Source organism: Stenotrophomonas sp. Steno-C15 (assembly GCF_056393265.1).
Genome location: NZ_JBWJPF010000011.1, coordinates 1 through 111,213, shown reverse-complemented (window position 1 = coordinate 111,213; position 111,213 = coordinate 1). Strand labels below are relative to the sequence as shown.

The following is a 111,213-nucleotide window of genomic DNA, read 5'->3' as shown; positions in this document are numbered from 1 at the left end:
GGAGCGAGCTAGGGCTGCCCCTTTTGCGGACGGTGTGGGTCGATCAGGCCGGCTGCTCGCTCATGGTGACGTATTCGCCCTTAACTGGAGACGCATTCTGCCGCATGTGAAGGGTGGTTGTGTCTACACGATTCCAGAATTCTCCTTGTGGCTCATCCACTTGCGGGATTGCAGGTAGATCGCCGCCGTTTCGCGCCTGGAAGTCCTGTCATCGGCTTCGGTAGCTTCGCGCAGCTGGCTGGAAAGGTCGGTGCCTGCTTCGTGTGGAACTGATATGGGTCGATTGATTGTGGTCGTCGGGGATGCAACCAGTGGCGGAGGGCGCGTTATCACGGGCTCTGCGTTTACTGATATCAACGGGCACGCCGTAGCACGTATGTCCGACCGCGCGACATGCCCCAAGCATCAGGGCATCTTTCCGATCGTGACCGGGGACGATTCCTGGATTGTGGATGGGCAGCCGGTTGCGCGCGACGGCGATCGGCTGGCCTGCGGATGCAGCCTGCTGGCGGGCGCCCAGCAGACGGCCCACATCGCGGCTGCTGGTGCGTTGGCACCTGCCACGTCGGAAGGGGATGCCACGGCTCCCGCGCCACCGCCCGACGAGTTCACGGTGCACTCGACCCCAAAGGAGCCGGTCTGCCGGGAATGCCTTCTGGCGGCGGCAAGGAGCGGTGCCGCTTACCTGCGGAGATGAATATGGAATACGCCATTGTTGACGCCGCTGCGTCCCCGCAGATTGCCAATGTTCTGGGGGGTTATGCCACATCGGGCATTGCGTGGCCGCTCTTTGAACATCAGCCTGAAGCCAGCAGCGCCGATGTTGGGCCTTGGCTGATCCAGTTGAATGGCGATGGATGGGTGCGCCGATGGCTGCTGAATCTTGAGGCGCGTCCGGGACGGGTGTGCTGGGTGACCAGTGACGAGCCGGTTGGCGCCGTCATCGAGCATCTTCAAGCCCGCCTGGACGTACGGCTGTCAGATGGAGGCTTGGCGCTGTTCCGGTTCTGGGATGGACGCGCCTTGTATCGTGTGTGGACCGTCATGACGCGTGAACAGAAGAGAGCGTTCATGGCGCCATTCCTCCGGTGGTCAGTCTGGCTGCAGGGGCAGCAGTGGCAGCTGGATCGCGACGTTGTGGAGAAAAGCTGATGCTGACGTTCAGTGCCAGGCAGGAGGCGTTGCTGCGCTTGCCTGATCTGTTCGATTTCCTCCCCAAGCTTGCTGGCGAGATTCGTCGTGACATGCCCGAACGGGTCCTTGGCATGGATGACGCCGCACTTCTTGCGGAAACCGATCGCTGTTATGCCTACGCGGCCTACGAGTTGGGCATCACCCACCTTCCGGTGCTCGTTGCCTGGACGAAAACGGATGTCGGCAGTGGTGGTGAGCTTCATCGCAATGCTGAAGTGGATATCGCGATTCGCCACGCGGAGCATCCGAGCACCAAGGCGGCTGATGTGCTCGGAGCCTTGGCCGCCTTGCATCGGTGGCCGAAGGGAGAGGAGTGATGGTTGCGGTTCCTGTTCGTTGGGGCATAGGCAAGCTGGCCGAGAGAGCCGCTGCGGCGGCGGCAGCGGCAGCCGCGGCCACCGCGGCGAACGACGCCGTCAAGGACAAGCCAGACGTCCGAAGTCGAGAAGCAGACTGCTCTGATGTGCCAGACCACAGCGAGTGCAATCAGTGCTTGCTGGGGAATGGGCGAGTGGGGCAGCCGCCGACGCCGAGATACATAACCTTGAGCACACGCATCAACTATGACTACCAGCTACAGATCGCCAACATGTTTGCCGGTCCGGAGCGGTTTGGCTATGTACGCCGAGGCGATAGTGCTGACGAGATCGTGAGCATTGGCGTAGAAGTCGTAAAGGGGTTCTTTGGCAAGGGCGGAGAGTACACCACCCTTGAATGGCTATACGGAGGTACCTCGTTTGATGGCTTCTGGCGAGATCGGTGTACCGTGGTTGAAGCGAAGGCCAACTTTGAAAAATTCTTCGACGAATATGGCCGTGATGCAACGCCATTTACGTTTGCCGTAACTGAGTCCTGGCTCAAAAGTTACAGAGTGCAATCCGCGCTCGTCGCCCCTGCAATGCCTAGAGGGAAGCTTGAGTGGCACTTCATGGACGTCGTCGCTTTCATTGCTGGAATTGAAGCCGGGATTCCAACTGAGAGTGCGCGCCATACCCCTTACGTGCTGGGTGCCATTTGAGATGATCGTTACCTTGACCGTGAAGTTCGTCCCACAGAGGCTGTCTCTCTCAGAGGCATACGCCTATTCGGCTGCATTGATCGAGAATCTTGGAGAGCTCACGCCTGATTTCCGGCAATGGTGGGGCATGCCGAAAGGGCCGAAGGACCATTTCGTGTCATTCGTAGAGCGATCGAGGATCATCGCCCGAATGGAAGCGGACGATGCCGAGTTTCCAGAGCTTCGGCATGCCGGCGCTCCCGGCCTGCTGTTGACGAACGCGGGAGATGAGGCGAGCTGGAGGGCGCGCGGACGGGTTGGGCTGGCGATCTCTCCAAGCTTTGGCTCGATTCGGATCAGCATCAGCGATGTGGAGGTGGTCTTCGAGCGGCCATCGCGCGTGCTGTGGACGATTCTGGATGCGATGTCCAAGCGGCCCGATGTGTGTTTGATACAGACGAACGTGAAACAGCGTGTGGGTGCTGATCTACTGCTTTACAGCCTGCATCGAGCACCGTTTCCCCATCGTGAGTTCCTGGGCTGGATGGGATACGTGGATGAGGCGCTCACCCGTGATCAGGTTCCTGCTGCGGCAAAGCTTGAGCGACGGGGCAATGGCACGCTCATCCTCGCCACCGACGTACTCGACCTGTCCGACCCGCATGCCGTGCAACAGGCCAACCAGGTCGAGATGAGCCTGGTCGATCTTGGGTTGCTTCCGGTCATCGACCCTGCGTTGAAGTAGCACTCGTTGCTGAGGAGATGCCGTGAATATCACCCTGGTCTGCCGCTATCCCCATCGGGCTCGCACTGCCGAGCAGGTGTGGGACGACCTGTCGATGCTTATTCTCAACCTGTCCAGTGCCGACCCGCTCTTCAGACAATGGTGGGCAAATCCACGATCTGCCAGAGACCCCTATGTTCCCCTCAGCGACAGCCGTGCATTCGTGGCGCGTGTCGAGGAAGACGATCATCGGTGGGCCAGGGAGTTCCCGGGCCAGCCGTCGGACGGCAGCAAAGGAATCATGATCACCAACTCCGGAAACGATAGCGACTGGACGAAGCGTGGCGGCGCAGGAGTGAGCTACCAGCCCAATCTTGGCGTCCTTCGGTTCCACGTTGACCGTATCGAGAAGGCCTACCGGTCTCCCGGAAATGTAGTGGGCACCATGTTGTCTGCGGTACTCAGGACTTTGCCGATAAGCTTCGCCCAGACCAATGTCCAGCAGCGGGTGGATGGCCAGTTGCTGCTCTACAGCCGCGATCGCGCCCTTCCCGCACCGCGAGTTTCTGGGCTGGATGGGGTACGTGGACGCCCCTCTCGCTGCAGACCAGATTCCCGCGGCTGCCCGGCTGGAACGCTGTGGCAACGGAACACTCATCCTCGCCACCGACGTACTCGATCTTGCCGACCCGCATGCCGTGCAACAGGCCAACCAGGTCGAGATGAGCCTGGTGGATCTCGGGCTGCTTCCGGTCATCGACCCGGCGTTGAAGTGACTGCGGCCAGACACCTCACCGGTCAGCTCGGTTTGGCAAACACGTCCAGTCCCTTGCCGGTCTCCAGCAACGATTTCAGGCTGGACAGCACGATCGGCCAGCCCTGGCGGATGCCGGTATCCATGCCGCTGCCGGGTTCCAGATCGTCGTGGGTGACGGTCAGCCGCACCATGTCCTGGTAGGGCACGATCTCGAAGGTGACCCGGCTGTAGCTGTCCGGGTTGTCGGCCTGCGAGGCCGCGGCCCAGGTGATGACCAGTCGCGAGGGTGGGGTGCTTTCCACCACTTCGCCGACCAGCTCGACCGAGCGCGTGTCGTTGGCGCGCACGTGCTGCCAGCGCGAGCCGGGTTTCCAGTCCGAGACGTTCTCGTGGCCCCAGTAGCGGCGGGCGATCTCGGGCCGGGTGATGGCCTCGAACACCTTCTGTGGCGTGGAGGCGATGTAGATCACGTGGATGAAGCGGGTGGACGCTGCGGACATCGTCATTCTCCTTCCAGTTCTCGTTTCAGGTCATGCAGCAGGCTCAGGCGCTGCTGCTCGAACTTGCGTACCCAGCGCTCGTAGACGTCATGCAGCGGCACCGGGTTGATGAAGTGCAGCTTCTCGCGGCCACGGCGCACCGTGCTGATGAGGTTGGCGTCTTCCAGCAGGCCCAGGTGCTGGGTGACCGATTGCCGGGCCATGTCCAGGTGTTCGCACAGCTGGCCCAACGTCTGGCCGTTGTCTGCGCAGAGCAGGTCCAGCAGCGTCCTGCGCGTGGGGTCGGCCAGGACCTTGAACACCTTGTCTGCATCCATGGCGGACAGAATAGGCAGGTAAATACCTGCATGTCAACCGCCGTCGGTGGATCGGCTCACGACCTCCCACTGGTCGATGCGGCTGGACATGGCCTGCAGCTTGTCGCGCACACGTTGCACGGCATCGCTGCCCAGCAACAGGTGGCTGGGCGGTGCGTCGCTGTTGATGATCTTCAGCATGACCTGCGCCGCCTTTTCCGGATCGCCCAGCTGATGACCGCTCTTGGCCTCGCGCGTACTGCGGATGGGGTCGAACAAGGCGTCGTAATCTCCAATGCTGCGCGGTGCGCGCACCATCGAACGGCCGGCCCAGTCGGTGCGGAACGATCCCGGCGCGACGGCCGTGACGTGGATGCCGAACGCGGCCACTTCCTGGCCCAGCACCTCGCTGATGCCCTCCAGTGCGAACTTGCTGCCGCAGTACCAGGCGATGCCGGGCAGGGTGATGAAGCCGCCCATCGAGGTGATGTTGAGGATGTGGCCGCGGCGGCGCGCGCGCATGTGCGGCAGTACGGCCTTGATGAGCGCGGCGGGGCCGAACACGTTGACCTCGAACTGGTGGCGCAGTTCGTCCAGCGTGGATTCCTCGAGGATGCCTTCGTGGCCATAGCCGGCGTTGTTGACCAGCACGTCGATGGCGCCGATGCCGCTTTCGATGGCATCGACCAGCGCGTCGATGGAGGCGTGGTCGGTGACGTCCAGCAGGCGGCCGAACGCGCGGCCGGGAGCGAGGGATTCAAACGCCTGGCGGGCCGGTTCGTTGCGCACGGTACCGACCACGCGGTGGCCGGCCTGCAGGGCCTGTTCGGCGAGGGCGCGGCCGAAGCCGCTGCTGACGCCGGTGATGAGCAGCAGACGGGAGGGGGACATGGTGATGGCCTCATGGAAAGCGGGCTTGCACAGTAGTGCTTGTGGGGGATGCCCTACAGGCCTAAGCTTCGGCCGATCTTGCCTATTCCTCTGAGGTGTGCGGTGCGGTCTGGCGATGATCCGGTGCAGCAGGATGCGCAGGCGCGCATGGTGGGGCTGCTGCAGGCGTTGGCGCCGGAGGAGGGCTACACGCTCACCGCCGTGCCGGGCGTACGCCTGCTGCGCTCGAACCGGCCGCTGGCGCGCACGCCGGTGCTGTACGACCCGGGCATCGTGATCGTCTGCCAGGGCGTCAAGCGCGGCTACCTGGGCGGGCAGGTCTACCAGTACGACGCGCAGCACTACCTGGCGGTGTCGGTGCCGGTACCGTTCACCATGGAAACCGACGCATCGGCGGATGCGCCGTTGCTGGCGATCTACCTGCACCTGGACCTGCAGCTGGCGGCGGACCTGCTGCTTGCGCTGGACGCGCATGAGGCGCCGGGGCAGACACACGCGCGCAGCATGATGGCCAGCCCGATGGACCCGCCGATGCAGGCCACGGTGATACGGCTGCTGCATGCGCTGGGCGACACACGGGAAGCGGCAGTGTTGGGCCCGGCGCTGGTGCGCGAGGTGTACTTCCGCGTGCTGACCGGCGCGCAGGGCGCTGCGATGCGCGAGGCGCTGGCCATGCGCGGCCGTTTCGGCAGCATCGGCCGGGCGTTGCGGCAGATCCATGCGGCCTATGCCACGGCGCTGGACGTGGCACACCTGGCGGCGGAGGCGGGGATGAGCGTGGCGAGCTTCCACGATCACTTCCGTGACGTCACCGGCACTTCGCCCATGCAGTACGTGAAGTCCACGCGCCTGCACCAGGCGCGGTTGCTGATGCTGCGCCAGGGGATGACCGCCGAAGCGGCGTCGCTGGCGGTGGGGTATGCCAGCCCGTCGCAGTTCAACCGGGAGTTCAAGCGTCTGTTCGGCCTGCCGCCGGCGGCGGAAGTGGCGCGGATGCGGCGCAGCTTCGCGGTGCCGCCCGCGCCGGCCGGTGCGCTGTATGTGTCTTCCCACTGAACGGCGCGGGTCGGCCCGTTGACAGACCTATCTACCTACTAGTAGGTTTGCGCCCATGAAAGAGTCGCTGTCCCCGAAGGCGCTGGAGATCCTGGCGCAGGCCCGTTCCCTGCTGGAAGCCGGTGGTTACAACGGTTTCAGCTACGCGGACGTGTCCGCGCGGGTGAACATCAGCAAGGCCAGCATCCATCACCACTTCCCCAGCAAGGCCGATCTGGTGCGCACGGTGGTGGTGCTGTACCGGGCCGAGGCACGCGAGGGACTGGCGCTGCTGGACCGGCAGCTGGGTGATCCGCTGCTGGAGCTCAACGCCTATGTCGATTACTGGTCCAGCTGCATTGCCGGCGGAACGGCGTCGTTCTGCATCTGCGCGATGCTGGCCGCGGAAGCACCCATGATCCCGGTGGAGATTGCCGAGGAGGTGCGCGGCCACTTCGAGGACCTGACCGAGTGGTTGACCCGTACCCTGCTGAAGGGCGCTGCGCAGGGGCAACTGCGCCTGCAGGGCCCGGCGGACGACGAAGCCAAGGCGTTCATGGCGTCCGTGCACGGTGCGATGTTGGCGGCGCGGGGGTTTGGCGATGCGGCGACCTTCGCGGCCCTGGCGCGGCTGGCGATCGCGCGGGTGAGCGCCGCCTGAGAACTGTATGCGGAAGGCCTGCAGCAACGCGGGTCTTCTTTCTGTCCACCAGGCCTACCTACTAGTAGGTTTATTGAAGCCCAATGGAGTACTCCCATGCCACACCCGCTGTCCGCCCTCGGCGCCATCCACACTGCCGTCAGCCTGCTTCCCATCGTGGCCGGTCTCTATGGCTTCGTCCGCCACCGCGCCATCGATCCGGCCACGCGTGCCGGCAAGCTCTACCTACTGGGCCTGGTGCTGTCGGTGGCAACCTCGTTCACCGTGTCCAGCACCGGCGGACTCAATCCCGGCCACGCCTTTGGCGTGATCGTGCTGCTGGTTGCTTTCGGCGGGGTGCTAGCCGCGCGCCTGCGCTTCCTGGGGCGGGCGGCGCGGTATCTGTCCACCTTCGCGTTGTCGTTCAGCTTCCTGCTGTCGCTGGTGCCGGGCGTGAATGAAACGCTGACCCGCATCCCGGTGGCACATCCGATTGCGGCCGCGCCGATGGCTCCGGTCGTGCTGCAGACCCTGCTGGGGTGTTTCGTGGTGTTCGTGCTCGGTTTCATCGCACAGTGCTGGCGGATGCGTGGCCGCCGCTGAGAACAGGCGCCGCGGCGACGCTGCTCAGTCTGCCAGCGGCGGCGGCGCGTCTTCGCCATAGGTGGCGTAGGCGCTGCCGCAGGTGGCCACGGCAGCGGCCGCCGCAGGCAGGCCAGTAGCGCGGATGCCGCGCCGCGTATCGCGGTCGAATATTTCCGCGTAGCGTTCGGCGGCCAGCGCGTCATCAGGCAGCACATACAGCAGCACGCGCTGCAGGGTTGACTGGCCCTCCAGGGGCTGCGGCGTGCGGAACGCCGGTACCTGCACGCGGGCGCTGTGCCAGCGCATCGGCTCGCTGCTGGTCTGCCAGCGGACCTGCAAGGGCTGATCGAGCGGAAGCAGCGCGGCGCCGTCCGGGTAGCCGTAGGCGGTGCAGTCCGCGGGTGGCGTCGGGATGCTGGCGATGGCGCCGTCACCGATGTCCAGCGTGAGGCCATTGACCTCCATCCGCACGATGGGCGCGCCGCCGTAGTTGTGGACCTTGAACAGCACCAGGCCTTCGAAGCGGCTGCGCTCCAGATCATCTGCGGTAGTGCCGCTGAGGCGTGCGAGCGCGGGCGCGACCTCCACATGATCGCGGTAGTGGTAATAGAGGTGCACCAATTCCGGCGTGCCCGGGCGCCTCCATGACGCGTTGAAGGGCGCAAGGTCCGGATAGGGGTGGCGCAGCAAGGGCACGTCAGTGACGGCACGATCTCCGGAGGGCGTGGCGTAGCGGTAGTGGTCCACCGAGCGCTTCAGGCGTCCGCCTTCATACGGGAATGCCCTGTCTGCATCGGACTGCGCGTTGGGGTAGCGGTGGAAGGCGATGAAACGTTCGGGCGTGTCGCTCTGCATGGGCAGGTCCGGCCCAGCGCCAGAGCCGGTGGATGCATACGGCGAGGTGTCCAGCCACAGCGGCTGCCCGCTGAGATTGACGTGCAGTTCCGCGATGGCGGCACGCGAGCCGCCGGCGAGGCTGTCCCAGGTGTTCTGCAGGGACTGCCACAGCGGAACGATGAGCATGGCTGCGGCGGTGGGCACGAACATCACGGCGTGCACGCGGCCGGGCACCTGGCCACGGTCCCGTACCATGTAGCGCAGCCACGCCAGCACAAGCACCAGCAGCAACGGTACGCCCACCCAGATCGCCAGGGTGGCCAGCGCCACAACGCCCCAACCCAGATTGGGGGTGGCCACAGCGATGAGCGAAAGGGTGGCGATGAACGCCGCCAGCACCAGCGACACGCCTATCCCGAAGCGGTAGTTCCTGTAAGGGCGGTCAGTCATCACCGTTCCATCGGCCTGCGGGACATGGCGATATCTTGCCGGTCCGATGGCGGAGTGGAAAGGCGGACGTTGCCGCAGGCCTACCCTCAGCAGCCGACCAGTCGATCGGCTGCGATGCCCTGCCGATGCAGGCTGCGGTACTCGGTGGGGCTGGCATCGACCAGCCCGCGGAAATGGCGGCGGAACGATTCCTGCGAGCCGAACCCGGCCTGGTCGGCGACCCAGTGCAGGGGGCGGTCGGTGGTTTCCAGCAACTCGCGGGCGAAAGCCACGCGCTCGCGGATCAGCCAGTCGATGGGTGACAGCCCAGTGGCGTCGAGGAACTGCCGTTGCAGGGTGCGCTGGCTCAACGCGGCCTGTTCGGCCAGGCTGCCCAGCGAGTGCGGTTCGCGCAGGTTGCGCCGCATCCATTCCATCAGCTTGGCCAGGCGTGTCGGCTCGCCGCTGGGAATGGCACGGCTGACGCGCTGGCTGCGTCCGGCATCACGCCAGGGCGCCAGCACCAGGCGCTCGGCAACGAGGTTGGCCACGCGTGCGCCGTAATCCTTGCGCACCATGTGCAGCATCATGTCCATGCCGGTGGCCGAACCGGCCGAGGTGATGATGCTGCCGGCGTCGACGTAGAGCACGTCGTCGCGCACGCCGATGCGGGGGAACTGCTGCGCAAGCGTTTCGGTGAGCCGCCAGTGGGTGGTGGCCTGACGGCCATCGAGCAGGCCGGCCCAGGCCAGCACGAAGGCGCCCGAGCAGATCGAGGCGATGCGGGCGCCGCGCGCGTGGGCGCGGACGAGCGCATCAAGCAACGCCTGCGGCGGGCGTTCACTGGGTTCGCGCCAACCGGGAATGACGATGATGTCCGCATCGTCCACCGCGTTGAGATCATGCGGCAACTGCACCTGCGTATTGCCGAGCATGCGCAGTGCACCGGGTTCGCCCGCGCACAGCTGCGTGCGGTACCACGCCACGCCCAGTTCCGGACGCACCGGTGCGAACAGGCCCACCGCACAACCGAACTCGAACAAGCCCTGGCCGTGGCAGGCCACGATGGCGACGGTCGGCGCGGTGGGATCGGCAGCGTGGATGGGCATGGCCTGATGCTACCGGTGATGGTGCATGCCGCCGCGTGGCATGCGGTCATGAGGTGATGCCTGCGGGATATATGGCGGCAGGGGTCGGATCCGTTTCCTTCGAAAGGGATCCGACCCCATGCAAGCGCGCTGCCTAACGTCATTACCAGCGGTCATGTGGGTGGCCGGATGTTACGGCTGGGTGACGCGATCACGCCTGTCGTGGCGGGTGAACAGGCCTTTGAATGGAAGCGTGTTTCCGGCCCACCCCACGAGCCCCCATGCCTGCCGCCTACGCCCCCGTTCTGAGTCCTCTTGCTGTGTTGATCGCCGCCGCCCTGGTAGCGGCCCCCGTGCATGCGGCAGACGCCGGTGCGCAGCCGGCAACCACAGCGGCTGCCGCCAACGTCGCTGCATCCACCCTGGACGCAGTGGTGGTGACCGGCTCGCGCACCAGCACGCGCACGGTCAAGAACAGCTCCACGCCCATCGACGTGATCTCCGCCGAGGATCTTGCTGCGACCGGGCAGGCCAACCTGCTCGAAGCGCTGCAGCGCAGCCTGCCGTCGCTGAGCCAGATCGGTGGCTACCAGAGCGACCAGGAGAGCCTGATCCGCGGCTATCAGCTGCGCAATCTTTCACCGGGCTACACGCTGGTGCTGGTCAACGGCAAGCGCCGCAACGCCAGTGCGTATGTGAGCGGTGCCAACGGCGGCGGCTTTCCTGGCCACGCCTGGGCGGATCTGGCGCTGATTCCGGTGTCGGCCATCGACCACGTGGAAGTGCTGCGCGACGGTGCCTCCGCCATCTACGGCTCGGACGCGATCACCGGTGTGGTCAACGTCATCCTGAAATCGCAGGCACAGGGCGGTGAGGTGTCGGTGGAGAGCGGGCAGAGCATCGATGGCGACGGTACGCGTACCAGCGTGCGCGCCAACGTCGGCCTGCCCTGGGGCGAGGACGGCTTCGTCAATCTCTCGGGCGAGACCACGCGCCAGCACCACGCGATCCGGACGCGACGCTACATCGATGGCTATCTGAGCTATCCGGCGATCGATGCCAATGGCAACCGGGTCGCGTTGCGGCCGAACAACCGCCTGCCGGCCGGTGCGACGCCGGACCCTGCCGAGGCCACGCGCGATGCCGAAGCCAACACCATCCTCAGCTCACCGTCGTATGCGCTGAAGGCGTTTGCGGTGAACGTGGGCCATGGCCTGGGTGAGAGCGCGCAGTTCTACGCCAACGCCACTGCCAGTGACCGCACCGCGCAGGCGATCCAGAACTTCCGCCTGCCGGCCACGATCTTCACCACGTACCGGACACCGGGGGTGCTGAGCGTGTTTCCCGACGGCTTCCTGCCGGTGCTGGAGACCAAGGAAAAGCAGTACACCGGCACCGCCGGCGTGAAGGGGCAGCTGGCCGGCTGGGACTACGACGCCAGCCTGACCGGCAACCGCAGCACGGTGCGCACCTATACCCGCAACTCGGTGAACTACTCGCTGCCGTACCCGGGCTCGCCCACCGACTTCTATGACGGCAAGCTGGATTACCAGCAGGGCATTGCCAACCTGGACCTGCGCCGGGGCTTTGAGGTGGCGGCCTTTGCCTCACCCCTGGAAGTGAGTGCCGGTGCCGAGTACCAGCACGAGCGCTACGAGCGCGGGGCAGGGCAGTGGGAGTCGTACACCGGATTCGGTGCCGCTGCGTTTGTCGGCTACTCCACCGCCGACGCGGTGAAGGCCACGCGCAACAGCAAGGCGGTGTACGTGGGGGCGGCGACCAACGTCACCTCGCGCTGGTACCTGGATGCGGCCGCGCGCTGGGAAGACCATTCGGACTTCGGCAGCGTCTCGACCGGACGCTTGACCAGCCGCTTCGACATCACCGACGCACTGGGCGTGCGTGCGACGGTCAGCAACGGCTTCCACGCGCCAAGCCTGGGCGCGCAGTTCTACCAGGCCACGGGCAGCTGCCCGTGCGGTACGACGCTGGTGGCGCAGGTGTCCTCGCCCGCTGCGGTGGCACTGGGTGCCACCCCGCTGAAACCGGAGAAGGCCACCAACTACAGCATCGGCGTGACCTGGGACCCGAGCCCGGCCTTCCACCTGGCCGTGGATGCCTACCAGATCGACATCCGCGGCCAGCTCGGCCAGTCCAGCCAGATCGGCTACAACGCGCAGGATCCGGCGCGCATCACCGACAACAGCGGCACCGTATTGACCTCCGCGCAGAAGAACACGATCGATGCGCTGCTGGGTTCGGCCGGCATCAGCATCCTGCCGGGCGACGCGTTCTATGCCAGCTACTTCACCAACGTGGGCGATACCCGCACGCGCGGCGTGGAGTTGACGCTGGAGGCGAACCAGGACACATCGTGGGGCAAGCTGCGCTGGAGCTACGCCGCCAACGTCGGACGCACCACGATCCGCAGCGTCAGCGCCATTCCTGCGGCGCTGCAGGGGCTGCCCAACATCAACCTGCTGACGAGGTCCGGTGAGTACGCATTGCGCTTCCGTACGCCCAGCTACACCCAGGTGGCCGGACTGGGCTGGCAGAACGGACGCTGGCGCTCGAATGTGGACGTTACCTACTACGGGTCGATCAAGCGCCTCAACAACGGCGTGGAATACAGGCAGCCACCGGTGCTGGTGACCAACCTGTCCGGCGGTGTGGAGCTGGGCGCGGGCTGGAGTGCGGCGCTGGGCATCAACAACGTGTTCGACAAGCGCACCCGCAAGGTGCCGGAGTACGCGCGCAGCGCCACCGACGTGGCCAGCATCGAGACCACCTGGGACAGCGGTGACGTGCTCAGCAGGATCGGCGCGTTCTGGTACGGGCGGGTCAATTACCGGTTCTGAGGTTCAGGCATGGCGTCGCCGGCCAGCGTCCGGCGTTACCGAGGAGAGTGGCATGTCATCTGGGTTGAAGATTGTTGCGTTGATCGGTTCGCCAACGGCATCGGTGAATTCGCGCACGCTGTTGCTGGTACGGCACCTGCTGGAGGCGCTGCAGCAGCGCCTGCATGCCAGCGTGACACTGGTGGAGCTGGCGCCGATTGCGCGCGCGCTGGGGCAGACGCTGTCGCGCAGCGAGGCCGAGCCCGCGGTGGAGCAGGCGCTGGCCACCCTCGAGGACGCCGAGCTGCTGGTGGTGGCCGCACCGGTCCATCGTGGCTCGTACCCGGGGTTGTTCAAGCACCTGGTGGACTTCATCGACCTCGAGGCGCTGGTGGATACCCCTGTGCTGCTGGCGGCCACCGGGGGCAGCGAGCGGCATGCGCTGGTGATCGACCATCAGCTGCGACCGTTGTTCAGCTTCCTGCAGGCGCATACGTTGCCCATCGGCGTGTACGCCACACCAGCCGATTTCGATGGCGAGCAGATCAACAGCGCGGCGTTGCAGGCGCGCATCCAGTTGGCTGCCGAGCGCGCTGCCGGGCATCTGCTGCCGCATGCCGCCAGCGGGCCGGCGCCCCTGCTCCGCATCGCCTGAGCTGCCCATAACGGCCAGCAGTCTGCTTATTGCCAACCTGCATCTGCGTGGCCGGATCCGACCGGCGATTGTCGCCAGCAGGTACGGGCGCGGCGCACAGCTTCTCTAGCATCGATAGCGAAACGGCACTTCATTGCCGGCCCAGACGAGGACGAACCCGTGGCTGCAGCTGCCTCCCCCAAACCCATCCTGTTCCTGCTTGATCGCGAGTTCGTCGACGGCCAGTTGCCGGGCCAGCGCTTCTTCTGCCGGCACAGCCTGCTGCTGGAAGGCGCGCTGTCCAGCATCGACGGCCTGGATGCACAGCTGGACGTGCGCCGCATCGGCTTCGCGCGGCCACGCCGCGAGGTGATCGCGGCGGTGGGCGAGCAGGACCAGTCGCTGCCGAAGCTGGTGCTGCCGCAGGGCGTGCGCAGCGAACACGCCAACGGTGCCTACCAGGACCGGCAGTACGTGACCGGTGCCGAGCCGATCCTGGCCGCACTCAATGGCCTGCTTGGCATTCCTGTGGCCCACCCCTGAGCGAGGACGCGGACATGAGCTACCTCATCAGCGTGCTGGACAAGAGCCCGGTGGCCGAAGGCGCAGGCGCCGAGCAGGCGCTGCGCAACAGCCTGCAGCTGGCCCAGCGTGCCGAACAGCTGGGCTACCACCGCTACTGGTTTGCCGAGCATCACGCCGCACCGACCCTGGCCAGTCCGGCGCCGGAGGTGCTGGCGGCATGGGTGCTGGCACAGACCCGGCGCATCCGCATCGGCAGCGGTGGCGTGATGCTGCGCCACTATGCGCCGTACAAGGTGGCCGAGAACTTCAACCTGCTGGCGGCGCTGGCGCCCGGACGCGTCGACCTGGGGGTGGGCAAGGCACCCGGTGGCCTGCCGGCGTCCACCGCAGCGCTGGCCGCCGGGCGGCCGGCCTTCGCCGACTTCGACCAGCAGCTGCGCGATCTGGAAGGATTCCTGTCCGGCTCGCTGGCCGAAGATCATGCGCATGCCAATGCGCAGGCGCGGCCGGTGCCGCAGGTAGCGGCCGAGCGTTTCCTGCTGGGCGCCAGCCCGCAGAGCGCACGGCAGGCGGCGGAGCTGGGCTGGCGCTTCGTCTATGCCGCCCATTTCGACGGCGACCCGAAGCACATCGAAGCGGCGTTCGAGGCCTATCGCGCCGTATCCACGCAGCCGCCGTTGCTGGCCACCGTCGCTTTCGCGGCGCCCACCAGCGAAGCGGCGGCGCGCCATGTCGGCGCATTGCGTGTCTACAAGCTGCACCTCGGCCCGGGGCAGACGGTGAACCTGCCCAGCCCGGACGCCGCGGCCGAGTATGCCCGCCAGGTGGGCGTGACCGACTTCCGTATCGAAGAGACGCGGCCCAGCGTGCTGTCGGGCGACGCGCAGCAGGTGCGCGGGGAACTGGACGCACTGCACCGCCGCTTCGGCGTGGGCGAATTCATCCTCGATGCGCCGGTGGCCGACCTCGACGCACGCCTGGCATCCCTTGAACTGCTGTCGCCCGCGCCACGCGCGGCGGTGGCCTGACCTGCAGGAGCGATACCCATGAGCAAGACACCGCGCCCCATCCCGTTCGGCATCATGCTGCAGGGACCGGGCAGCCACATGCATGCGTGGAAGCATCCGTCCAACCCGGCAGATGCCAGCGTGAACCTGGACTTCTACATCGACATCGCGCGCACGGCCGAAGACAACGGCATCGCGTTCGGCTTCGTTGCCGATGGGCTGTACATCAACGAGAAATCGATCCCGCACTTCCTCAACCGCTTCGAGCCGATCTCGCTGTTGTCCGCGCTGGCCACGGCGACGAAGAAGATCGGCCTGGCCGGCACGCTGTCCACCTCCTACAGCGATCCGTTCACCGTGGCCCGGCAGTTCGCCTCGCTGGACCTGATCAGCGGTGGGCGCGCCGGCTGGAACGTGGTGACCTCGCCGCTGGAAGGATCGGGCCGCAACTACGGCCGCCCGCATCCGGAACATGCGCTGCGCTACCAGATCGCCGACGAATACCTGGAGGTGGTGCAGGGCCTGTGGGATTCATGGGACGACGATGCCTTCATCCGCGACCGCGAACAGGGCACCTTCTTCGCCACCGACAAGTTCCGCCGCCTCGACCACAAGGGCCGCTTCTTCCAGGTCGAAGGCCCACTGAACATCCAGCGCTCCGCGCAGGGGCAGCCGGTGATCTTCCAGGCGGGCTCGTCCGACGACGGCATCGCGCTGGCCGGCAAGTATGCCGATGCGGTATTCACCCACTCGCCCTCGCTGGAAGAAACCCGTGCCTTCACCCAGAAGGTGAAGAACTCGGCCATCGCCCACGGGCGCAGCGGCAATGACGTTAAGATCTTTCCGGGCATCGGGCCGATTGTCGGCCACACCGCCGAGGAGGCCGAAGCCAAGTACCAGGCGATTGCCGCACTCGCGGGCCTGGACGATGCGCTGGCCTACCTCGGGCGCTTCTTCGACCATCACGATTTCACCCAGTACGATCCCGACGCGCCGTTCCCCGAGCTGGGCGAGATCGGCAGCAATTCGTTCCGCTCCACCACCGACCGCATCAAGCAGGATGCCCGCGAGCAGGGCTTGAGCCTGCGCCAGGTCGCGTTGCAGGCGGTGAGCCCGCGGCCCAACTTCATCGGTACACCCGAGCACGTGGCCGACGAGTTGATCCGCTGGTTCGAGGCGGGCGCCAGCGATGGCTTCATTCTGGGGTTTGCGGCGCAGCGCGAGGGGCTGGACGATTTCGTGACGCTGGTACTGCCGATCCTGCAGGCGCGCGGGTATCACCAGCGCGAACTGGAGGGGAAGACGCTGCGCGACCACCTGGGCCTGCCGTACAAGGCCAGCCGTCATTCGACGGCCGCCGAACCGGCGCGGAAGGTGGGGTGAGGCGATGAACGTACTGCGCCGGGCATCGTTGACTGTGGCGCCCACCGGGCCGACGGGCGTGCTGCCTGAAATTGTCGCACGCGCCGATGAGGCCATCGCCATCCGCCACGACCTGCATCGACACCCGGAGCTCGCCTTCGAGGAGCATCGCACCAGCGCACGCGTAGCCGAACTGCTGCAGCAGTGGGGCTATACGGTGACCACGGGCGTCGGTGGAACCGGTGTGGTCGGAACGCTGCAGCGGGGGCAGGGTAGCCGCCGGCTCGGGCTGCGCGCCGACATCGATGCGCTGCCGATCCAGGAAGCGTCCGGGCTGCCTTACGCCAGCCAGAACGAAGGACGGATGCACGCCTGCGGTCATGATGGCCACACTGCGATCCTGCTGTCGGCGGCGCATTACCTGGCCCGGCACGGGCGCATCGATGGCACCCTGCAACTGGTGTTCCAGCCGGCGGAAGAAACCGGCTCCGGTGCGTCAAGGATGCTCGCCGACGGCCTGTTCGAGCGTTTTCCGGTGGATGCGATCTATGGACTGCACAACTGGCCGGGTGTGCCGGCGGGGCACTTCGGCTTTGTCGACGGACCGGCGATGGCATCGGTGGACTGGGCACGGTTGAGGGTGATCGGCAAGGGCGGGCATGGTGCGGAACCACAGGGAAGCGTGGATCCGATCCTCGCCGCCGCGCACATCGTCACCGCACTGCAGAGTGTGGTGTCGCGCAATGTGGACCCGCGGCAGATGGGCGTGGTGACGGTTGGTTCGATCCACGGTGGGCAGGCGGCCAACGTGATTCCCGACGTGGTGGAGCTGACCCTGACCGTACGCGCCTATCTGCCCGACGTTCGCGACACGCTGCGCCGTCGCGTGACCGAGCTTGCCGAGCAGACCGCCGCCGCGTTCGGGGCGCGCGCCGAGATCGAGTTCCCGCGTGGCTTCCCGAGCGTGATCAACCATCCGCAGCAGACCGCCTATATCCGTGAGGTGGCGCTGCAGGGATTCGGCGCAGGGCAGGTGCTGGATGCCTTCGCGCCGCGCACCGCCAGCGAGGACTTCGCCTTCCTGCTGCAGGCCCGGCCCGGAAGCTTCGTGTTCGTCGGCAACGGTGACAGTGCGCCGCTGCACAGCCCGCGCTACGTGTTCAACGATGCGGCCATCGCCCCTGCCGCCAGCCTCTGGGCGCGGCTGGCCGAACACTATCTGGTGGAGGACGCAGCATGAGTACGGCACCGTTCGAGGAGCGCTTCCTCTACACCTCGGTGGACGATCCACTGGCGCGGCCACTGTTCGATGGGCTCGAACAGGAGTACGACAGTCGTTACGCCGATGTGCGGCGACGCATCGGTGGCAGTGCGCGCGAGGAGCTGCAACGCTATCCAGCGCAGGCATTCGCTGCGCCGGTGGGAGCGTTCGTACTGCTGCTGCGTGAGGGCGTGGCCGTTTCCGGCGGCGCGTTCATGCCTCACCGCGACCCGGATACGGCCGAGTTCAAGCGCATCTGGACACTGCCTGGCCTGCGCCGCCAGGGCATCGCCCGGCGCGTGCTGCAGGAGCTTGAAGACCAGGCCGCACGCCAGGGCTATCGCCGCGTATACCTGACCACCGGCTTCCGCCAGCCTGAGGCGGTCGGCCTGTACCTGAGCCATGGCTACACCGCACTGTTCGATCTGTCTGCCGACCCGGAATCGATCGCCCATCTGCCGTTCGAGAAGCAGCTGCGGGCACCGGCGCGTCCGCCGGCATCAAGCACTGCCGCCGTGCAGGGAGTCCACGCATGAGTACGCCGTCCACCGCGATCGAGGGTCTGGCCGCGCGTCCGGCACCGGCATTGAAGATCGTGCCGGCGCGGCATCCGCTGCAGGTGTTCGGCACGGTCCTGGCGCTGGCATTGATCCTGATCGGGCTGCAGTCGGTACTCGGCAATCCACGTTGGGGCTGGGGCACCTTCGCCGAGTGGTTCTTCGCCCGCCCGGTGCTGGAAGGGCTGGGTCGCACGCTGTTGCTGACCGCGCTCGGCACCGGCCTGGGCTTCGCGCTGGGCACGCTGCTGGCGCTGGCACGGGTATCCGGCTCGCCATTGCTGTCGGCGGTATCGTGGGGCTACGTCTGGTTGTTCCGTTCGATTCCACTGCTGGTGCTGTTGCTGCTGCTGAACAATCTGGGCTATCTGTACAGCACGATCGAACTGGGCATTCCGTTCACCGGCATCAGCCTGTTCTCGTATCCCACCACCCAGCTGATCGGTGTGTTCACGGCTGCGGTGCTGGGCCTGACACTGAACCAGGCGGCGTTCTCGGCCGAGGTGATCCGCGGTGGCATCCTCTCGGTCGATCACGGCCAGTATGAAGCAGCGGCCGCGCTGGGCCTGCCGCGTGGCCGCCAGGTGCGGCGCATCATCCTGCCGCAGGCGATGCGTTCGATCCTGCCGGCCGCCTTCAACGATGTGATCGGCCTGGCCAAGAGCACGTCGGTGGTCTACGTGCTGGCGTTGCCGGAGCTGTTCTACACCGTGCAGGTGATCTACCGCCGCAACCTGGAGGTGGTGCCACTGCTGATGGTGGCCACGGTCTGGTACCTGGTGATCCTGACCGTGCTGTCGCTGCTGCAGCGGCGCGTGGAGCAGCGCTTCGCGCGTGGCCAGCTGCAGCGTGAGCGCAGCGTGTCGCGGGTATCCTCGCCCGCGCCGCGTGCGGCATCGCCGGTTGCGGTGCGGCCGCGCATCGCGAGCGCGGCCGAGGCCGGACAGGGAGCGCCGATATCGCTGCACGGTGTCGGCAAGGCGTTCGACGGGCAGCCGGTACTGGAGGACATCACCCTGGAACTGCGCGGCGGCAGCGTAACGGTGCTGATCGGCCCGTCCGGTGCCGGCAAGTCGACGCTGCTGCGGCTGATCAACCACCTGGAGCGCGCCGACACCGGCTTCGTCAGCGTCGGTGGCCAGCTGATCGGCTATCGCCGTGACGGCGACACCCTGTACGAGCTGCCGGAGCGCGAGATCCGCCGCCGTCGTGCCGAGGTGGGCATGGTGTTCCAGGGCTTCAACCTGTTCCCGCACCTGACCGCGCTGGAGAACATCATCGAGGCGCCGATGGCGGTGCGCGGTGTGCCGCGTACGCAGGCCGAACAGCAGGCGCGCGTGCTGCTGGAGCGCGTCGGTCTGGCGGACAGGGCCGATGCGTTCCCGCGCCAGCTGTCAGGTGGCCAGCAGCAGCGCATCGCCATCGCCCGTGCACTGGCCCTGCAGCCGAAGGTGCTGCTGTTCGATGAGCCGACGTCGGCGCTGGACCCGGAACTGGTGGCCGAAGTGCTCAGCGTGATCGAAGAGCTCGCCCGTTCCGGCACCACGCTGGTGATCGTCACCCACGAACTCGGCTTCGCCCGCCGCGTTGCCGACCACGTGGTGATGATGGACCAGGGCCGGGTGATCGAGCAGGGCACGCCCGAGGCCATATTTGAACACCCGCGCCAGCAGCGCACCGCCGATTTTCTCGCCAAGACCCTCTGATCCGGATGTGACCCCCATGAGTCCTGCAACGTCCCGTCGTCCCTCGCGCAGCACCCTGCTGGTCATCGCTGTGCTGGTCATCGGCATTGCCGGCATCGTCTATTCCCGTGCACGGCAGGGATCGGAGGCCGTGCCCGCAGCGACCAGCAGCCTGGCCGGTGCCGGCGCGCCAGCGCTGCGGGGGACGGTGGATCCGAAAGCGCAGGCGCTGGTTCCGGCGGACTTCCGCTTCGTGACGCCGGGCACGTTGACCGTTGCGACGCATCCCGGTCAGTTGCCGCTGGCCGACTATGGCGCCGACAGCAAGGAAGTGATCGGCATCGAGCCGGACATCGCACGGCTGGTGGCCGATGCGCTGGGCCTGAAGCTGGTGGTGGTGCCGGTCGCCTGGGCCGACTGGCCGCTGGGACTGGAGTCGGGCAAGTACGACGCAGTGCTGTCCAACGTAACCGTGACCGAAGAGCGCAAGAAGAAGTTCGACTTCTCCAGCTACCGTTATGACCTGCTCGGCATCTATACGCGCACCGACGGGCCCATCCAGAAGATCGAGAAGCCGGCCGATGTCGCTGGCCTGAAGGTGGTGGTCGGTGCCAGCACCAACCAGGACCAGATCCTGCGGCAGTGGGATGCACAGAACATCGCGGCCGGGCTGGAGCCGGTGCAATACCAGTACTTCGATGATTCGGTGGTCGGCCGCCTGGCCGTGATCACCGGCCGGGCCGATGTGTCGTTCGAACCCAACGCCACCGGCGCGTACTCCGCGCGCGATGGCAAGGTGCGGCGCGTTGGCCTGTTTCCGGGCGGTTGGCCGAACGCTGCTGCGATCTCGGTCACCACGCGCAAGGGCAGCGGCCTGGCCGATGCGGTGACCCAGGCGCTCAATACCCAGATCGGCAGCGGCACCTACGCACAGGCACTGGCGCGCTGGAACGTGACCGAGGAAGCCGTGCCGCAGTCGCAGACCAACCCGCCGGGCTTGCCGGATCTCTGACGCCGGGCATGCCCCGGCACCAAGGCTGCTTCTGTAGAGCCGAGCCATGCTCGGCTGCTCTACCAACGCGCCTCCAGCGTCCTGAACGGCTTCGCCAACCGCACACCCTCGGCATCGAAGTCGGAAACGCTATGGCCGTCCACGCGCACCTGCTTCGGTGCCGTGTGCGCGGGCCACCAGACCTTGACGGCCGTGGCGCTGCGCAGCCCTTCGCCGAGCGTCACGGTCAGCGTACCGTCGCGTTGCTGTGCCTGCATCCGCAGCGTGCCGTACGCCGTCGGCAGGCGCTCCACCGCAAGGCCATCGCCGGCCAGCCAGGAGGGCGGCGTGCCCGGCAGCAGTGACAGGGCATCGTCGTCCTCGCGCATCAGCATCCCGAACAGGGTGCGGCCGTATTCGGCACCGATCCAGGTGTGCGGCATGTCGCCCAGGTAGCGCGGAAAACGCAGCCGTGAGTGCACGACTTCGGCCAGCACCTGCCATTGCAGCGGGCGACGGTCGCGCAGCAGGCCCTGCAGCAGTTCGTCGGCCGCTGCGGGCTGGCCCAGATGCACATAGCTCAGGACGTTGCGGATTTCATAAGGGGTGTACGCATACAGCGCACCGGGCTGGTTGCGCTTGCGGACGTCGTCAAGATAGCGGGCAAAGGTGGTGCGCAGCGCATCAGCCGGCAGCACGCTCTGCGCACCGGTGGGATCCAGCGCGATGGAGACGCCGGTCGGGTCGCCATCGCCAAGATCGGCGGAGGAGGGAATGAAATCGATGCCCTTCCACGCCATCGTCGCGCGGATCGAAGCGTGCAGTGCGTCATACAGCGCCTTGTACTGCCCGCGTGCCCAGGTGGCGGTGGCGTGGTCGCCGAGTGATTCAGCCAGCCATGCGCCGTCATGCCAGCCCTTCAGGCCCCAGTAGTCGTCCCAGTAGCTGTGGGTGGGAGAGGGATAGCCCTCGTGGCTGATCGACGGTGCCAGGATGCCGGCAAAGCGTTCCGGCGCCGGTTGATCGGCCTTGTAACCGGGTACCAGCGTGCGCTCACGCAGTTCCTGCAGGAAGCGCAGCGCGGCCTTCACTTTCGGCAGGTACGCACGCACGGACTCGGGGCCACCGTCGAGGCGCGCGACATCGGCCACCAACGCGACGTACTGGCCCTGGCTGTCGTACTCGATGTCCGATCCGAAGCCGGTGTTGACGCTGCCATCGTCATTGAGGATCGGCGACACCAGGCCGTTGGCATGTACCCCGTGTTCGCTGTACCACGCCAGGTAGTCGCGTGCGACCTTGGCTTCGCCCATCCGCAGCAGCACCGCCGAGGTGGCCATGCCGTCTCGGATGAAGGAGCGGTTGTAGTTGCGCGGGCCGGGTTGCATGGCCGGGCCGGTCTGGTTGATCAGCATGTACGCGGCCTGGGCACGCAGCATGTCGACCAGCGACGGATCGGGCAGGCGCAGGCCGACCTGGCCCAATCGTGCCTGCCAGTCCGCGGAGGCTTCGGCGGCCAGCGTCTCGAAGCCGGCATCGGCATCGCCTGGCAGGCGCGCGAGGTCCAGTGCCGGTGGCTCCGGCAGTGCGCCCTTGGCGTCGGCCGCCGCCGTACCCAGCGGGAAGGCGACGACCACGGATTGGCTGGCGCCGGGCGCCAGTGTGATCCGGTAGTCCAGCGCCGCCGCCGCCAGCCCACGCGCATCGGTGGCCTGGCGTGCGCCGGGCAACCGGCCCGAAGCGATGGCGGAGGTGATCTCGGTTTCGCCGTTCGGGCCGAACGGTGCCGCGCCGGAGGCGCTGACCGCCGACAGCGAGTGCAGCAGGGTACGACCATTGACGCGCACGCTCTGGCCGTCGATGGCCACGTCGCGGATCGGCGACAGGCCACCGTTCTGCCACGGCGGGTTCATCTGCATCGGCCGCACCACCAGGCTCAGCGTGCCCTCGACCGGCGTGGTACCGGTATTGCGCAGTCGATGCCGGAGGAAGGTGACGGGCTGGCCGTCGCGCTCGATCGCGAACGCTTCGCTGCGCAGTTCCAGACCGGGTTGCGGCGACCAGGCGGCCGAGGGCATCGGCTTCCAGCCGTCGCGCAGGGCATGCTGCACGGTCTGTTCCGCGGCACCGGCGGCACGCCCATCGGCATTGCGCCAGATCGGCTGCACCAGCGGTGCGCCCTTGAATGCCTCGATGTTGCCGTATTCGTCGAAGATCGACTTCTGCCGTCCGGCATGCACGCCCACGGCCGTCCAGTACGTCTGCTGCATCTGCAACGACGCCGGGAACAAGCCACGCTGCGCGCCGCTGGCGGCGATCTGGTACTGCTTCATCGGCGTCATCACGGCCTTTGGGCCGAGCAGGCGCAGGCGCGTGACCTGTGGCGAGGGCCCGTCGACGATGAGCCGCAGGGCACGCACATCGTGCACCGTATCGCTGGCCAACCAACTCTGGGCATGGCTGGCGGCCTGCGTGTCCTGCGCCAGCGGCTGCCAGCGCCCCTGCGCATCCTGGGCCTGCAGGCGTGCGGCGCCACGCTGGCCCGCCCACTCCACCGCCAGGCCGGTGCCCGGCTGAGCGCGCGGCAGGGTGATTTCAAGCACATGGCTGCCCTTGCCATCGGTAGGGAGGGCGACGCCGCTACCGCCTTGCCACAACGCGGCTGCCTGTGCGCTGTCGAGTCCGTGCACGCGTGCACTGAGCGTGGCGTCCAAGGGTTCCATCTCGAAGATGGAGACCCCCCAGTCCGACGTGCGCTGGGGACTGGCCAGCCTCAGATAGCGCGCCTGGCGCGGTTCGAAGTACAGCGTCTCCACATCGCCCAGCGAGTCGGCCATGGTGTAGGCGGTCTGCCACTGCCGGCCGTCCATCGAGGTCTGCAGCGTGTAGCCCTCGGGATTGGAGACATCCCAGGTCAGGCGCGCGCCCCCGAGCAGGGCAGGCGCGCCCAGATCGATCTGGAACCAGTGTCCGGGGCTGAAGGCGCCGCCGGTGACCGTCTTCGGGTCGTTGTCGATCAGATGGCCGATGGCCATCGCCGGGACCTGCTGTGACGAGCTGCTGGCCTGCCACTGGCTGCGCGGTGGCAGTGTCTGCGCCTGCGCGGCGGAGGCCATCACGGCCAGTGGCAGCAGAGCGCGCGCGGCGTAGCGCAGGCAGGCGGAGGAGGGGCGGGAGCGATCAGCACGCAGCGTCATTTCGACAGCCTTGGAGGTTCGGCCAGGATCGGGCAGGCGCTACGCTAGCAGGGGGTGTAATCGTTTACATGACGCGCTGCAATAGGGGAGAGTGCGGACGCGTGGCGCGACGCCCTGCAAGGCGTCGCGACAGCCATCGTCCTTAAGGTCACTGCCTGCACGAACCGGCGCCCCGTGACAGCAGCGCCCAGGCAAGCTCAGCGCAGCGCCACCTGTTCCCACCAGCGCGTGCCTGCCTGCGGCGCCTGCATGTCCAGCGCCTCGCCCATCATCGGCGTGGCGACCGGCACATCGTGCGCGGCCGCCAGCGCGGTGATGCGCTCGAAGGGCTGTTGCCAGTCGTGCAGGGCCAGGTCGAAGGTGCCGTTGTGGATCGGCAGCAGCCACTTGCCGCGCAGGTCCAGATGGGCCTGCAGCGTCTGCTCCGGCTGCATGTGCACGAACGCCCAGCGCGGATCATATGCGCCGGTCTCGATCATGGTCAGATCGAACGGGCCGTACTTCTCGCCGATGGCCTTGAAGCCATCAAAGTAGCCGGTGTCACCACTGAAGAAGATGCGGAAGTCGCCGTCCTGGATGACCCACGAGGCCCACAGGCTGCGGTCGCTGTCGCCCAGGCCGCGGCCGGAGAAGTGCTGGCCGGGTGTGGCGGTCAGGCGCAGGCCATCGGCTTCGGTCGATTGCCACCAGTCCAGCTGTTCGACCTTGTCCGCGTCCACGCCCCAGGCGATCAACTGATCACCCACACCCAGCGGCGCGATGAAGCGCGTGGTCTTGCCCGCCAGCTGCATCACCGCAGCGTGATCCAGGTGGTCGTAATGGTTGTGCGAGAGGATCACGCCGGCGATCGGCGGCAGCTGTTCGATGCTGATCGGCGGGGCGTGGAAGCGGGCAGGGCCCATCCACTGCACCGGTGACGCCCGTTCGGAGAAGACCGGGTCGGTCAGCCAATACTGGCCGCGCAGCTTCAGCAGGATCGTCGAATGCCCCAGCCGGAACAGGCTGCGATCCGGCGCGGCTTCCAGCGCGGCACGATCCAGCGCCTGCACCGGAATGGCGCCCGCGGGTACGGTCCCCTTCGGCTTGTTGAACAGGAAGGTCCACCAGATCTCCAGCCCGTTGCGCAGGCCCATCGCCGGCCGCGGCAGTACGTTGTGGAACTTGCCCTCGCGGTATTGCGGGGAGTCGGGGAAGTCAGGGAGGGACCAGGACTTGCAGAAGGTGTAGGCGGTCACGGCGAGGATTCCAAGCAGGAGGACAAGGAGCAGGCGCTTCATGGGTGACGTCCGCAGGGTACACTGCACAGTGTAGTTTCCTGCTGCGGAAAAGTATACTCATCGGTGTAAAATGGGGGTATCCGTTCAGTTATCTGGTGTCGCCATGTCCCGTCCGCCGCAGCGCCTGACCGACCGCAAACGCGAGGCCATCGTGCGCGCGGCGGTGGACGAATTCCGCACGGCCGGCTATGAGGCCACCAGCATGGACCGGATCGCGGCAGCGGCCGGTGTATCCAAACGCACGGTCTACAACCACTTCCCCAGCAAGGAAGAACTGTTCTCGCTGATTCTTGAGGAACTGTGGGAACGCAGCATGGCCGGCGTCGAGCTGCCCTACCGTGCGGAGCAGCCGCTGGAGCCGCAGCTGCTCGCGTTGCTGGAGCAGAAGCTGGAACTGCTGGGTGATGCCAATTTCATCGACCTGGCCCGCGTTGCCATGGCGGAGATCATCCATTCACCCGAACGTGCGCAGGCAATCGTCTGTCGCATGGGCGAGAAGGAGAGTGGGGAAAGCGCCTGGATCCGTGCAGCGATCGCCGATGGCCGGCTGCGTGCGGTCGATCCCGAATTCGCCGCCCATCAGCTGCATGGACTGGTGAAGAGTTTCGCCTTCTGGCCGCAGGTAACGATGGGGCAGGCGCCGCTGGGGGCCGACGAGCGCGCGCGGGTGGCGGCATCGGCGGTCGCCATGTTCCTGGGCCACTACGCGCGCTGACGCCGTGGCAACCGCGTCGGCATGGCTCGCCCGGCCCGCAAGCACAGTGCTGTGACGGACATGTCTGTGCCGTCGATGCGCCATCTGCGATAGTGACGTCGGGTATCAATGCACGATTGCTTCCATGTCATCCGCTTCGGCGCGCCATATCGGCGAAGTCCTGCAACAGTCCTATGGCATCACCACCGCCGCCGTGGTGCCTCGCCCGGTTGGCGCAGACGCCAATGCCAGCGTTTACCGCATCGACGCGCGACGCGGTCAGTGGTGGTTGAAATGCCGCACCTACCAGGTGCAACCGGCGGTCTGGGACACGCTGCATTGGCTGCGGGGCACCCTGGGCATCGAGGAGATCGTGGCGCCCTGGCCGGCATTGACCGGCGGCGCGTCGGTCCAGCGCTGGGGCCTGCAGTTCACGCTGTTTCCCTACATCGAGGGCCAGTCCGGTTTCGAGGCGCCGCTCAGCCATGCGCAGTGGCTGCGCCTGGGCAACGTGCTGCGCCGGCTGCATGACGCTGAGGTGCCCGAATCGCTGCAACGCGCGCTGCCGACCCTGCGCCTTGAAGCGGATGCGTTGACCACCGTTGGGCGCTGGCTGCAGCCGGGCGATGCCTTGCCGGTCGCGCAGGATCGGTTGGGCAGCGCGTTCCTGGCCGTCTGGGAGCTGCGCCGCGAACGCATTGCCGAGGTCCACCGCCGCGCGTCGGAACTGCACGATGAACTGCGCGACGAACGGCCGCCGCTGCGGTTGTGCCATACCGACCTGCATGCGGGAAACCTGCTGATGGGTAACGAGGGCAACCTTCACCTGATTGATTGGGATGGCCTGTCCCTGGCGCCGCGCGAGCGTGATCTGATGTTTCCCGGCGCGGCGGTGGGTGGACGCTGGGGGCGCGAACGTCCGCTCGGTTTCGTGGAAGGGTATGGCCCGGACCTGGGGGACCCACGCTGGATCGCCTGGTACCGGCACTGGCGGATCCTGCAGGACCTGATCGAGTTCGAACAGGTGCTGCTGGGGGGCGACGCACTGGAGCGCTCGCCGCAGCTGCGCCGTCAGTCGCTGCATTACCTGGGCGAACAGTTCGCGCCGGGCAATGTGTTCGACGCAGCCGAACGCGCGTATCGCGCGCTGGACGCGTCGCCGCTGCAGCGTTGACGGTGGATCATTCGGCGGGCTTGGCCGCCGCTGACGCCGCCGCCGTCGCCGCCCGCCGCGACAGCACGGCCTCGCGGTGGGCGATGTAAGCGTTGGCGGCCAGAATGATGCCCGCACCGACGATGGTCCAGCGGTCCACGGTCTCGTTGAACAGCAGCCACCCGCACAGGGTCACCAGCGGCAGCTGCAGGAAGCTGATCGGCGTCAGCGCCGACACTTCTCCCAGGCGCAGCGCACGCGTCCACAGCAGCTGGCCGACCGTGCCCATCACGCCGGTGACCAGCAGCCACAGCCAGGCCACGCCACTGGGCCAGACCCAGACAAACACTGCCGGAACCAGCGAAAGCGGCACCCAGAAGACGTAGGTATAGAGCACCACGGTATCGGCGCTGTCCACGCGGGTGAGCTGCTTGATCTGGATGGCCACCAGTGAACTCAGCACCGCAGCGGCGACGGCGACCAGGCTGCCAGCGGTGAAGCCGGTGGTGCCCGGCCGCACGATCACCAGCACACCGATGAAACCGACCACCACTGCGGCCCAGCGGCGCACACGCACGGTTTCGCCCAGCCACAGCACGGCGGCGATGGTGACGAACAATGGTGTGGAGTACGAGAGCGATACCGCCTGCGCCAGTGGCAGATGGCCCAACGCCCAGAACGCACACAGCATCGAACCCAGGCCGATCGCGCTGCGCACGAAGTAGCGTGGCAGCTGCTGGGTCTTCAGCGGCGCATGGCCCGGCCGCAGCAGCATCGGCAGCAGTGCCAGCAGGCCGAACGCGTTGCGGAAGAAGGCGACCTCCTGGGTCGGTACGTAACGGGTGGCGTAACGGATCGCCACCGCCATCATGCCGAACGCCAGGGTGCTGCCGAGCATCAGCAGCGCCGCCCGCATCGGGGTGGCGCCGGTGGAAAGGGCGGGGGTGTTCACCACTGTGCGCCGAGCAGGCGCGGCTCCGGTTCGATCGGTACGCCGAATTTCTCCAGCACTGACGCGGAAATGCGCCGCGCCAGCGCAAGCAGCTCGGCCCCGGTGGCGTTGCCATGGTTGACCAGGACCAGCGCATGGCTGGCAGCAACGCCTGCATCGCCCTCACGGAAGCCCTTCCAGCCGCAGGCCTCGATCATCCACGCTGCGGAGACCTTGCGCCGGTCCTCACGATCGGCCGGGAACACCGGCAGGTCCGGGAAATGCTGCAGCAGCACGTCGACCTGCTCCAGGGGCAGGACCGGATTCTTGAAGAAACTGCCGGCATTGCCCAGCACCTCCGGATCGGGCAGCTTGCGGCGGCGGATCGCGATGACTGCGTTGGCCACGTCCACGGCACTGGGCAGCTCCACGCCCTGCGCCTGCAGTTCTTCGCGGATGCCGGCATAGTCCATGCGCAGGTCGTGCAGCAAGGGCAGCTTCAGCTCGATGGCGGTGATCAGGTAGCGGTCTGCCTGCTGCTTGAACACGCTGTCGCGGTAGGCGAAGCCACACTGTTCGTTGTCCAGCCGCACCCAGGCCTGCTCGCGGCAGTCCCAGGCTTCCACTGCCTGGATGAACTCGCCGACCTGTGCGCCATAGGCGCCGATGTTCTGGATCGGCGCTGCACCGGCCGTGCCTGGAATCAGGGCCAGGTTCTCCAGCCCGGACAGGCCTTCCTGCAGCGACCACATCACCAGGCCGTGCCAGGGCACGCCGGCACCGGCGCGGATCACCGCATGATCGGCGCGATGCTCCAGGAAACTGATGTCGCGGTTGCCGAACACCAGCACGGTGCCAGGCAGATCGTCGGCGATCAGCACATTGCTGCCGCTGCCCAGTACCAGCAGCGGTCCGCCGGAAACCTCCGGTAGCGCCAGCACTTCCGGCAGCAGCGATGCGTCATGCAGCTCCAGCAGCTGCGCGGCATTGGCACGCACGTGGAAGGTGTTCAGCGCCTGCAGCGGCGCGTTCCGGGTCAATGTCCAGCGCAGCGGCGCGGCGGTGTCGAGTCCATCCATGGGGGCGCTCACAGCGGCGCCACCGCGCCACGGCTGGGCGCTTCGCGGCGGCGGCGGATCGCCTCCACGCATTCCGATACCAGCGCCGGCCCGCGGAAGATCAGGCCGCTGTAGCACTGCACCAGCGAGGCGCCCGCCGCCATCTTGGCCACTGCGTCGGCGCCGGACAGGATGCCGCCGACACCGACCAGCGGCACCGACTCGGGCAGGCGCGAGCGCAGCCGCCGCAGGACCAGGGTGGACTGTTCCAGGACCGGGGCACCGGACAGACCGCCGGCTTCGTTCGCCAGCGGATCGCCGGCCACCTTGCTGTGGTCGATCGTGGTGTTGGTCGCGATCACGCCGTCCACCTGCAGCTCGCCGAGCACGCGCGCAGCAGCGTCGATGTCGCGCTCGCTGAGGTCAGGCGCCACCTTCACCAGCATCGGTACGCGCCGGCCGTGCCGCGCGGCCAGGTCTTCCTGGCGATCACGCAGCTGGCTGACCAGCTGGCGCAGTGCGGTCTCCTCCTGCAGCTCGCGCAGGCCGGCGGTGTTGGGCGAGGAGATGTTGACGGTGATGTAGTCAGCCAGCGGGTACACCTTGTCGAGGCAGGCCACATAGTCGTCGACGGCCTGCTCGTTGGGGGTGTCCTTGTTCTTGCCGATGTTGATGCCGAGCAGGCCGCGACGGTTGCGCGCGCGCTCGACATTGCGCACCAGTGCATCCACGCCGGCGTTGTTGAAGCCCATTCGGTTGATGATGGCGTTGTGCGCCGGCAGCCGGAACAGTCGCGGCGTCGGGTTGCCCGCCTGTGGCCGCGGCGTGATCGTGCCGATCTCGACGAAGCCGAAACCCAGCGCGAACAGCGCATCGATGTGCTCGCCATTCTTGTCCAGGCCGGCCGCCAGGCCGACCGGATTGGGGAATGTCAGCCCGAACACGGTGCTCGGCAGCGGCGCGATGCGTGCGGCCAGCAGCGGCGTGGTGCCGGTGCGGTAGGCCACGTCCAATGCGGACAGGCCGATGCCGTGGGCGCGCTCGGCGTCGAGCGAGAACAGGAAGGGGCGGGCAAACGAATACATGCGTCGGTTCAGTCCAGCGTGCCGAGGAAGGCTCGGGTTCGATATTCAAAGGCGACCTGGCCGTTGACCGCGTGGGCCGCGAACAGATCCTGCAGTGCCGCCAGCATCGGCGCATGGCGCGGATGCCCGGGCTGTGGCGCATAGGAGGACGACAGCAGGCGGCCGCGCAGGGCGTCCAGATCCAGATGCTGCACGTTCGGCAGTTCCACCTGGCCGCGCAACCCGGCACCAAACCATGCCTGCATCGTGGCGTCATCCTGGTAGCGTTCGGCCACGGCGGAATAGTCCGTGCCGTAATCGAGCAGCAGCTGCTCATAGCCGACCAGGAACGGGCTGGCATCGAGCAGGCGTGAGTTCCAGTAGATCAGCGCCAGTCCGCCGGGGCGCAGGATGCGCTGCCATTCGACACGGACGGCGTCGGTGTCGAACCAGTGGAAGGCCTGCGCGGCACTGACCAGATCGACGCTGTGCTCTGCCAGGCCGGTGGCCTCGGCACGCCCATCGACGGCCTGGAACAACGGATATGCAGCCAGCCAGCCTTCGGCGGCGGCGCGCATGGCGGCGTTGGGTTCGACCGCGACCACAGGATGGCCGGTGTCGAGGAACAGACGGCTGGAAATGCCGGTACCGGCGCCGATGTCGGCCACCCGTGCATCGTGGTCGACGCCCATCGGTCCATGCAGCCATTCCATCAACGCCGGCGGGTAGTCAGGCCGGTAACGGACATAATCGGCGACGCGGCTGCTGAAGCGTTCGGTGCTGTCGGAGGAGGTCATGGCGTTCAGTTCGACAGTGCGGCGAGCCAGGCCAGGCCACCGAAGAAGAGGATGAAGGCCAGGACTGCCGCCAGGGCGGCTGCCACCATCACCCAGCCCAGCACCAGCCCGGTGACCGCCAGGCCATCGCCTTCGAGTTCATGCGGGCGGCGGCGGATCTCGGCGCGGGCCATGTGGCCGGTGACGATGGCGACGATGCTGGCCACGAAGGGCAGGACAGTCCAGGCGGCAATGCCCATGACCAGGCTGACCACGGCCAGGGCGCTTGTCTGTCGGGGTGCCACGCTCATCGGGTCCTCCTTGCAGTACGCACATGATAGTGCCTCCGTCCGGGCAATCCCATGGGCAGTGCCCGGCCCGAGCGGTTCAGCCCATCAGTACCTGGCCACCATCGACGTTCAGCACGTGACCGGTGATCCAGCGCGCCAGCGGCGAGCACAGGAACAGCGCGGCATCGGCAATCTCGCGTGGCTGGCCGAAGCGGCCGAACGGAATTCTTGCCAGGGTGCCGTGATACAGCGCCGGGTCGCTGGTTTTGCGCCGGTCCCACAGACCGTCGGCAAACTCGATGGAGCCCGGGGCGATCGCGTTGACCCGGATCCGGTCCGGCGCCAGTGCCAGCGCCTGCGACGTGGTGTAGTGCGAAAGAGCGGCCTTGGCAGCCGCATAGGGAGCGCCCCCCGGCCGGGGTTGCTGCGCGGCGATCGAGGAGAGGTTGAGGATGCAGGCGTCGCTCGATTCGCGCAGCCAGGGCAGGGCGAGCCGCGAGGCCCGCACCGCCGCCATCAGGTCGACCTGCAGGCTGGCGGCCCAGCCGTCTTCATCGTCTGCCATGCCGTAACCGGTGGCATTGTTGACCAGCACGTCGATGCCGCCCAGGAACGCTGCGGCCGCATGCAGCCAGGCGTCGATCTGGCCGGGGTCGGCCAGGTCGGCGGCAAAGGCGTGCAGTGATGCCCCCTGGGCCGCTGCGTCGGCCAGCAGGGCGTCGAGCCCCGCCTGACCTCGTGCGCAGACCGAGACATGGGCGCCGGCCGCAGCGAAGGCCAGGGCCATCTCACGGCCGATGCCTTTGCTGCCGCCGGCAACCAGCACCCGGCGGCCGCTGAAGTCGAGGATTGGAGCCCCCGCCGGGGCCCCACTCTCGGCGACGTCCGGGCCGGGATGCATCACAGGTCGAACTTGATGCCCTGGGCCAGCGGCAGCGAATCGGAGTAGTTGATGGTGTTGGTCTGCCGACGCATGTAGACCTTCCATGCGTCCGAGCCCGACTCGCGGCCACCACCGGTGTCCTTCTCGCCACCGAACGCGCCACCGATCTCCGCACCGGAGGTGCCGATGTTGATGTTGGCGATGCCGCAATCCGAGCCCGCAGCCGACAGGAAGCGTTCGGCGGTCTTCAGATTCTGGGTGAAGATCGACGAGGACAGGCCCTGCGGTACCCCGTTCTGCATGTCGATGGCTTCGTCGATGCTGTCGTAGGGCATCACGTACAGGATCGGCGCGAAGGTCTCGTGCTGGACCACGGCATCGCTGTTCTTCAGGCCGCTGACAATGGCCGGCAGCACGAAGTTGCCGGCGCGGTCGATGCGGGTGCCGCCGGTCTCGATGGTGCCGCCGGCGGCCTTGGCCTGGGCAATGGCGTCGAGGAACTGCTGCACGGCACCTTCGCTGTTCAGCGGACCCATCAGGTTGGCGGCATCGGTCGGGTCGCCGATCTTGCCTTCCACCTGCTTGTACGCCTTGACCAGCGTGGCCAGCACGTCGGCGTAGATCGAGCGGTGCACGATCAGGCGGCGGGTGGTGGTGCAGCGCTGGCCGGCCGTACCGACGGCGCCGAACACGATCCCCGGCACAGCCAGCTTCAGGTCGGCGGTCTCGTCGAGGATGATGGCATTGTTGCCACCCAGTTCCAGCAGGCAGCGGCCCAGGCGGCGCGCCACCTTTTCATTGACGGTGCGGCCGACCTGGGTGGAGCCGGTGAAGCTGATCAGCGGCACGCGACGATCATCAACCAGCTTTTCCGACAGTGCGGTGCCGGCATCGTTGACCAGGAAGAAGATGTCCGGGAAGCCGGCTTCACGCAGCGCGTCGTTGCAGATCTTCATCGAGGCGATGGCGGTCAGCGGCGTCTTGTTGGACGGCTTCCAGATGCACACGTCGCCGCAGATCGCCGCCAGGAATGCATTCCAGCTCCACACCGCGACCGGGAAGTTGAAGGCCGAAATGATGCCGACCAGGCCCAGCGGGTGGTACTGCTCGTACATGCGGTGGCCGGGGCGCTCCGAGTGCATCGTGTAGCCATACAGCATGCGGCTCTGGCCGACGGCGAAGTCGGCGATGTCGATCATCTCCTGCACCTCGCCATCGCCTTCCGGCTTGCTCTTGCCCATCTCCAGGGCAACCAGCGAGCCCAGCGCGTCCTTGTGCCTGCGCAGCGCCTCGCCGCACAGGCGCACGGCTTCGCCACGGCGCGGGGCAGGGGTGGTGCGCCACTGCTTGAACGCTTCCTGGGCGCGGGCGATCACCGTTTCGTATTCAGTCTCGGTGGTCGCACGCACCTGTGCGATCGGCTCGCCCGTGGTCGGGTTGACCGGGGTGATCAGCTCACCGCTGGCAGCGCTCGACCACTCCCCGTTGCCCAGGTACGTGCCAGCGTTGATCGCGTCCAGGCCAAGGGACTTGAGCAGCTCGGAAGACATGCAGACTCCTGTGTTTCGTTACGTTGTTTGGCGTCATCGCGGGCGGGTGGGGGGCGATGAACAGAACCGCCGATGGTAGCAGAGGGCGATGAGCGGCCTTGGTGCAGTGCAGGGTGCCAGGCCTGGCGGACGTGCTGGGACGGGACGTCCCGGGGGCGCCAATCGGGTTGATCCTTCGGGGCGTGATGGGATGATTCCGTGCATCAAACGTCAATTTCTGGACGCTGTCGGACGTAGTGCGAATCATTTTGACGCATTTTGAAATATTAAAAAATAGGAATAGTTCTAATGACTTAGGGTGGGTCGGGCGGGTGAATGGGCGCGCGACGGGCTGCCGCTTCCTACCAATTGCCTTTCACATCATCCACAATCACGTTCGACTTATTGACGCAATTCCGTCTGTTCGCACCGGCTTGGGGAGGCCTGGTATGCGACAGCCATCACAATTGTAGTGCTGGATCGGAAAACAGCTTGGAGAAGTGCAGTGCTACATGGATCGGTAGATGACCTCCCCGCAGAGCGTGCCGATGCCGGCCGACGCCGGGTCGAAGCCCGGGCGGCCCTGGAACTGGGGCTTCGCCTCGGAGACCTGTTGCTCCTGCCCGGCATGGCTGCATTGGCCCACGTCGTGTGCTATGGCACGCCGGCGCCCAACCAGTCCCAGCGCATCGTCTTCGGTGCGGTGATTCTCAGCGCCATCGTCTGCTTCTCCATCGCGCCGGTCTACCGCAACTGGCGCCTGCGTGGCCTGCTGGCCGACCTCTGGCTGCTGCTGCTGGCCTGGTCCGTCAGCTTCGCCCTGTTCTCGCTGTATGCCGTGCTGGTGGGGCTGGCCGATGCCGTTCCGTCGCGCTGGCTGGTGGGGTGGTACATCGGCGGCCTGGCCTCGATGGCGGGGCTGCGCGTACTCCTGCGTGTCCAGCTGCACCGTTTGCGTTCGCGTGGACTGGATCACGAGCGGATCCTGCTGGTCGGGCTCCGGGCCCCGGCGCTCAGGCTGCATCGCCTGCTGCGCGGCAAGCCGGAGATGGGCAAGGAAGTGATCGGCTACTTCACCAGCAAGGGCGACATTGCCACCCGGCGTGGCGGCGATGCCCCGCAGCGCCTGGGCGCACTGGAGGATGTGCCGCGCTACCTGGATGCGCACCGGGGGGAGTTCGACCAGGTCTGGGTGTCCCTGCCGCTGGGGGATACCGCGCCCATCCGTGACATGCTCAAGCAGATCGAGCGGTTCCCGGTGCCGATCCGCCTGATTCCCGATACCACGGGCCTGGGAGCACTGAACCCGGGCGTGCACCAGGTGGGCGATGTGCCGATGATCGGCGTGCGCCAGGGCCTGGTGGACCACAATTTCCGCCTGTTCAAGCGCATCGAGGACATCCTCGTGGCCGGCGTGGCGGTCATCCTGCTGGCGCCGCTGTTCGTGGTGCTGGCGATCGGCGTGAAGCTCAGTTCACCTGGGCCGGTCCTGTTCCGCCAGCGCCGCCACGGCCTGGGCGGGAAGGAGTTCTGGATGCTGAAGTTCCGCTCCATGCGCGTGCATGAGGAAGGGACGGGGCAGATCACGCAGGCGACCCGGGGCGACCCGCGGGTGACCCGGTTCGGTGCCTTCCTGCGGCGCAGCAGCCTGGATGAGCTGCCCCAGTTCTTCAACGTGCTGGGCGGCAGCATGTCGGTGGTGGGCCCGCGTCCGCATGCGATCCAGCACAACAATCACTATGAACGGGTGATCGAACGCTACATGCACCGCCATTACGTCAAGCCGGGCATCACCGGCTGGGCGCAGGTGCACGGGCTGCGGGGCGAGACGCCGGAACTGCGGTCGATGAAGAAGCGCGTGCAGTACGACATCGACTACATCCGTCGCTGGAGCCCGACCCTGGATGTGCGGATCATTGCGTTGACGGCGCTGAAGGTTCTCGGGCAGAAGTCGGCTTATTGAGCCTGCAGAACTGCGAACTGCGACGTAATTCCATGAGTTGCATGGCTATTTTCTCGCCAGCAGCGGCGCTGTAAGGTAATCTGTGCAGCTGTCAGCGCTCCGCCCGTTTCGCGGCGGGGCCTGCATGGAATGCCACAGGATCCAGGTCAGTGTTCAATAACGTACTTTTTGTTTGCGTCGGCAATATCTGCCGCAGTCCCTCGGCTGAAGTGATGCTTCGACGGGCGGTCCAGGGCAGAGGCATCCAGGTGTCTTCCGCAGGTCTGGGAGCACTCGTCGGGCATGGTATCGACGCCACTGCCCAGGCGCTGCTGGTGGAGCAGGGCATGGATGGGCTGGCTCACCGCGCACGCCAGATCGATGATGCGATCCTTGGGGCGGCCGATCTGGTGCTGGCCATGGAGCGTAAGCACATTCACCGCATCACCGAGATCGCGCCGCAGGCGTCGGGCAAGACCTTCCTGCTGGGCAAGTGGCAGCAGGACCGGGAAATCCCCGATCCTTATCGCCAGCAGCGTCCTGCTTTCGAGCATGTCTACAGATTGATGGCCGAAGGCATCGAAAGCTGGGTGCGGTACCTGTAGGTCTTCACCGGGCGAACGTGCAGCAGGGCGGCCTTTGGCCGCCCTGCTGCGTTCCGGCAGGTCAATCGTCGATCGAGCGGATGTTGTCGTAGAAGAATCGCTCGTCGCGATCGCCGGTGATGTTGTACAGCGAATATTTGCGGCTGAGCATGGCGCCACCGTCGCGGATCAGGGGATTCCAGTTGAACGCGGCTCGTCCGCGTGTCGACCGTGGCAGGAATCCGTCCAGCGGGACGCTTATGTAGATTCCCTTGTCGAAGCTGCCTTCGCCGAAATCGCGTGCGGAAACGTTGGTCTTCGTTGCATAGGCACCCATCGTGACGCCATTGTCGAAGACGCGGGCGACGTCCAGGGTTGCGCCCCTGTCCCCCGCCAGATACTGGCCGACGGACAGCGAGCCGACGATGCGCTCGCGGGCGTCGAAACTGTAGTAGAAGGTGGCGTGCCCGGTCGTGACCTTGTAGTCGCGCAGATCCCAGCGCTGATCGAAGTCGCGTTGCTGCACGCGATTCAGGTTCGCGCTGACGGCCCATCGCTCACCGCCGGGACGATACAGCAGTTCACCGCCTACGCCGGCATACATCCACTCCAGATAACCCGCGTACGCGATGCCATAGAGATCGCGGCCCAGGCGCCCAGCCACATTGAACTGCAGATTTGGCAACACCACGTCCGAGTCCACCATGTACCTGCGCAGATCGGTGCGCACGCGCGGGAGTCGACTTGGGGCGTTGTACTTGAACTTGTCGTAATTGTTGATCAGGTTGGCGCTGACGGTTCCTGTAAGCCACATGTTGGGGCGTACGAACAGGCTTCCGGAATAATTGGCGGCAATCTGGTAAAGGATGAAACCATCCGGGCCACCGAGATTCTGTCGGTAGCCGATGTTGAAGCCGCCGCCATAGGGGCGTGTCCTGGGTTCATACAACGTCTGGCGAGTGACGTCGTCGGGAGACTGCACCTCGGTGCTGCGACGTAGCACGTCCTCGCTGACCCGACCATCCAGATAGCCCACGAGGGCACCGCGGGCGACGGACGTGTCCACGATGGGCATCCCCAGTCGTGTTGTCCGCAGCGTGAACCACTCGTACTCATCGCCCGTCGCATTGGCCAGGATGCGGCCGGCGCGTCCCAGGCCCTTGGCGTTGTGGAGGTATCGGTTCTGGTAGCCGTCCACGTAGAGCTCATCGCCGCGACGGGAGATGCGCTCGACCCGGAAGCCTGCATTCCGGGTGAGGTCGGCGCTGATGGCAGCCCAGTCCGGGCCGCCTTCTGCTGTCGTGGCGCCGGCGTCGGGCGCTGCGGTCGCCGCAACCGCGGATGCCTGCGGGTCGCGAGGCACGATCCGTTGTGGCGGGGGATCGAAAGGCTTGGGCGCAGACACGGCATGGCCGGGATTGCCGCGCCAGGTCAGCGAGAACATCGCCGCGTCACCGCGTTCCCACGCGGCGGTGAGTTCCACGTTGCGGTTGGGGACGTAGACCAGCCCCACGTTGATGGGGGTGCGCTGTTCCAGATTGTTCCCGCGCGGCTCACGGCGGTAGTCGTTACCGTCGTACTCGACCTTGACCAGCAGCGAATCCAGCGGCGTCTGATAGGTGATGCCGCCAAAGACGCCGACCGGCCCCTTGAACATGTTGTCCAGACCAAAGCGACCGGCGTCGTTGATGTTGCTGCCCGCGATGGGGCGTCGATTCTTGAATCGATCGTCGATCGCTCCCAGCGGATTGGCGAAATCGCCGCGGTTGCCGATGTAGCCGGTCGCAAGGCCGATGGAGGCGTCGATGGGCCCCAGATTCTTGCTGGCAACCAGATATTCGCTGGAGAAGAAGCCGGTACCACCGAGGTCGCGTACACCGAAGGCAAGCTCCGGCAGCCATCGTGACTCCTGCCAGAGCCGCAGCTTGAAGTCGATCGATTTGTCCTTGTAGTTCTGGTCTCCCGCGATGTTCGGACCATAGCGGATGTTGGACACGTTGATGTAGCGGAACGTGCTCTCAAGCCAGGGGAACGGTTGCAGCGTGAGGTTGTAGCGGCTGTACGGGGAATTGTGCGAGGCCGTGAAGCTGAGGTCGCCGTCGGGCGCCATGCGTGCCGTCGGTGTCTGCAGGAGGCCGATGCCGCCCCATTCGTTGGCGGTCGGCGGAGGGGCTTCCTGGGCCTGCAACGCGGCACTCAGTGACAGGGCGAGCGCGGTCAGCGCAAAGCGGGCTGGGCGCGACACGCGTGCACGCTGGGGAATGTCGGTCATTACGGGCTGACAGGCTGGGTGGCGATGAAGGTGGCAAGGTCGCTGTTGAATGCCGGGTCGATGGATTTCAGCACCGATTCGCGCAGCGGCACATAGATCGAACCGCCAGGGGCGACCGCCTGGGGATCCGCGCGGTTCCAGAGTGCAATGCCCTGCTGCTGAACCCGGCCATCGGGTTGCACGATATAGAGCGAGTCGGGATCGGCGGCCGCGCTGGGTGGGCAGTCACGCAGATAGTCCCGCGCATCGCGCTGCGGGGAGTGGCGGACAGTACAGCTGGTTCGCACCGCGCCGAGGACCGTGATGTGATCAGGTCGCACGGGAATGCGGAGGAGATCGCCGGCCATGAGCACCGGATTGCTCTGCGGCTGCACCTGCATCAGGCGTGGCGAGATCACCGTCGGTACACGTCCGGTTGCAGCGTGCGCCTGCACCCATTGCTGGAGGGCCGCCGCGGTTTCGACGACGGCCGGATCCGCGTTGAGCTGAAGCTGCGTCAGGCCATGCAGGATTCCGGCACGCAGTCGGACCTGTTCAACGAGCGCCTGGCGGCGAAGATAGCTGCTGCCGAGCAGATAGGCGTCGGCGGCAGGCTGGGCCTGGACGACCACATCGGCCAGTCGCCGCTCCGGCTGGATGGCCTGGTCACCGGGATGGGCGACCGCACCCTCGACGCGCACGGTAGACGGCGCCTGCGCCAAGCACAGTGACGGTAGTGCCGACAGCATCAGGCAGAGAATTCGAGTGTTCATGCCTGTCATCCCTTCGGGGCACGGTAGGGCTTGAGCTGGGTGAGTTCCACGACGTACCCGGGGGCAAGATGCTGCCGGCTCTTCCAGATGAATCCGGTCGCCGGGTCCGCCCAGTAGATGTTCTGCGTGTCCATTCCGCCGCCCTGGAGATGCTCGACGAATCGCTGCAGGGTGCGGGTGCGGCCGAGAATCCTGACCTCCTCGGTGGCGCCGGGTGTCAGCGTGCCGGTGACGACAACGCCGAGCTGATACGACGACATCCAGTCGTATTGGCGTTGCACCTGTGCCGGTCCGCTTAACGACGTCAGGCGGTCGAAGGGGGACGCGCCGATGATCCGCGTCTGCAACTGACGTCCCAGCCCGCTTGAGCCCAGCAGCACGCCGTTGCCGTCCAGCTCGATCACGGCATGCGTGCCGGCGTACCACTGCTGCCGGCCACCATCAACGTAGCCAAGAACGGCCACCGCGGTCAGGTCACGTGTCTCGACCAGCACCTGCGGGAAGCGATTTGCCGCCACGGTAGCGGGGCTGACCTCAACGGGCTTGTGCAGCAACAGCCGGAAGCTGTCCGCCGTTGCCCGGCTGCCGGTGGTGCAACCGGCAAGCACGAGCGCCACGGCGATCAACGCCATGCGCAATAGACGGCCTGAAGTGCGTCGGAATGAACGCACCGAGGCTGCTCCCGTGCGCGCCATGTCAGTTGTCCCTGACTTCGGTTCCGGTGCGCGCGGCCGTGTAGAGGATATTGGTGAAGGGCAGCAGCTGGTTGACGAAGCGGTTCCAGCGGCTCACACCTGCGGCGCCGACAAACACCACGTCCCCGGGCTGCAGCTTGAACTGGCTGCCAACGGCAAATGCTGTTGGTGAGCGTGCTTCCAGCTGATAGATCACCGAAGGCTCCTGCTGCAGATCGGTGCTGCCGCGGATGACGTACACCGCATTGCCATTGGCCGTCTGCTGCAGCAGCCCGCGTGCACGACCGAGCGCCTGGTTCAATGTGACGTCGCCAGTCCGGAAGCTGTACGCGCCTGGCAGGTTGACCTCGCCAACGACGAAGACCTCCTTGCGATCCAGATAGGGGATATAAATTGAATCGCCATCCTTCAGGAACAGCTGGCGCCCACCATGTTCCTTGGCCAGACTTTCAAGGTTGATGGTGTAGCTCACTCCGTCGCGGCTGAACTGGATGCCCGAGAGATCCGCCTGGGCTGCGTTCAGTCCGGCCTGGCTGATGGCATCGGTCAGGGTAAGCGGCGAGGTACCGAGTGGGACGGGCGAGGACCGCTCGGCCGCGCCGGTGACCCACACCCGCTGGCTGCCGTAGTTGAGGACCGACACATCCACCTGCGGCGATTCCACGTACTGCGCGAGGCGCCGGCTGATTTCCTCACGGATCTCAGACGGGGTCTTGCCCGCCGCCTTGACCTTCCCGATGTAGGGGTAGAACAGCGTGCCATCGCTCTGCACCAGACGACCGGCGAGCGCGCCCTGTTGTTGGGAGCCGGCGGGTACGGTGAGTTCAGGGTGATCCCAGACCGTCACGTAGAGGATGTCACCGATGCCGACCTGGTAAGGGGAAGGCTGGTAATCGAAAAGCTCGGCAGGAAGCGTCTGTTCGTTGCGAGCTGCATGCTCCTGGGCGATCAGCTTGGAGGTGATGGTGACGATTTCCAGTCGGCCATCGTCGCTGCTCTGCGAAGTGACATCACTTCGGCGCAGGTGCTGACCTGGCGCGAATGCGCAGCCGGAAACGGCCAGCACAGTGAGTGCAGTGGCGAGAATACGGAGAGGCTTCATGTTCATGTGGTGGGTTTCCGACAGGCATAAAAAACCCCCGCCGTGCATTGCCCGGCGAGGGCTTGCTCGAACAGCAGGGCGAATCAGCCGCCGGTGCCGCCGGTCCCGCCAGTGCCACCCGTACCGCCGGTGCCTGGGCCGCCCGGACCCGGACCACCGGGTTCGCCGCCACCATTGTCGTCGCTGCCGCTGCTGCTGTCGCCACCGATGCTGTAAGCCACAGCTGCGGCTGCAATGCCAACTACAGTGGTGCCGAAAATGGCAGCGTTCGAATAGCCAGCGGCTTCAGCGCCGGCGGTCACTTCGGCAGCCGGGGTCTCGGCGTCAGTGGTTGCCTGCGCGTCCTGCGCGAAGGCCATCATCGGGGAGGCGGAGAATGCCGCCAGGGCCAGAACGGCGATCGTCTTCTTGAACATGGGAGAGGCACCTACTCCGTTAGGGAAAATTTCACCCCAATCTTGCGGCGGAAGGCCCGCAGTGTCAAGCGCCGGGTTCAGTTCCCGAGGTCATGCCGCTCATGCGTGCTGCTTCGCCCCGACAGCAGCTTGGCGGCGTCCCTGATGAGATCGTGTGTCCGAAGATCCGAAATGGCCGCCGGAACCACCAGCCCCGTCACGAAGGCCAGCAACAGCACCCGGACTTTCGGCCGCGAGTGGGCGACCGATGTCCCCAGCACCGCGCAGCTTGCAGCAAGGCCCAGAGCCAGGCCGGAGATGACCTCCGATGTCGAATGCGCCTGAATAGGCAGTCGCGAATACCCGATTGCACCGGCCAGCAGAGAGCCTGCAGCGAACCAGCGGAGGTCCCTGCGTTCGCCAGTGCTCACCGTCAGCCATAGAGCCACCGGGTACACCACGCTGGACATGGCGGCGTGCCCGGAAATGCCGGTGAAGTCCAGACGCTGAATGCCCAGCCCCCAGCCCATGAACGCCAGCTTGGAGGCCAAGGTCAGCCCAGCGGTCACGGCGATGGCGACGGCCCAGCGTCGCCTCAAGGACGATTCGCTTCGCGGCAATGCCAGCAGCAGCACCATGGCCATGGGCAGCAGCCAGCGGCTGTCGCCCAAATTGGAGAGGAAAAGCCAGAACTCGGACATCCGGTGGGACTGATGTGGGGGCGGCCAGCATACCTGCCGCCGATGGCGCGGCGATCGTCGGTGGCTTGGTCCATTCAGCTGGACGCGGTATGCTTTACCGCTTGCGCAAGGCCCCGTAGCTCAGCTGGATAGAGCGTCCCCCTCCTAAGGGGAAGGTCGCCCGTTCGAATCGGGCCGGGGTCACCAAAATCAAAGGGTTAGCGCGGCTGTCGCCGTGGATGCTTGGCATCCGATGGCACTGTCGAGTGTGAATTTGGCACAGTTGGCACATGGCAGTGCCGCAGTAGCGACGCGCTGCTAGGGCCTACTCGTACTGTTAGTCCTGACAGGGGGGTCTTGTGGTGAAGAGGCAAATTCTTTCGCTTAGCGCTGGGCAGTTGGAGATCATTCGGAAACGGTGGTCTAAGGACTCTTCTTTCATTGGCTTCCCTAATGCTGAGCGAGATTCGGCTCAGGATGGCTGGTACACAGACCTGTTGATCGAGCCGGAGTGGTTTTCGAAGGCGGTTTCTCCGAGCACGACCGTTGCGGTGGCTAGGAAGGGGGCAGGTAAGTCTGCAGTTCGAATCGCGAGCAGCGAGAAGCGTAGAAGCGAGACCCAAACCCTGGTCATCGACGCTTCCGCAGACGAGCTCGCATCCTTTCACTCTGAGCGCCTGGCAAAGGCCACGCAGCGTGGCTACGGCGCCGTAGCAGATTGGGTTCAGATCTATGCGGAGCTCATTGTCAGACATCTCGCGCGGTCAATGACGGGCACTTTGCTGACGAACGATGACGAGATAGCCGTTCGCGCTTGGGCGAAAACCGAGGGTATCACCGAACGCGATTTCGGCGAAAGAATCGTTGATGCAATTAAGGTTCTAGTTCCCTGGGCCAAGAAGCTGACCTCAGAAAATGCGGGCCAAGAAAGGGCTAGCGCTGAACGAATCACTAGGGTGGCGAATGCTACAAGCTTCGTACTTTACGTTGACGATTTTGACAACCTTCAAGAAGAGGGCGGAGCTGCGAGCATTCGATTGATTCGTGATGCCATTGAAGCTGCAGACCGCATCACCCATGGAAACAGGAATGGAGAAGTTCACCTTTTCATTCGGCAGGATCTGTGGCTCAACTTGAATCCTGGCTGGCACTATTCCGACAAAGTTGGTGGTGTAGTGCATCTGAACTGGGATGTGGGTGATCTAAAAAAATGGACTCGTCAGCGCTTGCGCTACGCGATAGGTTTGGCGCTGGATGTTGACCCTCATAGCATTGCTGTGCCGTTTGATGAGATGTGGCACGTTTTCTTTCCGGTAAACGTGACGTTGAAGAATGGTGCTGAAAGCGATTCGTTTAGCTATTTTGTTCGTCGCTCGATGTATACGCCCCGCAGCTTGCGCAATCTAATTAAGTTCGCCCTTGACGGGGCTGATAGGTTTCCTATCACGGGCGTTGTTATCAATGAGGCCGAATCTAACTACTCCACTGATCAGCTCGAGTTTCTCAAGACGGAGTTTGGTTCTCTGTGCGTTGGTTTGGATATCTGCCTGCAGTCATTCACTGGGAAGCGGTTGGAGTGGCTGGCTTCTGATTTGTATAAACACCTGCGGGGCTTGATCGGTAATGGTCAAGTGAAATTGCACAAAGGCGTTTCTTATGGTGAGCCTGACATTGCATTGGCGAGATTTTTGTACCGAATTGGTTTTCTTGAGGTGAGGTATCCTCAAGGTGACCGTTATGAGGTGCGCGACGTTATGAGATACCCAGACCATTGGAAGAGTATTCGCACAGACGATGCTGTTCGTTGGGCGGTACGCAGTGCATTCTTCAATGGCTTGAAATCTTACGCGAGATAGGGCTGTATAACTAAAGCGGGCGATTTATTGCGCCAAGTATGCCCTTGGCATTTTTCGGCGCCTGCTAAGTCTGAAGCCTATGCAAACGGGCGCGCTCAGATGCGTCCACCTTTGTACTCAGCATGTTTCTTCAGGGGGTTGCGATGCGAGGCCTGTGCGTTGGATTCTTTCTGTCCCTGCTCCTTCTTGCGGTCACTGCTGTGCAAGCTCGGCCTCTGACGCCGGACGCTCGCTTCGAGTTTGAAGTCGAGTCACTAACGTCGCTTTCCGGTGGGAGCAGTGCAAGGATTGCAAACACCGCAAGTCAGGCCGCCAAGCAAGAGTTGGCCTTGCTCCGAGCTCAACTTCAGTATTCTAAGGATTTTCAGGATTCCCTACTGAGCACGGTTTACTGGGCTCTCGGTGGAACATTTGTGTTGGTGGGTCTTCTGCTTGGATTTGGATGGTTTGCAAATTTTAAGGTGTACGAGCGCGATAAAATCGCTATGAAGGCTGAGCTTGAGGCTCTGATCATTGCAAAAGTAGCTGATCTAAACATTTCCGGTGTTGTGTCGGAAGAGGTCAAGCTTGCAAGTGCTCGTAGTGAAGCCGCTACGATGGCCTCGATGACGAAGATATCTGATGCTCTGGAGACTATCTCAGGCAAGGTGTTCAGTATTGAGTTGGCTCGTTTGAAGGAAAGGATGGAGTCGAACCCTAGTGACAGTATGGCGTTGACCGATGCCTTGGGAGTTATGGAGCTCTGCGTGCGTAGGGGTACGGACGAGCTGCCTAACGTGATGCACTTTATGCTCAAGAAGATCGAGAAAGGTGGGAAACTTACCGCCGGAGAGATAACTCGCGTCAGTAAAGTCCTTGATAGATTGCCGGCGCATTATGGGGCCCTGGCTGAGAAGCTAAGGGCGAAGCTGATTGCTTCGGACATTTTCTGACCGGCGGCGGACTTTCTCAGTACTTCAGAGTGCTTACTGCTCGCTCGTCACCCTCTGGGCCTAGATGAGCGTAGTATTTTTCCGTAGTTGCATAGTCCGCGTGGCCTGCCAACAACTGGACGCGTCGCAGAGGAACTCCAGCCATGACCATGTGAGCGCAGAAGGTATGCCGAAGTCTGTGTAGATGTCCGCCCACACCGGCCACCTCCGCATCCTTCTTAAACCAATCCGACAATGTGTCCTTATGCACCGTAACTAACGGATCTGGGAGGTGGCGTAACGCCCACTTGGCATAGCGGTTGAGCGGAACCTCGCGCCACTTCCCTGACTTTGTCCGGCCGTCGCCCTTCTCGTCTGGCTCACTTTCCACAAGCAGACGGTGGGCTACGACGGAGCTCTTCTCCAAGCCGATGATCTCGCCCCGGCGCAGCCCCGTGTGGGCCATGAAGAGCCACAGAGACGCGCGTGCCGGGTTTGCCCGATATAGCCGGCGCATTGCCGCCCGGTCATAGAACTTGACGGCCACGCTCCGCACGCCGCGAGGCGCCTTCACGGACGCTAGCGGGTTCACGTCAAGCTCTTTCCATTCGACGCCGCGGTTGAATGCCGCCTTCAACCTCCGAATCTCCTTGCCGACAGTTTCCTTTGCCGCCTTGTCGTCCAGCAGCCTGGAGCGCTTGTATTGCTCCACCTCAACTGCGCGGATGCTGTCGATCGGCCGGTGGCCGACGGCCTGGCCGCGTGCATCGCCAGTGCAGAGCCGTGGCCACCGACGCTGCCGCAGTTCCGGATGATGTGCCTTGGCATCCCGCCGTTCGACGCCGTGCGTGCCGACACGGGCAAGCAGGACGGATTCACCCGGCTGGTGTGGCAGTACCTGGATGGCCATCGCTACCGGATGGCCAGCGCCGACAAGGCCGACAAGCTGCTGCTGGCGGCCTACAACCGGGCCAAGGAGGCCGTGATGCTCGGCGCGGAACTGCCGCCGGCGCCCGAAGCCCACATTGCGCATGAGCTGACTCGGTCCGCACCGGCAACGCGCGAGCAGGTGGCACGGCACATGGATGACATCGCCCGTGAGCTCGGTATCGGCATGGCGGCCGATCCGCAGCCTGCCGCCCAAGAAGAGACGACTCACGAGCAGGAGGGCGTGCGCCATGCCGCGTGAACTGCCGCGCCTAGTCCTGCAGCTGCGCGATGCGGCCGAGCCGGTGGCCGAAGCGGGCTGGTACGTCTGCTACGGCTACGGCGAGAAACCACTGGTCATCTACGCCACGCGCGGACAGACGCAATGGCGACTGGGCATGCGGCTGGTGCCTATCACGCACTACGCCGGGCCGCTGACGAATAGGGAAGCAGCGTGACCTCCATCCGACCTGAAGACTGGAAGCAGCGCGGCGAAGGGATGATGACTTCCAAGCAGCAGCGCATGCTCAACGCCATCTGCGGCGATCTGGCCGAGGGCCTGTCCTGGCACGGCCAGCGCCTGACTAAGGACGACTGGCGGCACATGGTCGCCGGCACGATGCTGGGTTGGCGCCTGATGCCGGCGATCGACCGGGGGCAGGGCGCCCCGGGGATGATCATGCTCGGCGGCTCAAGCCTGAAGCTCACCAGTTCGATGGCATGCGACGCAATCACTGTGCTGGTTCAGATCGGCGACCACCCGGAAGAGCAGGGGCTGTGCGCCAAGCCGGTTCGTTGGTCCGACACCGTGTTGCTGGGCCTTGGATTCAATCCTCATGATTTCTCGGAGGCCGCGTGAGATCGATAGCGCCGCGCGCTACGCCAGTAGCTGAATCTCTGATGCAGCTTTGTGCGCAATGTCACGAAGCTCGCAGTGACGGGTATGGCTTTTTCGCGCGCAACCTGGGTTTGCCGCACGATCTCGTTGAGCTTTCGAGTGACGTCCGGGGAGCTTGGCTCAGCTGTGATTGCTGGTGCGTCGATGAGGGAAATCGCATGCTCGCAGCAGCGAAGGGCCGTATTGACAAGCGGCTGCAAGCGGTTATCAGGAAGATCATGAAGAACCACGCTCTTGAGCGCGTCCCGCGTTTGCTTAAGTTCATCCAATGCTGCTTGAAGGGGATGGCCGAAAGGAAGAACGGCGTCCTTCAATTGGCCTTTGGTTCGGTATCCAACAAACGCAGAAAAGCACTGGTCGTCTGCTTCCTCAATCAGATAAGCGATGGCATAGGCTCTCCTAGAGAGAAGTCTTCGCTCCTGCGTGGATGCCAAGCGCGCGGCGAAAACAATAGCGGCGACAGACATGCCCGCCTGGGTCCATGCAGCCCACTCACTCTGGGTTATGCAGAAAGAACTATAGAACCAGCTGCAGTAGTTAATTGGATCCGCCACGTCACATCCCCTGTGTCTGATCGCGCGATTGTATGCGGGAGAAATGCCTGATGCACGGCAATTACCGCGACCGCGACCTGCTGGACCTGGCGTACCGCATCCAATGCACGCTTCTCATCCCTGGCGTCTGCGTGGGCGGGTACGGTGAGCCCTGCCACAGCAACCAGAACCGCCACGGAAAGGGTGGGGCACTGAAGGCCCACGACTGCTTCTTCGCCAGTGGCTGCCGGGCGTGCCATCAGGAGTTGGACCAGGGACGGCGCTACACGGAGGAGGAGAGAGCCCTCATCTGGCAGGCCGGCCATGAGCGAACCGTTCTCGCCATGTGGCAGGACGGACTGATCATGGTGGCTGTATGAGTGTCATATACATGAGCATGGTGGAACCATGAGTCTCGCCGCCGCTGTCCGGTTCTGGATGGGTGAACACCCCGGCTGGCACCTCGCTTCCGAGATCGCCGACGGCGTTCACGCGTGCGGAATCAACAGAAGGAAGGCCATCAAGGCGCTTTGCAACATGGCCGACGCCGGGCTTGTCCAGGTCGCCGGAAGCCGCCGACAAATGCGCTACGCCATTGACCGGCCAAGCCGGGAGCATATGCAACAGGAGAGAGAAGATGGCTGACCGACGCGAACTGCTGGCACGGCTCAATCCCCAGACCTGCCGGTTTGATATCGGGCAGGGCGGCGGTGCGCCCTCGTTGCAGACATCCGACATCGCCGCCGCGCTGGGAATGGTTCCGCCCGGGCTTGGCCGTGAGGTGATGGAGGCCGTCTACCTACCAGACGGGGCAATGCGGCATCGGGCCAAGTTGGCCGAGGCGGTCCTTGCAATCGTGCGTCCAGAGTTCACCCGGCGTGCGCGTGCGCTGGCCGAGGCCGAAGAGGACCTAAGCTTCTCCAAGGAAATGGTCAGCCTGAGCCGGCGCAGTCTGTCCGACGCTCAACGAAGGATCCTGCGTGAGCGAGAGGCTGCAGTGGCGATCGCGCGCGCCAACGCCTGGCCGAGGAACACATACCAGCACCTCTCGCGTATGGTCGACGCAGTGCTGGCGGAGCTGGCCAGCGGGAACCGCTGCCCCAACTGTAAGGGCACTGGACTGGTGAACGATAAGGGCTGCCCTGCGTGCAGGTGCACCGGCATCGAGCCCGTGCCGGATCGCCGGCGAGCGATGGCCATCGACTGCCATCCGACGGACTATCCGAAGCGCTGGAAGCCGGTGTTCGAATGGTTGCTTGCGGAGTTGAATCACGCCGGTGAGGCCGCAGCGCGACAGCTGTCCCGCGCATTGAGCAATCGCGACCAACCAGCTCGGCCGCGCGCTGCATAGGTTTCAAAAATGTAGAGTTGCCGACTCTACGAAATCCCCTGTAGATTCCCTAGCATCGCGAGGCTTGGCCATCGGCCAACACCGACTTTGCGGTAAAATCAGCTTCGCGGAATGAGCCGCGCCAGTTCGAGTTGGATCTCTATGCGAGTCACTTTGTCTGTACGAAAGCTCGGTGGACAATGGATGTTTAACAAGGGCAGTCATCTTGGCGTTGCAGCGATGCCGGGACGGTGGCCGAATCTCGAAATGGCTCTGGAGGCGGCTGAGGACGAAGCGATGAGCCATCACAGCCGGACTGGCGACACTGTAGAGATAGTTGTCCACGAAGAAGGCCGTCAGTACCGGCACAATTACCAAGCCGGGATCAAGCCTTAACAGGCTTTACATTATTGGTTGAAGGGCCCCGCCATCCCGCGGGGCTTTTTTGTTGTGCGGGTCTGGCCGAGTGGTCAGGCTGCAGCCTTCCAAGCTGCCCACATGGGTTCGATTCCCATGGCCCGCTCCATCTACGCCCGTAACCCCCGACCGGATCAACCCTCGCGCCCAGCCGGCAGCGGGGCGGGCACCTACCTGCAGCGTAGAGAAGCGGCATCTCGCCGGGCTCATTACCCGGAGGTCGCCCGTTCGAGTCCGTTGCCCTCCCGCGCGCTTCTGCGTCGCGTGTCGGCACGGTTCCGAGCGGCCGCATCTGGCGAGGTGCACGTGCTTTCGCCAGTGGGTGACGGGATCCGCACCAGGACGGTGGCCATCTACCCGATGTCGATCCCTGCTGCAGGTGTGGCATCGATCGGCATTGACCTGGTCGCGGAGGAGGGGTCCTTCATCGCTTACAAGGCGCTGACCGGTGTGAACCTGGCATTCGATACCCCCGGCGGCACCCAGATCGGAACCGCACGATGGAACCCCGAGGCTTCGACCGCGGTGGGGGATGTTCAATCCCCGCCGGTGTTGAGCTACACCGGCAGGCTTGCGCTGCAGGTCGATCTCCAGTCGATCGACGGACAGCCTCTCGACACCCGCGTGGCGTCTGTGGAGGTTCAAGCGAGCGCTGCTGAGGCAGGTTCCCGGAAAGCGTCCGAGTTCCTGGATCTTCCTGCTGTAGGTACGAAGCTGGTGTCGGTTGGGTCCGTTTCCGAGGCTTACACGGGCAATGCGTCGGCAACATACGGCTATGGCCCTGCCGACGCGTCACCGGGCGGAAGCGTTGAGAGGATCCAGGCCATCTACTCCGGCGCGGGCGTGGCTATCATCGAGGCACAGGATGCAAGCCGAGTCGTGACCTTCCGTCATGCGATCCCGTTCGTGGATGGCCTCAATACCTGGGTCGCTGGCCAGGACTTCCCCGATGTGGATGTTCCGGCTGGTGGCCACGTCTACCTGCGCTCGGGCAGTGGCAACCATGTCAGGTTCCTGAGTGGTGGCGGACCTTCGCTTTCGACTTCCGGATTCCCGCAGGCGACGGAGGTGGGGCAGGTTCAGGACTGGGGGACTTCGGCCGTTCGCGTCGCTGTTCTTGTCGAATACCGAACGCTGGAGCGGACGCTGCTGGACCTGATCGGGCCGGAGTTCAGCCCGGCGCTGATTGACGAGAGTTTCGCCGCGCCTCCCGTGGGATGGTCGTTCGCCGGCGCGGCGGTCTCTGGCGGCAACCTCGTCAGCGCGGATTCCGCCTCTTGGGGCAACCGGTGCATCCCGACCTACTACGGGAAGTCGCTGCTGATGCGCCGTACTCTCACCGCATACGCCGATATCACGGCAGCGGCACAGGTGTGGGGCATCGGCTTTGTGCGCGACAGCGGCGGGACGGTGCTGGACAGCCCTGTTGCGATCGTGGATGGAGCTACCGGACAGCTGCGGGTCTACAAGTGGAATGGAACCACCGCGCCGGGGGCCGCTGCCGCTGAGGTTGCAGTGCCCTGGACCCTGGCCGGTTCGCAGGTCCGGCTGGACATGCAGCGCAGCTGGTTCTCCACGAAGTTCACCCTCACCAACAGGAAGAGCGGCGAGAAGGTCGAGCTGGTGCTGGACTATGGCGCGGGCACGGGAGCCGATAGCGGGCGGGCCTGGGGTGCTCCCTGCCTGGTGTTCCCGTCGACCACTGCCGGCGGCGTAGCCGTCGACAGGTTCCGCATGGTCGCGGACTATCCGTTCCCTGCGGCGCGGCCGGCTGCCGTCCTCCTGCTCGGCGACAGCATCACAGAAGGCTCGCAGATCGGTGGGCTGCCCTACCCGGAGTACGACAAGACCTGGTCGCGCATGGTCGAGTCCGAGCGCGCGGGGAAGGGATCGCTGGACACGGTGGTCATGGCTCGGGGCGGCCAGCTGTCCAGTCACGCCGTGAGCGCAATGGGAGAGGCTGTCTCGCTGTGCGGCAGGGATACGGTGGTGGTCGTGACGCTGGGCACCAACGATGCCCTGACTGCCGGCACACAGGCGGCATGGCGCAGCAACATGACAGCGATCCTCAACGCGCTGCGGAAAAGGACGAGCCGAATCGCCATCGGTTGCCTGCCGCCCCTGAACGGCACGCCGGCCGGCCTGCGCGCGCAGATGAACATCGACATTGTCGGGGGGTACTTCGGAGCGGATCTGCTACCTCCCGTTCGCTTCGACCTGGCCTTGTCCGCTAACAACGACGGGGCCACCTGGGATCCGGTGATGAACTCGGGGGACAACGTGCACCCGGGCGTGGCCGGCAACGAAGCGATGCTCGCAAGGTTGCGGCTCGATCTGCCCGAGGCGTTCGAGTAGGCGAGGGCAGCGGACGGACGGCGGCCTCACTCGACCTGCTGCAGCAGGTCCTCGCGATTGTTCCTGGGCGTGTTGACCGCCCGGCTGACTTAGTAGGCCTCCAAGGAAGGAGGCTCGACGGCCAGCAGCATCGCCAACGTCAAGGGCTGGTGCTGTCCTATGGGGCTGAATCCCTTGCGCGGTACGAGTACCGCGCAAGGGGCTGCTGCAGGCTGCGTCACCTAATCCGAGCATTGCGGCTGTTGCGGTCGGTTAGCCGCCAACAGTAACGGTGCCGCTACACGGCCCGGAGCAAATGGGAGGCTCGGTTCCCCAGTTGTTTCTGGGAGGATCAATTCCCACGTTGCCGCCCGCGGCGCCGCCGCCGCCGCTGCCATCATCGCCTCCGCTGCCCTCGGCAGCCTCTTGCGTTCCGATGATCGGCGTCATACAGACCGTCATGTTGGTGCAGGAAACCAGAGCTTTCTCTTTGGTCCCGTCGCCGTACTTGACCTGCATGATGGTGCCCTTAGGGGCTGAAGCAAGGCCATGACGAGAGGTATACGCTCCCCAAAGGCCAAAGAGAGCGGCGGTTCTAAGCTCGAACTCTGAAAAGACGCCGATATCCTTTGCAGAAGGAACTTCCGAATAGGGAAGCTTGCTCGCGTCAATCGAGATGGTTCCAGCGAGAGCGATAACGGCGATACTGCTTGCTAGTACTGCAACGATCCGCGCGCGCAGCTTTCGATCCTTTTTCATGAACTCTCCTATTGGGCTTTGAGCAGTCTCGATACTTCTCCGATCTTTCGATCCAGCACACCAACGTCACTAGCTGGTACGAGGCTGGACCGAACGAACTCTTCGTATGTTTCTCCGGCGCACCGGTTCATCACCAGGCACATGGTGTCCATCTGTGGGGAGGATGCTCCGCAGTCATATCCCATGCGGCAGCCGACTATCTGCCATGCGTAGGCTGAAATTGGATCCGAAGAAATGTCAGCAAACTTGCCCGTCGCGTTCACATCCCCGGGATTTCCGACGAGTTCGCCGAGCTGGAATACTGCAGCCGGATCCCGCGATGCCACAATCTTGTCCATCAACTGCGTATAGGTCGCTGCGTCTGGCTTCTTGCCGCTGATCGTGTACACGATGCTTTGCGCTGCAAGATCGCCCTTGGCCGCTGCAGACTCCAGCCAGGATTTGATGGCTTCCGTGGGAACGATTGCACCGCCATCGACCATCGAGCACATGTCGGCTCTTGCTCGCGCGGTCCGGAGCATTGACGCAGCTTGTTGTGGATCTGCTAGATACTTTGCCCGCAATTCGTACTCTGGAAGATAGTTTTCAGGCGCGATATTGGGCATGAAGCATCGGTCGTACGTCTCAGCCAATTGGCGTTGTGCAACCGGATCTCCACCTTGGGCCCTTGCTTTTAGTTCGGAGAACGCGAATGCAGCGGAGACCGATGCAGCACTGATCGATCTATCGTTCGATGATGGCGATGCTTCCGCAGGTGCCTGCTTCTTCGTCGTCAGCGCGGGTCCATCTGCCGTGCCGGTGGTTGTGGGGTGACGTGTGCCAGCGACCCACAAGGCATACCCACCAATCGCCACGGCGGCTATCGCCGTAACGAGGATCTTTCCATTCTTTCCCATGTCCCCGAGCCCCTACACATCCATGGACACCAGCGTATTCAGATGTCCGCGCGATATAGTCATATCGCGGATCTAATACATGGTCAACTTCAAGCCCAACCACATCGACGGCTGGTCTAGTCCGGACAAGGCCGGCCTAGCGCTGCGCTGGATCCTTGACGACGAGCGTCCCTCGCTCAAAGGCCCTCGGCTGGCGGCGTGACAGGTCATGCGGCCTTGGGGGATGGACCCCCAGCACCCAAGATGTGGTCACATTCCACTAGCCGGGCATTGCTGACGGCTTGGCGCTCGCCGCATCCCGCGCATGCGAGCAAGGTGCCGCCGGGAATTGTCTCCAGCTCCGGCACCTTCGAATGGGTGATGTGCTTGCAGTGGTTGCAGCGGACGCTGATGGCATTTACGCGGTCAAGGTTGCCATCGCGATTTCGTGTTGCATCAAGGGCGAGAATGTAGAAAAGTCCTGTATCGGGCATTGCGGTGTACCGAGCATTTTTGCCGATGCTGCCCTGATTGTTGCCTTCATTATGTGATGAGCATCGCCGTTCAGTATCACGCGTTACTGAATCGTTGCGCAGATCGCGTTTATCTCACGTAGACGTTCCCTTGCGCCTGATAGGGTTGTTCCTCACTAAGGAGGTGCGCATGCCCATTCGGGCGGTCGTATATGTAAGTGAAGCGAGCGACGTGCTCGCTAGTGACAAGCTCGGCTTGTCCAACGGAAAGCTGGACGAAGTGGTGGACGACGCAGCCCGGTTTAACCGTGACGCAGGAGTCACGGGGGTTCTCCTCTTCGACGGCGAACGCTTCATGCAGTATCTAGAAGGACCGGAGGACGGTCTATCGGTCGCTTACTCCAGGGTTCTAGGCGCAACCAGCCACCACGGTATTGTGGAGTTACAGCGAGGTCGAGTTGGTCAGCGACGGCTTCCGTTCTGGCCGATGCGCTGGCTACCTGTTGAGCCGGCAGAGCTGCGCGGTATGGTCCGTGCCGATTGGACCGGTTTTAGCCAGCGCGGTGCAGAGGACAGCGCACCCGCAATGGATATGCTCGTCCGCCTTGTCGAGCCCTACGCGGTCGCTGCATAGCTATCAAGGCGGAGTCTATCCGCCTGCAATCTGTTCTGTTAGCACTATCAGAGACTGCTGAAACGCGGCGGAGAACAGGGGGCCGCCGTGGTGCTGATGTGCGGCCGTGATACCGGGCAACAGCGTTGTCCAGGCAGCCGCGAGACGTTCTGGTTCCGGGTGTGTGAGCACAGACACCCTGATAGCGTATTCCATTGCCTTGAGGTAACCACGATGTGCCTCCAGGCCAGCTTCGCAGGCGCCAAGGCGTTCTAGGATCTCTTCGGTCGGTGTCGTCATGATGGTCCCTATGGACTGCGGCAGCCGGGGCGGGCATAGTTCGCGGCGACCTATGGAGTCGCCCTATGAGCATCCTCAATGTTTTGCTCAGTCGTGACCAGCTTGTTATTGCAGTCGATACGCTCGCCGAGGATGCGCTGACCGGCGCCCACTCGGCGGGCGCCAAGTTGCTTTTGATCCCCCAGCACAACCTCCTGCTGGCGGCGAGGGGATCTACCCAGTTCTTTCTCCGGATCTACGAGCTGGCTCTGCAGGCGAGCTTCCGGGCGGAGTTCACGCTGGAAAAGCTGAGCACTGAGCTCGGCTCGGTCATCGACCAGCTGTGGCCCAAGTACGAAGAAGCCGTGGCAGAGGCCGGTCTCCCTATTGAGCGGCTGGGGACGGAGATCGTCTTGGGTGGGTGGTCGCCACAGCAAAGCCGGATGGTGGCGGCGGCGTACCTGAAGAATGCCGACGGTCGACCGGCGACAGTGCAGCCGATCGCTGGTCAACTGGCGTCACCGGGTGAGCCACTCAGGGGCCTGACCCCGAGCATGGCTCAAGCAGAGATCTTGGCCGCCGGCCGTCTACAGGCGAGCTACCTCAACGCAGTTGAAGGGCGGCGGGTGGCCGGTGGTCGGCTCTTACTCGGATTCCTGCAGAAGGGCCAGGCGGTAGTGAAGGACCTCGGGCCGATCGGAGGCTCAGACGCAGCGGGCTAGACGATTTGGCCGCACATGGCCGGAGGGTGGCCCGACCGGCTGTACCAGGGGCGTGTAGCGACAGCCTGACCCGTCAGGCCTACATTGCCGGAGTTTGGTACGTAGTCTGGTGGGGATGATGCGGCACAGGTGGATTCAGTGGCCCGGAGTTGGCTCATTCGCCGTGATTGTGAAATCGGGAAAGGATTGAGGCTTGGCACGCCGGGCTTCGATTTTTTCGATCTTTTGCTGGAAGTACTCTTTCGGGTCCCAACGAGGGGCCTTCGATCTAGCTGTCAACTTTGCATGCGCGCGTAGACGATCGGCAATATCAATGCAGTGAAGCCCTATGCGGGCGAACTGGTATTGTCGCTCCTCAAAGAACTCCTCATAGTCTGGGGGCGTTGCCTCGTACTCACTTGCGACATTGATAGCCCCTTCGGCGAAAAGAAGCTGGTAGGGCAAATCTTGAATGTCAAACAAGAGATCTGGCGGAATGGTCCGCCATTCGACGTCTAGTTTTAGAGGGTCGAACTGGGGGAGCGTGGTTCTTGGATGACTGTATCCTTCAATGTCTACTTGGCCACTATCACCCACCACGTCGCTGCACCCGGAAATAAGGGTGTCCAATGCCCCTCCAACAATTGCTGCCAGATATGCGCCGTCGCTTTTGCTTCTGCGCCTACCCGTGAAGTACTCTCGCAGTACAGTGATGCCTGCGCCGACGCAAACGCCCGCAAAGCCGATTAGCGCTGGCGTTATGGCCTGAATGAACTTCCACGTTTGGGCCGATTGTTCCATGAGGCTTTTGTTCGATTTGGTCTTTGCCGCCCTTATAACCGCGGCAATTCTAGCGGGCAAGCATCTCTAGAAGGCCTTAGGCACTAGCCACCGTGGGCTTGAGGTCGGAGACACCCTGGCGTACCCAGACGGGGCTGCCCGATGGCGTCAGCGGGGCAGGGCGGCCATCCTGACCTTGCCGGATCCGGGGCCACAGGCCGCTCAGCCCGGGTGGCGCCTGAGCAGCGCCGCGCCGGCACAAAGTCGAGCAGGCTCGAGTCGACTCGACTGTCCGCAGTTCAATGGTTCAGGCAGGTGCCTGCCGCGTTCGCAGGATCTGCGACGGCCGGTCGTATTCATCCGGCCATGCTTCCCTCGCTCGGCTATCAAGGCTTCCGCACAGCCCCCATCCCTTCGGGTTGGGTGCAGATGGGTGAGCGCTGGGCGCTGTGGTGGAACGGGCGCGAGGTGGCCAGCGTCACCCCGACCCGGGATGGTGGCTACCGCCTGCACATGAACGCCCTGAAGATGTGGCAGACCAAGAACGCACCGGTTGCCAGCATCCGGCAGGGCAAGCGCTTCGCCGAGCGCTGGTGCGCCGCCAGGCTGTTTCCGGGCTTGCCGCTGCGAGAGGCGGTCGTTCGCCTGACCGACAACACACCCATCAAACCGGCGCGTCCGCTGCCTGGCCTGCCGCCGACCCGCGAACAGCAGCAGCAGGCCCAGCGGCTGGACGAGGCGACTGCTGCCGCGTCCGCCCGGGTGATGGCGGCGCTGGCGCAGACAGGAATAACGCCTATGAACCAGCCCGGATCCAGGCCAGGAATAGGCTGCGCGCAAGCTATCGGCCGTGGCAGATCAGTTCACTCGTGCGCCAGCGAAGTTGATTCCTCGCTTACCGAGAGTGAAGTCTGTTGTGGGCGCTGACATCCACGTAAGGGTACGCGGCTCGTGAGGCCAGAACGTGCCGCAGCAGGTTCCGAGACGAGCCTTCGACGTTTACAATCTTGACGGTCCGCCTAAAGTTGCCCTCTCCAAGTTCGACGAGAAGAACCCCTAAGAACTCATCTGCGAAGGACGGTGTAAGGGCGACACCTTGCAGATCCACGGTCACAACTGGGCTAGATCTCAGCGCGTCTCGGAGACGTTGCCGCGCCGCCAGTCCATTCGGTCTGGTTGCAGTGCTCGAGAACAGCTCACCTACCGCAAACATTTCAGAAGAATCCTTCGGTATCGTCGTCATCGTCGTTACCCGGCCAGCTAGCGTACACTTTTGCCAAATCTAGGGGGCGCTTGAGGTCCCACTCAAAAACGATAAGTGTCCCGTCAAGCGCATGCTCCAAGCTATCAATCTCGGCCTCCTTCTGGTTCTCAACATAGTAGACCTCGTTGAGAGACTGAACATACAGGAGTGAATTGGGCGTCTGCATGGCAATGTCACGAGCGATAGCCAGCCCGTAGCCAGCGTGACCGCGGCCGAGTTTGCTTGAAACTCCTAGCTCACAAGCATACTCGCAAGCGTTCCTTTTTCTAAGCTGAGGACGAAGATCTGGGCTCTCATTCAGGCTTTGCCTAATCCCAATCCCCGTGTCCGCAATGGCGAACTGAGCACGAGTGTCGTTGTACCAAGTCTGAGCGCAAGCTAGGCCGTGAAACCCGTCGTGCGCACGGGCATGGTGATAGCAGTTGCCCAGGAGCTCAGAGATCATGATCGAGATGTCCTCGCGCTGCGCTTTCGTACCATGCTTTCCGTCCCCCGTCAACATGTCGGCAAGGGCGGTTGCAGAGGTCTGAACTGCCTGCTCATCTGTTAGCGGAGTGATTTCGTGGTAGCGGCTGCTCGTCTCTGGCTGAGACGTAACTGGCGGGCTGACCAACCCGATCGCTTCCCAAAGCTTCAGGCGGGCAGCGTACTCCTCCATATGAGGCGAAATTGTGACCGCTCCCGCGCCTTCCTCCTTGAGGAGCAAGGCCATCGTTACGAAATGGAAAGGGAGCAAAAACTTGGGGGCACGACACCTCTGGGCGTCGCGGAGGTCGTGCAGCTTTCCATTCCAGTTCACCAGGTCGGCAACTCGTGTTTCGCGCGCCATGATGCAATTCCGTTTGCTAAAGCACCAATCTTAGGGTGCGAATAGGTGGGGCAGCAATCTGTCCAACGCCGTGCGAGTTGCATCGCCCTTTCTTAACGCGTTCATTGTAATGATTTTTCCATTTTTGGCACAGCAATGGCACACCATCAGCTGAGACGCGGGCGTGGCATAGTCGTGTCGCCCCCCTCCTAAGGGGAAGGTCGCCCGTTCGAATCGGGCCGGGGTCACCATCGGTCAATTGCCCGCAGATGATCAGGCGGGTGCCGCTTCTGCTTGCGGCGTGCTGTCGTCGCTGCGGCGTGCTTGCCACCCGCCACAGTGCGTTGGAAAAGGGCGTGCGGCGGCCTTGCCTGCCTTCCGCCAGGCCCACCTAGGGGCGATCCAGGTCCTCTGGCAACAGGCCAGCGAGTGCGAGTATTCGATCGTGCCTGATCTGCTGCACCCAGTGGCCCCAGGCATCCGCCGCCGTCAAGACATCGATCGAGCCGCAGGCGGGACACCTCAGTTGCACACCCCCGTGCACATCGGTGAGCCCGCACCCATGCGACATCCGTGATTCGTCCCCACATGACTTGCACTTGGCCTGCACGGAATCCAGCCGTTCGATGGTGGCATCCAAGCGCAGCAAAGGGCGGATCCGCAGGATCCGGAATGCAACAGGAGTGGTCATGTGTCTTGCCGGTCAGGGGCTGGACACGGAGGCGAGGAATTTCGCGCCGAAGAGAAGCCGAATGCAGTGACCATACAGCATGAACTGTTAGGACTCTCGTTCTTGACAGCCCTTACTTCGTTCTGGTGAGGGCCGAGGGTTCGCGAGAGGGGCGGGGAGCCTGAACATCCAGTCAGGTAAGCAAGCCGTTTTCACACAAGGCTAACTGCTCAGCGCCCAGTTTCACTGCAGCGTGACGGGTCGGCAGGGGGACTCGTAGCAGGCCTTGAACCTGCCGTGCGCAGCGCTTCCCCCATGACCAGCAGGATCCGAATGAATCGCAATGCCGTGACGTCCGTTGGCGTCGGACCGGGCGCCGTCCCCCTGTGCTGCCGGGTGGGCGATGCCGTCTTCCCTGGACGCGCACGCCGCCCCGCCTTCCCGATCATCCCCCCGGCGGCCGGGTGATGGGGCGTTTCCAGTACGCCTTCCGCAAGGCGCGGGGCTGGCAGGCCTCCCTGGTCGCCGCCGCGTGGGCAGCGCTGCGCTATACCGTGAGCGGGGATACCGGCTACTTCCGTTCCCACGGCGGCTGGCGAAGATCACGGATCAGCCGGAAACCGGGCGAGGCCGACTCTCTGGATGACTGAGTCCGCGGGTGATTCTTGCCGGAAACGCATAGCAGTCTGCGGGCTGCATGGGTTTGCCGGGCCTACAGTGGCCCCCAATGCCGGGAGGGGTACCCGGCCACCTGCACGCCTTCGGTCCAGACGGGAGTCGCCATGCACCTGCTGATCGCCCTTGGCAAAGTGGCCGCGGTGTTCGCCTGCGTGCTCGGAATTCTTGAAATCTGCAGCCGGCTTCACCGTCGGCGCAGGGGCCGCAGCAGGCGTGCGGACAGGGAAAAACTCCCCTGACGCACTTGGCGAGGCTCAGTCCTGCCTGAGCAGCTCCACCAGTTGCCGCAGCCGATAGGGTTTGGGCAGGAACTCGACCTGTTCGGGCAGGGGAGGCAGCTGCGAACGCGCATAGCCGGAGGAGAGGATCATGCGGGCGTGCGGCTGGTCGCGCGCGACGTGTTCGCTCAGTTCAATGCCGGACATGCCATTGGGCATGCTGACGTCGCTGAACACCACGTCGAAGCGGGTATCGCCGCGCAGCAGGGCCACTGCTTCATGACCGTCGGCCGTGGTCGCCACGTCGATGCCGAAATCGCGCAGGGCCAGCCCTATCATTTCGCGCAGGTCGGTCTGGTCCTCCACCATCAGCACGCGGATCGGATCATCGGTCATGGGGCGGGTTCCTCTAGTGCGGGTAACAGCAGGCTGACTGTGGTGCCGACGCCTGGCGTGGTGGAGACATCGACGAAGCCGCCGCTCTGGGTGGTGAATCCGAACACCTGGCTCAGGCCCAGTCCGCTGCCTTTGCCGATGTCCTTGGTGGTGAAGAAAGGCTCTGTCGCGCGTTCCGCCACATCGACGGGCATGCCACGCCCCTGGTCACGCACGCTCACCGTCACGTATCGGCGCTGCTGGCCAGCCTCTCCATCCGGATCAAGGCGATGCTCCAGTGCGGTGGCGATCAGCACGTGGCCGCCATCGGCCGTGGCTTCGACAGCGTTCGCGACCAGGTTTGCCAGGGCGGTCTGCAGCTGCAGCGCGTCGGTGCAGACCGGCGGCAGATCGTGAGCCAGTTCCGTGCCCAGCAGTGTACCCGAGGCATGCGCGCGCCGCAGGCCCGGCAAGGACTCGACGATCAGTTCGTTGACGTCCACCGGTTCACGGATCAGGGTCTGCCCGGTGCTGAAGGCAAGCAACTGGCGGGTCAACAATGCGCCGCGGTCGGTCGCCGTCTGTGCAGTGGATAGCAGTTCGTGGGCCCGCGGATCACTGCCCACGCGCAGCGCCAGCAGATCCAGTGCGTTGCCGATGGTGGTCAACAGATTATTGAATTCATGCGAGAGCCCACGACTCAGCCGGCCGACCGTCTCGAACTGCTGGGTCTGCCGGAGTGCACGCTGTGCGTCACGCAGCAGGCGCTGCGCCTGCCATTGTTCGGTGATGTCGCGGGTAATCTTGACGTAGCCGAGCAGTTCGCCGTTCTCCAGCACCGGCTCGATCACGATGCTGGCGCGGAACGAGGCGCCGTCGCGACGGACGCGCCAGCCTTCGGCGGAGCAATGACCCTGCTGCGCGGCCAGCCGGAGCAGTCGCTGCGGCTCGCCGGCGTCGCGGTCTGCTGGCAGGTAGAAGCGTCCGAAGTGGGTCCCGATGACTTCGTCGGCTGCATACCCCTTGATGCGTTCGGCCCCGGGGTTCCAGCTGCAGACGATGCCCTCGGGATCGAGCAGATACAGCGCATGGTCCCGCACGCTGTCTATCAGCAGGCGCAGCTGTTGGGAAGTGTCCGTCAGAGCGGACCTCGTAGAAGCGGGTGCGTCCACGTGGAAATGAGCATTACCCCTGTGAGGGCCGGAAAGCTAGGCACTGCAGTGTGAAGGATGTGTGCAGGGATTGCCCGTGCCATTGGTCGTATGCGGCTGAATACGACACGGGGTACCATCACGCACTTCTTTACCTTCTGGAATCGCCCCGTATGCGTCCCGGTGCAACCTCGCGCGACCGCTGGATATGGATGACTGCTGCCGCATTGCTGGCCGCAACCATCGCACTGGAACTTGTCGTGCCTCTGGGTTATGCGGTGTGGCTGGCCTACTTCCTGGCCGTTGGCGTGACGGTGTTCCAGCGGAGTGCACGCGCACCGTTCGTGGTCGCGGTGCTGGCCTGCGCGCTGCTGATGGTGGGCTATCACATCGCCCCGGCAAGCACGAATTCGGCGTTCTCGCTGGTCAACCGCACCATCGGCGGTGCGGCCTTCCTGATGATCGCGCTGATCGTGTCCCGCGCCATCCAGGCGCGCCGGCAGGCCATGCGCGCCCTGTGGCTGCAGGAGGCGGAGAACGCGGTGGCCATGAGCCTGCGGGGAGACCTGGGGCCGGAGCAGATCGCCGAGGCGGCGGCGACCAGCCTGGCCTCGCAGCTGCAGGCCGATGTCGGCGCCGTGTACCGGCTTGAGGGCGGCCGCCTGCAATTGACGGGCGGACTGGCGTTGCCGGCCGGCATGCCGGCGTCGCTGGCGCTGCAGGAGGGGCTGGCCGGACAGGTCGCGCGCGACCTGCGCACCCGCCACCTGCAGGGCGATGAGGCCTCGGTACTTGAACTCCAGAGCAGCCTGGGGCGGGTTCCGGTGCGTGAGCGGATCCTTGCACCGATCACCAGTGACGGTGCCGTGGTCGGCATCGTCGAGCTGGGTCGATCCAGCGTCGGCGAACAGCGTGATCTGGACCGCGAACTGCTGGAGCGCTGTGGCGACACCATCGGCATGGCCCTGCGGGCGTCGCTGCTGCGCGCGCAGCTGGTCGTGCTGCTGGAGGAGTCGCAGCGCCAGGGAGAGGAGCTGCAGGCCCAGCAGGAAGAACTGCGCGTGGCCAACGAGGAGCTGGAAGAGCAGAGCCGCAGCCTGCTGCAGTCGCAGACCCATCTGGAACAGCAGCAGGCCGAACTGGAGCAGAGCAACGTACAGCTTGAGGAGCGCACGCACGAGCTGGAGGCGCAGAAGCAGGCCCTGCTGGTTGCGCAGAGCCAGCTGGTGCGCAACAGCAACGAGCTGGCGGCGACGTCGCGCTACAAGTCCGAGTTCCTGGCCAACATGTCGCACGAGCTGCGTACGCCGCTGAACAGCTCGTTGATCCTGGCCAAGCTGCTGGCCGACAACAAGGATGGTACGCTCACCGAAGAGCAGGTGAAGTACGCACGGGCAATCCTGTCGTCGAACAACGATCTGCTGGCGCTGATCAATGACATTCTCGACCTGTCGCGCATCGAAGCCGGGCATGTCGAACTGAGCGATGAAGTGGTCGCGGTCGACAGCGCGCTGCAGCGGCTGCGCGAGACCTTCGATCCGATCGCGCGGCAGAAGGGGCTTGCCCTGGAGATCAGCGCCGATGCGCTGGCGCCGGGTCAGCTGGTGGTGGACAGCCAGCGCCTGCAGCAGATTCTGAAGAACCTTCTGGCCAATGCACTGAAGTTCACCGAGCACGGCAAGGTCAGCCTGCACGTGCGTCCCGGCGGCAGTGGCCGCATCCGCTTCGAGGTCTGTGATACGGGCATCGGCATCGCGCGCGAGCAGTTGCAGGTGATCTTCGAGGCTTTCCGCCAGGCTGATGGCAGCACCCGCCGGCGCTATGGCGGCACCGGGTTGGGCCTATCGATCTCGCGCGACCTGGCTGCCCGCATGGGCGGCGAAATCCAGGTGGACAGCGAACCGGGGCGTGGCAGCTGTTTCGTGCTGGAGCTTCCACTGCAGGGCGCCCCCGTGTCCGCGCCGGAGCCGGGAGCGGAGCCCGCGCGCGTGGCGACTCCAGCAGCGCGTCCAGTGGTTGCTCAGATGGCGCCGGCTGCACCTGCGCCCCCGCCCGCAGCTGCCACACACGTTCCAGATGATCGTGGCCGGCGGCAGCGCATGGGACGCCTGATCCTGGCGGTGGAGGACGACGTGGCATTCGCCGAAGCGCTGGTGGTGCTGGCGCATGAACTGGACTTCGACTGCGTGGTTGCCGGCACGGCAGAGGAAGCGCTGGCGCTGGCTGCCGAACTACGGCCGAACGGCATCCTGCTCGACATCGGCCTGCCCGACGTGTCAGGTCTGAGCGTGCTGGAGCGTCTGAAGCGCAACCCGGACACGCGGCACATCCCCGTGCACGTGGTCTCGGCGATGGACCGCAGCCAGGTGGCCCGTGAGCTTGGCGCGATCGGCTATGCGATCAAGCCGACCACGCGCGAGCGGCTGGCGGCGGCCATCGAGCAGCTCGAGCAGACCAGCCAACGCGATGTCAGGCGCCTGCTGATCGTCGAGGATGACAGCGAGCTGAGGCGCAACCTGGAGCTGCTGCTGGGGCGTGATCAACTGCAGATCGTCGCCGTCGGCACACTGGCCGCAGCGCTGGAGCAGCTCAGCAGTGTCACGTTCGATTGCATGGTGATGGATCTTTCCCTGCCGGACGGCAGCGGTTACGACCTGCTTGAACACATGGCCGGCAATGATGACGTCGGCTTCCCGCCGGTGATCGTCTACACCGGACGTGCGCTCAGCCGCGAGGAAGAGCAGCGGCTGCGCCGTTATTCCAAGAGCATCATCATCAAGGGTGCCCGCTCTCCCGAGCGCCTGCTGGACGAGGTCACCCTGTTCCTGCACAGCGTGGAAGCGAGCCTGCCCACCGATCAGCAGCGCCTGCTGCGCGAGGCGCGCAGGCGCGACACCATCCTTGATGGGCGCACCGTACTGCTGGCCGAGGATGATGTGCGCAACATCTTCGCGCTGTCGAGCGTGCTCGAGCCGCTGGGTGTCAACCTGGAGATCGCGCGCAACGGCCAGGAGGCGGTCGATCGGCTGGCGCAGCGCGAAGTGGACCTGGTGCTGATGGACATCATGATGCCGGAGAAGGATGGTCTGACGGCGATGCGCGAGATCCGTGCGCAGCGTCACCTGCAGGATCTCCCGATCATCGCGTTGACCGCGAAGGCCATGCCCGATGACCGTGAGCGTTGCCTGCAGGCCGGTGCCAACGACTACATCGCCAAGCCGATCGATGTCGACAAGCTGGTTTCGCTGTGCCGGGTGTGGTGCTCGCGTCAATGAACGAGCAGGCCTTGTTCGACCTGGAGCTGAAGGTGCTGCTGGAGGCGATCTACCAGCGCTACCACTACGATTTCCGCAGTTACGCGGTGTCGTCGCTGCGACGGCGCATGCGCCAGGCCATGCAGCGCTACGAGTGCGAGAAGCTGTCGGACCTGCAGCATCGCCTGCTCCACGAGCCGGAGCTTTTCACTCAGGCGATGCAGTTCTTCACCGTGCAGGTCTCGGAAATGTTCCGGGACCCGGCATATTTCCGCACCCTGCGCGAGCAGGTGGTGCCGGTACTGCGCACCTATCCTTCGGTGAAGCTGTGGGTTGCGGGCTGCAGCACGGGCGAGGAGGTGTGGTCGTTGGCGGTGCTGCTGCACGAAGAAGGGCTGCTGGAGCGGAGCATCGTCTATGCCACCGATATCAATCCCGGCGCCCTGGTCACCGCCGAGGCCGGCGCATACCCGATCGACCGCCTGGCGCAGTTCAGCCGCAATTATCTGGCGGCGGGGGGCAGGGCGTCGTTGTCGGACTACTATTCGACGGCATATGACGGGGCTGTGTTCGACCGTCACCTGCGACGCAACATCATGTTCGCCGACCACAGCCTGGCGACGGATACGGTGTTCTCCGAAGTGCACCTGGTGTCGTGCCGGAATGTACTGATCTATTTCAACCGGGATCTGCAGGACCGGGCCGTGGGCCTGTTCCGGGAGGCGCTCGTGCACCGTGGCTTCCTCGGCCTGGGCAGCAAGGAGTCGCTGCAGTTCGGTTGCCATCACGACGCGTTCGATGTGTGTTCGCGCGAACATCGGCTGTACCGGAAGGTCGCCTGATGAATGACTCCGGTCTGCCGGAAGTGATGGTGGTCGGTGCATCCGCTGGCGGGGTCGCTGCCCTGCAGGCCATCGTGCAGGCGCTGCCGGCGGGCCTGTCGGTGCCGGTGCTGGTGGTTCTGCATGTGCCCCGTGACCGCAACAGCCGCATCGTCGAGGTGCTGGCGCCGCATTGCGCGGTGCCGGTGCGCGAGGCGGAGGACAAGCAGCCGATAGAGCGCGGTACGGTGACGTTTGCGCCGCCGGACTATCACCTGCTGGTGGAAGACCGGTCCTCGGTTGCCCTGTCGATCGATCCCCCTGTGCTGTATTCGCGTCCGGCCATCGACCCCCTGTTTGAATCGGCCGCGGCGGTGTTTGGTCCGCGCGTGCTGGCACTGCTGCTGACCGGCGCCAGCAGTGACGGCTCCGAAGGCGTGGCGGCAGTGCGCGAGGCGGGAGGTCGCGCCTGGCTGCAATGCCCCGAAGAGGCCGAAGCTTCGATGATGCCGGCCTCGGCCCTGCAGCATGCCGGCGCCGATGCGGTGCTGCCCCTTGAACTGATGTGTCGCCGCTTGAAGGAGTTGTTTTCATGAACCTGTTGCCACCGGACCCTGCGCAGTCCCAGGCCCCGGTCAACCTGTTGATCGTCGATGACGTTGCACAGAACCTGGTGGCGATGCAGGCACTGCTGCAGCGCGAGGGCGTCAACCTGCTGCTGGCCAGCTCCGGCGCCCAGGCGCTCGAACTGCTGCTCGAGCACGAGGTGGCGCTGGCGCTGCTGGATGTGCACATGCCCGAGATCGATGGCTTCACGCTGGCGGAACTGATGCGGGGCTCGCTGCGCAGCCGCGACGTGCCGATCATCTTCCTCACCGCGTCGCCGGATGATCCGGTGCGCGCGTTCAAGGGATACGAAACCGGCGCGGTGGACTTCCTGCACAAGCCGGTGGCGCCGCAGGTGATCCTCGGAAAGGTCAATGTGTTCATCGAGCTGTACCAGCAGCGGCAGCTGCTGAAGGTGCGCAACGAAGCCCTGGAGCGCGCGCTGAAGTTGAACGAGACCATGGCCGCGGTGCTTACCCACGACCTGCGGACGCCGCTGTCAGCCATCCTGCTCTGCGCGGACAAGCTCAGCCTGGAACTGCCTGCGGGCAATTCCGCTGCACAGCAGACATTGCAGCACCTGGAAGCAAGCACGCTGCGCATGGCACGGATGGTCGAGCAGCTGCTGGACTTCTCGCGCATCCGCAGCGGCGGCCTGCGATTGCAGACCACGATCTGCGACCTCGACGCCCTGGCCCGCGCGGTCATTGCGGAGGCGGGCAGTGCCCACGGACTCGAACGGATCCGCTTCCAGGCGCAGGGCGATACCGTCCTGCAGGGTGACATGGACCGGTTGGGGCAGGTCGCATCGAACCTGATCGGCAACGCACTGACGCATGCCGGCGAAGCGCATGTCGAACTGGACGGGCGTGACCCGCAGCGGGTGGTGTTCCGGGTCAGCAATGCCGGCCACATCGACGCGGCGCTGCTGCCGCGGTTGTTCGAACCCTTCAAGGCCAGCTTCCACCAGAGCAAGGGCCTCGGCCTGGGGCTGTACATCGTCGATCAGTTCGTGCGCGCTCACGGCGGTCGATTGACCGCGCGCAACGACGCAGGGCAGGTCGTGCTGGAGGCAGCACTGCCACGGCGGTGCGGTGGGCCAGAGATGGCCTGAACCTGAATTCTTCAGCAAGCGGGGCGCGCGCTTATGACGGGCTCATCCGCAACTGCTACCGTGGCTGCACATCTTGCCAGGGAAGCGCTATGCCATTGCGAGCCATCGCCTACGTCAGCCAGGCGCTTCCGGATCTTTCCGCAGATCGCCTGAAGGCGCTGGTGGACGACGCCGCCCGTTTCAACAAGCTGGCTGGCGTGACCGGGGTGCTGCTGCATGATGGCGGGCGCTTCCTGCAGTACATCGAAGGGCCGCCGGATGGCATTGATTCGGTGTATGAGCGCATCCTGCAGGCCGGCAGCCATGTCGACATCGTCGAGCTGGCGCGCAGCAGGCTTGGCCAGCGCCAGTTTCCCTATTGGGCGATGCGTGTCCTGCAGGTGGAGGCGTCCATGCTGCATGGACTCACGGTGGGCGACTGGGCCGGATTCAGCCGTGCGCTGCAGGGCGACCGCGCGGCGCCGACGGCGGTGGACCTGCTCGCCGACATCGTGCAGCCGGCGCTCCACGCCGGCTGAGTCGCGGCAGGGGCGCCGGGCTTCACCGCTGTCTCACCCTGCATGCGCTGAGATTGGATCTCCAGGGCATGGAAGGGGGCAACATGGTACGGATGAAGCACACAGGGGCCGCGCTGCTGGTCGCGGCCCTGGCAGGCGCTGCAATGCCTGCCTTGGCCTGCACACGTGCGGTCTATCTGGGTGACAACGGCGATGTGATCACGGCGCGGTCGATGGACTGGAAGGTCGATGTGGCGACCAACCTGTACGTGTTGCCGCGCGGAATTGCACGGACCGGCGAGGCCGGGCCGAAGTCGTTGGCATGGACTGCACGGTACGGCAGCGTGGTGGCCACCGGCTACGACGTGTCGACCACCGATGGCATGAACGAGAAGGGGCTGGTCGCCAATCTGCTATGGCTGGTGGAATCGGAGTATCCGCAGCAGCGCGGCAGCAAGCCCGGCCTGGCCATTTCATTGTGGGCGCAGTACGTGCTGGATAATTTCGCGACGGTTGCAGAGGCCGTGGCGGCGCTGCAGCGCGAGCCGTACTCCATCGTCACCGACAAGGTGCCCGGCGAGGACCGGCAGGCGACCCTGCATCTCTCTCTGTCCGATGCCAGCGGCGACAGCGCGATCGTGGAATACATCGGTGGCCGTCAGGTCATCCATCATGATCGCCGCTACCAGGTGATGACGAATTCGCCCATCTTCGAGCATCAGCTTGCGCTCAACAGCTACTGGCAGCAGATCGGCGGCACGGTGATGCTGCCGGGTACCAACCGATCGGCCGACCGTTTTGCACGCGCGTCGTTCTACATCAATGCGATTCCCAAGGCGGAAGACCCCGTGGTGGCACTGGCCAGTGTGTTCAGTGTGATCCGCAATGTCTCGGTGCCGTACGGAATCACCACGCCGGGCGAGCCCAATATCTCGTCCACGCGCTGGCGCACCGTGGCCGACCACAAGCGACGCCTGTACTTCTTCGAGTCCGCGATGACGCCGAATACGTTCTGGGTGGACCTCAACAGGATCGACTTCGGTGGCAAGGTGCTCAAGCTGGACCTGGGCAAGGACCAGCGCAACACCTTCTCCGGCGATGCGCTGGAGCATTTCGTTCCCAGCGCACCGTTCACCTTCCTCGGTGTCGGGAGCTAGTTCGACGCCTGGGTCGCGGCCGGGTAGACCGCCTGGATCTGGCAGCTGCCGCGGGTGTACAGCGGCAGCGGCCCCAGGCCGCGCTCGTCGCCGGGCTCGAACTCGGCACTGAGGATGCGATCGCCGGGATTGCCGCAGATCAGGCCGTTCTGCAGCCCGGACTGGAAGCTGACCTGTGGCGCGCGGTCCAGCTGGCGGCAACTGCCGCCCAGTTCGACGCGGTAGTAGCGGTGGCCGCCATTGCGGCGTGGATTGGTCTCCACCAGCAGCCCCTGCTGATCGGAGGACCAGGCACGGACGTTGCGGGTTGCGAAACAGTAGGCGGGCGATCCGCCGAAGCTGCGGCGCTGCTCGCGCCGCTCGCTGATGGTCACCGCAGGCAGGGTCGCGGTGCTCAGGCGGTCACTGTCACGGGCGACAGTGGCGTAGTCGCGGTTCTGCACTGGACTGACCGCGCTGACCGCGCAGCTGTGCCCGTCCACGACAACGCGTTCGCTGGGGCGGCCGCAGGCCCAGCCTGCCGGCGCTTCCAGCTTCAGGGAGGTGGCCGCACGCACGTTCGGGCAGTCTTCGCTGAAGTCGATCCGGTAGGCCTGGCCGGAAGCGGCACGGACGGCGATCGAGCGCGGCGAGGCCTGCTCCACCTCCTGCACGCCCACGGCATCGAGGCAGTGCGGTGCCGGCGCCCGGCGTTCCTGCCCGCTGGCGGTGACGGAAAGGGACAGGCCGATGCTCGCGGCCAGAGCCAGGGAAACCTGTCGATATGCCATGACCTGCACTCCTTGCTGGATAGACGGCCCGACTATAGCAGTCAATTGCACCGCCGGTGTCAGGCGCGCAGACTTGCCGAATGGGCGCCATTTTCCACCTCCGGCACTATGGCCAGGCCACCGGCCTGGATCGCCACGACTACGCGCAATGGGTGCTGCCACTGCAGGGCGAGCTGCAGTTCGAGCTGGAAGGGCGGGGCGGCCGGCTGGACCTTCTGCAGGGCGCATTCGTGGCCGCCGGCGAGGCGCATGACCAGATGGCGGAGGGTCCGAACGGTTTCGTGATCGTTGATTGCGGTCCGGATGTTCTGGACGACGACACGCAGGAGCACCTGTGCAGGCAGCGGTGGCTGCATCTGCCGCTGGCCCTTCGCCAGGGGCTGGCCGAGGTGCGGCAGGGGCAGCCGCTGCCGTTGCTGCTGCCTGCCTTGCTGAGGGTGTTTGCACCGGCAGGCAGTGGCGCGCGCATGCAGGGGCTGTGCACGGCGGTACAGGCCGACCCGGGGCAGCCCTGGCCGGTCGCGCGCATGGCGGCATTCGTCGGCGTCAGCGAAAGCCGGCTGCATGCGTTGTTCCAGCGCGAATTCGGCTTGAGTCCGCAGGCCTGGGTCAGTGCCTGCCGCCTGCGCTGGGCCAAGCACCAGCTGCGGACCAGTGCGCTGCCGATCAGCGAGATTGCGCTGGCCGCGGGGTATTCCGAACAGAGCGCATTGACCCGCGCGCTGCGCCGGGAAAGCGGCGTTACCCCTGCGGCCTGGCGGCGGGGCGGCCTCTGATCCATGGCGCTGCGGGAACGCAGCCGAGTGCGTCCGGCCCTGCCGGGACAGCAATAGCCTGGGTCAAGAGAGGTCGTCCGGTGGGCGGCTACACTGCGCGGCCTCTTCTCCCCCGAAGAATCCGCAATGCGCAACAATCCGATGGTCCTGGGCATCGCCAATGGCGTAGCCGCGGGCGCGCTGTGGGGCGTGGTGTTCCTGGCGCCTGCCGTGCTGCACACGTTCAACGCCCTGCAGCTGTCTGCCGGCCGTTATCTGGTCTATGGCCTCATCGCCGTGATCCTGCTGCTGCCGCGCTGGAGGCGGCTGGCACCGAGGCTGGGGCGCGCGGAATGGTACGGCCTGCTGTGGCTGAGCCTGGCGGGCAACCTGGTGTACTTCCTGCTGCTGGCCACGGCCGTGCAGTGGGCCGGTGGCGCTGCGGCCTCGCTGATCGTCGGCCTGATTCCGGTCGTGGTGACCCTGGTGGGCGTGCGCGAGCAGGGGGCGGTGCCCCTGAAGCAGCTGTTGCCGGCTCTGGCGCTGTGCGTGCTTGGCGTGACCCTGGTGGGGTGGGAGGCGCTGATGTCCGAACACCTGGCGACGCCCTGGCGGCAGCGCCTGATCGGCCTGCTGTGTGCCTTCGGCGCACTGTTCTCGTGGGCGTTGTACTCGATCGGCAACAGCCGCTGGCTGGCGCGGCGCCCGGATCTGTCCAGCCATGACTGGTCGTTGCTGACGGGGGTCACCACCGGCGGACTGTCCCTGCTGCTGGTACCGCTGGCCTTCGCCGGGTCTGCCGGCAGCCACGCGACCGCACAATGGGGTGCATTCTGGGCCATCAGCGCAGGTGTCGCGGTCGTGGCGTCGATCGTGGGCAACGCATTCTGGAACCGTGCCAGCCGTCTTCTGCCGCTGACTTTGACCGGGCAGATGATCGTGTTCGAAACCCTGTTCGCGCTGCTGTACGCATTTGCCTGGCAGCAGCGCTGGCCAACCGTGCTGGAGGCATTGGCGATCGTGTTCCTGGTGGCGGGAGTGATGCTGTGCGCGCACGCTCACCGCGCGCCACGCGCGATCGCCGAACATGCCGGCTGAATGGCCATCTCAGAGTCGACGATCGCTGCTTTGTCTCAGTTGCAACCAAATGACGGCACGTTGGCAGATGATCGGCGCAGGGAGTTTTTGCGCTGCAGCACTTGACAGCAGCGGGCTGAACAGTGTTTTCTGTCCGTCATGGTCCTTGATGCCGCCACCGCCAGTCTGATTGCACCCGCTATCGCGGGGCGTCCGACTGCACCGGCCGCCATCACCACCATTACCACCACCACCACCGACACCACTGCCCTGGTGCGGCCCGTCGTCTTCGTGTAACTCCCGAAAACCACGGCCCCGCACCATCCAGGTGGCGGGGAAACTCGACACCTGCATGCGACGGGGCCTCCTGCCGAGGTCTGCATGTCTTCCCACGTTCTCCCCCCTTCTGTTGCCCCGGCCGAGCTGGCCGCGCCGTCCACGGTCGTGCACAAGTTCGGCGGCACTTCGGTGGCCGACGCCGAGCGCTACCGCCATGTCGGCGGCCTGCTGCGGGCCCGCCCCGAATCGCAGCAGGTCACCGTTGTCTCGGCCATGAAGGGCGTCACCGATGCGTTGATTGAACTGGCCCAGCTGGCGGCGCAGGGAGACGAGGGGTGGCGCGAGGCCTGGCATGCGTTGCGTGCCCGCCATCGTGGGGCCGCGGTGGCCCTGCTCGGCGAACAGGTGGGCGACACCGTGGAGTGGATCGACGCGCGTTTCGAGCAGCTGTCCGAAGTGCTGGCCGCGCTGACCGTGATCGGTGAGCTGCCGCGTGAAGTGCTCGACCGCGTGCAGGGCCTGGGCGAGGTGTTCTCCGCGCAGCTGCTCGGTACGTACCTGCGCGCATGTGGCGAGGACTGCGCCGTCCTTGATGCACGCGACGTGCTCGTGGTCGGCCACGGCGAGCTGGGCGTGGATGTGGACTGGGAAGCCAGTGCCGACCGTCTGGCCAAGTGGCGCCTGCAGCATCCGCAGACGCGCGTGGTCGCCACCGGGTTCGTCGCCCGGGACCGCAACGACCGCATCACCACCCTCGGCCGCAACGGCAGTGACTACTCCGGCGCGATCTTCGCCGCGCTGTTCAATGCCGACGAGCTGCACATCTGGACCGATGTCGATGGTGTGTTGTCGGCCGACCCGCGCCTGGTGCCGGAGGCGGTGCAGCTGGAGTCGCTGAGCTACGACGAAGCCTGTGAGCTGGCGTACTTCGGCGCGAAAGTGGTGCACCCGCAGACGATGTCGCCGGCGATCCGGCTCGGGCTGCCGATCTTCATCCGCAACACCTTCCAGCCGGCCCATCCGGGTACGCGCATCAGCGCCGAGCGCTCGCCGCGCGGACCGGTGAAGGGGCTCACGCTGAGTTCCGACCTGGCCCTGCTGAATCTCGAGGGGACTGGCCTGATCGGCGTGCCTGGCACCGCCGAGCGCGTATTCGCAGCGTTGCGCCAGGCGCAGGTGTCGGTGGTGATGATCTCGCAGGGTTCTTCGGAGCACTCGATCTGCTGCGTGGTGCGGGCTGCCGAAGCGGGCCGTGGCCGCGGGGCGTTGCTGCAGGCCTTTGCCCATGAACTGTCGGTCGGCCAGGTGCAGCGCGTGCAGGTCCACGAAGGGGTCAGCGTGCTGGCGGCGGTGGGCGATGGCATGGCGGGCCAGCCCGGTGTGGCTGCGCGCCTGTTCGAGGCGCTCGGCCGGGCGCAGGTCAACATCCTGGCGATCGCCCAGGGTTCCTCCGAGCGCAACATCTCGGTGGCGGTGGACAGCGCCGACGCGACGCGCGCGCTGCGCGCCGCCCACGCCGGATTCTGGTTGTCGCCGCAGACGTTCGCGGTGGGCGTGATCGGGCCGGGCAACGTCGGTGCCGCGCTGCTGGATCAGTTGCTGGCGGCGCGCCCGCAGCTGCTGGCCAAGGCCAATGTCGATCTGCGCCTGCGTGCACTGGCATCGCGTTCGCGGATGCGGCTGGAGGCCGATGGTCTGCATGCCGACTGGCGGCAGGCGCTGCAGGCGGGCGGTGAGGCCAGCGATCTCGACCGCTTCACCGAGCACCTGCTGGCCGCGCACCTGCCGCATGCGGTGGTGATCGACTGCAGTGGCAGCAGCGAGGTCGCCGAGCGCTATGCCGATTGGCTGGCCGCGGGCATCCATGTGGTCACCCCGAACAAACAGGCAGGCGCCGGCCCGCTGTCGCGCTACCAGCGGATCCGTGCGGCGGCGGCTGCCAGCGGCGCGCGCTTCCGCTATGAGGCGACGGTGGGCGCCGGCCTGCCGGTGATCACCACGCTGCGCGACCTGGTCGATACCGGCGACGAGGTGCTGGCCATCGAAGGCATTTTCTCGGGCACGCTGGCCTGGCTGTTCAACCGCTTCGACGGCAGCCAGCCGTTCTCCTCGCTGGTGGCGCAGGCGCGTTCGATGGGCTACACCGAGCCGGATCCCCGCGATGACCTGTCGGGCGTGGATGTCGCGCGCAAGCTGGTGATCCTGGCGCGCGAGGCCGGCCACGCACTCAGTCTTGAACAGGTGCAGGTGGAAAGCCTGGTGCCGGCGCTGCTTCGCGAAGGCAGCGTCGAGGACTTCATGGCCCGCCTGGGCGAGTCTGATGCATCACTGCAGCAACGCCTGCAGGACGCGCGCGAGCGCGGCGCAGTGCTGCGCTATGTGGCCAGGCTTGACGCGGACGGCGCGTCGGTGGGTCTGCACGAGCTGCCGGCGGCACACGCGTTCGCCAACCTGCGCCTGACCGACAACGTGGTGCAGTTCCGCACCCGCCGCTACTGTGAGAATCCGCTGGTGGTGCAGGGGCCCGGCGCGGGACCGGAGGTCACGGCTGCAGGCGTGTTTGCCGACCTGCTGCGGGTGGCGGCCGGTGAAGGGGCGCGCCTGTGATCGCACGTGCATTCGCACCGGCATCAGTGGCCAATGTGGCAGTGGGGTTCGACATTCTGGGCCATGCCATCGCCGGTATCGGCGACACGGTCAGCGTGCGCCGCATCGATGAGCCTGTGGTGCGTATCGCGGCGATCCGTGGCAGTGCGGTCAAGCTTCCACTGGAGGCAGCGGGCAACACGGCTGGCGCGGCACTGCTGTCACTGCGCGAGGGCCTGGGCCTGGGCTACGGGTTCGAGCTGGAGATCGACAAGGGCATTCCGTTCGGCTCCGGCATGGGTGGCTCAGCAGCATCCTGCGTCGCGGCACTGGTTGCAGCCAACGCGCTGCTGGATGCGCCGCTGCCACGCGCCGCCCTGTATCCGCACGCGCTCGACGGCGAAGCGGTGGCCAGCGGCGGTCGCCATGGCGACAACGTCGGACCCTTGCTGGCGGGCGGGCTGGCGCTGTGCACCGCCGACAGGGTGGTGCCGGTGCCGGTGCCTGCGTGCTGGCACAGCCTGCTGGTGCATCCGCATGCCGTGCTGGAAACGCGCAGGGCACGGCAGGCGCTGCAGGGCAGTTATGAGCTGCGCGAGTTTGTCGCCCAGAGCGCGAATCTGGCCCTGGTCCTCAGCGGCTGCCATCGCGGCGATGCCACGCTGGTGCGCGCCGGCTTGCGCGATGTGCTGATCGAGCCACGACGTGCCGGCCTGATCGCGGGATTCGAGGCAGCGCGTGACGCCGCGCTGTCGGCGGGCGCGATGGGCGCGGGTATATCCGGTGCCGGTCCCAGTGTGTTTGCCTGGTTCGAGGACGCGATGCAGGCGCAGGCTGCCGCAGGGCAGGTTCGGGCGGCATTTGCGGCTGCCGGCTTCGACAGTGACGCCTGGGTCTCGCCGTTGGACGCGGCGGGAGCACGACTGTGCTGACTTCTTTCCTCTCATTGGATACCGATCCCATGCAATTCGTTTCCACCCGCGGCCAGTCGCCGGCCGTCGGCCTGAGTGCCGCCATCGCCGCCGGCCTCGCCCCCGATGGGGGGCTGTATGTGCCCAGCGCCTTGCCTGCGCCGCATCATGTGCAGCAGGGCGAGACCCTCGCCGAAACCGCCGCCGATCTGCTGGCACCCTTCTTCGACGGCGACGCGCTGCAGGAGGCGCTGCCTTCGATCTGCCGTGAGGCGTTCGATTTTCCGGTGCCGTTGCGTCCGCTTGGCGGTGGCGACTACGTCCTCGAGCTGTTCCATGGTCCCACTGCGGCCTTCAAGGACATCGGCGCACGTTTCCTGGCAGGCGCGCTGTCGAGGCTGCAGGCGGGCAAGGGACGCGACCTGACGATCGTCGTTGCCACGTCCGGTGATACCGGTGCCGCCGTGGCGGCGGCCTTCCATCGCCAACCGGGCGTGCGCGTGGTGGTGCTGTATCCGGATGGCCGGGTATCGCCGCGCCAGGCGCACCAGCTCGGCTGCTTCGGCGACAACATCCAGGCGCTGCGCGTGGCGGGTTCGTTCGACGACTGCCAGGCCATGGTCAAGCAGGCGCTGGCCGATCGGGCGTTGCAGGCGGACGTGCCGCTGAGTTCGGCCAACAGCATCAGCCTGGGGCGTCTTCTGCCACAGATGAGCTACTACGCGCATGCGGCACTGGCCCATCATGGGCAGCATCGGCGCCGGCTAAACCTGGTGGTGCCGACCGGCAACCTGGGCAACGCGATGGCTGCGGTGCTGGCACGCACTCTGGGGGTTCCCATCGGCCAGATCGTGCTGGCCACCAATGCCAATGATGTACTGCCGAAGTACTTCGAGGGTGGCGCGTATCAGCCGCAGCCCAGTGTCGCCACGGTCGCCAATGCGATGGATGTGGGCGCGCCGAGCAACTTCGAGCGCCTGCGCTGGCTGTACGACGGCGACGATGCTGAACTGCGCGCAGCGTTCCGTGCTTTCGCGGTGGATGATGTGACCATCCGCGCCACCATCGCCAGTGCGCACGCCAGCAGGGGCGAGCTGTTCTGCCCGCATACCGCTACGGCAGTGAAGGTGCTGCAGGACCTCCGCGCGGGCGGGGCGAAGGGCGACTGGGCGGTGGTGGCAACCGCGCACCCGGCCAAGTTCGAAGCGGTGGTGGAGCCATTGATCGGCGAAGCGGTGCCGGTGCCGCCGGCGCTGGCGGCGCTGCTGCAGCGTCCCGCCCATGCGGAACCGCTGGCTGCCGACTATGCGGCGCTGCGCGAGGTGCTGCGACGTTGACCCACAGGTGCCGCGCAAGGCGCGGTGTCGTCTGAAGCAAGGGGCAGGGTGGGGCGCCCGGTACCACCGGGCGCAGGTCGCGGCGCGACGCTCAAGCCTGGACGTCGCCCGCCAGCTGGCGCAGCCCGTCCTCGTCGAGGATCTCCACGACGTTCAGATGCGGCAGCGCGATCAGCGCCTGCTGACGCAGCTTGGTGAAGGTGCGGCTGACTGTCTCCATGGTCAGGCCGAGGTGGTCGGCGATGTCGCCGCGCCCCATCGGCAGCGAGACGCGCAGGCCGTCGCCGCCCAGTCGCGCCTCGCGCGCGGCCAGGCGCAGCAGGAAGTCAGCCAGCTTTTCCGCAGGCTGCAGCCGCGCCAGGGCGAGGGCCGCATCCTGCGCAGCGTCCAGCTCCTGGCAGGCGCGTTGCAGCAGCTTGCGCTCCAGGTGCGGATAACGCCCGCGCAGCGCCTTCATCTGCGGCAGCGCGACGCGGCAGACCCGGCTGTCAGCGATCGCCTCGATGTCGTAGCGGTGATGGTCGCTGCCGCTCAGGCCCAGGTAGTCGCCCGGCAGCACGAAGCCATTGATCTGGCGGCGGCCGTCGGCCAGCGTCCGCACCAGGCGCAGTGCGCCGGCGGTCAATGTATAGACATGCTGGCGCTCTTCGCCGGTGCGGGCGAGGGTGCTGCCCATCGTCACCGCCTGCGAGACGGTCACCTGTTCAAGTGCCTGCACTTCGTCAGGAGACAGCGCCGAACACACCGCCAGGTGGCGGACCGAGCAGTGCAGGCAGTCCAGCGTGGAGCAGGACTGCCCGGCGGTGTCGTTGTTGGCGGACGGGGCGCCGGAAGGCCGGGACATGGTGCGTGGGCGTATCGCGGGCGGGGAGGGCCTTATGATACTTCAAGCGGCTGTTCGACCCTGCGTCAGGCGGCCGCGCGCTCCAGGGCGCTAGAATGTCGCCCCCTCCCACGTCCCGTTCCAGCAGGAGTTGCTCCCGTGATCAAGCCCCGTACCCCGCCCGGCACCCTTGAGCTGCTGCCGCGCGAGCAGATTGCGTTCCAGCGCATGCTGGACGTCATCCGCCGCAACTACGAGCGCTTCGGGTTCCTGCCGGTGGAGACGCCGGTGTTCGAGCTGTCCGATGTGCTGCTGACCAAGTCCGGTGGCGAGACCGAGCGCCAGGTGTACTTCGTGCAGTCCACCGGTGCGCTGGCCAATGCCGCCGAGTCGGGTGACCGCTCGCTTCCGGAAATGGCCCTGCGCTTCGACCTGACCGTGCCGCTGGCGCGCTATGTGGCTGAGCATGAGCACGAACTGACATTCCCGTTCCGGCGCTACCAGATGCAGCGGGTGTACCGTGGTGAGCGTGCCCAGCGCGGCCGTTTCCGCGAGTTCTACCAGTGCGACATCGACGTGATCGGCAAGGACAGCCTGAGCGTGCGGTACGACGCCGAAGTGCTGGCGGTGATCCACGCGGTGTTCTCGGAGCTGCGCATCGGAGACTTCAGCATCCAGTTGAACAACCGCAAGCTGATGCGTGGCTTCTTCGAAAGCCTGGGCGTGGCCGAGGGCGAGCGCCAGCTGGCGGTGCTGCGTGAAGTGGACAAGCTGGACAAGCGGGGCGCCGACTACGTGCGCGAGACGCTGGTGGGCGACGGGTTCGGCATTCCGGCCGGACAGGTCGAGAAGATCCTGGCATTCGTGGCCGTGCGTTCGCAGGGGCATGCCGATGCGCTGGCCCAGCTTTCGGCGCTGGAGGACGCTGCGGGGTCCTCGGAAACGCTGCGTGCCGGCGTGGCAGAGCTGCGCGAAGTGCTGCAGCTGGTGCAGGCGCTGGGTGTGCCGGAGAGTGCCTACTGCCTCAACTTCTCCATCGCCCGTGGCCTGGATTACTACACCGGCACCGTCTATGAGACCACGCTGACCGACCACCCGCAGATCGGTTCGATCTGCTCCGGCGGCCGCTATGAAGACCTGGCCAGCCACTACAGCAAGTCGAAGCTGCCCGGCGTCGGCATTTCGATCGGCCTGTCGCGCCTGTTCTGGCAGCTGCGTGAGGCGGGCCTGATCGACGGAATCGAGGCCAGCAGCGTGCAGGCGCTGGTGGCGCTGATGGACGAGCAGGGCATGGCGCAGTCACTGGATATCGCCCGCCGCCTGCGGGCCGGTGGCATCAACACCGAAGTGCAGATGGAGCCGAAGAAGATCGGCAAGCAGTTCCAGTACGCGGCCAAGGCGGGCATCCGCTTCGTGGCGCTCGCCGGCGAGGACGAACTGGCGCGCGGGGTGGTGGCGGTGAAGGATCTGCTCCGCGAGCAGCAGTTCGAGGTATCCCGCGAGGAGCTGGCCAGCACCCTGCAGGTGGAACTGGAACAGTCGAAGGTGATGGTGTGAACTGACATTGCCGTGCCGCCGCTCTCCCGGTGGGGCGGCGCTGACCTGGATGACGCCCGCCTCTGGCGGGCGTTTTTCGTTTCCGGAACCTGAATGCTCGGGTGGAGGCGGTGGGGTGGTTTGACGCACTGCGCAAGAATGCGCTAATGTGCTAGCGCGCTATTACATTGATGCAAGAGATCCGCCCCGTGAAAGCCCGCCCCGACATCGCCGCCAAAGACCCCCAGGCCGATCTGGAAGCCCTGGCCCAGGCGTTCGCGGCCCTGCATGAGCCGGAGCAGGTCATGGCTTTCCTGCGTGACCTGTGTACTCCGGCCGAGCTGGAGGCCATGGCCGACCGCTGGAAAGTGGTGCCGCTGCTGCAGCAGGGGGTGCCATACCGCGAGATCCACGAGCGCACCGGGGTCAGCGTGACCACCACCGGACGGGTGGCGCGCTCGCTCGAGCATGGCCATCGAGGCTATGCCGCTGCCATCGACCGTCTGGCCTCGCGCTGATCCGCGCCCCGTACCGAACTTCGAGACCTTCCCATGAGTGCAACCCAGGCAGCCCCGGCACGAGACCGGCTGCGTATCGCCATCCAGAAGAGCGGGCGGCTTGCCGAGCCCGCCCGCAACCTGCTCAGTGCCTGCGGCCTGAGCTGGCGCGAAAGCCGTGACAAGCTGTTCTGCTACGGAGAATCGTTGCCGGTGGACCTGCTGCTGGTGCGCGACGACGACATTCCTGGCCTGATTGCCGACGGTGTCTGCGACCTGGGCATCGTCGGTCGCAACGAACTGGACGAGCAGGCCGCCGCGCGTCGCCAGATCGGCCTGCCGGATGCCTATCAGGCCCTGCGGGGGCTGGGTTTCGGCCAGTGCCGGCTGATGCTGGCGGTGCCGGAGGACTGGCAATGGCAGGGGCCGGCGCAGCTGGCCGGCATGCGGATCGCCACCAGCTATCCCGCCATCCTCAAGGCATGGCTGGTTGAGCAGGGCGTGGACGCGCAGGTGGTGGAGCTGTCCGGTTCGGTTGAGATCGCCCCACGGCTGGGCACGGCCGACCTGATCTGCGATCTGGTGTCGAGTGGTGCCACCCTGCGTGCCAACCAGCTTGTGCCGGTGCACAACCTGCTGGACAGCGAGGCGGTGCTGGCCGGTGCGGTGCGCGTGCCCGATGACGCTCGAGCGGGCCTGCGCGCCATGCTGCTGCGCCGTCTCGATGGCGTGGTACAGAAGCAGGACCGCAAGCTGCTGATGTTCCGCGCCAGCGAAGACCGTGTTGATGCCCTGGCCCAGCTGCTGGCCGATGCCGGGCCGCTGGAGCGCCTGCCGGCTGACGGCGGCACGCTGCGGCTGCAGACCATGTGCCCCGGACCACTGAGCTGGCAGCGCATGGAAGAGCTTGAGCGTGCGGGCGCGCAGGGCCTGATGGTGTTGAGCGTGGAGCGGTCGCTGGCATGAATCGTCTGATCTGGTCGCAACTTGATGAGGCTGCGCGCAGCGCGGCACTGACCCGCCCGGTGCAGGCCGTGGCCCAGCAGACGCGCGATGCGGTCGCGACCCTGATCGCGCAGGTGCGCGCGCAGGGCGACGAGGCGCTGCGTGTGATCACCGCACGCTTTGACGGTGTGCAACTGCCGTCTTTCGAAGTGTCTGACGCCGAATTCGCGACTGCCGAAGCGGCGGTGCCAGGCGATCTGCGCCAGGCCATGGTGGAAGCGGCCGGGCGCATCGCGCGCTTCCACAGCGCAGGCATGGGCCAGGGCTATGCGGTGGAGACCGCGCCGGGCGTGGTCTGTGAACGCATGCTGCGGCCGATCGGCCGGGTCGGCTTGTATGTGCCGGCCGGCAGCGCACCGTTGCCATCCACGGCGTTGATGCTGGGCGTGCCGGCGCAGCTGGCCGGGTGCCCGCAGGTAGTGCTGTGCACACCCCCGCGCGCCGATGGCAGCGCCGATCCGGCGGTGCTGGTGGCTGCCCGGCTGACCGGCGTGCAACGCGTTTTCAAGCTGGGCGGCGCGCAGGCGATCGCTGCGATGGCCTATGGCACCGCCAGCGTTCCGGCCTGCGACAAACTGTTCGGGCCCGGCAACAGCTTCGTCACCGAAGCCAAGCAGCAGGTCGCGCAGAACGGTGCAGCGGCGATCGACATGCCTGCAGGGCCGTCGGAAGTTCTGGTGATTGCCGATGCCGGTGCCAATCCGGCGTTTGTGGCTGCCGATCTGCTGTCGCAGGCCGAACACGGCCCCGATTCGCAGGTGCTGCTGCTGACCGATGATGCCGCGATGCTGGCCGCGGTCGAGGCCGAAGTGGAACGCCAGGTCGCGCTGCTGCCGCGGCAGGATATCGCCCGCCAGGCGCTTTCGGCGTCGCGCCTGATCCTGGTCGACACGCTGGCCGATGCCTTCGCGATCAGCAACCGCTACGCCCCTGAGCACCTGATCCTGGCCCTGCGCGAACCACGCGGCTGGCTTGATCGGGTGCAGGCTGCAGGCTCGGTGTTCCTGGGTGATTACACCCCCGAGGCATTGGGCGACTACTGCAGTGGTACCAACCATGTGCTGCCCACCGCAGGCGCCGCACGTGCGTACAGTGGTGTCAGCGTGGCCAGCTTCCAGAACTTCATCAGCGTGCAGAGTGCCAGCGCCGCCGGGTTGGCGGCGATCGGCGGCTGCGCGCGCACCCTTGCCAGCGCCGAAGGGCTGGACGCGCACGAGCGCGCCGTTGCCCTGCGCATGGAGGTGGCTGCATGAATGCCGGGATCGACGAGGTACTGGCGCTGGTGCGCACCGACCTGCAGGCCTTTGCAGGTTACAGCTCGGCGCGCAGTGCGGCAGTGCAGGGCGATGTCTGGCTGAACGCCAACGAATCGGCCTGGGCCAACCCCGCGGACGCCGAGGGCCGCAGCCGGCGCTATCCAGAGCCCCAGCCACAGGCGTTGCGCGATGGACTGGCTTCGCTGTACGGCGTGCAGCCGCAACAGGTGCTGGTCGGGCGTGGCAGCGATGAAGCCATCGACCTGCTGGTGCGTGCGCTGTGCGTGCCGGGGCGCGATGGTGTGCTGGTCACGCCGCCGGTGTTCGGTATGTATGCAGTCTGTGCACGGCTGCAGGGCGCGCCCCTGATCGAAGTGCCCCTGGTCGATGCCGCCGACGGCCTGCACGCCGACCTGGATGCGGTGATCGAATCGGCCAGAGCACGCAATGCGAAGCTGGTGTTTCTGTGCGCGCCCTCCAATCCGGCCGGCAGCGATATCGCCCTGGCCGACATCGAGCGTGTGGCCGAAGCCTTGCGCGGTCGGGCGCTGGTCGTGGTCGATGAAGCCTATGTCGAGTACGCGCAGCGTCCTTCGGCGACCTCCCTGCTTGCCACGCACGCCAATGTGGCAGTGCTGCGTACGCTTTCAAAGGCCCATGCGCTGGCGGCCGCACGGATCGGAACGTTGATCGCCGCAGCGGAACTGATCGCGGTGCTGCGTCGCTGCCAGGCACCGTATCCGGTGCCGACGCCGTGCGCGGAACTGGCGGTGCAGGCGCTGCAGCCGGCGGCGCTGGCACGCACACGCGAGCGCGTGGCCACCGTGATCGCCGAACGCGAGCGCCTGCGCACTGCGCTGCAGGGCCTGCCTGGCGTACGCCAGGTCCATGCGTCCGCAGGCAACTACCTGCTGGTGCGCTTTGCCGATGCCCAGGGCGCGTTCGATGCGTTGCTGGCGGCCGGCGTGGTGGTGCGCGACCAGCGTGCAGCCCCGCAGCTGGAGGATGCGCTGCGGATCAGCATCGGCAGCCCCGAAGAGAATGACCGCGTGCTTGCGTCCCTGTCGGCCCGGAGGGCCGTTGCATGACCCCGATCCTGTTCATCGACCGCGACGGTACCCTCATCGAGGAACCTTCCGACTTCCAGATCGACGCCTACGAGAAGCTGCGCTTCGTGCCGCAGGTGATTCCGGCACTGCTGAAGCTGCGTGATGCAGGCTACCAGTTCGTCATCGTCACCAACCAGGATGGCCTCGGCAGCGAGGGCTATCCGCGCGCCAGCTTCGATGGACCGAACGATCTGATGCTGCAGATCTTCGAAAGCCAGGGCATCGTGTTTCGTGATGTGCTGATCGACTGCAGCTGGCCACAGGACAATGCCCCGACCCGCAAGCCCGGCATCGGCCTGATGACGGCCTACCTGCAGGACCGCAGCATCGATTGGGCACGCTCGGCGATGGTCGGCGACCGCATCACCGACCTGCAGTTCGCCGACAACCTCAACATCCGTGGCTTCCAGTTGCGCACGGAGCAGTTCGGCGGTGACTGGGACTGGCCGGGCATCGCCCACGCACTGGCCGATGCGCCGCGCACGGCGGTGGTCCAGCGCAACACGAAGGAAACGAAGATACGCGTCGAGCTGGATCTGGATCGCGCCGGTGACGCCAACATCCGCACCGGGTTGCCGTTCTTCGACCACATGCTGGAACAGATCGGCAAGCACGGTGGTTTTGCGCTGGACATCCGCGCCGAGGGCGACCTCCACATCGACGAGCATCACACCATCGAGGACACAGGGCTGGCGCTGGGCCAGGCGCTGCGCGAAGCCTTGGGTGACAAGCGCGGCATCGGCCGCTACGGGTTCACCCTGCCGATGGACGAGACCCTGGCCAGCGCAGCGCTGGACTTCAGTGGCCGGCCCTATTTCGTCTTCGAGGGCGAGTTCAAGCGCGAGCGCGTGGGCGACATGCCGACCGAACTGGTGCCGCATTTCTTCCGCTCGCTGTGCGATGCAGGTGGACTGAATCTCAATCTGCAGGTGCGTGGCGACAATGACCACCACAAGGTGGAGGCCTGTTTCAAGGCGCTGGCCCGCGCGCTGCGCCCGGCGCTGGCGCGCCAGGGTACGGCGCTGCCCTCGACCAAGGGGGCCCTGTGAGCGAAGTCGCGCTGATCGATGCCGGCGGTGCCAATCTGGGTTCCGTACGCTATGCGTTGGAACGGCTGGGCGCCAGTGTGCGCCTGGTACGCGACGCAGAGGGGCTGGCGGGCGCACGGCGGGTGATCCTGCCCGGCGTCGGTGCGGCAGGGCCGGGCATGCAGCGTCTGCATGCGCAGGGACTGGTGGAGCCATTGCGACGGATCGAGGTGCCGTTGATGGGCATCTGCCTGGGCATGCAGCTGCTGTTCGAGCGCTCGGAAGAAGCCGGCGTGGAAGCGCTCGGCCTGATTCCCGGGGTGGTGCGCAAGCTGGTGCCGGCGTGCGGCATCCGCGTGCCGCACATGGGCTGGAACCGCCTGCTGCCACTGCGGTCCTCGCTGCTGCTGCGCGATGTGCCTGATCGCGCAAGCGCTTACTTCGTGCACAGCTACGCAGCGCCGTTGAACAGCCATACGGTGGCCGCCTGCGATCACGGCGGCCTGTTCACTGCCGTGGTGGAGCAGGGGCGCTACTTCGGTGCGCAGTTCCATCCCGAACGCTCCGGCGATACCGGATCGCTGATGTTGCGCAACTTCCTCGAGGGCACCGCTGCATGAGTTTCACCGTCTACCCCGCACTGGATATCCGCGAAGGCCGTGTGGTGCGGCTGCGGCAGGGCGATTACGCGCAGGAAACGCACTACGGCGACGATCCCCTGCCGCGCGCGCAGGCATTCGCCGCGCAGGGCGCGCGTTGGATGCACCTGGTCGATCTGGACGCAGCGCGTGCCGGTGGCTACACGCTGGCCCCGCTGCTGGCGGCGGTTCGCACGCAGACGACGTTGCAGGTGCAGACCGGCGGCGGTGTGCGTGGGCGTGATGATGTGGCGCGCATTCTCGATGCGGGCGCGAGCCGGGTGGTGGTAGGGTCGCTGGCAGTGCGCAGGCCCGATGAAGTGGTCGGCTGGCTGCAGGCGTTCGGTGCCGATCACATCACCATCGCGCTGGATGCACGCCAGGACCCTCAGGGCCAGTGGCAGCTGCCGGTGCATGGCTGGACCGAGAACGCGGGCGTGACCCTGGATGACCTTGCGCTGCGGTATGCACGGGCGGGCATGCGCCACCTGTTGTGTACCGATATCGCCCGCGACGGCATGCTGGCCGGGCCGAACATCGGCCTGTACCAGCACCTGGTGTCGCTGCTGCCGGGCGTGCAGGTGCAGGCCTCCGGTGGCATCCGCGATGTGGCCGACGTGGCCGATGCGCGTGCTGCCGGCTGTGGCGGCGCCATCCTTGGCAAGGCGCTGCTGGAACAGCGCATGGACCTGGCGGAGGCGCTGGCATGCTGAGTCGCCGCATCATTCCCTGCCTGGACGTGCGCGAAGGACGGGTGGTCAAGGGGGTGCGCTTCCGTGACCACGTGGACATGGGGGATATCGCCGAGCTGGCGCAGCGTTACCGCGACCAGGGGGCCGATGAGCTGGTGTTCTACGACATCGGCGCCAGCCCCGAGGCGCGTTCGGTCGATGTGGCCTGGGTCGAGCGCATCGCACGGCTGATCGATATCCCGTTCTGCGTAGCCGGTGGCATCGACAGCGTGGAAACCGCACGGCGGGTGCTGTTTGCCGGTGCCGACAAGATCTCGATCAATTCGCCGGCACTGGGCCGTCCCGCACTGATCGACGAGCTGGCTGCCGAGTTCGGCGTGCAGTGCGTGGTGGTCGGCGTCGACTCGGTGCGCGAGGCCGATGGCGAATGGCGGGTGCGCCGCTTCAGCGGCGACCCGGACAAGACCCGAGCGGTACCCATACGGACGCTGGATTGGATCGTCGAGGCACAGCGCCGCGGCGCAGGCGAGATCGTGCTGAACTGCATGGACAGCGATGGGGTGCGCCGCGGCTACGATGTGGCCCAGCTGCAGCAGGCGCGTGCGTTGTGCCAGGTGCCGCTGATCGCGTCGGGCGGTGCGGGCACGATGGAGCATTTCGCCGAGGCCTTCGACCGCGCCGACGTGGATGGTGCGCTGGCCGCCAGCGTGTTCCACAGCGGCGCCATCGCCATTGCAGACCTGAAGCGCTACCTGCGCGAACAGCAGATCGAGGTACGGGATGTCTATTGAGGTGCGACCGTCGCTGGAGGCCCTGCAGGGGCTGGACTGGAGCAAGGGGGACGGCCTGCTGCCCGCGGTGGTGCAGGACGCCGATACCCTGCAGGTGCTGATGCTGGGTTACGTCAGCGCGGAGTCGCTGGCCGCGACGCTTGCCGTCGGGCACATGACCTTCTACAGCCGCAGCAGGCAGCGCCTGTGGACCAAGGGCGAGCAGTCCGGCAACGTGCTGGCGGTGCAGTCCATCAGCGTGGACTGCGATGCCGATACGCTGCTGGTGCTGGCCCGCCCGGCAGGACCGACCTGCCACACCGGTGCGGAGAGCTGCTTCGACCAGGCGCCGAAGGATTTCCTGGGCGGGCTGGGGCAACTGGTGGCCACGCGTGAAGCACAGCGTCCACCCGGCAGTTACACCACCCGCCTGTTCGAGGACGGCATCCGCCGTATCGCGCAGAAGGTGGGCGAGGAGGGCGTGGAAACCGCTCTGGCCGCAGTCGCACAGGATGACGCGGCGCTGCTGGGCGAGGCTTCGGACCTGCTGTACCACCTGCTGGTGCTGCTGCGCGCACGCGGCCTGTCGCTTGACGACGCGCGGCGGGTGCTGGAAACGCGCCATCGTTGATGGCTGCATGTGGCCTGCGGTCCGCACGCGCTTTCGGCGCCGGCGCCGGCCCGGCTGCATCCGCGCGGCAGACAGCCATGGCTCCGCTCTACAATAGGCAGTCCTCTTCTTTGCCGGATTGCCCATGAAATCGCCCGCTGCGTGGCTGTGCTGCCTGTTGCTGACCTCGCCGGCCTGGGCTGCGGATGCGGTTGTCAGCGGCAAGGTCTACCTGGAACGCGACGGCAGGCCCGGCCGTGGTGCGACCGACCCGGGCCTGGCCGGGGTGCAGGTGTCCAACGGCGAGCGCATCGTGAAGACCGCAGCCGATGGCAGCTACAGCCTGCCCGTGCGCGAGGGCCAGACGGTGTTCGTGATCAAGCCGGATGCGTACGCGTTCCCGAAGGCGAGCGACGGGCTGCCGTCGTTCTGGCGTCATTTCCAGCCCAACGGCTCGCCTGCACTGAAGTACGGTGGCATCGCCGCAACCGGCGATGCCACCCGCAACTGGGACTTCGCGCTGCAGACGGATCGTCATGACAACCGGCGTGGTTTCCAGATGCTGGTGTTCACTGATTCACAGACCGCAAGCCTCAAGGACATCGGCTACTACCAGCAGTCCATCGTGGCGCCGCTGGTCGGCCAGACCCGGGCGCGGCTCGGCACGACGCTCGGCGATATCGTCAATGATGACCTGACGCTGTATCCGGCCATCAACAAGGTCACCACGCAGCTGGGCGTGCCGTGGTTCCATGTGCCGGGCAACCACGATCTCGATTTCGATGCCGCCGTCGACGAGCATTCGCTGGACAGCTGGCGCAACGTCTACGGCCCGGACACGTACGCCGTGGAGGAGGGCGGTGCCAGCTTCGTGTTCCTCGACGATGTGGTGTATGACCCGAAGGCGAGGCCGAGCTATGTCGGTGGCCTGCGCGAGGATCAGTTCGCGTTCCTTGCCGCCTACCTCAAGGGTCTTCATCGCGACCGCCTGCTGGTGCTGGGCATGCACATTCCGCTGTTCGATGCGGCGCCGGGTCGCGAGAGCTTCCGGCACGCCGACCGGCAGCGCCTGTTCGACCTGCTGAAGGACTTCCGCAACGTGCTGGTCCTGAGCGGCCACAGCCACACCCAGCAGCATGTCTACCATGGCAAGGCCGAGGGCTGGCACGGCGAAAAGCCCCTGCACGAGTACAACGTCGGTGCCAACTGCGGTGCGTTCTGGTCCGGTGTGAAGGATGCTGCCGGCGTGCCGGACAGCACCATGAGCGACGGCACGCCAAAGGGCTACGCGTTGCTGGATGTGGCTGGCAACGGCAGCTATCGCCTGCAGTATCGCGTGGCCGGCGCGCCAGCCAGCGAACAGATCGGCCTGCATGCGCCGAAGGTGCTGCGCCAGGGCGCGTATCCGGCGTGGGGCGTTTACGCCAACGTGTACATGGGTGAGGACGCGAGCGTGGTCGAGTACCGCGTGGACGGTGGGGCATGGCAGCCGATGAAGCAGGTCCGCCAGCCCGACCCGCGGCTGCTGGTGGAGAATGCGGCGGACGACCTGTCCAGCGTGCTGCGCGGTTACGATCGCTCGCCGGAAGCCACCGCTTCGCCGCATCTGTGGCGCGGCGCGCTGCCCACCCACCTGGCCGTGGGCGACCACAGGATCGACGTGCGTTCGACCCAGCCGGATGGTGCGGTATTCACCGCCACCACCCGTTATAGTCTGCAGACCGCAGAGCCCTGATCCGCAGGTGCCGCTGCGCGCTGCGTCCCGGCTGCCGGCGCTGCGCCGCGCTAGGCAAAGCGACCCTGATGCCTGAGAATCGGTGCGATTCAATCGATTCAAGCAGGCCAGAGTGACCATCGCAGCAGTGCCCCCGGTTTCCACCGACTCCTCCCGCGGCGGTCTTCCGCGAAGCCTGGTCGTCGCCGATGTCGGCGGTACCTTTGCCCGCCTGGCGCTGGCTGAAACGCTGCCGGGACAGGCGCCACGGCTGGGCAGTCATCGCACCTACGCGTGTGCCGATCATTCCAGCCTGGCGGCGATTCTGGCCGACTTCACCCGGAGCCTCGCACTGCCGGTGCGGTCGGCGGTGGTCGCCATCGCCGGCCTGCTCGATGGCGATGTGCTGATCAACGCCAATCTGCCGTGGACGGTGTCGTTGTCCGCCACCCGCGCACAGTCCGGTCTGGACGATCTGCAGCTGATCAATGATTTCGAGGCGGTGGCACTGGCCATTCCCTACCTGCAGGCCGACACCCTGGTTCCATTGAACGGCGATGCCGACCCGGCGAAGGCGTTTCCGGCGCTGGTGCTGGGGGCCGGTACCGGTCTGGGCGCGGCGCTGCGCTTCGCCGATGGCGGGCGTCCGGTGCTGCCCAGCGAGATCGGCCACGCTGCCCTGGGGGCCGGCAACGCGCTGGAGCTGGAGGTGCTGGGCAGGCTGCTGCAGCGGTGGCCACATGTGGACAACGAGCGTGTGCTGTCCGGCAGCGGTCTGATGAATCTGTATCCGTGCCTGTGCGAGCTGCGTGGCGTCACTCCGGTGTGGTCCAGCACCGAAGCGCTGATCGGCGCCGCACGCAGCGGCGAAGACGCACTTGCAGTGGAGACGCTGCAGGTGTTCTGCGCCTGGCTGGGCAGCCTGGCCGGCGATGCCGCCATCGCCGTGGGCGCCCGCTCGGTGTACCTGGCGGGCGGCATTTCCACCCACGTGCAGGATTTCCTCGCCGATGGCCGCTTCCGCGAGCGCTTCCTCAACAAGGGCGTGCTGGCAGAAGTGCTGCGGCAGGTGCCGGTATGGCGGGTCGAACACGGCCAACTGGGCGTGCTGGGCGCCGCCGTCTGGCATGCGGCGCGGTACCCCGTACACGATTGATCGGTGCTGCCGGCATCGGGCCGGCGACACGTTGCAGACTGGGAGGCAACATGGTGGATCGCAGGCAGTTCCTGCAGGCCGGAGCGCTGGCGGCAGGCATGGCCGCTCTGCCGGGCGTACAGGCACGTGTGCAGGGCGGAGCGAAGGTGGTGTCGACCTGGGACTTCGGTGTGCCGGCCAACCAGGCGGCATGGAAGGTCCTGGCGCAGGGCGGCAGTGCCCTGGACGCAGTGGAGGCCGGCGCACGCTGGGCCGAGAGCGAGCTGTGCAATCCCACCGTGGGCCATTGCGGCAATCCGGATCGGGACGGCGTGCTGAGCCTGGACGCGAGCATCATGGACGGCGATGGCCGCTGCGGTGCGGTGGCCGCGCTGGTCGACATCCCGCACCCGGTGTCGGTGGCCCGCAAAGTGATGGAAAACAGCCCGCACGTGTTGCTGGTGGGTGAAGGGGCGCAGCAGTTCGCCGTGCAGCAGGGCTTCGAGCGCAGGCGTCTGCTGACGCCGCAGGCCGAAGCGGCCTGGCGCGAGTGGTTGAAGACCGAGAAGTACCAGCCCCAGATCAACGCCGAGCGACGTGGCCTTCCCGGCAACAGCGACAACCACGACACCATCGGCATGCTGGCGCTGGATGCCCGGGGCCATCTCGCCGGTGCCTGCACCACCAGCGGCATGGCCTGGAAACTGCACGGCCGGGTCGGCGACAGTCCGATCATCGGCGCCGGCCTGTACGTCGACAACGAGGTCGGTGCCGCCACCGCATCGGGCGTGGGCGAAGAGATGATCCGCAATGCGGCCTCGTTCCTGGTGGTCGAGCTGATGCGCCAGGGTCGAACGCCCGCCCAGGCCTGCCGTGAGGCGATCGACCGCGTGGTACGCAAGCGTCCGGAGGCGAGCAGAACCCTGCAGGTGTGCTTCCTGGCCATGAACACGCAGGGCGAGGTGGGCGCCTATGCGCTGCATCGCGGCTTCGTCTATGCCGTCTGCGATGCGCAGCGCCAGGATGACCTGCGCGATTCGCCGTCGATCTACACGAGCACGCAGGCGTGAGCACGCGGCTCACCCTGGAGATCGCCAGCAACTCGCTGGCTTCGGCGTTGGCCGCGCAGGCCGGTGGCGCCGACCGCATCGAACTGTTCGACAACCTTGCCGAGGGCGGCACCACACCGTCGTTCGCCAGCATCGCCATGGCCCGCGAACGCCTGTCGATTCCGCTGTTCGTGCTGGTGCGGCCGCGGCCGGGTGATTTCCACTACGACGCCCTGGAGGCCGAGCTGATGCTGCGCGATATCGCACAGTGCCGTGCGCTGGGCTGCGATGGCGTGGTGATCGGTGCGTTGGACCGGCAGGGCGATATCGATCTGCCCCTGTGCCGCGCGCTCATCCAGGCGGCGGGTCCGCTGCAGGTGACGTTCCACCGTGCCTTCGACGCCGCGCGTGACCTTCCGGCGGCGTTGGAGCAGGTGATCGCTCTGGGGTGCAGCCGTGTATTGACGTCCGGGGGACAGGCCAGCGCGGCTGCCGGTGTCGACGTGCTGGAAGGCCTGGTCGCCCGGGCGGCGGGGCGCATCAGCGTGATGGCAGGTGCCGGCCTGAACCCGGCCAACATCGCTGCGGTGGCGCGGCACAGCGGCTGCGTTGAGCTGCACGCGTCGGCCAAGAGCCGCCGGCACTCGGCCATGCAGTTCCACAACCCGGCACTGCGCGGGCTGGACCCGCACTGGGATCAGACCGATGCCGCAATCGTGGCGGGGCTGCGGCGGGCGCTGGACGGCGATCTGTCCTGATACCGGGCGAAGTCGGTTCCGCGCGGGTCTGCCGCTCGCGTGTCATCAGTTCATCTCCGGCCTGCGGCGGCCAACCTGCGCAAGCCACTGATTCATCGACTTTTCAAGCGGGGATGGCAGCGGATCCGCAGCGGCGTGTTGCGCCGCGGAATGCTCTCTCCGGTTCAGCCGTGCTTTAGTTTGGATCGATCCACAGGGGGGTGCCGGAACCGGCTTGAACCGACCCGGCACCTGGATCTTCCGTAGTGCCGCGCCACCACCCATCCGTGCGACCACACCCTCCGAGAGCGACCACATGGCTCAGTTCGTCCGCAATCGTCGTCACCTGCTGTCCCAGGCCCTGGTCCTGGCCCTGCTTCCGCTGGCTGCCAATGCACAGGAAGTCTCAGGTTCGTCCACCAAGGATCTCGACGCGGTCACCGTCACTGGCTCGCGCATCAAGCGCGCCAGCGTCGAAGGCCCAGCTCCCGTCAACGTGATCACCGCGCAGCAGATCCAGAAGGAAGGCTTTGTCAGCGTGTACGATGCGCTGAAGACATTGACCGAAGCCACCGGCACCGTGGAGGCGGCTTCGCAGTGGGGCTCGCACACGCCCAACGCCAGCGGCCTGAATCTGCGCGGGATGGGCCCCAACCGCTCACTGCTGCTGGTCAATGGCCGTCGCGTGGCCGACTACCCGTTGCCCTATGGCGGGGAGACCAATTTCTCCAACTACGGCAACATTCCCGCCGCTGCGGTGGAGCGCATCGAGGTCCTGACCGGCGGCGCCTCTGCGATCTACGGCTCGGATGCCATTGCAGGCGTGGTCAACGTCATCCTGAAGACCCACTACGACGGCGACGAAGTGCGCGTGCGCGGCGGCACCTCCACTGAAGGTGGTCGCGATACCTGGGATCTGTCGTGGGCGGGTGGCAGGACCGGAGACAACTGGAGCGTGACCTACGCGCTGCAGTACACCAAGCGCGATCCGCTGTTCGGCCGTGACCGGCCGCAGATGGATGATGCCGATGATGCGCCGCGCCCCTCCTGGAACATGGAACAGCGCAAGGTCGGTTTCCGTCCTACCGCCGGCCTGGCCCTGATCGACCCGGGTACCGGCCAGCGACTGGCGCCGCCGACCGGCACCTGCGAGAAGTTCGACGGCGAGTACTACACCGCCGATCGACTGGTCTACAACTACAACACCGATACGATCACCAATACCGGGCAGTTGTGTGGCATGACGGCCGACTATGCCAACTGGCTGCTGACCGGTGGTGCCGAGAATGTGTCCGGCAATCTGTATGCCACGTTCGATTTCGACAGCGACCTGCAGGGCTGGACCAACCTGGCGGTGTACCGGTCGGAGGCGATCTGGGGGACCAATCCGCCCAGCGTGACGCTCATCGATGATGACAACGGCTACTACTGGGATGCCAACCGCAACCGCGCGATCCTGGGCGTGCGCCAGTTCACGCCCAACGAAGTGGGCGGCCTGGACACCCTTCGCAACACCAACCGGGAGCTGTCCTGGGACTGGAGTGCAGGCCTGCGCGGGCGCCTGGCGGACCGCTTCGACTGGAGTGCCACCATCGGCCGTTCCTACTACCGCGTGGAAGAGCGGCAGAATGTAGTGGACGAGCAGAAGTCCTATGACTTCTTCCTCGGCCCGCGCCTGGGTACGACGGCGGATGGTGAAGCGATCTACGCACTGGACGAAGCACGCTGGTGGAACCCGCTCACGCCGGACCAGTACTGGCAGATGGGTACGGTGGCGAAGAACCGTGCGTCTTCCTGGGTCAACCAGGCGTCGGCGGACATCACCGGTGAGTTGTTCCAGGGCTGGGCGGGGCCTGTTTCGTTCGCGGCGGTGGCCGAGGTGGCGCAACAGGGATATCACCTCGCTCCCGACCCTCGCGCCGGCATCGATTTCGACCTGCAGAACGTTGATCGCGGTGGCGGCGAGCGCACGCGCTACTCGGCGGGCGTGGAGTTCAAGATTCCACTGCTGGACAGCGTGATCGCCACCGCGGCGGCACGCTATGACCGTTACGGCAGTTACAAGGCCGACGCCAATTTAGAGGCGCTGGACATCGGCAGCCAGAAGGAGACCACCTGGAATGTCGGTCTGGAATGGCGGCCGGTGGAGTCGCTGCTGGTACGCGGTTCCTACGCCACCAGCTTCCACGCGCCTGACATGCACTACCTGCTGGGGCAGCCCAGCAGTTCCGAGGTGCAGACCTATGACCGCCTGCGTTGCATCGAAAGCGGTGCCTATCTGGTCAACAACTGTGGAGTGGGCAATACCGATGTCTGGTACACGTTCGACGTGAATCGTCGCGGTACTCCGCTGCTGCGCTCGGAAACGGGGGATTCATGGACGGTCGGATTCGTCTGGGATGTGATGTCCAATCTTTCGATCAGTGCCGACTACTGGGCGATCAAGCTGGAGGACATGATCGTCGATGTCGGCGCCGACGAGGTGCTGGCCAGCGAAGCGGGCTGCCGCACGGGACTGAACATCGACGGCACGCCGTGGGCCAATCCGGCCGGTGCCGACTACTGCGCCGGCATCCTGGCGCGCGTGAACCGCGACAGCAATGGCCGCCTGGTGTCGATCGAGCGGGGGCCGTTCAACCTGGCCAGCCGGGAGGTCCGCGGTATCGACCTGACCGCGCGTTACCGGTGGGACAGCGCAGCATGGGGAAGCTTCCAGTTCGGCGTGAACTACACCAACCAGCTGTCGACCAAGGAGCAGCGCTATGCCGCGGATCCGAATCCGCAGCGCCGTGACCGCGATCTGCGCAGCAAGCTGCGAGCGAGCCTGGCCTGGCAGCGTGGTCACTGGAACGCGAATGTGTACGCCGACCGCATCGGCTCGGTGCCGGGCGTGCGTTACCACTGGGGCACCGACCGCCTGGACAATCCCGGCGGCTGCCTGCCGTTCGCCGATGGCTACGTACCCAGCGACAGTCCTTCGCTGGACTGCCTGGAACCTGCCACGCGTCCCGATGGTTCGCCGAATCCGAATCCGAACGCCGGCCAGCGCACGGCGCGCTACTACGGCCGGGTTGGACCGTTCATCACCTGGAACGTCAATGTGGGCTATCAGGTGACTGAACGCGCCAAGGTCAATGTGTACGTCAACAACGTCTTCAACTCGGCCAGCTGGAACCACAAGGATCCCTACAAGCTGGACTACGATTTCGCGCCGACCCGGCTGCTCGGTGCGGTTGGCCGCGAGTTCGCGCTGGAATACGTGTTCACGTTCTGAGCCCGCGCCATGGATCCACCCTCGACCGGTGGATCCATGCCCCGCGGATGAAGTGACCGCTGGGCCGCCGGACAGGACAGGCTGGATTTGACCTTCCCACGATGGCAAGGTTTAGCCTGTTCCGGTCCAGAAGGAACCCGGGAATCCAGTCATGAGCCTGTCGCACGCCACCACCGCCGCTTCCGTGCCTGATCAGATCAGCCTGCCCATCGAAGGCATGACCTGCGCGAGCTGCGTAGGCCGGGTCGAGGCCGCGCTGGCCAAGGTGGAGGGGGTCGGCAGCGTCTCGGTGAACCTGGCCACGGAACGTGCCGATATCCGTCCGTCGGGGCCGGTGGACCGCGCCGCCTTGATCCAGGCGGTGCACAAGGTCGGCTATGAGGTTGCGGCCACGACCGTGGAGCTGGCCGTGGAGGGCATGACCTGCGCGTCCTGCGTGGGCCGGGTCGAACGCGCACTGCTGGCCGTGCCGGGCGTGAGCGCGGCGAGCGTCAACCTGGCCACCGAGCGTGCCACCGTTCGCGGCGCAGCAGACGTGGAGGCGCTGCTGGCGGCGATCGACAGGGCGGGCTACGGCGCTCGTCTTCTTGATGGCAGCGCGCAGGCCGATGACGGCGGGGAGAAGAAGGACGCCGAGCGTGCTGAACTCAAACACGCGCTGATACTGGCCAGCGTGCTGGCCCTGCCGGTGTTCGTACTGGAGATGGGATCGCATCTGATCCCGGGCATGCACCACTGGGTGATGTCGACCATCGGGTTGCAGGCCAGCTGGTATGTGCAGTTCGTGCTGACCACGCTGGTACTGGTGATTCCCGGCCGGCGCTTCTACCAGAAGGGCATTCCGGCACTGCTGCGTTTGGCACCGGACATGAACTCGCTGGTCGCGGTGGGCACCGCGGCGGCGTTCGGCTACTCGGTGATCGCGACCTTCGCACCGCGGCTGCTGCCGCCCGGCACGGTGAACGTCTATTACGAAGCTGCGGCGGTGATCGTCGCGCTGATCCTGCTGGGCCGCTTTCTCGAGGCGCGTGCCAAGGGCCGTACGTCGGAAGCCATCAAGCGGCTGGTCAAGCTCCAGGCCAAGGTCGCCCACGTAGTACGCGATGGTCGGGTGGTCGACGTCCCGGTGGGCGAGGTGGTCAGTGGCGACCTCGTGGAAATACGTCCTGGCGAACGCGTCCCGGTGGATGGCGAGGTGGTCGAGGGGCGCAGCTTCGTCGATGAGTCGATGATCAGCGGTGAGCCGGTTCCGGTTGAAAAGGCATCGGGCGCGGCCGTGGTCGGTGGTACGGTCAACCAGCAGGGAGCACTGACCGTGCGTGCCACGGCGGTAGGTGCGCAGACCGTGCTTGCGCAGATCATCCGCCTGGTTGAACAGGCACAGGGGTCGAAACTCCCGATCCAGGCCGTGGTCGACAGGGTCACGCTGTGGTTCGTGCCTGCGGTGATGCTGGCCGCGTTGGCCACCTTCGTGGCGTGGCTGCTGCTCGGGCCGTCCCCGGCGCTTACCTTCGCCCTGGTCAATGCCGTGGCCGTGCTGATCATTGCGTGCCCCTGTGCGATGGGGCTGGCAACGCCGACCTCGATCATGGTCGGCACCGGGCGGGGCGCGGAGATGGGCGTGCTGTTCCGCAAGGGCGAGGCACTGCAGTTGCTGAAGGATGCGCGGGTGGTGGCGGTGGACAAGACCGGAACCCTGACCGAGGGCCGCCCGCGATTGACCGATCTGGAACTGAGCAACGGTTATGCGCGAGCGGCGGTGCTGGGCGCGGTCGCGGCCGTTGAATCGCGCTCGGAGCATCCGATCGCACGCGCGATCGTGATGGCCGCCGAGGAGGAGGGCATCTCCGTGCCGGCCCTGCAGGAGTTCGAATCGGTCACCGGCATGGGGGTGCGTGCGATCGTGCAGGGAAGCCGCATTGAAGTCGGGGCCGACCGGTTCATGCGAACGCAGGGCGTTGATATCGATGGCGTTGCCGCGCTGGTGCAGCGTCTGGGAGGTGAAGGAAAGTCGCCGCTGTACGCCGCCTTCGATGGCCGGCTGGCAGCGGTGATCGCAGTGTCCGACCCGATCAGGACGAGCACGCCGGCCGCCATCACCGCACTGCATGCGCTGGGACTGAAGGTGGCGATGATCACCGGCGACAATGCGCGCACCGCACAGGCGATCGCACGCCAGCTGGGCATCGACGAGGTCGTGGCCGAAGTGCTGCCCGAAGGCAAGGTGGAGGCGGTGCGACGCCTCAAGGCTGCGCATGGTCACGTGGCCTTCGTCGGCGACGGCATCAACGATGCGCCGGCGCTGGCGGAGGCGGATGTGGGCCTGGCCATCGGCACCGGTACCGATGTGGCGGTGGAATCGGCCGATGTAGTGCTGATGTCCGGCAGTCTGCTGGGCATGCCCAATGCCATCGCGCTGTCCAGGGCCACCCTTGGCAACATCCGGCAGAATCTGTTCTGGGCCTTCGCCTACAACACCGCTCTGATTCCGGTGGCCGCCGGCGTGCTGTATCCGGCTTTCGGCATCCTGCTGTCGCCGGTATTCGCCGCCGGTGCGATGGCACTGTCCAGCGTGTTCGTGCTGGGCAATGCACTGCGCCTGCGTCGCTTCCGGGCGCCGATGGCCGACGCCGCCAGCCACTGAAAAGGAGACTGTCTTGAACATCGGTGAGGCCGCGAAGGCATCGAGCGTTTCGGCGAAGATGATCCGCTACTACGAGCAGATCGGGCTGATTCCTGCTGCCGACCGTACGGCATCCGGCTACCGGGCCTATTCGCACGCCGACGTGCATCGACTGCGGTTCATACGCCGCGCGCGGGACCTGGGATTCTCGGTCGCGGAGATCACGGATCTGCTGGGCCTGTGGAACGATACCTCGCGCCACAGCGCCGACGTCAAGCGCCTGGCCGAGCAGCACATCGATGATCTCGAGCAGCGCATCGACCACATGCGGCAGATGGCCGATACGCTGAAGTCGCTGATCAGCTGCTGTGCGGGCGACGAGCGGCCGGAGTGCCCGATCCTGCAGCGGCTGGAGGAGGGCGAGGAAGGCGCGGAGCCAGTCGCGGCGCGGCGGCAGGCGCGCCGGAGCTGAGCCGCGGGGCGCAGGGGTCTTCGCACCTGCGCGGCGGGAGTGCTGTGGCTCCTTCAGAAGGACGTGAGCATCGCCCGGAGCCGGGCGATCAGGCGGTGCGCGGCGGGAAGCCTGCGTCCTTCACAGCGGCGAAGATCTCCGCTTCGCTGGACGTGGTCTGCACCTGCACGCGGCCTGTCGGCGGATCGGCGACCACGCGGGCCTGCGGATCAACGCTCTGGATCGCGCGGGTCACGCTGCGCGCGCATCCGCCGCAGGTCATGCCGTCAACATGGAAGTCCATCTGTAGCTCCTTCGGTTCCGGGGAATGCAGCCAGTGTGCACCTTCCAACGATGGCAGGGTCAAGTGAAGCCTCCGCGGTGCCCATGAAAAACGGCAGCCACCTGTACCAGCGTGGCTGCCGTGGAGGAATGTCCCCGCGCCAGGCGGGGCGACTGCCTTAGAACTTCCAGGTCGCGCCGAAGTACAGCTGGCGGCCCGCGTAGGTATTGGAGATCAGGCGGGCCTTGGTGTCATTGCCCAGATGCACGCGCTGCTCGGACTTGGTGGCGTTGATCACCGACGCGGTCAGGGTCCACTCCGGGGTGAGGTTGTAGGCCACGTTGAGATCAAGCTGGTCGTACGGCTCGGTGTAGACCGTCATGCCGTTGTTCAGTCCGCCGACCACCTGGCCGCGACGGTTGTACGAGGCGCGGGCAAGGAACTTGTCGTTCTCGTAGAACACCGTCACGTTGGCCTGGTTCTTGGCGCTGCCGACCAGCGGCGACGAGCCGATGTTCTGCCCATCCAGCACGATGGAGGCCAGGTTGGTGTCGTTGTAGGTGTAGTTCGCCTGCACGCCGACGCCGAAATCGAAGGTGTACTGGCCGTACAGCTCCACGCCCTGCGACACACCGTCCTGGCCGTTGGCACGGGTCTCGTAGTCCTGCACGGTCACGGTTTCGCCACCGACCTGCATCTGCATGTCGCGCACGACAGGCACGGTGAAGTTGTCCACGTTCTTGCGGAACAGGCCCACGCCGGCCACCGCGCCAGGCTGGAAGTACCACTCCAGGCCGAGGTCGAACTGGGTGGCCTCGAAGGGTTCAAGCTGCTTGTTGCTGCCGTCGCCGGTCCAGCCCGGGGTCGGTGCACCGCCGGCCACGCGGCGGTCATTGACGTACTCCTCGCTGTAGTAGCGCAGGCTGCCCGGAGCGCCGATCTCGGTGTAGCCGGGGCGTGCGATGACCTTGGAGGCGGCGCCGCGCAGCAGCAGGGTATCGGTGATGTCCCAGGCGATGTTGAAGCTCGGCAGGACGTCGGTGTAGGTGCGGTCCACGCCCAGCAGCTCGAAACTCTTGCTCTGTGCCAGGTTGTAGGGCAGGCGCACGAAACCGCTCTCGCAGCTGTAGTTCGGGTAGGCCGCCGCGGCCGGGTCGGAGCACGCCATCGGTGCGCCTGCGGCGTTGTCGAGGAAGTAGTCGTCGAAACGCTCGATCGAATCGGTGGACTGCGCCAGCTGCTTGGTGCGCACCACGCGCACGCCCACGTTGCCGCGCACCCGCTCGGTGCGGAAGTTGGCCTGGAAGTAGCCCGAGTAGATCTTCTCGTTGACGTTGTAGATGAAGTCGTCCTCGACACGGTTGTGCGAACCGCCGTAGGTCTTGTTCAGGTAATCGATGTAGGCCGGATAGTTGATGCCCGGGAACACGTTGGTATTGAAGCCGCCGGGGATGTTGCTGATCGGGTTGGACAGGAAGAAGCCGGGCTGGGCGATATTGGCCGTAGGGTCGCAGCCGCTCTGGTAGCGGTTGTTGTCGTAGTCCGACGGGTCTCGGCCCTGGCACACCCAGTAGGTATTGCCGGTGTTGCGGTGCACCGTGCCGTCACGATACTTGGCACCGAACTGGATCGAGTCCAGCCAGCCGGATTCGAACAGCTTGGTGACATCGGCCTGGAAATAGTTCTGCTTGATCTCGGTCTGCTTCCAGGACGAGTCGGTCGAACCGGTGTCGATCTCGGCGATGCCGGCCATGAGCTGCTGCTGCAGGTCGGGAGCGAAGGTGCCCGACGGCGTGCCGGTCAGGTCCCAGGAGGTGCTGCTGGACGATTCCCACACGCCATTGGTCTGCCGACGCGGTTTGGCCGACATGCGGAAGTTCATCGAGGGACCGCCTTCGGACCAGGTGCGGCCGCCGGTGAACGACGCCTTCCACAGCGGGCTGATATCCCAGTCGATGCTGAGGTCGGCGGTCTGCGAGAGCGCCTTTTCGCGGCTGTAGCCGCCGGTGAGCTGCGGGGTCGGAATGGTGCAGTCATCGGGGCCCCAGCCCCCCGGCTCGAGCCCGGCCGCTTCGGCCTCGGCTTCATTGCAGTAATAGGTCTTGCCGGCCAGCTTCTCGAACTGCGCGCCGGTGACGACGGTGCCGCTGGGATCGAAGTCCAGCCCGTTGAGCATGCGGCCGCCGGCCCAGTTGCCGTCACCATTGAAGCGGGCCATGCTCCACTCCGGCACCTTCAGCATGTGCTGGGCGTAGTTGCCCTCCAGCTCGAAGCGGAAGTAGTTGGCCGTCATGGTCACGTTGTCGACCGGCTTGAACTGGAAGGTCAGCTGCCCGCCCTTGCGCTCGCGCGTTTCCTCCTTCACCGCGAAATTGACCGATGTCGGCATGAAGAAGTCGGTGTAGTTGCGACCGTTCTGGTTGTTGAAGCCGGAGTTGCCCCACCAGTACTCGATGCCGTCCTGCAGCATGGGGTTGCCATGCACGTCGCGCGCATCGGTATCGGTGCCGTACCACTGATAGTTCTCGGTGGTGACTTCCATGGTGCGGCTGGTGCGTTTCTGCTGGGTCACGCCGACCAGCACGCCGAAACGCTCGTCCTTGCTGTGCCACGAGTACAGTGCGGAGGCCTGCGGATCGATGTCGTGACTGGTGTCTGACGAGGTGCCTTCAAGGGTGACGAAGCCCGAGTTGGACTCCATGTCCAGAGGGCGCCGGGTGTGCAGGATGACCGTGCCGCCGATGCCGCCTTCATCGATGCGCGCTTCCGGCGATTTGAACAGCTCGGCGCTGGACAGCATGTTGGACGGCAGAAGGGTGTAGTTGAAAGAGCGGGTCGCCTCGTCGTTGGTCTCGGAGGTGGCGACGTAGTTGCCGTTCAACTGGGTCAGCGTCAGGTCTGCAGCGAGGCCGCGCACGCTGACCGTCTTGCCTTCGCCGCCGTCGCGGGTGATGACCACGCCCGGTACGCGCTGCAGCGCGTCGGCCACGTTCTTGTCGGGGAACTTGCCGACGTCTTCGGCCGTGATTACTTCGACCACGGCGTTGGCGTCGCGCTTCTGCTCAAGGCTCTTTTCGATGGCGTAGCGGTAGCCGGTGACCTGGACGCTGTCCAGGGTGGTGGCATCGGGCGTGCCGGTGGTGGCCTGCTGCGCCGCGGCGCCCGCCGGCAGGACGGCAGCGGCCAATGCCAGCGCGATGGCCAGCGACAGTGCGTCCTGGCCATGCATGCGTTTTGAGTGACTCATTCCCATCTCTCCCTCTCTCCTGGATTGATCCGCTGACGTGTGACGTGGTGCGGATGACTTGAATCGATCTAATCTGTGGTGATGCCGGTGCGGTCGCTACGCAGTTGCAACTGCATCCTGTGTCTGTGCCGGCCCGTCCTGTCGCTGCTTCCCCAAACTCCCGGCCACCGCAACGTCGTCTTGGATCGATCTAAGCGATGGGCGGGCGTTTTTTAGCATGGGTTGCCCGTCGGCGCATGCTGCTGCGCAATATGGTATTGCCGTGGCGGGGGTGTGACGTTTTTCTGAATCTGCTGGAAACGTTTTCTCGCGCGATTCCCCGGCAGGCCGGCCAGGAGGCCGCGCGGCGGGACGTATGCTGCGGCGCAGAATGCATTGGCGCGAATCGCCATGCTCTACTTGAATCGATCTAAATTCACGGTTGCGCGGGTCTCGCGCCATTCCACGGGGAGCAGGCTGCCGGCAGGCAGCGCTCAGCGGAAGGCGTTGCAGGCTCCAGCCGTCTGCCACCGCACCATCGACCACAGGAACCCGACATGCGCCCAGTGCCGTCCGCTCCCGCTGTCCCCTCGACGCCGCGCCCGTTGACGCGATTGGCCTGGCTGCTCGCACTGGCGATGTCGCCGGTGATGCTGCAGGCCGCCCCGGCCGCACTCGAGCGCGAGGTGAACACCTTCATCGGCAGCAAGGACGATGGCAACACGTTCCCGGGCGCCTCGGCACCCTTCGGCCTGATCCAGGTCAGCCCCATCGGCAGCCACTATTCGGGGTGGCGCTACGACGACGAGAAGATCCGTGGCTTCGGCCACTCCTTCCTGTCCGGTGCCGGGTGCTGGGAGCAGGGCGGCCAGGTCTCGGTCCTGCCCGTGACCGGCAGCATCGGTCCCGGTGGCGATTTCGACACCGCCGACGCCAAGAGCTTCAACCACAAGACCTACGCCGCGTCGTACACGCATGACGGCGAAATCGGCCAGGCCGGCTACTACAAGGTGCGCCTGACCAGCTACGGTGGCATCGATGCCGAGGCGACCGCGCGCACCCGTGCCGCCGCCGAGCGCTACACCTTCAGCCAGCGAAGCGGCGATGGCCACGTGCTGGTGAATGTCGGCCAGGCGAATGAACGCCATTCGGTGATCGGCAGCGTGATCGACGTGGTCGGCGACCGCGTGGTCGAGGGCAAGCTGGTCACCAAGAGTTTCTGCGGTGGCCACCAGTACACGACGTGGTTCCGCATCGAGTTCGATCGCCCGTTCAAGGCGCATGGTACCTGGGGCGAGGCCGGTGGCCTGCCGGGGGCGCGCCACAGCATGGAAGGCGAGCAGAAGCCGAACGGTGCCTGGTTGAGCTTCGACCTGGACAAGGGGCAGTCGGTCACGGCGGTGAGCGCGATTTCGCACGTCGATGCCGAAGGCGCGCGCACCAACCTGCGCACCGAGGGCATGCAGGGCGGAGCGCTGATGGGGTTCGACCGCATGCGCGCGCTGTCGCAGCAGGCGTGGCGCGAGGAGCTGGGCCGGGTGCGCGTGCAGGGCGGCAGTGCTGATGACCGCACGGTGTTCTACAGCGCCGCCTACCACGCGCTGCTGCAGCCGCTGACCGGCAGCGATGCCGACGGCCGCTACCGCGGCTACGACGATGGCATCCATCGCGCGGATGGCTGGACCTACTACGAGTACTTCTCGCTGTGGGATACCTACCGTGCACAGAACCAATGGCTGGCGCTGACCCGCCCCGATGTGGCGCGTGACATCGGCCGCACGCTGCTGGCGATCGACGAGCAGGGGGGCTGGCTGCCACGCTGGGGTTACGCCAACTTTGAGACGAACATCATGACCGGCGATCCGGTGACCCCGTTCATGGTCGACCTGTGGCGTTTCGGTGCGTTCAAGGGCCGTGAATCGCAGGCGTGGGATGCGCTGCGCCGCAATGCGTTCGGCACCCCGCCGTTGAATTCCCGTCATGCGGGCCGGTCGGGCAATCCGACCTATCTGGACAAGGGCTACGTGGTCTACGACCGTGCGTTCCCGTCCAAGGGCATGGACGTCGATCCGCATCACGGCGGCTCGGCCACTCTGGAATATGCACTGGCCGACTGCGCGCTTTCGCAGATGGCCGATGGCCTGGGTCACGCCCGGGATGCGGCGACGCTGCGAGAGCGCGGCCGCAACTGGCGCAAGGTGTGGGACCCGCAGGTCCGCGACGCCGAGACCGGCTTCAGCGGCTTCCCGCGGCCTCGCACCGAGGATGGGCAGTGGTACACCCCGGCCGACGGGCACTACAGCCCCCGTTCCCACCACGGCTTCCATGAAGGCACCGCGTGGCAGTACCAGTGGCTGGCGCAGCAGGACATGCCGGGGCTGGTCGAGGCGATGGACGGTCGTGAGCAGGCCGGGCGCCGGCTCGATGCCTTCTTCGCGATGGATGCACTGCAGGCCGACCCGCTCAATGCCGCGCGGCGCGAATGGGTGGTCGGGCCCTACAGCTACTACAACCAGTTCCGCTACAACCCGAACAACGAACCCGATCTGCACGCGCCGTGGCTCTACACCCTGATCGGCCAGCCGTGGAAGACCGCCGCGGTGGTGCGGGCCGCGCAGCAGCTGTTCACCAATGCGCCCAATGGCGTGACCGGCAACGACGATCTTGGAACGATGTCGGCGTGGTACCTGTTCAGTGCGATCGGCATGTACCCGGCAGTACCGGGCAGTGGCCAGTTCCTGCTGCATACGCCGCGCTTTGCCCGGGTCGAGGTCGACATGGGCAATGGCCGCACCCTGCGCATCGATGCCCCGGGGGCGGACGGCCGCCGCCTGCAGTACGTGCAGGGCGTGCAGGTCGATGGCCAGGCGCATGCCCCGGTCTGGCTGGACTGGGAGCGCCTGCAGCAGGGCCCGCGCCTGCACTTCGCCCTCGACGCGCAGGCGCCGACCCAGGGGTGGGGCACGGCGGTGAAGGATCTGCCGGTGTCCTGGTGCGCGGCACCTGGCAGCCAGCTGCGTTGATCGGGGCTGTGCCGTTCGCGGCGACCCAGCGAACGGCACGGCACGAGACGGCCGCGATCCATTAGGCTTGAGCCCTCAGCGGAGCCCGGGAATACGATGAACGACAACGGCAGCAGCACTTCCAGCAAACGCGCCGGCAAGGCAGTGACGGTGACCGACATCGCGCGCGCCATCGGCGTATCGCGGGCGACCGTGTCGCTGGTGCTGCGCGGCAGCCCGCTGGTCAACGTCGATACCCGGGCCAAGGTCGAGGCCGAGCTGCGGCGCCAGCGCTATGTCTACAACCGCGCAGCAGCCAACCTGCGGCGGCGCACGTCCTCCAGCATCGCACTGGTGATCAACGACCTGTCCAATCCATTCTTCGCCGAATTCGCCTCCGGCGTCGACGAGGCGCTGGGTGGGCGTGGCTACGTGACCCTGCTGGGCAGCACCGGCGAATCGCCGGAACGCCAGCAGGCGGTGCTGTCCACGCTGATGGAACACACCCCGGCGGGGCTGATCCTGTCGCCGGCCGAAGGCAGCGATGCCACGCAGCTGCGCCAGGCACTGGGAGCCAATGCCAACGTCCTGCTGTTCAACCGTGAGCTGGACGGGGCCGATTGGGACTTCCTGACGCTGGACAACCAGCATGGGGCCTATCTGGCCACCCGCCACCTGATCGAGCGCGGCCATCGCCATATCGCCTTCTTCGGCGGCCACGCGGCGTCCAGTTCCTGCCACCAGCGCCGTGCCGGCTTCCAGCAGGCGCTGGCTGAGGCTGGACTGTCGCTGCCACCCGGCTGGATGATCGAATCGGCGCCGAACCGGCTGGAGGCGGCTGCACGCACCGACGAACTGTTCGCCGATGGCCATCGGCCGAGCGCAGCGGTCTGCTACAACGACACCGTCGCGCTGGGGCTGATGCTGGGCTTGAACTCGCGCGGCATCCGGCCGGGCGGCGATTTCGCTGTCACCGGCTTCGACGATATTTCCGAGGCTTCGGTGGCGGTGCCACCGTTGACGACGCTGACCGCCGACCCGCGCGAGCGTGGCCGGCAGGCGGCGGCACTGCTGCTGCAGCGCCTGGACGAACCGGATGCGCCGCCACGGCGCACGGTGGCTCCGGTGCAGCTGCGGATCCGCGAAAGCAGTGCCGCCCGGCCGACCTGATTTCACTGCCGTTACTCCTTCCACGCAACAACGATTCCGCGCAACGAGGCGCGTTCCGCATGCCGATCTCAGCAACGCCCCGTCCGTCGGGTTCCCCGGGCAACGCACCGGCCGTCACCAACGGCAAGGCCCTGGCCGTGGTGACCACCATCTTCTTCATGTGGGGCTTCCTGACCTGCCTCAACGACATCCTGATTCCACACCTGAAAGCGGTGTTCGAGCTGAACTACGCGCGGGCGATGCTGGTGCAGTTCACCTTCTTCGGTACGTACTTCCTGATGTCGCTGCCCGCTGGCCGCCTGGTCGCGGCTCTCGGCTACAAGAAGGGCATCGTGGCCGGCCTGCTGATTGCAGGTGTGGGTGCGCTGGGCTTCTGGCCGGCGGCCGAACTGCGGATCTACGGCGCCTTCCTGGGTGCATTGTTCGTGCTCGCTACCGGCATCACGGTGCTGCAGGTGGCGGCCAATCCCTATGTGGCGCTGCTGGGCCCGGAGCAGACCAGCTCCAGCCGGCTGACCCTGGCGCAGGCGTTGAACTCGCTGGGTACGGCAATCGCGCCGATCTTCGGCGGCATGCTGATTCTCTCCAATACGGTCAAGAGCGCCGATGAAATGGCGGCGATGCCGGCCGCCGAACAGCTGGCCTATCGTGCTGCCGAGGCGCAGGCCGTGCAGGGCCCGTATGTGGGCCTCGCGGTGGCGCTGGTGCTGCTGGCGTTGTTCGTGTTCCTGTTCCGCCTGCCGGCGCTGAGCGATGCGACCGAACAGGCCGACCAGGGGCATCACCACAGCTATCTGGATGCGCTGCGCCAGCGTCATCTGCTGCTGGGCGTGCTTGGCATCTTCTTCTATGTCGGTGCGGAAGTGTCGATCGGCAGCTTCCTGGTGAACTACCTGTCGATGCCCGACATCGGCGGATTCAGCGAGCAGGAGGCCACACACTACGTTTCCGCCTACTGGACGATGGCGATGGTCGGCCGCTTTGCCGGCTCGGCGCTGCTGGCTCGCTTCTCGCCGAGCCGCCTGCTGGCGATCTTCGCACTGGTCAACGTCGGACTGCTGGCGCTGACCATGGCCAGCGCCGGCAGTGTCGCGCTGTACTCGGTGGTGGCGATCGGCCTGTTCAACTCGATCATGTTCCCCACCATCTTCGCGCTCAGCATCGAGCGCCTGGGGCCGCTGACCAACAAGGGCTCGAGCCTGCTGATCATGGCCATCGTCGGCGGCGCCGTGGTGCCGTACCTGCAGGGCGTGCTGGCCGACCACATCGGGGTGCAGGCCAGCTTCATCCTGCCGCTGCTGTGCTACGTCTACATCATTTTCTACGGACTGGTCGGCGCACGTACGCCGGCCTCCGCAACGCAGGGAGGCTGAGTCCGGAATGGGTGCGATTGTCTGCTTCGGCGAAATTTTGATCGATCTACTGGCGCAGCCGCCGGCCAATGCGGACACGCCGCGCGCGTTCCTGCAATACGCCGGCGGGGCACCGGCCAACGTCGCGGTGGCTGCCGCGCGGCTGGGCGCGAAGACCCAGTTCGTCGGCATGCTGGGCCGCGACATGTTCGGCGACTTCCTGGCCGAAAGCCTGGCCGAGCACGGTGTCGGTACCGACTACATCGTCCGCACCGATGCCGCCAAGACCGCGCTGGCGTTCGTCGCTCTCGATGCAGAGGGGGAGCGCAGCTTCAGCTTCTACCGTCCGCCGGCGGCCGATCTGCTGTTCCGCGACAGTGATTTCCAGGCCGCCTGCTTCGACAGTGCGCAGTGCTTCCACGTCTGCTCCAACAGCCTGACCGAGGCGGCCATCGCGGACGCAACCTTCGCGGGCATGGAGCGCGCGCGCGCTGCCGGGGCTGTGGTCAGTCTCGACCTCAACCTGCGGCCGGCGCTGTGGCCGGCCGATGTCGATCCGTCGCCGCGCCTGTGGCAGGCGCTCGAACGCGCGGACCTGGTCAAGCTGTCGCGCGAAGAACTGGACTACCTGGCGGCGCCCCTGGGCGACGGCGGCGAGGACGCGGTGCTGCAGCGGCTGCTGGCGGCGCAGGCTCGCTGGGTGATCGTGACCGATGGTGCGGCCACGCTGCGCTGGTACACCCGCCAGGCGCAGGGCACGGTGACCAGCTTCCAGGTCGCCGCTGTCGATACCACCGCAGCCGGTGATGCCTTCGTGGGAGGCGTGCTGGTGGGACTGCTGGAGCGGGGTGGCGCAGGCGCGGGATTCAGCGCGTTCTGCCGGGACCCGCAGGCCATCGACGCCACGCTGCGCTTCGGTGCCGCGGTCGGCGCGCTGGCCGTTACCCGCAAGGGCGCGTTCGCCGCGATGCCCTCGCTCGACGAAGTGCAGCAGCTGCTGCAGGCACAGGACATTACCGCATGAGCACCTCGCCCGACTTCCGTTCGCCCGCGTTCCTGCGCGCGCATATCGCCGATACCCTGGCGTTCTATCATCCGCGCTGCATCGATCCGGCCGGTGGTTTCTTCCATTATTTCCGTGACGACGGCAGCGTCTACGATGCCAGCCATCGCCATCTGGTAAGCAGCACCCGTTTCGTCTTCAACTACGCGATGGCCTATCGCGAGTTCGGCAAGGCCGAGTACCGCGAGGCCGTCGAGCATGGCGTGCGCTATCTGCGTGAGGTGCACCGCAATCCGGCCACCGGTGGCTATGCCTGGACCCTGCGCGATGGCCAGGTCGAGGACGACATGAATCACTGCTATGGCGTGGCGTTCGTCCTGCTGGCCTACAGCTGCGCGTTGAAGGCCGGCATCGAGCAGGCCCGCGCGTGGATGGATGAGACCTGGCAGCTGCTGGAGGCGCGCTTCTGGGAGCCGCAGCACGGTCTGTACCGGGACGAGGCGGACGGCCAGTGGAACTTCACCGGTTACCGTGGACAGAACGCCAACATGCACATGTGCGAGGCCATGCTGGCTGCGTTCGAGGCCAGTGGCGAACAGCGCTATGTGGAACGTGCCCTGCAGCTGGCCGACAACATGACCCGTCGCCAGGCAGCCAAGGCCGGTGGCCTGGTATGGGAGCACTACGATTCCAGCTGGGAGATCGACTGGAACTACAACCTGGACGACCCCAAGCATCTGTTCCGTCCCTGGGGCTTCCAGCCGGGCCACCAGACGGAGTGGGCCAAACTGCTGCTGATCCTGGATCGGCACGTGCAGGCCGACTGGCTGGTGCCGACGGCGCGTCATCTGTTCGACGTGGCCGTGGAGCGCAGCTGGGACGAGGCCCGTGGTGGCCTGTACTACGGTTTCGCGCCGGAGTCACGACGGCAGCCGGGCATGGACGGCGCGCCGATCGGCGGCGACAGCTTCGTCTGCGACGACGACAAGTACTTCTGGGTACAGGCCGAAACCCTGGCAACCGCTGCGCTGATGGCTGCGCGCACCGGTGATGACCGCTACTGGCAGTGGTACGACCGCATCTGGGCCTATTCCTGGGAGCACTTCGTCGATCACCGCTACGGCGCCTGGTTCCGCATCCTCGATGCAGACAACCGCAAGTACAGCGATGAAAAGAGCCCCGCAGGCAAGGTGGATTACCACACCATGGGTGCCTGCTACGAAGTGCTGAACGTCGTGCGTTGAGCATGACCGGTAGCGCCGGGCCATGCCCGGCGAAGCATGATCGGTAGCGCCGGGCCATGCCCGGCGGAAGCATGATCGGTAGCGCCGGGCCATGCCCGGCGAAGCATGATCGGTAGCGCCGGGCCATGCCCGGCGAAGCATGATCGGTAGCGCCGGGCCATGCCCGGCGGAAGCATGATCGGTAGCGCCGGGCCATGCCCGGCGGAAGCATGATCGGTAGCGCCGGGCCATGCCCGGCGAAGCATGATCGGTAGCGCCGGGCCATGCCCGGCGGACACAACAGGAGTCCCGCCCGTGCATCGCCCTTTCCGTGCCGTTTGCCCATTCGCCTCTCTGGCCCTGTTGTGGATTGCCACTCTCGTATTCCCGGCAGCGGCCGCTCCGTTACAGGCAAGCTGGGAGTTCCGCATGCTGCCGGGCGACGCGCAGGGCGCGGCGCATCCCGGCCTGCAGCAATGGCGCAGCGCGCAGGTGCCGGGCAGCATCCACACCGACCTGCTGGCGCATGAACTGATCCGTGATCCTTACGTCGGCGCCGCCGAGGCCGAGCTGCAGTGGATCGGCCTGGCGGCATGGGAATACCGTGCACGCTTCGATGTGGACGCCGCGACCCTGGCCAGGCCGAACGCGGAACTGCGCTTTGACGGTCTGGATACGTACGCGGAAGTCACCCTCAACGGCAGGCCGCTGCTGCGCGCCGACAACGCTCACCGCAGCTGGCGCGTGCGCGTGGACGGCCGCCTGAAGGCGACGGGCAACACGCTGCAGATCGTGTTCCGTTCGCCGATCCGCACGCTGCTGCCCGCTGTCCAGGCGATGCCGCACAGGATTGCTGGCAATTATCCTTCGCCCTACGGTGACGAGCCGAAGGATGCGATGGTCGGTAATTTCGCGCGCAAGCCGGCCTACCATTTCGGCTGGGACTGGGGTCCGCGCTATGTCACCGCCGGGGTCTGGCGTGGCATCGACCTGGAGTCCTGGGGGGAGCGCCGCCTCGGCGATGTGGCCGTACGCACCGACATGCTGGACGCGCAGCAGGCGAAGCTTGCGGTCGTGCTGCAGGTGGAACAGGATGCTGCCGCGGGTACCGCGGCCGTCGATGTGGAGGTGTTCGATCCGGAGATGCGCAGTGTCGCGCGGGTGCAGCGGCAGGTTGCGGTGGCCCCGGGAGCGAATACGGTGGAGCTGCCGGTGGCGCTTGCCCAGCCGCGCCGCTGGTGGCCGGTCGGCTACGGGGCACAGGATCGCTACGTGGTGGCGGTCCGCCTGGACGGCGGCGATAGCGAGTCGCTCGCGCGCGAGCAGCGCATCGGCCTGCGCACGGTCGAACTGCGCCGCGACAAGGACGCTGACGGCGGCCAGGGCTTCGCATTCGTGATCAACGGCGTGCCGGTCTTCGCCAAGGGCGCGAACGTGATTCCCTTCGACGCGTTCCCGGCCCATGTGGATTCCGCGCGCGTGCGCCAGGTGCTGACCGCCGCGCGCGACGCCAACATGAACATGCTGCGCAACTGGGGCGGCGGCTACTACGAAAACGATGTGTTCTTCGATATTGCCGATGAACTGGGCCTGCTGGTCTGGCAGGACTTCATGTTCGGCGGCGGCATGCAGCCCGGCTACGACCCGGCATTCCGCGCCAGCGTGGTTGCCGAAGCGCGCGACAACGTGCGCCGCCTGCGCCATCACCCCAGCATCGTGTTGTGGTGTGGCAACAACGAAGAGGAAACCGCGTGGAAGGACTGGGGCCATGGCCGCGACCTGAAGGCCGCGGATCCGGTCTTCGCCGCAAAGGTCTGGCAGGGCTATGTGGACCTGTTCGGCAATGACCTGCGTGCGGTGGTCCGTGAAGAAGGGCTGGGGGTGCCGTACTGGTCCAGTTCGCCCAGCAACGACCTCGACGAGAAGGCCAACGACTCCACCCGTGGCGACAAGCACTACTGGCAGGTGTGGGGCAATCCGGCGTTGCCGGTGCAGGCCTATCTGCGCGAGACGCCGCGCTTCATGTCCGAGTACGGCCTGCAGGCGTGGCCGGCCGTGGCTACGGTGGACCAGATCGCAACCCGCGCCGAGCAGCGGATCGACAGCCCGGTGATTCGCGCGCACCAGAAGTTCATGGCGGGCGAGGGCAACAGCCGTCTGCTGCACTATATCGAGCAGGGTTACGGTACGCCGAAGGATTTCGGGGACTTCGTGTATCTCAGCCAGGTGATGCAGGCCGATGGCATCGCTCTGGCAGCGCTGCACCATCGCGCCTCACGCCCCTACACGATGGGCTCGCTCTACTGGCAGCTCAATGACGTATGGCCGGGTGCGTCCTGGTCGAGTGTGGACTACTTCGGGCGCTGGAAGGCGCTGCACTACCAGGCGCGGCGCTTCTTCGCTCCCGTTGCCGTGGCGGCGCTGCGTGACGAGGGCACGACACGCGTGCGTCTGCTCAACGATGGCGACGCCGGCGAGGCGCGCTGGCGGCTGCGGGTGATGGATGTCGACGGCAAAGTGCTACGTCGTCGCGAGCAGGCGGTGACCCTGGCGGCCGCGGGCGTGACGGCGGTCGGCGATTTCAGTGATGCCGAACTGCTGGCGGGTGCCGATCCGAAGCGCACGATTGCCGTATTCGAGGTGCTGCAGGGAGGGAAGACGACTGCACGTCAGGTCGTGGGATTCGTCGAGGCCAAGGATCAGGTGCTGCCCCGCCAGGCGCTCAGGGCCACGCTGGACGTCGAGGGGGACCACTACCGGCTGCGGCTGCAGAGCAGGGCATTCGTGCGCGCGGCATGGGTGGACTTCGGTGCCCTGGAGGTGCAACTGGAGGACAACCTGCTCGATCTGCTGCCGGGCGAGAGCCGCGACATCAACGTGCGCGGCC

Annotated in this window: 106 protein-coding genes and 3 tRNA genes; 75 read left to right on the top strand and 34 right to left on the bottom strand. The window is 65.8% G+C overall.

The annotated features are described in order from the left end of the window. Nucleotides 1-274 precede the first annotated feature (274 nt). The 6 genes from AC06FB_RS10790 (at nt 275) to AC06FB_RS10765 (ending at nt 3,691) form a co-directional block, all read left to right on the top strand. Nucleotides 275-697, top strand: a complete 423-nt coding sequence (locus tag AC06FB_RS10790; protein ID WP_180875923.1) for a PAAR domain-containing protein — start codon at nt 275-277, stop codon at nt 695-697. A gap of 2 nt (nt 698-699) precedes the next feature. Next, nucleotides 700-1,152, top strand: coding sequence for a DUF4123 domain-containing protein (locus tag AC06FB_RS10785; protein ID WP_459061930.1), 453 nt, complete (start codon nt 700-702; stop codon nt 1,150-1,152). Next, the gene (locus AC06FB_RS10780; protein WP_053517578.1) at nt 1,152-1,511 is read left to right on the top strand and encodes a hypothetical protein; all 360 of its coding nucleotides are present in this window, start codon (nt 1,152-1,154) and stop codon (nt 1,509-1,511) included. Before AC06FB_RS10785 ends, AC06FB_RS10780 begins: the two co-directional genes overlap by 1 nt. Continuing rightward, nucleotides 1,511-2,212, top strand: coding sequence for a Tox-REase-5 domain-containing protein (locus AC06FB_RS10775; RefSeq protein ID WP_461289636.1), 702 nt, complete (start codon nt 1,511-1,513; stop codon nt 2,210-2,212). Before AC06FB_RS10780 ends, AC06FB_RS10775 begins: the two co-directional genes overlap by 1 nt. 13 nt (nt 2,213-2,225) lie before the next feature. Beyond that, complete coding sequence (locus AC06FB_RS10770; protein ID WP_343237009.1) at nt 2,226-2,936, top strand: hypothetical protein; 711 nt, start codon at nt 2,226-2,228, stop codon at nt 2,934-2,936. A gap of 563 nt (nt 2,937-3,499) precedes the next feature. Continuing rightward, entirely contained in the window at nt 3,500-3,691 is a 192-nt protein-coding gene (locus AC06FB_RS10765) for a hypothetical protein (RefSeq protein ID WP_461289638.1), read from the top strand. Nucleotides 3,692-3,713: 22 nt separating this feature from the next. Here AC06FB_RS10765 and AC06FB_RS10760 read toward each other — a convergent pair whose 3' ends face one another. From AC06FB_RS10760 to AC06FB_RS10750, 3 genes are read right to left on the bottom strand one after another with little or no spacing between them, the layout of a single operon-like run. Further along, nucleotides 3,714-4,172, bottom strand: a complete 459-nt coding sequence (locus AC06FB_RS10760; protein ID WP_074901428.1) for an SRPBCC family protein — start codon at nt 4,170-4,172, stop codon at nt 3,714-3,716. A gap of 2 nt (nt 4,173-4,174) precedes the next feature. Continuing rightward, nucleotides 4,175-4,489, bottom strand: coding sequence for an ArsR/SmtB family transcription factor (locus tag AC06FB_RS10755; RefSeq protein ID WP_478053686.1), 315 nt, complete (start codon nt 4,487-4,489; stop codon nt 4,175-4,177). A gap of 33 nt (nt 4,490-4,522) precedes the next feature. Then, on the bottom strand, nt 4,523-5,359 hold the full coding sequence (locus AC06FB_RS10750) for an oxidoreductase (RefSeq protein WP_478053685.1): 837 nt from the start codon (nt 5,357-5,359) through the stop codon (nt 4,523-4,525). A gap of 102 nt (nt 5,360-5,461) precedes the next feature. Here AC06FB_RS10750 and AC06FB_RS10745 point away from each other — a divergent pair, with 102 nt between their 5' ends. From AC06FB_RS10745 to AC06FB_RS10735, 3 genes are all read left to right on the top strand, one after another. Then, complete coding sequence (locus AC06FB_RS10745) at nt 5,462-6,415, top strand: AraC family transcriptional regulator (RefSeq protein ID WP_478053684.1); 954 nt, start codon at nt 5,462-5,464, stop codon at nt 6,413-6,415. 55 nt (nt 6,416-6,470) lie between these two features. Next, on the top strand, nt 6,471-7,055 hold the full coding sequence (locus AC06FB_RS10740; RefSeq protein ID WP_193396291.1) for a TetR/AcrR family transcriptional regulator: 585 nt from the start codon (nt 6,471-6,473) through the stop codon (nt 7,053-7,055). A 96-nt stretch (nt 7,056-7,151) separates the two neighbouring features. Further along, nucleotides 7,152-7,637: a hypothetical protein gene (locus AC06FB_RS10735; RefSeq protein WP_322523450.1), complete on the top strand. Its 486-nt coding sequence runs from the start codon at nt 7,152-7,154 to the stop codon at nt 7,635-7,637. A gap of 24 nt (nt 7,638-7,661) precedes the next feature. On the opposite strand, the gene AC06FB_RS10730 is transcribed toward AC06FB_RS10735, so the two are convergent. Together AC06FB_RS10730 and AC06FB_RS10725 are read right to left on the bottom strand one after the other, a co-directional pair. Next, a complete protein-coding gene (locus AC06FB_RS10730; protein ID WP_478053683.1) occupies nt 7,662-8,906 on the bottom strand; it encodes a hypothetical protein in 1,245 nt (414 codons plus the stop codon). Nucleotides 8,907-8,992: 86 nt separating this feature from the next. Then, nucleotides 8,993-9,994: a helix-turn-helix domain-containing protein gene (locus tag AC06FB_RS10725; protein ID WP_065181364.1), complete on the bottom strand. Its 1,002-nt coding sequence runs from the start codon at nt 9,992-9,994 to the stop codon at nt 8,993-8,995. Between the two features lie 260 nt (nt 9,995-10,254). On the opposite strand from AC06FB_RS10725, the gene AC06FB_RS10720 reads away from it, so the two are divergent. From AC06FB_RS10720 to AC06FB_RS10680, 9 genes are all read left to right on the top strand, one after another. Then, nucleotides 10,255-12,831 carry a TonB-dependent receptor plug domain-containing protein gene (locus AC06FB_RS10720; RefSeq protein ID WP_478053682.1) on the top strand — a complete coding sequence of 859 codons (2,577 nt, stop codon included), beginning with the start codon at nt 10,255-10,257 and terminating at the stop codon, nt 12,829-12,831. Nucleotides 12,832-12,883: 52 nt separating this feature from the next. After that, the gene (msuE, locus tag AC06FB_RS10715) at nt 12,884-13,465 is read left to right on the top strand and encodes an FMN reductase (RefSeq protein ID WP_478053681.1); all 582 of its coding nucleotides are present in this window, start codon (nt 12,884-12,886) and stop codon (nt 13,463-13,465) included. A gap of 159 nt (nt 13,466-13,624) precedes the next feature. After that, nucleotides 13,625-13,987: a DUF3088 family protein gene (locus AC06FB_RS10710; RefSeq protein ID WP_053517565.1), complete on the top strand. Its 363-nt coding sequence runs from the start codon at nt 13,625-13,627 to the stop codon at nt 13,985-13,987. 14 nt (nt 13,988-14,001) lie between these two features. After that, nucleotides 14,002-14,997 (top strand): LLM class flavin-dependent oxidoreductase, encoded by a 996-nt coding sequence (locus tag AC06FB_RS10705; protein WP_053517564.1) that lies wholly within the window; start codon nt 14,002-14,004, stop codon nt 14,995-14,997. An 18-nt stretch (nt 14,998-15,015) separates the two neighbouring features. After that, nucleotides 15,016-16,359: an LLM class flavin-dependent oxidoreductase gene (locus tag AC06FB_RS10700; protein ID WP_262218436.1), complete on the top strand. Its 1,344-nt coding sequence runs from the start codon at nt 15,016-15,018 to the stop codon at nt 16,357-16,359. Between the two features lie 4 nt (nt 16,360-16,363). Next, nucleotides 16,364-17,578, top strand: a complete 1,215-nt coding sequence (locus AC06FB_RS10695) for a M20 aminoacylase family protein (protein WP_478053680.1) — start codon at nt 16,364-16,366, stop codon at nt 17,576-17,578. Next, the gene (locus AC06FB_RS10690; RefSeq protein WP_478053679.1) at nt 17,575-18,135 is read left to right on the top strand and encodes a GNAT family N-acetyltransferase; all 561 of its coding nucleotides are present in this window, start codon (nt 17,575-17,577) and stop codon (nt 18,133-18,135) included. Before AC06FB_RS10695 ends, AC06FB_RS10690 begins: the two co-directional genes overlap by 4 nt. After that, the gene (locus AC06FB_RS10685) at nt 18,132-19,862 is read left to right on the top strand and encodes an amino acid ABC transporter permease/ATP-binding protein (RefSeq protein ID WP_340044739.1); all 1,731 of its coding nucleotides are present in this window, start codon (nt 18,132-18,134) and stop codon (nt 19,860-19,862) included. The genes AC06FB_RS10690 and AC06FB_RS10685 overlap by 4 nt, the downstream gene beginning before the upstream one ends. Before the next feature lie 16 nt (nt 19,863-19,878). Continuing rightward, nucleotides 19,879-20,853 (top strand): ABC transporter substrate-binding protein, encoded by a 975-nt coding sequence (locus AC06FB_RS10680; RefSeq protein WP_478053678.1) that lies wholly within the window; start codon nt 19,879-19,881, stop codon nt 20,851-20,853. Between the two features lie 59 nt (nt 20,854-20,912). Here AC06FB_RS10680 and AC06FB_RS10675 read toward each other — a convergent pair whose 3' ends face one another. Next, the gene (locus AC06FB_RS10675) at nt 20,913-24,029 is read right to left on the bottom strand and encodes a galactose-binding domain-containing protein (RefSeq protein WP_478053677.1); all 3,117 of its coding nucleotides are present in this window, start codon (nt 24,027-24,029) and stop codon (nt 20,913-20,915) included. A 197-nt stretch (nt 24,030-24,226) separates the two neighbouring features. Next, on the bottom strand, nt 24,227-25,306 hold the full coding sequence (locus AC06FB_RS10670; RefSeq protein WP_065175562.1) for an MBL fold metallo-hydrolase: 1,080 nt from the start codon (nt 25,304-25,306) through the stop codon (nt 24,227-24,229). A gap of 103 nt (nt 25,307-25,409) precedes the next feature. Here AC06FB_RS10670 and AC06FB_RS10665 point away from each other — a divergent pair, with 103 nt between their 5' ends. Further along, the gene (locus tag AC06FB_RS10665; protein WP_478053676.1) at nt 25,410-26,021 is read left to right on the top strand and encodes a TetR/AcrR family transcriptional regulator; all 612 of its coding nucleotides are present in this window, start codon (nt 25,410-25,412) and stop codon (nt 26,019-26,021) included. A gap of 124 nt (nt 26,022-26,145) precedes the next feature. After that, nucleotides 26,146-27,174 carry an aminoglycoside phosphotransferase family protein gene (locus AC06FB_RS10660; RefSeq protein ID WP_053517554.1) on the top strand — a complete coding sequence of 343 codons (1,029 nt, stop codon included), beginning with the start codon at nt 26,146-26,148 and terminating at the stop codon, nt 27,172-27,174. Between the two features lie 7 nt (nt 27,175-27,181). Here AC06FB_RS10660 and AC06FB_RS10655 read toward each other — a convergent pair whose 3' ends face one another. The 7 genes from AC06FB_RS10655 to amaB all read right to left on the bottom strand — a co-directional run bounded on the left by AC06FB_RS10655 (nt 27,182) and on the right by amaB (nt 33,705). Further along, nucleotides 27,182-28,069, bottom strand: coding sequence for a DMT family transporter (locus AC06FB_RS10655; RefSeq protein WP_065175629.1), 888 nt, complete (start codon nt 28,067-28,069; stop codon nt 27,182-27,184). Nucleotides 28,070-28,101: 32 nt separating this feature from the next. After that, nucleotides 28,102-29,163 (bottom strand): UDP-N-acetylmuramate dehydrogenase, encoded by a 1,062-nt coding sequence (gene murB, locus AC06FB_RS10650; protein ID WP_461289644.1) that lies wholly within the window; start codon nt 29,161-29,163, stop codon nt 28,102-28,104. 8 nt (nt 29,164-29,171) lie between these two features. Then, nucleotides 29,172-30,227 carry a quinone-dependent dihydroorotate dehydrogenase gene (locus AC06FB_RS10645; RefSeq protein ID WP_053517552.1) on the bottom strand — a complete coding sequence of 352 codons (1,056 nt, stop codon included), beginning with the start codon at nt 30,225-30,227 and terminating at the stop codon, nt 29,172-29,174. An 8-nt stretch (nt 30,228-30,235) separates the two neighbouring features. Continuing rightward, the gene (locus tag AC06FB_RS10640; protein WP_053517550.1) at nt 30,236-31,003 is read right to left on the bottom strand and encodes a class I SAM-dependent methyltransferase; all 768 of its coding nucleotides are present in this window, start codon (nt 31,001-31,003) and stop codon (nt 30,236-30,238) included. Between the two features lie 5 nt (nt 31,004-31,008). Then, on the bottom strand, nt 31,009-31,293 hold the full coding sequence (locus AC06FB_RS10635) for a DUF4190 domain-containing protein (protein WP_053517549.1): 285 nt from the start codon (nt 31,291-31,293) through the stop codon (nt 31,009-31,011). A gap of 76 nt (nt 31,294-31,369) precedes the next feature. Beyond that, nucleotides 31,370-32,173, bottom strand: a complete 804-nt coding sequence (locus AC06FB_RS10630) for an SDR family NAD(P)-dependent oxidoreductase (protein WP_262101310.1) — start codon at nt 32,171-32,173, stop codon at nt 31,370-31,372. Next, nucleotides 32,173-33,705, bottom strand: coding sequence for an L-piperidine-6-carboxylate dehydrogenase (gene amaB, locus AC06FB_RS10625; RefSeq protein ID WP_197572329.1), 1,533 nt, complete (start codon nt 33,703-33,705; stop codon nt 32,173-32,175). The genes AC06FB_RS10630 and amaB overlap by 1 nt, the downstream gene beginning before the upstream one ends. A 592-nt stretch (nt 33,706-34,297) precedes the next feature. On the opposite strand from amaB, the gene AC06FB_RS10620 reads away from it, so the two are divergent. Together AC06FB_RS10620 and AC06FB_RS10615 are read left to right on the top strand one after the other, a co-directional pair. Next, complete coding sequence (locus AC06FB_RS10620; RefSeq protein WP_478053675.1) at nt 34,298-35,647, top strand: undecaprenyl-phosphate glucose phosphotransferase; 1,350 nt, start codon at nt 34,298-34,300, stop codon at nt 35,645-35,647. Nucleotides 35,648-35,796: 149 nt separating this feature from the next. Beyond that, nucleotides 35,797-36,231 (top strand): low molecular weight protein-tyrosine-phosphatase, encoded by a 435-nt coding sequence (locus AC06FB_RS10615; RefSeq protein ID WP_053516763.1) that lies wholly within the window; start codon nt 35,797-35,799, stop codon nt 36,229-36,231. 61 nt (nt 36,232-36,292) lie between these two features. On the opposite strand, the gene AC06FB_RS10610 is transcribed toward AC06FB_RS10615, so the two are convergent. The 6 genes from AC06FB_RS10610 to AC06FB_RS10585 form a co-directional block, all read right to left on the bottom strand. Further along, complete coding sequence (locus tag AC06FB_RS10610) at nt 36,293-38,482, bottom strand: YjbH domain-containing protein (RefSeq protein ID WP_478053674.1); 2,190 nt, start codon at nt 38,480-38,482, stop codon at nt 36,293-36,295. Continuing rightward, complete coding sequence (locus tag AC06FB_RS10605) at nt 38,482-39,234, bottom strand: capsule biosynthesis GfcC family protein (protein WP_181452120.1); 753 nt, start codon at nt 39,232-39,234, stop codon at nt 38,482-38,484. The genes AC06FB_RS10610 and AC06FB_RS10605 overlap by 1 nt, the downstream gene beginning before the upstream one ends. A gap of 5 nt (nt 39,235-39,239) precedes the next feature. Next, on the bottom strand, nt 39,240-39,866 hold the full coding sequence (locus AC06FB_RS10600) for a YjbF family lipoprotein (protein ID WP_065175569.1): 627 nt from the start codon (nt 39,864-39,866) through the stop codon (nt 39,240-39,242). 64 nt (nt 39,867-39,930) lie between these two features. Then, a complete protein-coding gene (locus tag AC06FB_RS10595) occupies nt 39,931-40,995 on the bottom strand; it encodes a polysaccharide biosynthesis/export family protein (protein WP_478053673.1) in 1,065 nt (354 codons plus the stop codon). Nucleotides 40,996-41,114: 119 nt separating this feature from the next. Then, nucleotides 41,115-41,447 (bottom strand): hypothetical protein, encoded by a 333-nt coding sequence (locus tag AC06FB_RS10590; RefSeq protein ID WP_053516758.1) that lies wholly within the window; start codon nt 41,445-41,447, stop codon nt 41,115-41,117. Between the two features lie 77 nt (nt 41,448-41,524). Beyond that, the gene (locus AC06FB_RS10585; protein WP_262218443.1) at nt 41,525-42,127 is read right to left on the bottom strand and encodes a phosphatase PAP2 family protein; all 603 of its coding nucleotides are present in this window, start codon (nt 42,125-42,127) and stop codon (nt 41,525-41,527) included. A gap of 109 nt (nt 42,128-42,236) precedes the next feature. Here AC06FB_RS10585 and AC06FB_RS10580 point away from each other — a divergent pair. From AC06FB_RS10580 to AC06FB_RS10570, 3 genes are all read left to right on the top strand, one after another. Continuing rightward, nucleotides 42,237-42,313, top strand: a tRNA-Arg gene (locus tag AC06FB_RS10580). Between the two features lie 155 nt (nt 42,314-42,468). After that, entirely contained in the window at nt 42,469-43,962 is a 1,494-nt protein-coding gene (locus AC06FB_RS10575; protein ID WP_478053672.1) for a P-loop ATPase, Sll1717 family, read from the top strand. A 122-nt stretch (nt 43,963-44,084) separates the two neighbouring features. Then, nucleotides 44,085-44,894: a hypothetical protein gene (locus AC06FB_RS10570; RefSeq protein WP_478053671.1), complete on the top strand. Its 810-nt coding sequence runs from the start codon at nt 44,085-44,087 to the stop codon at nt 44,892-44,894. 16 nt (nt 44,895-44,910) lie between these two features. On the opposite strand, the gene AC06FB_RS10565 is transcribed toward AC06FB_RS10570, so the two are convergent. Further along, nucleotides 44,911-45,585 carry a tyrosine-type recombinase/integrase gene (locus AC06FB_RS10565; RefSeq protein WP_478053670.1) on the bottom strand — a complete coding sequence of 225 codons (675 nt, stop codon included), beginning with the start codon at nt 45,583-45,585 and terminating at the stop codon, nt 44,911-44,913. Between AC06FB_RS10565 and AC06FB_RS10560 the strand changes: the two genes are divergently transcribed. The 3 genes from AC06FB_RS10560 to AC06FB_RS10550 are packed head-to-tail and all read left to right on the top strand — an operon-like array spanning nt 45,577 to nt 46,659. Beyond that, the gene (locus tag AC06FB_RS10560) at nt 45,577-46,062 is read left to right on the top strand and encodes a hypothetical protein (RefSeq protein WP_478053669.1); all 486 of its coding nucleotides are present in this window, start codon (nt 45,577-45,579) and stop codon (nt 46,060-46,062) included. The two genes, AC06FB_RS10565 and AC06FB_RS10560, sit on opposite strands and share 9 nt — an antisense overlap. After that, nucleotides 46,052-46,258 (top strand): hypothetical protein, encoded by a 207-nt coding sequence (locus tag AC06FB_RS10555; RefSeq protein WP_478053668.1) that lies wholly within the window; start codon nt 46,052-46,054, stop codon nt 46,256-46,258. The genes AC06FB_RS10560 and AC06FB_RS10555 overlap by 11 nt, the downstream gene beginning before the upstream one ends. Further along, entirely contained in the window at nt 46,255-46,659 is a 405-nt protein-coding gene (locus AC06FB_RS10550) for a recombination protein NinB (RefSeq protein ID WP_478053667.1), read from the top strand. The genes AC06FB_RS10555 and AC06FB_RS10550 overlap by 4 nt, the downstream gene beginning before the upstream one ends. Here AC06FB_RS10550 and AC06FB_RS10545 read toward each other — a convergent pair. Then, nucleotides 46,635-47,165, bottom strand: a complete 531-nt coding sequence (locus tag AC06FB_RS10545) for a hypothetical protein (protein WP_478053666.1) — start codon at nt 47,163-47,165, stop codon at nt 46,635-46,637. The two genes, AC06FB_RS10550 and AC06FB_RS10545, sit on opposite strands and share 25 nt — an antisense overlap. A gap of 137 nt (nt 47,166-47,302) precedes the next feature. Here AC06FB_RS10545 and AC06FB_RS10540 point away from each other — a divergent pair, with 137 nt between their 5' ends. The 5 genes from AC06FB_RS10540 (at nt 47,303) to AC06FB_RS10520 (ending at nt 51,333) form a co-directional block, all read left to right on the top strand. After that, nucleotides 47,303-47,611, top strand: coding sequence for a hypothetical protein (locus AC06FB_RS10540; protein ID WP_478053665.1), 309 nt, complete (start codon nt 47,303-47,305; stop codon nt 47,609-47,611). 28 nt (nt 47,612-47,639) lie between these two features. Next, nucleotides 47,640-47,876: a hypothetical protein gene (locus tag AC06FB_RS10535; RefSeq protein WP_478053664.1), complete on the top strand. Its 237-nt coding sequence runs from the start codon at nt 47,640-47,642 to the stop codon at nt 47,874-47,876. Further along, nucleotides 47,869-48,582: a hypothetical protein gene (locus AC06FB_RS10530; protein ID WP_478053663.1), complete on the top strand. Its 714-nt coding sequence runs from the start codon at nt 47,869-47,871 to the stop codon at nt 48,580-48,582. The genes AC06FB_RS10535 and AC06FB_RS10530 overlap by 8 nt, the downstream gene beginning before the upstream one ends. A 431-nt stretch (nt 48,583-49,013) precedes the next feature. Further along, a tRNA-Gly gene (locus AC06FB_RS10525) sits at nt 49,014-49,087 on the top strand. 236 nt (nt 49,088-49,323) lie between these two features. Then, nucleotides 49,324-51,333 (top strand): SGNH/GDSL hydrolase family protein, encoded by a 2,010-nt coding sequence (locus AC06FB_RS10520; protein WP_478053662.1) that lies wholly within the window; start codon nt 49,324-49,326, stop codon nt 51,331-51,333. A 252-nt stretch (nt 51,334-51,585) separates the two neighbouring features. Here the strand turns inward: AC06FB_RS10520 and AC06FB_RS10515 are convergent, their stop codons facing one another. Then, nucleotides 51,586-52,071 (bottom strand): hypothetical protein, encoded by a 486-nt coding sequence (locus tag AC06FB_RS10515; protein WP_322522997.1) that lies wholly within the window; start codon nt 52,069-52,071, stop codon nt 51,586-51,588. An 8-nt stretch (nt 52,072-52,079) separates the two neighbouring features. After that, entirely contained in the window at nt 52,080-52,967 is an 888-nt protein-coding gene (locus AC06FB_RS10510) for a hypothetical protein (protein ID WP_478053661.1), read from the bottom strand. A gap of 79 nt (nt 52,968-53,046) precedes the next feature. On the opposite strand from AC06FB_RS10510, the gene AC06FB_RS10505 reads away from it, so the two are divergent. The 4 genes from AC06FB_RS10505 (at nt 53,047) to AC06FB_RS10490 (ending at nt 55,033) form a co-directional block, all read left to right on the top strand. Continuing rightward, nucleotides 53,047-53,169 carry a hypothetical protein gene (locus AC06FB_RS10505; protein ID WP_478053660.1) on the top strand — a complete coding sequence of 41 codons (123 nt, stop codon included), beginning with the start codon at nt 53,047-53,049 and terminating at the stop codon, nt 53,167-53,169. Between the two features lie 151 nt (nt 53,170-53,320). After that, nucleotides 53,321-53,497 (top strand): hypothetical protein, encoded by a 177-nt coding sequence (locus tag AC06FB_RS10500; RefSeq protein WP_155761022.1) that lies wholly within the window; start codon nt 53,321-53,323, stop codon nt 53,495-53,497. Between the two features lie 112 nt (nt 53,498-53,609). Further along, nucleotides 53,610-54,053 (top strand): BLUF domain-containing protein, encoded by a 444-nt coding sequence (locus AC06FB_RS10495; RefSeq protein ID WP_478053659.1) that lies wholly within the window; start codon nt 53,610-53,612, stop codon nt 54,051-54,053. Nucleotides 54,054-54,397: 344 nt separating this feature from the next. Continuing rightward, entirely contained in the window at nt 54,398-55,033 is a 636-nt protein-coding gene (locus tag AC06FB_RS10490) for a hypothetical protein (RefSeq protein WP_478053658.1), read from the top strand. Between the two features lie 135 nt (nt 55,034-55,168). On the opposite strand, the gene AC06FB_RS10485 is transcribed toward AC06FB_RS10490, so the two are convergent. Beyond that, entirely contained in the window at nt 55,169-55,813 is a 645-nt protein-coding gene (locus AC06FB_RS10485) for a hypothetical protein (RefSeq protein ID WP_478053657.1), read from the bottom strand. A gap of 345 nt (nt 55,814-56,158) precedes the next feature. Here AC06FB_RS10485 and AC06FB_RS10480 point away from each other — a divergent pair, with 345 nt between their 5' ends. Then, nucleotides 56,159-56,719, top strand: a complete 561-nt coding sequence (locus tag AC06FB_RS10480; protein WP_478053656.1) for a hypothetical protein — start codon at nt 56,159-56,161, stop codon at nt 56,717-56,719. Here the strand turns inward: AC06FB_RS10480 and AC06FB_RS10475 are convergent. After that, nucleotides 56,688-57,005, bottom strand: a complete 318-nt coding sequence (locus tag AC06FB_RS10475; protein ID WP_478053655.1) for an STAS-like domain-containing protein — start codon at nt 57,003-57,005, stop codon at nt 56,688-56,690. The two genes, AC06FB_RS10480 and AC06FB_RS10475, sit on opposite strands and share 32 nt — an antisense overlap. 1 nt (nt 57,006) lies before the next feature. Next, complete coding sequence (locus tag AC06FB_RS10470; protein ID WP_478053654.1) at nt 57,007-57,885, bottom strand: ATP-binding protein; 879 nt, start codon at nt 57,883-57,885, stop codon at nt 57,007-57,009. Nucleotides 57,886-58,045: 160 nt separating this feature from the next. Here AC06FB_RS10470 and AC06FB_RS10465 point away from each other — a divergent pair. The 3 genes from AC06FB_RS10465 (at nt 58,046) to AC06FB_RS10455 (ending at nt 59,451) form a co-directional block, all read left to right on the top strand. Further along, nucleotides 58,046-58,115 (top strand) — tRNA-Arg (locus AC06FB_RS10465). Nucleotides 58,116-59,001: 886 nt separating this feature from the next. Further along, on the top strand, nt 59,002-59,184 hold the full coding sequence (locus tag AC06FB_RS10460; protein WP_053516755.1) for a hypothetical protein: 183 nt from the start codon (nt 59,002-59,004) through the stop codon (nt 59,182-59,184). 132 nt (nt 59,185-59,316) lie between these two features. After that, complete coding sequence (locus AC06FB_RS10455) at nt 59,317-59,451, top strand: hypothetical protein (protein ID WP_262218444.1); 135 nt, start codon at nt 59,317-59,319, stop codon at nt 59,449-59,451. Nucleotides 59,452-59,466: 15 nt separating this feature from the next. On the opposite strand, the gene AC06FB_RS10450 is transcribed toward AC06FB_RS10455, so the two are convergent. Together AC06FB_RS10450 and AC06FB_RS10445 are read right to left on the bottom strand one after the other, a co-directional pair. Continuing rightward, on the bottom strand, nt 59,467-59,826 hold the full coding sequence (locus AC06FB_RS10450) for a response regulator (protein WP_053516753.1): 360 nt from the start codon (nt 59,824-59,826) through the stop codon (nt 59,467-59,469). After that, nucleotides 59,823-60,977, bottom strand: coding sequence for a two-component system sensor histidine kinase NtrB (locus tag AC06FB_RS10445; protein WP_193396309.1), 1,155 nt, complete (start codon nt 60,975-60,977; stop codon nt 59,823-59,825). Before AC06FB_RS10445 ends, AC06FB_RS10450 begins: the two co-directional genes overlap by 4 nt. Nucleotides 60,978-61,129: 152 nt before the next feature. Here AC06FB_RS10445 and AC06FB_RS10440 point away from each other — a divergent pair, with 152 nt between their 5' ends. The 6 genes from AC06FB_RS10440 to AC06FB_RS10415 all read left to right on the top strand — a co-directional run bounded on the left by AC06FB_RS10440 (nt 61,130) and on the right by AC06FB_RS10415 (nt 68,405). Beyond that, entirely contained in the window at nt 61,130-64,231 is a 3,102-nt protein-coding gene (locus AC06FB_RS10440; RefSeq protein WP_065182711.1) for a response regulator, read from the top strand. Beyond that, complete coding sequence (locus AC06FB_RS10435) at nt 64,228-65,052, top strand: CheR family methyltransferase (protein ID WP_065175572.1); 825 nt, start codon at nt 64,228-64,230, stop codon at nt 65,050-65,052. The genes AC06FB_RS10440 and AC06FB_RS10435 overlap by 4 nt, the downstream gene beginning before the upstream one ends. Continuing rightward, the gene (locus AC06FB_RS10430; protein ID WP_262101314.1) at nt 65,052-65,627 is read left to right on the top strand and encodes a chemotaxis protein CheB; all 576 of its coding nucleotides are present in this window, start codon (nt 65,052-65,054) and stop codon (nt 65,625-65,627) included. The genes AC06FB_RS10435 and AC06FB_RS10430 overlap by 1 nt, the downstream gene beginning before the upstream one ends. Continuing rightward, nucleotides 65,624-66,751: a hybrid sensor histidine kinase/response regulator gene (locus AC06FB_RS10425; RefSeq protein WP_478053653.1), complete on the top strand. Its 1,128-nt coding sequence runs from the start codon at nt 65,624-65,626 to the stop codon at nt 66,749-66,751. The genes AC06FB_RS10430 and AC06FB_RS10425 overlap by 4 nt, the downstream gene beginning before the upstream one ends. 89 nt (nt 66,752-66,840) lie before the next feature. Further along, complete coding sequence (locus AC06FB_RS10420; RefSeq protein WP_128988643.1) at nt 66,841-67,269, top strand: BLUF domain-containing protein; 429 nt, start codon at nt 66,841-66,843, stop codon at nt 67,267-67,269. 83 nt (nt 67,270-67,352) lie between these two features. Further along, a complete protein-coding gene (locus AC06FB_RS10415; protein WP_053516740.1) occupies nt 67,353-68,405 on the top strand; it encodes a linear amide C-N hydrolase in 1,053 nt (350 codons plus the stop codon). On the opposite strand, the gene AC06FB_RS10410 is transcribed toward AC06FB_RS10415, so the two are convergent. Next, entirely contained in the window at nt 68,402-69,175 is a 774-nt protein-coding gene (locus AC06FB_RS10410; RefSeq protein WP_053516738.1) for a DUF6491 family protein, read from the bottom strand. The two genes, AC06FB_RS10415 and AC06FB_RS10410, sit on opposite strands and share 4 nt — an antisense overlap. 80 nt (nt 69,176-69,255) lie before the next feature. Here AC06FB_RS10410 and AC06FB_RS10405 point away from each other — a divergent pair, with 80 nt between their 5' ends. Together AC06FB_RS10405 and AC06FB_RS10400 are read left to right on the top strand one after the other, a co-directional pair. Further along, nucleotides 69,256-69,951 carry a helix-turn-helix transcriptional regulator gene (locus tag AC06FB_RS10405; RefSeq protein ID WP_262101317.1) on the top strand — a complete coding sequence of 232 codons (696 nt, stop codon included), beginning with the start codon at nt 69,256-69,258 and terminating at the stop codon, nt 69,949-69,951. A gap of 126 nt (nt 69,952-70,077) precedes the next feature. After that, a complete protein-coding gene (locus AC06FB_RS10400; RefSeq protein ID WP_262101318.1) occupies nt 70,078-71,028 on the top strand; it encodes a DMT family transporter in 951 nt (316 codons plus the stop codon). A gap of 9 nt (nt 71,029-71,037) precedes the next feature. On the opposite strand, the gene AC06FB_RS10395 is transcribed toward AC06FB_RS10400, so the two are convergent. Beyond that, on the bottom strand, nt 71,038-71,361 hold the full coding sequence (locus AC06FB_RS10395) for a hypothetical protein (RefSeq protein WP_262101319.1): 324 nt from the start codon (nt 71,359-71,361) through the stop codon (nt 71,038-71,040). Between the two features lie 27 nt (nt 71,362-71,388). On the opposite strand from AC06FB_RS10395, the gene thrA reads away from it, so the two are divergent. Genes thrA through thrC form a run of 3 tightly spaced genes read left to right on the top strand, consistent with a single transcriptional unit; the run spans nt 71,389 to nt 76,120 of the window. Then, entirely contained in the window at nt 71,389-73,893 is a 2,505-nt protein-coding gene (gene thrA, locus AC06FB_RS10390; RefSeq protein WP_262101320.1) for a bifunctional aspartate kinase/homoserine dehydrogenase I, read from the top strand. Further along, a complete protein-coding gene (locus tag AC06FB_RS10385; RefSeq protein WP_460256507.1) occupies nt 73,890-74,804 on the top strand; it encodes a homoserine kinase in 915 nt (304 codons plus the stop codon). The genes thrA and AC06FB_RS10385 overlap by 4 nt, the downstream gene beginning before the upstream one ends. Nucleotides 74,805-74,833: 29 nt before the next feature. Continuing rightward, nucleotides 74,834-76,120: a threonine synthase gene (gene thrC / locus AC06FB_RS10380; RefSeq protein WP_460256508.1), complete on the top strand. Its 1,287-nt coding sequence runs from the start codon at nt 74,834-74,836 to the stop codon at nt 76,118-76,120. 91 nt (nt 76,121-76,211) lie between these two features. On the opposite strand, the gene AC06FB_RS10375 is transcribed toward thrC, so the two are convergent. Further along, a complete protein-coding gene (locus tag AC06FB_RS10375; protein WP_262218450.1) occupies nt 76,212-76,964 on the bottom strand; it encodes a Crp/Fnr family transcriptional regulator in 753 nt (250 codons plus the stop codon). Nucleotides 76,965-77,102: 138 nt separating this feature from the next. Between AC06FB_RS10375 and hisS the strand changes: the two genes are divergently transcribed. From hisS to cueR, 17 genes are all read left to right on the top strand, one after another. Then, nucleotides 77,103-78,500 carry a histidine--tRNA ligase gene (gene hisS, locus AC06FB_RS10370; RefSeq protein WP_053516730.1) on the top strand — a complete coding sequence of 466 codons (1,398 nt, stop codon included), beginning with the start codon at nt 77,103-77,105 and terminating at the stop codon, nt 78,498-78,500. Nucleotides 78,501-78,688: 188 nt separating this feature from the next. Beyond that, nucleotides 78,689-78,997, top strand: coding sequence for a YerC/YecD family TrpR-related protein (locus AC06FB_RS10365; protein WP_053516770.1), 309 nt, complete (start codon nt 78,689-78,691; stop codon nt 78,995-78,997). Nucleotides 78,998-79,030: 33 nt separating this feature from the next. Beyond that, nucleotides 79,031-79,942 carry an ATP phosphoribosyltransferase gene (gene hisG / locus AC06FB_RS10360; RefSeq protein WP_053516728.1) on the top strand — a complete coding sequence of 304 codons (912 nt, stop codon included), beginning with the start codon at nt 79,031-79,033 and terminating at the stop codon, nt 79,940-79,942. Beyond that, nucleotides 79,939-81,234, top strand: a complete 1,296-nt coding sequence (gene hisD, locus AC06FB_RS10355; protein ID WP_065175580.1) for a histidinol dehydrogenase — start codon at nt 79,939-79,941, stop codon at nt 81,232-81,234. Before hisG ends, hisD begins: the two co-directional genes overlap by 4 nt. Then, nucleotides 81,231-82,325: a histidinol-phosphate transaminase gene (gene hisC / locus AC06FB_RS10350; RefSeq protein ID WP_461289656.1), complete on the top strand. Its 1,095-nt coding sequence runs from the start codon at nt 81,231-81,233 to the stop codon at nt 82,323-82,325. The genes hisD and hisC overlap by 4 nt, the downstream gene beginning before the upstream one ends. Next, on the top strand, nt 82,322-83,395 hold the full coding sequence (gene hisB / locus AC06FB_RS10345) for a bifunctional histidinol-phosphatase/imidazoleglycerol-phosphate dehydratase HisB (protein WP_053516725.1): 1,074 nt from the start codon (nt 82,322-82,324) through the stop codon (nt 83,393-83,395). Before hisC ends, hisB begins: the two co-directional genes overlap by 4 nt. Continuing rightward, a complete protein-coding gene (gene hisH / locus AC06FB_RS10340; RefSeq protein ID WP_053516724.1) occupies nt 83,392-83,994 on the top strand; it encodes an imidazole glycerol phosphate synthase subunit HisH in 603 nt (200 codons plus the stop codon). Before hisB ends, hisH begins: the two co-directional genes overlap by 4 nt. Continuing rightward, on the top strand, nt 83,991-84,725 hold the full coding sequence (hisA, locus tag AC06FB_RS10335; RefSeq protein WP_053516723.1) for a 1-(5-phosphoribosyl)-5-[(5-phosphoribosylamino)methylideneamino]imidazole-4-carboxamide isomerase: 735 nt from the start codon (nt 83,991-83,993) through the stop codon (nt 84,723-84,725). Before hisH ends, hisA begins: the two co-directional genes overlap by 4 nt. Beyond that, complete coding sequence (gene hisF / locus AC06FB_RS10330) at nt 84,719-85,495, top strand: imidazole glycerol phosphate synthase subunit HisF (protein WP_053516721.1); 777 nt, start codon at nt 84,719-84,721, stop codon at nt 85,493-85,495. The genes hisA and hisF overlap by 7 nt, the downstream gene beginning before the upstream one ends. Continuing rightward, entirely contained in the window at nt 85,485-86,105 is a 621-nt protein-coding gene (gene hisIE, locus AC06FB_RS10325; protein WP_053516720.1) for a bifunctional phosphoribosyl-AMP cyclohydrolase/phosphoribosyl-ATP diphosphatase HisIE, read from the top strand. Before hisF ends, hisIE begins: the two co-directional genes overlap by 11 nt. Nucleotides 86,106-86,229: 124 nt before the next feature. After that, nucleotides 86,230-87,819, top strand: a complete 1,590-nt coding sequence (locus AC06FB_RS10320) for a calcineurin-like phosphoesterase C-terminal domain-containing protein (protein WP_253118761.1) — start codon at nt 86,230-86,232, stop codon at nt 87,817-87,819. A 112-nt stretch (nt 87,820-87,931) separates the two neighbouring features. Continuing rightward, nucleotides 87,932-88,954, top strand: coding sequence for a glucokinase (locus tag AC06FB_RS10315; RefSeq protein WP_478053652.1), 1,023 nt, complete (start codon nt 87,932-87,934; stop codon nt 88,952-88,954). A 50-nt stretch (nt 88,955-89,004) separates the two neighbouring features. Continuing rightward, nucleotides 89,005-90,003 (top strand): glycosylasparaginase, encoded by a 999-nt coding sequence (locus tag AC06FB_RS10310; RefSeq protein WP_340044757.1) that lies wholly within the window; start codon nt 89,005-89,007, stop codon nt 90,001-90,003. Then, complete coding sequence (locus AC06FB_RS10305; RefSeq protein ID WP_262218457.1) at nt 90,000-90,740, top strand: copper homeostasis protein CutC; 741 nt, start codon at nt 90,000-90,002, stop codon at nt 90,738-90,740. Before AC06FB_RS10310 ends, AC06FB_RS10305 begins: the two co-directional genes overlap by 4 nt. Nucleotides 90,741-91,035: 295 nt before the next feature. After that, the gene (locus AC06FB_RS10300) at nt 91,036-93,993 is read left to right on the top strand and encodes a TonB-dependent receptor plug domain-containing protein (RefSeq protein ID WP_478053651.1); all 2,958 of its coding nucleotides are present in this window, start codon (nt 91,036-91,038) and stop codon (nt 93,991-93,993) included. A gap of 151 nt (nt 93,994-94,144) precedes the next feature. Further along, nucleotides 94,145-96,637, top strand: a complete 2,493-nt coding sequence (locus AC06FB_RS10295; RefSeq protein ID WP_478053650.1) for a heavy metal translocating P-type ATPase — start codon at nt 94,145-94,147, stop codon at nt 96,635-96,637. Nucleotides 96,638-96,650: 13 nt separating this feature from the next. Further along, entirely contained in the window at nt 96,651-97,088 is a 438-nt protein-coding gene (gene cueR / locus AC06FB_RS10290; RefSeq protein ID WP_065182695.1) for a Cu(I)-responsive transcriptional regulator, read from the top strand. A gap of 88 nt (nt 97,089-97,176) precedes the next feature. On the opposite strand, the gene AC06FB_RS10285 is transcribed toward cueR, so the two are convergent. Further along, nucleotides 97,177-97,371 (bottom strand): heavy-metal-associated domain-containing protein, encoded by a 195-nt coding sequence (locus AC06FB_RS10285; RefSeq protein ID WP_478053649.1) that lies wholly within the window; start codon nt 97,369-97,371, stop codon nt 97,177-97,179. A 157-nt stretch (nt 97,372-97,528) separates the two neighbouring features. Then, nucleotides 97,529-100,603: a TonB-dependent receptor gene (locus tag AC06FB_RS10280; protein WP_193396325.1), complete on the bottom strand. Its 3,075-nt coding sequence runs from the start codon at nt 100,601-100,603 to the stop codon at nt 97,529-97,531. Between the two features lie 530 nt (nt 100,604-101,133). Between AC06FB_RS10280 and AC06FB_RS10275 the strand changes: the two genes are divergently transcribed. From AC06FB_RS10275 to AC06FB_RS10250, 6 genes are all read left to right on the top strand, one after another. Continuing rightward, nucleotides 101,134-103,599: a GH92 family glycosyl hydrolase gene (locus AC06FB_RS10275; RefSeq protein ID WP_461287937.1), complete on the top strand. Its 2,466-nt coding sequence runs from the start codon at nt 101,134-101,136 to the stop codon at nt 103,597-103,599. A 96-nt stretch (nt 103,600-103,695) separates the two neighbouring features. Next, the gene (locus tag AC06FB_RS10270; protein WP_053516709.1) at nt 103,696-104,748 is read left to right on the top strand and encodes a LacI family DNA-binding transcriptional regulator; all 1,053 of its coding nucleotides are present in this window, start codon (nt 103,696-103,698) and stop codon (nt 104,746-104,748) included. A gap of 59 nt (nt 104,749-104,807) precedes the next feature. Then, a complete protein-coding gene (gene fucP, locus AC06FB_RS10265) occupies nt 104,808-106,121 on the top strand; it encodes an L-fucose:H+ symporter permease (RefSeq protein WP_053516708.1) in 1,314 nt (437 codons plus the stop codon). Between the two features lie 7 nt (nt 106,122-106,128). Beyond that, the gene (locus tag AC06FB_RS10260) at nt 106,129-107,124 is read left to right on the top strand and encodes a carbohydrate kinase family protein (RefSeq protein ID WP_053516706.1); all 996 of its coding nucleotides are present in this window, start codon (nt 106,129-106,131) and stop codon (nt 107,122-107,124) included. Continuing rightward, nucleotides 107,121-108,347 carry an AGE family epimerase/isomerase gene (locus tag AC06FB_RS10255; protein ID WP_461289662.1) on the top strand — a complete coding sequence of 409 codons (1,227 nt, stop codon included), beginning with the start codon at nt 107,121-107,123 and terminating at the stop codon, nt 108,345-108,347. Before AC06FB_RS10260 ends, AC06FB_RS10255 begins: the two co-directional genes overlap by 4 nt. Before the next feature lie 243 nt (nt 108,348-108,590). Next, nucleotides 108,591-111,213: beta-mannosidase (locus AC06FB_RS10250; protein ID WP_478053648.1), on the top strand; the 2,623-nt coding region annotated here is incomplete at its 3' end.

Excerpts from the sequence above, each read along its gene's own strand:
- AC06FB_RS10790 (WP_180875923.1), top strand. The coding sequence starts at position 275 with ATGGGTCGATTGATTGTGGTCGTCGGGGATGCAACCAGTGGCGGAGGG.
- AC06FB_RS10785 (WP_459061930.1), top strand. The coding sequence starts at position 700 with ATGGAATACGCCATTGTTGACGCCGCTGCGTCCCCGCAGATTGCCAAT.
- AC06FB_RS10780 (WP_053517578.1), top strand. The coding sequence starts at position 1,152 with ATGCTGACGTTCAGTGCCAGGCAGGAGGCGTTGCTGCGCTTGCCTGAT.
- AC06FB_RS10775 (WP_461289636.1), top strand. The coding sequence starts at position 1,511 with ATGGTTGCGGTTCCTGTTCGTTGGGGCATAGGCAAGCTGGCCGAGAGA.
- AC06FB_RS10760 (WP_074901428.1), bottom strand. The coding sequence starts at position 4,172 with ATGTCCGCAGCGTCCACCCGCTTCATCCACGTGATCTACATCGCCTCC.
- AC06FB_RS10755 (WP_478053686.1), bottom strand. The coding sequence starts at position 4,489 with ATGGATGCAGACAAGGTGTTCAAGGTCCTGGCCGACCCCACGCGCAGG.
- AC06FB_RS10750 (WP_478053685.1), bottom strand. The coding sequence starts at position 5,359 with ATGTCCCCCTCCCGTCTGCTGCTCATCACCGGCGTCAGCAGCGGCTTC.
- AC06FB_RS10740 (WP_193396291.1), top strand. The coding sequence starts at position 6,471 with ATGAAAGAGTCGCTGTCCCCGAAGGCGCTGGAGATCCTGGCGCAGGCC.
- AC06FB_RS10735 (WP_322523450.1), top strand. The coding sequence starts at position 7,152 with ATGCCACACCCGCTGTCCGCCCTCGGCGCCATCCACACTGCCGTCAGC.
- AC06FB_RS10730 (WP_478053683.1), bottom strand. The coding sequence starts at position 8,906 with ATGACTGACCGCCCTTACAGGAACTACCGCTTCGGGATAGGCGTGTCG.
- AC06FB_RS10725 (WP_065181364.1), bottom strand. The coding sequence starts at position 9,994 with ATGCCCATCCACGCTGCCGATCCCACCGCGCCGACCGTCGCCATCGTG.
- AC06FB_RS10720 (WP_478053682.1), top strand. The coding sequence starts at position 10,255 with ATGCCTGCCGCCTACGCCCCCGTTCTGAGTCCTCTTGCTGTGTTGATC.
- msuE (WP_478053681.1), top strand. The coding sequence starts at position 12,884 with ATGTCATCTGGGTTGAAGATTGTTGCGTTGATCGGTTCGCCAACGGCA.
- AC06FB_RS10705 (WP_053517564.1), top strand. The coding sequence starts at position 14,002 with ATGAGCTACCTCATCAGCGTGCTGGACAAGAGCCCGGTGGCCGAAGGC.
- AC06FB_RS10700 (WP_262218436.1), top strand. The coding sequence starts at position 15,016 with ATGAGCAAGACACCGCGCCCCATCCCGTTCGGCATCATGCTGCAGGGA.
- AC06FB_RS10695 (WP_478053680.1), top strand. The coding sequence starts at position 16,364 with ATGAACGTACTGCGCCGGGCATCGTTGACTGTGGCGCCCACCGGGCCG.
- AC06FB_RS10690 (WP_478053679.1), top strand. The coding sequence starts at position 17,575 with ATGAGTACGGCACCGTTCGAGGAGCGCTTCCTCTACACCTCGGTGGAC.
- AC06FB_RS10685 (WP_340044739.1), top strand. The coding sequence starts at position 18,132 with ATGAGTACGCCGTCCACCGCGATCGAGGGTCTGGCCGCGCGTCCGGCA.
- AC06FB_RS10680 (WP_478053678.1), top strand. The coding sequence starts at position 19,879 with ATGAGTCCTGCAACGTCCCGTCGTCCCTCGCGCAGCACCCTGCTGGTC.
- AC06FB_RS10675 (WP_478053677.1), bottom strand. The coding sequence starts at position 24,029 with ATGACGCTGCGTGCTGATCGCTCCCGCCCCTCCTCCGCCTGCCTGCGC.
- AC06FB_RS10670 (WP_065175562.1), bottom strand. The coding sequence starts at position 25,306 with ATGAAGCGCCTGCTCCTTGTCCTCCTGCTTGGAATCCTCGCCGTGACC.
- AC06FB_RS10665 (WP_478053676.1), top strand. The coding sequence starts at position 25,410 with ATGTCCCGTCCGCCGCAGCGCCTGACCGACCGCAAACGCGAGGCCATC.
- AC06FB_RS10660 (WP_053517554.1), top strand. The coding sequence starts at position 26,146 with ATGTCATCCGCTTCGGCGCGCCATATCGGCGAAGTCCTGCAACAGTCC.
- AC06FB_RS10655 (WP_065175629.1), bottom strand. The coding sequence starts at position 28,069 with ATGCGGGCGGCGCTGCTGATGCTCGGCAGCACCCTGGCGTTCGGCATG.
- murB (WP_461289644.1), bottom strand. The coding sequence starts at position 29,163 with ATGGATGGACTCGACACCGCCGCGCCGCTGCGCTGGACATTGACCCGG.
- AC06FB_RS10645 (WP_053517552.1), bottom strand. The coding sequence starts at position 30,227 with ATGTATTCGTTTGCCCGCCCCTTCCTGTTCTCGCTCGACGCCGAGCGC.
- AC06FB_RS10640 (WP_053517550.1), bottom strand. The coding sequence starts at position 31,003 with ATGACCTCCTCCGACAGCACCGAACGCTTCAGCAGCCGCGTCGCCGAT.
- AC06FB_RS10635 (WP_053517549.1), bottom strand. The coding sequence starts at position 31,293 with ATGAGCGTGGCACCCCGACAGACAAGCGCCCTGGCCGTGGTCAGCCTG.
- AC06FB_RS10630 (WP_262101310.1), bottom strand. The coding sequence starts at position 32,173 with ATGCATCCCGGCCCGGACGTCGCCGAGAGTGGGGCCCCGGCGGGGGCT.
- amaB (WP_197572329.1), bottom strand. The coding sequence starts at position 33,705 with ATGTCTTCCGAGCTGCTCAAGTCCCTTGGCCTGGACGCGATCAACGCT.
- AC06FB_RS10610 (WP_478053674.1), bottom strand. The coding sequence starts at position 38,482 with ATGACCGACATTCCCCAGCGTGCACGCGTGTCGCGCCCAGCCCGCTTT.
- AC06FB_RS10605 (WP_181452120.1), bottom strand. The coding sequence starts at position 39,234 with ATGAACACTCGAATTCTCTGCCTGATGCTGTCGGCACTACCGTCACTG.
- AC06FB_RS10600 (WP_065175569.1), bottom strand. The coding sequence starts at position 39,866 with ATGGCGTTGATCGCCGTGGCGCTCGTGCTTGCCGGTTGCACCACCGGC.
- AC06FB_RS10590 (WP_053516758.1), bottom strand. The coding sequence starts at position 41,447 with ATGTTCAAGAAGACGATCGCCGTTCTGGCCCTGGCGGCATTCTCCGCC.
- AC06FB_RS10585 (WP_262218443.1), bottom strand. The coding sequence starts at position 42,127 with ATGTCCGAGTTCTGGCTTTTCCTCTCCAATTTGGGCGACAGCCGCTGG.
- AC06FB_RS10570 (WP_478053671.1), top strand. The coding sequence starts at position 44,085 with ATGTTTCTTCAGGGGGTTGCGATGCGAGGCCTGTGCGTTGGATTCTTT.
- AC06FB_RS10555 (WP_478053668.1), top strand. The coding sequence starts at position 46,052 with ATGCCGCGTGAACTGCCGCGCCTAGTCCTGCAGCTGCGCGATGCGGCC.
- AC06FB_RS10545 (WP_478053666.1), bottom strand. The coding sequence starts at position 47,165 with ATGTCTGTCGCCGCTATTGTTTTCGCCGCGCGCTTGGCATCCACGCAG.
- AC06FB_RS10540 (WP_478053665.1), top strand. The coding sequence starts at position 47,303 with ATGCACGGCAATTACCGCGACCGCGACCTGCTGGACCTGGCGTACCGC.
- AC06FB_RS10535 (WP_478053664.1), top strand. The coding sequence starts at position 47,640 with ATGAGTCTCGCCGCCGCTGTCCGGTTCTGGATGGGTGAACACCCCGGC.
- AC06FB_RS10530 (WP_478053663.1), top strand. The coding sequence starts at position 47,869 with ATGGCTGACCGACGCGAACTGCTGGCACGGCTCAATCCCCAGACCTGC.
- AC06FB_RS10515 (WP_322522997.1), bottom strand. The coding sequence starts at position 52,071 with ATGAAAAAGGATCGAAAGCTGCGCGCGCGGATCGTTGCAGTACTAGCA.
- AC06FB_RS10510 (WP_478053661.1), bottom strand. The coding sequence starts at position 52,967 with ATGGGAAAGAATGGAAAGATCCTCGTTACGGCGATAGCCGCCGTGGCG.
- AC06FB_RS10505 (WP_478053660.1), top strand. The coding sequence starts at position 53,047 with ATGGTCAACTTCAAGCCCAACCACATCGACGGCTGGTCTAGTCCGGAC.
- AC06FB_RS10500 (WP_155761022.1), top strand. The coding sequence starts at position 53,321 with ATGGGTGATGTGCTTGCAGTGGTTGCAGCGGACGCTGATGGCATTTAC.
- AC06FB_RS10495 (WP_478053659.1), top strand. The coding sequence starts at position 53,610 with ATGCCCATTCGGGCGGTCGTATATGTAAGTGAAGCGAGCGACGTGCTC.
- AC06FB_RS10490 (WP_478053658.1), top strand. The coding sequence starts at position 54,398 with ATGAGCATCCTCAATGTTTTGCTCAGTCGTGACCAGCTTGTTATTGCA.
- AC06FB_RS10485 (WP_478053657.1), bottom strand. The coding sequence starts at position 55,813 with ATGGAACAATCGGCCCAAACGTGGAAGTTCATTCAGGCCATAACGCCA.
- AC06FB_RS10480 (WP_478053656.1), top strand. The coding sequence starts at position 56,159 with ATGCTTCCCTCGCTCGGCTATCAAGGCTTCCGCACAGCCCCCATCCCT.
- AC06FB_RS10475 (WP_478053655.1), bottom strand. The coding sequence starts at position 57,005 with ATGTTTGCGGTAGGTGAGCTGTTCTCGAGCACTGCAACCAGACCGAAT.
- AC06FB_RS10470 (WP_478053654.1), bottom strand. The coding sequence starts at position 57,885 with ATGGCGCGCGAAACACGAGTTGCCGACCTGGTGAACTGGAATGGAAAG.
- AC06FB_RS10460 (WP_053516755.1), top strand. The coding sequence starts at position 59,002 with ATGGGGCGTTTCCAGTACGCCTTCCGCAAGGCGCGGGGCTGGCAGGCC.
- AC06FB_RS10455 (WP_262218444.1), top strand. The coding sequence starts at position 59,317 with ATGCACCTGCTGATCGCCCTTGGCAAAGTGGCCGCGGTGTTCGCCTGC.
- AC06FB_RS10450 (WP_053516753.1), bottom strand. The coding sequence starts at position 59,826 with ATGACCGATGATCCGATCCGCGTGCTGATGGTGGAGGACCAGACCGAC.
- AC06FB_RS10440 (WP_065182711.1), top strand. The coding sequence starts at position 61,130 with ATGCGTCCCGGTGCAACCTCGCGCGACCGCTGGATATGGATGACTGCT.
- AC06FB_RS10435 (WP_065175572.1), top strand. The coding sequence starts at position 64,228 with ATGAACGAGCAGGCCTTGTTCGACCTGGAGCTGAAGGTGCTGCTGGAG.
- AC06FB_RS10430 (WP_262101314.1), top strand. The coding sequence starts at position 65,052 with ATGAATGACTCCGGTCTGCCGGAAGTGATGGTGGTCGGTGCATCCGCT.
- AC06FB_RS10425 (WP_478053653.1), top strand. The coding sequence starts at position 65,624 with ATGAACCTGTTGCCACCGGACCCTGCGCAGTCCCAGGCCCCGGTCAAC.
- AC06FB_RS10420 (WP_128988643.1), top strand. The coding sequence starts at position 66,841 with ATGCCATTGCGAGCCATCGCCTACGTCAGCCAGGCGCTTCCGGATCTT.
- AC06FB_RS10415 (WP_053516740.1), top strand. The coding sequence starts at position 67,353 with ATGGTACGGATGAAGCACACAGGGGCCGCGCTGCTGGTCGCGGCCCTG.
- AC06FB_RS10410 (WP_053516738.1), bottom strand. The coding sequence starts at position 69,175 with ATGGCATATCGACAGGTTTCCCTGGCTCTGGCCGCGAGCATCGGCCTG.
- AC06FB_RS10405 (WP_262101317.1), top strand. The coding sequence starts at position 69,256 with ATGGGCGCCATTTTCCACCTCCGGCACTATGGCCAGGCCACCGGCCTG.
- AC06FB_RS10400 (WP_262101318.1), top strand. The coding sequence starts at position 70,078 with ATGCGCAACAATCCGATGGTCCTGGGCATCGCCAATGGCGTAGCCGCG.
- AC06FB_RS10395 (WP_262101319.1), bottom strand. The coding sequence starts at position 71,361 with ATGCAGGTGTCGAGTTTCCCCGCCACCTGGATGGTGCGGGGCCGTGGT.
- thrA (WP_262101320.1), top strand. The coding sequence starts at position 71,389 with ATGTCTTCCCACGTTCTCCCCCCTTCTGTTGCCCCGGCCGAGCTGGCC.
- thrC (WP_460256508.1), top strand. The coding sequence starts at position 74,834 with ATGCAATTCGTTTCCACCCGCGGCCAGTCGCCGGCCGTCGGCCTGAGT.
- AC06FB_RS10375 (WP_262218450.1), bottom strand. The coding sequence starts at position 76,964 with ATGTCCCGGCCTTCCGGCGCCCCGTCCGCCAACAACGACACCGCCGGG.
- hisG (WP_053516728.1), top strand. The coding sequence starts at position 79,031 with ATGAGTGCAACCCAGGCAGCCCCGGCACGAGACCGGCTGCGTATCGCC.
- hisD (WP_065175580.1), top strand. The coding sequence starts at position 79,939 with ATGAATCGTCTGATCTGGTCGCAACTTGATGAGGCTGCGCGCAGCGCG.
- hisC (WP_461289656.1), top strand. The coding sequence starts at position 81,231 with ATGAATGCCGGGATCGACGAGGTACTGGCGCTGGTGCGCACCGACCTG.
- hisB (WP_053516725.1), top strand. The coding sequence starts at position 82,322 with ATGACCCCGATCCTGTTCATCGACCGCGACGGTACCCTCATCGAGGAA.
- hisA (WP_053516723.1), top strand. The coding sequence starts at position 83,991 with ATGAGTTTCACCGTCTACCCCGCACTGGATATCCGCGAAGGCCGTGTG.
- hisF (WP_053516721.1), top strand. The coding sequence starts at position 84,719 with ATGCTGAGTCGCCGCATCATTCCCTGCCTGGACGTGCGCGAAGGACGG.
- hisIE (WP_053516720.1), top strand. The coding sequence starts at position 85,485 with ATGTCTATTGAGGTGCGACCGTCGCTGGAGGCCCTGCAGGGGCTGGAC.
- AC06FB_RS10320 (WP_253118761.1), top strand. The coding sequence starts at position 86,230 with ATGAAATCGCCCGCTGCGTGGCTGTGCTGCCTGTTGCTGACCTCGCCG.
- AC06FB_RS10310 (WP_340044757.1), top strand. The coding sequence starts at position 89,005 with ATGGTGGATCGCAGGCAGTTCCTGCAGGCCGGAGCGCTGGCGGCAGGC.
- AC06FB_RS10300 (WP_478053651.1), top strand. The coding sequence starts at position 91,036 with ATGGCTCAGTTCGTCCGCAATCGTCGTCACCTGCTGTCCCAGGCCCTG.
- AC06FB_RS10295 (WP_478053650.1), top strand. The coding sequence starts at position 94,145 with ATGAGCCTGTCGCACGCCACCACCGCCGCTTCCGTGCCTGATCAGATC.
- AC06FB_RS10285 (WP_478053649.1), bottom strand. The coding sequence starts at position 97,371 with ATGGACTTCCATGTTGACGGCATGACCTGCGGCGGATGCGCGCGCAGC.
- AC06FB_RS10280 (WP_193396325.1), bottom strand. The coding sequence starts at position 100,603 with ATGGGAATGAGTCACTCAAAACGCATGCATGGCCAGGACGCACTGTCG.
- AC06FB_RS10275 (WP_461287937.1), top strand. The coding sequence starts at position 101,134 with ATGCGCCCAGTGCCGTCCGCTCCCGCTGTCCCCTCGACGCCGCGCCCG.
- AC06FB_RS10270 (WP_053516709.1), top strand. The coding sequence starts at position 103,696 with ATGAACGACAACGGCAGCAGCACTTCCAGCAAACGCGCCGGCAAGGCA.
- fucP (WP_053516708.1), top strand. The coding sequence starts at position 104,808 with ATGCCGATCTCAGCAACGCCCCGTCCGTCGGGTTCCCCGGGCAACGCA.
- AC06FB_RS10260 (WP_053516706.1), top strand. The coding sequence starts at position 106,129 with ATGGGTGCGATTGTCTGCTTCGGCGAAATTTTGATCGATCTACTGGCG.
- AC06FB_RS10255 (WP_461289662.1), top strand. The coding sequence starts at position 107,121 with ATGAGCACCTCGCCCGACTTCCGTTCGCCCGCGTTCCTGCGCGCGCAT.